Annotated in this window: 103 protein-coding genes and 3 tRNA genes (2 of these 106 cut by a window edge); 62 read left to right on the top strand and 44 right to left on the bottom strand. The window is 65.4% G+C overall.

Annotated features, from left to right (window positions below; all coding sequences use genetic code 11):
• Positions 1-2,873, top strand: the 3' portion of a protein-coding gene (gene mfd, locus P0086_RS16300; RefSeq protein ID WP_275787378.1) for a transcription-repair coupling factor. Its footprint begins 640 nt before the window's first position; the window shows 2,873 of its 3,513 coding nt (coding positions 641-3,513); its start codon lies beyond the left edge, outside the window; its stop codon occupies positions 2,871-2,873.
• Positions 2,874-2,903: 30 nt separating this feature from the next.
• On the opposite strand, the gene P0086_RS16295 is transcribed toward mfd, so the two are convergent.
• Together P0086_RS16295 and P0086_RS16290 are read right to left on the bottom strand one after the other, a co-directional pair.
• Entirely contained in the window at positions 2,904-3,596 is a 693-nt protein-coding gene (locus P0086_RS16295; RefSeq protein WP_112610949.1) for a DsbA family oxidoreductase, read from the bottom strand.
• Positions 3,597-3,694: 98 nt separating this feature from the next.
• Positions 3,695-5,512 (bottom strand): extracellular solute-binding protein, encoded by a 1,818-nt coding sequence (locus P0086_RS16290; RefSeq protein ID WP_275787376.1) that lies wholly within the window; start codon positions 5,510-5,512, stop codon positions 3,695-3,697.
• A gap of 263 nt (positions 5,513-5,775) precedes the next feature.
• Between P0086_RS16290 and P0086_RS16285 the strand changes: the two genes are divergently transcribed.
• Positions 5,776-6,399, top strand: coding sequence for an invasion associated locus B family protein (locus P0086_RS16285; protein ID WP_275787373.1), 624 nt, complete (start codon positions 5,776-5,778; stop codon positions 6,397-6,399).
• Positions 6,400-6,498: 99 nt separating this feature from the next.
• On the opposite strand, the gene hspQ is transcribed toward P0086_RS16285, so the two are convergent.
• From hspQ to P0086_RS16270, 3 genes are all read right to left on the bottom strand, one after another.
• Positions 6,499-6,834, bottom strand: coding sequence for a heat shock protein HspQ (gene hspQ, locus P0086_RS16280; protein ID WP_112598978.1), 336 nt, complete (start codon positions 6,832-6,834; stop codon positions 6,499-6,501).
• A 210-nt stretch (positions 6,835-7,044) separates the two neighbouring features.
• Positions 7,045-8,454 carry a type I glutamate--ammonia ligase gene (gene glnA / locus P0086_RS16275; RefSeq protein WP_112598976.1) on the bottom strand — a complete coding sequence of 470 codons (1,410 nt, stop codon included), beginning with the start codon at positions 8,452-8,454 and terminating at the stop codon, positions 7,045-7,047.
• 60 nt (positions 8,455-8,514) lie between these two features.
• Complete coding sequence (locus P0086_RS16270; RefSeq protein WP_038542987.1) at positions 8,515-8,853, bottom strand: P-II family nitrogen regulator; 339 nt, start codon at positions 8,851-8,853, stop codon at positions 8,515-8,517.
• 364 nt (positions 8,854-9,217) lie between these two features.
• Between P0086_RS16270 and P0086_RS16265 the strand changes: the two genes are divergently transcribed.
• The gene (locus tag P0086_RS16265; protein WP_275787369.1) at positions 9,218-10,699 is read left to right on the top strand and encodes an NAD(P)H-hydrate dehydratase; all 1,482 of its coding nucleotides are present in this window, start codon (positions 9,218-9,220) and stop codon (positions 10,697-10,699) included.
• Between the two features lie 64 nt (positions 10,700-10,763).
• Complete coding sequence (locus P0086_RS16260) at positions 10,764-11,657, top strand: EamA family transporter (RefSeq protein WP_112612624.1); 894 nt, start codon at positions 10,764-10,766, stop codon at positions 11,655-11,657.
• Between the two features lie 88 nt (positions 11,658-11,745).
• Here the strand turns inward: P0086_RS16260 and P0086_RS16255 are convergent, their stop codons facing one another.
• The 3 genes from P0086_RS16255 to uvrA are packed head-to-tail and all read right to left on the bottom strand — an operon-like array spanning position 11,746 to position 16,140.
• Positions 11,746-12,558, bottom strand: coding sequence for a DUF72 domain-containing protein (locus P0086_RS16255; RefSeq protein WP_275787365.1), 813 nt, complete (start codon positions 12,556-12,558; stop codon positions 11,746-11,748).
• 31 nt (positions 12,559-12,589) lie between these two features.
• Positions 12,590-13,216 carry a glutathione S-transferase family protein gene (locus P0086_RS16250; RefSeq protein ID WP_275787362.1) on the bottom strand — a complete coding sequence of 209 codons (627 nt, stop codon included), beginning with the start codon at positions 13,214-13,216 and terminating at the stop codon, positions 12,590-12,592.
• 5 nt (positions 13,217-13,221) lie between these two features.
• Positions 13,222-16,140: an excinuclease ABC subunit UvrA gene (gene uvrA, locus P0086_RS16245; protein WP_148178826.1), complete on the bottom strand. Its 2,919-nt coding sequence runs from the start codon at positions 16,138-16,140 to the stop codon at positions 13,222-13,224.
• A gap of 314 nt (positions 16,141-16,454) precedes the next feature.
• Between uvrA and P0086_RS16240 the strand changes: the two genes are divergently transcribed.
• Together P0086_RS16240 and P0086_RS16235 are read left to right on the top strand one after the other, a co-directional pair.
• Positions 16,455-16,979 (top strand): single-stranded DNA-binding protein, encoded by a 525-nt coding sequence (locus tag P0086_RS16240; protein WP_112612421.1) that lies wholly within the window; start codon positions 16,455-16,457, stop codon positions 16,977-16,979.
• 160 nt (positions 16,980-17,139) lie between these two features.
• Complete coding sequence (locus tag P0086_RS16235; RefSeq protein WP_275787357.1) at positions 17,140-17,286, top strand: hypothetical protein; 147 nt, start codon at positions 17,140-17,142, stop codon at positions 17,284-17,286.
• Between the two features lie 112 nt (positions 17,287-17,398).
• Here the strand turns inward: P0086_RS16235 and P0086_RS16230 are convergent, their stop codons facing one another.
• From P0086_RS16230 to P0086_RS16220, 3 genes are all read right to left on the bottom strand, one after another.
• Positions 17,399-18,466, bottom strand: a complete 1,068-nt coding sequence (locus tag P0086_RS16230; protein ID WP_275787355.1) for a CAP domain-containing protein — start codon at positions 18,464-18,466, stop codon at positions 17,399-17,401.
• 490 nt (positions 18,467-18,956) lie between these two features.
• Positions 18,957-19,033, bottom strand: a tRNA-Arg gene (locus P0086_RS16225).
• A 21-nt stretch (positions 19,034-19,054) separates the two neighbouring features.
• A complete protein-coding gene (locus P0086_RS16220) occupies positions 19,055-19,360 on the bottom strand; it encodes an ETC complex I subunit (RefSeq protein WP_112598966.1) in 306 nt (101 codons plus the stop codon).
• A gap of 402 nt (positions 19,361-19,762) precedes the next feature.
• On the opposite strand from P0086_RS16220, the gene P0086_RS16215 reads away from it, so the two are divergent.
• Both P0086_RS16215 and P0086_RS16210 read left to right on the top strand, forming a co-directional pair.
• Positions 19,763-20,059 (top strand): hypothetical protein, encoded by a 297-nt coding sequence (locus tag P0086_RS16215; RefSeq protein ID WP_345799315.1) that lies wholly within the window; start codon positions 19,763-19,765, stop codon positions 20,057-20,059.
• 119 nt (positions 20,060-20,178) lie between these two features.
• Positions 20,179-20,255 (top strand) — tRNA-Pro (locus tag P0086_RS16210).
• Between the two features lie 63 nt (positions 20,256-20,318).
• Here the strand turns inward: P0086_RS16210 and P0086_RS16205 are convergent.
• Positions 20,319-20,627 carry a ribbon-helix-helix domain-containing protein gene (locus P0086_RS16205; protein ID WP_112598963.1) on the bottom strand — a complete coding sequence of 103 codons (309 nt, stop codon included), beginning with the start codon at positions 20,625-20,627 and terminating at the stop codon, positions 20,319-20,321.
• A 218-nt stretch (positions 20,628-20,845) separates the two neighbouring features.
• On the opposite strand from P0086_RS16205, the gene P0086_RS16200 reads away from it, so the two are divergent.
• From P0086_RS16200 to P0086_RS16190, 3 genes are all read left to right on the top strand, one after another.
• On the top strand, positions 20,846-21,241 hold the full coding sequence (locus tag P0086_RS16200) for a VOC family protein (protein WP_148178829.1): 396 nt from the start codon (positions 20,846-20,848) through the stop codon (positions 21,239-21,241).
• 56 nt (positions 21,242-21,297) lie between these two features.
• Positions 21,298-21,840, top strand: a complete 543-nt coding sequence (locus tag P0086_RS16195; protein WP_275787349.1) for a twin-arginine translocation signal domain-containing protein — start codon at positions 21,298-21,300, stop codon at positions 21,838-21,840.
• Between the two features lie 81 nt (positions 21,841-21,921).
• On the top strand, positions 21,922-23,493 hold the full coding sequence (locus P0086_RS16190; protein ID WP_275787346.1) for a GMC family oxidoreductase: 1,572 nt from the start codon (positions 21,922-21,924) through the stop codon (positions 23,491-23,493).
• Positions 23,494-23,704: 211 nt separating this feature from the next.
• Here P0086_RS16190 and P0086_RS16185 read toward each other — a convergent pair whose 3' ends face one another.
• The 4 genes from P0086_RS16185 to P0086_RS16170 all read right to left on the bottom strand — a co-directional run bounded on the left by P0086_RS16185 (position 23,705) and on the right by P0086_RS16170 (position 27,986).
• Positions 23,705-24,475, bottom strand: coding sequence for an amino acid ABC transporter ATP-binding protein (locus P0086_RS16185; protein WP_112598955.1), 771 nt, complete (start codon positions 24,473-24,475; stop codon positions 23,705-23,707).
• Between the two features lie 20 nt (positions 24,476-24,495).
• The gene (locus P0086_RS16180; RefSeq protein WP_275787344.1) at positions 24,496-25,650 is read right to left on the bottom strand and encodes an amino acid ABC transporter permease; all 1,155 of its coding nucleotides are present in this window, start codon (positions 25,648-25,650) and stop codon (positions 24,496-24,498) included.
• A 1-nt stretch (position 25,651) separates the two neighbouring features.
• Positions 25,652-26,860: an amino acid ABC transporter permease gene (locus P0086_RS16175; RefSeq protein WP_275787342.1), complete on the bottom strand. Its 1,209-nt coding sequence runs from the start codon at positions 26,858-26,860 to the stop codon at positions 25,652-25,654.
• 97 nt (positions 26,861-26,957) lie between these two features.
• Positions 26,958-27,986 carry an amino acid ABC transporter substrate-binding protein gene (locus tag P0086_RS16170; protein WP_112598950.1) on the bottom strand — a complete coding sequence of 343 codons (1,029 nt, stop codon included), beginning with the start codon at positions 27,984-27,986 and terminating at the stop codon, positions 26,958-26,960.
• Between the two features lie 369 nt (positions 27,987-28,355).
• On the opposite strand from P0086_RS16170, the gene P0086_RS16165 reads away from it, so the two are divergent.
• Positions 28,356-29,546: a cystathionine beta-lyase gene (locus P0086_RS16165; RefSeq protein ID WP_275787337.1), complete on the top strand. Its 1,191-nt coding sequence runs from the start codon at positions 28,356-28,358 to the stop codon at positions 29,544-29,546.
• 93 nt (positions 29,547-29,639) lie between these two features.
• Here P0086_RS16165 and P0086_RS16160 read toward each other — a convergent pair whose 3' ends face one another.
• Positions 29,640-30,812 (bottom strand): FAD-dependent monooxygenase, encoded by a 1,173-nt coding sequence (locus tag P0086_RS16160; protein ID WP_275787334.1) that lies wholly within the window; start codon positions 30,810-30,812, stop codon positions 29,640-29,642.
• A gap of 26 nt (positions 30,813-30,838) precedes the next feature.
• Positions 30,839-31,084, bottom strand: coding sequence for a zinc-finger domain-containing protein (locus P0086_RS16155; RefSeq protein ID WP_097138376.1), 246 nt, complete (start codon positions 31,082-31,084; stop codon positions 30,839-30,841).
• A gap of 183 nt (positions 31,085-31,267) precedes the next feature.
• Between P0086_RS16155 and P0086_RS16150 the strand changes: the two genes are divergently transcribed.
• The 8 genes from P0086_RS16150 to P0086_RS16115 all read left to right on the top strand — a co-directional run bounded on the left by P0086_RS16150 (position 31,268) and on the right by P0086_RS16115 (position 38,059).
• On the top strand, positions 31,268-32,053 hold the full coding sequence (locus tag P0086_RS16150; protein ID WP_148178840.1) for an alpha/beta hydrolase: 786 nt from the start codon (positions 31,268-31,270) through the stop codon (positions 32,051-32,053).
• Positions 32,054-32,133: 80 nt separating this feature from the next.
• Complete coding sequence (gene cysE / locus P0086_RS16145; protein ID WP_112598937.1) at positions 32,134-32,967, top strand: serine O-acetyltransferase; 834 nt, start codon at positions 32,134-32,136, stop codon at positions 32,965-32,967.
• Positions 32,968-33,061: 94 nt separating this feature from the next.
• Entirely contained in the window at positions 33,062-33,265 is a 204-nt protein-coding gene (locus tag P0086_RS16140; RefSeq protein WP_097138383.1) for a DUF3126 family protein, read from the top strand.
• 191 nt (positions 33,266-33,456) lie between these two features.
• Complete coding sequence (locus P0086_RS16135) at positions 33,457-33,810, top strand: phasin family protein (protein WP_275787328.1); 354 nt, start codon at positions 33,457-33,459, stop codon at positions 33,808-33,810.
• Positions 33,811-34,054: 244 nt separating this feature from the next.
• Positions 34,055-34,405: an ATP-dependent Clp protease adapter ClpS gene (gene clpS, locus P0086_RS16130; protein WP_112598933.1), complete on the top strand. Its 351-nt coding sequence runs from the start codon at positions 34,055-34,057 to the stop codon at positions 34,403-34,405.
• 9 nt (positions 34,406-34,414) lie between these two features.
• On the top strand, positions 34,415-36,901 hold the full coding sequence (gene clpA / locus P0086_RS16125) for an ATP-dependent Clp protease ATP-binding subunit ClpA (RefSeq protein WP_275787522.1): 2,487 nt from the start codon (positions 34,415-34,417) through the stop codon (positions 36,899-36,901).
• A 73-nt stretch (positions 36,902-36,974) separates the two neighbouring features.
• Positions 36,975-37,718 carry an AzlC family ABC transporter permease gene (locus P0086_RS16120; RefSeq protein ID WP_275787325.1) on the top strand — a complete coding sequence of 248 codons (744 nt, stop codon included), beginning with the start codon at positions 36,975-36,977 and terminating at the stop codon, positions 37,716-37,718.
• Between the two features lie 2 nt (positions 37,719-37,720).
• Complete coding sequence (locus P0086_RS16115) at positions 37,721-38,059, top strand: AzlD domain-containing protein (RefSeq protein WP_148178924.1); 339 nt, start codon at positions 37,721-37,723, stop codon at positions 38,057-38,059.
• A gap of 36 nt (positions 38,060-38,095) precedes the next feature.
• Here the strand turns inward: P0086_RS16115 and P0086_RS16110 are convergent, their stop codons facing one another.
• The 4 genes from P0086_RS16110 to P0086_RS16095 form a co-directional block, all read right to left on the bottom strand.
• Positions 38,096-38,521 (bottom strand): HIT family protein, encoded by a 426-nt coding sequence (locus P0086_RS16110; protein ID WP_148178845.1) that lies wholly within the window; start codon positions 38,519-38,521, stop codon positions 38,096-38,098.
• Between the two features lie 68 nt (positions 38,522-38,589).
• Complete coding sequence (locus tag P0086_RS16105; protein WP_275787321.1) at positions 38,590-39,786, bottom strand: GNAT family N-acetyltransferase; 1,197 nt, start codon at positions 39,784-39,786, stop codon at positions 38,590-38,592.
• A 2-nt stretch (positions 39,787-39,788) separates the two neighbouring features.
• Positions 39,789-40,520 (bottom strand): glycerophosphodiester phosphodiesterase, encoded by a 732-nt coding sequence (locus tag P0086_RS16100; protein ID WP_275787319.1) that lies wholly within the window; start codon positions 40,518-40,520, stop codon positions 39,789-39,791.
• Positions 40,520-40,984 carry a RidA family protein gene (locus P0086_RS16095; RefSeq protein ID WP_275787317.1) on the bottom strand — a complete coding sequence of 155 codons (465 nt, stop codon included), beginning with the start codon at positions 40,982-40,984 and terminating at the stop codon, positions 40,520-40,522. Before P0086_RS16095 ends, P0086_RS16100 begins: the two co-directional genes overlap by 1 nt.
• Before the next feature lie 210 nt (positions 40,985-41,194).
• Between P0086_RS16095 and P0086_RS16090 the strand changes: the two genes are divergently transcribed.
• From P0086_RS16090 to lpxB, 14 genes are all read left to right on the top strand, one after another.
• Positions 41,195-42,013, top strand: coding sequence for a cell envelope integrity EipB family protein (locus P0086_RS16090; protein WP_112598920.1), 819 nt, complete (start codon positions 41,195-41,197; stop codon positions 42,011-42,013).
• A gap of 191 nt (positions 42,014-42,204) precedes the next feature.
• Entirely contained in the window at positions 42,205-42,969 is a 765-nt protein-coding gene (gene rpsB, locus P0086_RS16085) for a 30S ribosomal protein S2 (protein WP_112598918.1), read from the top strand.
• 309 nt (positions 42,970-43,278) lie between these two features.
• On the top strand, positions 43,279-44,202 hold the full coding sequence (gene tsf, locus P0086_RS16080) for a translation elongation factor Ts (protein ID WP_112598916.1): 924 nt from the start codon (positions 43,279-43,281) through the stop codon (positions 44,200-44,202).
• A 188-nt stretch (positions 44,203-44,390) separates the two neighbouring features.
• On the top strand, positions 44,391-45,113 hold the full coding sequence (pyrH, locus tag P0086_RS16075; protein ID WP_112610983.1) for a UMP kinase: 723 nt from the start codon (positions 44,391-44,393) through the stop codon (positions 45,111-45,113).
• 53 nt (positions 45,114-45,166) lie between these two features.
• Positions 45,167-45,727, top strand: coding sequence for a ribosome recycling factor (frr, locus tag P0086_RS16070; RefSeq protein WP_112598913.1), 561 nt, complete (start codon positions 45,167-45,169; stop codon positions 45,725-45,727).
• Between the two features lie 43 nt (positions 45,728-45,770).
• Positions 45,771-46,514, top strand: coding sequence for an isoprenyl transferase (locus P0086_RS16065; RefSeq protein WP_112598911.1), 744 nt, complete (start codon positions 45,771-45,773; stop codon positions 46,512-46,514).
• Positions 46,514-47,344 carry a phosphatidate cytidylyltransferase gene (locus P0086_RS16060; RefSeq protein ID WP_275787313.1) on the top strand — a complete coding sequence of 277 codons (831 nt, stop codon included), beginning with the start codon at positions 46,514-46,516 and terminating at the stop codon, positions 47,342-47,344. The genes P0086_RS16065 and P0086_RS16060 overlap by 1 nt, the downstream gene beginning before the upstream one ends.
• Positions 47,345-47,374: 30 nt before the next feature.
• A complete protein-coding gene (gene rseP, locus P0086_RS16055; RefSeq protein ID WP_275787312.1) occupies positions 47,375-48,508 on the top strand; it encodes an RIP metalloprotease RseP in 1,134 nt (377 codons plus the stop codon).
• 232 nt (positions 48,509-48,740) lie between these two features.
• A complete protein-coding gene (gene bamA, locus P0086_RS16050; protein ID WP_275787310.1) occupies positions 48,741-51,101 on the top strand; it encodes an outer membrane protein assembly factor BamA in 2,361 nt (786 codons plus the stop codon).
• Between the two features lie 50 nt (positions 51,102-51,151).
• Positions 51,152-52,213 carry a UDP-3-O-(3-hydroxymyristoyl)glucosamine N-acyltransferase gene (gene lpxD, locus P0086_RS16045; RefSeq protein WP_148152097.1) on the top strand — a complete coding sequence of 354 codons (1,062 nt, stop codon included), beginning with the start codon at positions 51,152-51,154 and terminating at the stop codon, positions 52,211-52,213.
• On the top strand, positions 52,210-52,677 hold the full coding sequence (gene fabZ / locus P0086_RS16040) for a 3-hydroxyacyl-ACP dehydratase FabZ (protein ID WP_112598905.1): 468 nt from the start codon (positions 52,210-52,212) through the stop codon (positions 52,675-52,677). Before lpxD ends, fabZ begins: the two co-directional genes overlap by 4 nt.
• Positions 52,674-53,489: an acyl-ACP--UDP-N-acetylglucosamine O-acyltransferase gene (lpxA, locus tag P0086_RS16035; RefSeq protein ID WP_162702422.1), complete on the top strand. Its 816-nt coding sequence runs from the start codon at positions 52,674-52,676 to the stop codon at positions 53,487-53,489. The genes fabZ and lpxA overlap by 4 nt, the downstream gene beginning before the upstream one ends.
• 5 nt (positions 53,490-53,494) lie before the next feature.
• Positions 53,495-54,373 (top strand): UDP-2,3-diacylglucosamine diphosphatase LpxI, encoded by an 879-nt coding sequence (lpxI, locus tag P0086_RS16030; protein ID WP_275787306.1) that lies wholly within the window; start codon positions 53,495-53,497, stop codon positions 54,371-54,373.
• Complete coding sequence (lpxB, locus tag P0086_RS16025; protein WP_275787305.1) at positions 54,370-55,554, top strand: lipid-A-disaccharide synthase; 1,185 nt, start codon at positions 54,370-54,372, stop codon at positions 55,552-55,554. Before lpxI ends, lpxB begins: the two co-directional genes overlap by 4 nt.
• Positions 55,555-55,584: 30 nt before the next feature.
• On the opposite strand, the gene gltA is transcribed toward lpxB, so the two are convergent.
• The gene (gene gltA / locus P0086_RS16020; RefSeq protein ID WP_112598897.1) at positions 55,585-56,874 is read right to left on the bottom strand and encodes a citrate synthase; all 1,290 of its coding nucleotides are present in this window, start codon (positions 56,872-56,874) and stop codon (positions 55,585-55,587) included.
• Positions 56,875-57,176: 302 nt separating this feature from the next.
• Here gltA and P0086_RS16015 point away from each other — a divergent pair, with 302 nt between their 5' ends.
• A complete protein-coding gene (locus tag P0086_RS16015) occupies positions 57,177-59,807 on the top strand; it encodes a ComEC/Rec2 family competence protein (protein ID WP_275787303.1) in 2,631 nt (876 codons plus the stop codon).
• Here the strand turns inward: P0086_RS16015 and lexA are convergent.
• A complete protein-coding gene (gene lexA / locus P0086_RS16010; RefSeq protein WP_112599731.1) occupies positions 59,788-60,498 on the bottom strand; it encodes a transcriptional repressor LexA in 711 nt (236 codons plus the stop codon). The genes P0086_RS16015 and lexA overlap by 20 nt on opposite strands.
• Before the next feature lie 802 nt (positions 60,499-61,300).
• Here lexA and P0086_RS16005 point away from each other — a divergent pair.
• The 3 genes from P0086_RS16005 (at position 61,301) to P0086_RS15995 (ending at position 63,495) form a co-directional block, all read left to right on the top strand.
• A complete protein-coding gene (locus tag P0086_RS16005; protein WP_275787301.1) occupies positions 61,301-62,572 on the top strand; it encodes a hypothetical protein in 1,272 nt (423 codons plus the stop codon).
• 425 nt (positions 62,573-62,997) lie between these two features.
• A tRNA-Ser gene (locus tag P0086_RS16000) sits at positions 62,998-63,087 on the top strand.
• Positions 63,088-63,282: 195 nt separating this feature from the next.
• Entirely contained in the window at positions 63,283-63,495 is a 213-nt protein-coding gene (locus tag P0086_RS15995; protein ID WP_112611063.1) for a hypothetical protein, read from the top strand.
• A gap of 450 nt (positions 63,496-63,945) precedes the next feature.
• Here the strand turns inward: P0086_RS15995 and P0086_RS15990 are convergent, their stop codons facing one another.
• The gene (locus P0086_RS15990) at positions 63,946-64,479 is read right to left on the bottom strand and encodes a DUF992 domain-containing protein (RefSeq protein ID WP_275787299.1); all 534 of its coding nucleotides are present in this window, start codon (positions 64,477-64,479) and stop codon (positions 63,946-63,948) included.
• A 515-nt stretch (positions 64,480-64,994) separates the two neighbouring features.
• Between P0086_RS15990 and P0086_RS15985 the strand changes: the two genes are divergently transcribed.
• The 4 genes from P0086_RS15985 to P0086_RS15970 all read left to right on the top strand — a co-directional run bounded on the left by P0086_RS15985 (position 64,995) and on the right by P0086_RS15970 (position 69,153).
• Positions 64,995-66,032: a septal ring lytic transglycosylase RlpA family protein gene (locus P0086_RS15985; RefSeq protein ID WP_275787297.1), complete on the top strand. Its 1,038-nt coding sequence runs from the start codon at positions 64,995-64,997 to the stop codon at positions 66,030-66,032.
• 67 nt (positions 66,033-66,099) lie between these two features.
• The gene (locus P0086_RS15980; RefSeq protein ID WP_275787294.1) at positions 66,100-67,254 is read left to right on the top strand and encodes a D-alanyl-D-alanine carboxypeptidase family protein; all 1,155 of its coding nucleotides are present in this window, start codon (positions 66,100-66,102) and stop codon (positions 67,252-67,254) included.
• Positions 67,255-67,429: 175 nt separating this feature from the next.
• Positions 67,430-68,119 carry a dTMP kinase gene (gene tmk / locus P0086_RS15975; RefSeq protein ID WP_275787292.1) on the top strand — a complete coding sequence of 230 codons (690 nt, stop codon included), beginning with the start codon at positions 67,430-67,432 and terminating at the stop codon, positions 68,117-68,119.
• Entirely contained in the window at positions 68,116-69,153 is a 1,038-nt protein-coding gene (locus P0086_RS15970) for a DNA polymerase III subunit delta' (RefSeq protein WP_275787290.1), read from the top strand. Before tmk ends, P0086_RS15970 begins: the two co-directional genes overlap by 4 nt.
• A gap of 36 nt (positions 69,154-69,189) precedes the next feature.
• Here the strand turns inward: P0086_RS15970 and P0086_RS15965 are convergent, their stop codons facing one another.
• Positions 69,190-69,990 (bottom strand): sulfite exporter TauE/SafE family protein, encoded by an 801-nt coding sequence (locus P0086_RS15965; RefSeq protein WP_275787288.1) that lies wholly within the window; start codon positions 69,988-69,990, stop codon positions 69,190-69,192.
• 225 nt (positions 69,991-70,215) lie between these two features.
• Here P0086_RS15965 and metG point away from each other — a divergent pair, with 225 nt between their 5' ends.
• Genes metG through P0086_RS15950 form a run of 3 tightly spaced genes read left to right on the top strand, consistent with a single transcriptional unit; the run spans position 70,216 to position 73,399 of the window.
• The gene (gene metG / locus P0086_RS15960) at positions 70,216-71,766 is read left to right on the top strand and encodes a methionine--tRNA ligase (RefSeq protein ID WP_275787285.1); all 1,551 of its coding nucleotides are present in this window, start codon (positions 70,216-70,218) and stop codon (positions 71,764-71,766) included.
• Positions 71,767-71,784: 18 nt separating this feature from the next.
• Entirely contained in the window at positions 71,785-72,564 is a 780-nt protein-coding gene (locus P0086_RS15955) for a TatD family hydrolase (protein WP_275787282.1), read from the top strand.
• Between the two features lies 1 nt (position 72,565).
• Positions 72,566-73,399, top strand: coding sequence for an MBL fold metallo-hydrolase (locus tag P0086_RS15950; protein ID WP_275787279.1), 834 nt, complete (start codon positions 72,566-72,568; stop codon positions 73,397-73,399).
• A 176-nt stretch (positions 73,400-73,575) separates the two neighbouring features.
• Here P0086_RS15950 and P0086_RS15945 read toward each other — a convergent pair whose 3' ends face one another.
• Positions 73,576-74,520: a phosphoribosylaminoimidazolesuccinocarboxamide synthase gene (locus P0086_RS15945; RefSeq protein WP_148192352.1), complete on the bottom strand. Its 945-nt coding sequence runs from the start codon at positions 74,518-74,520 to the stop codon at positions 73,576-73,578.
• Positions 74,521-74,833: 313 nt separating this feature from the next.
• Between P0086_RS15945 and P0086_RS15940 the strand changes: the two genes are divergently transcribed.
• The 3 genes from P0086_RS15940 (at position 74,834) to P0086_RS15930 (ending at position 78,799) form a co-directional block, all read left to right on the top strand.
• The gene (locus P0086_RS15940) at positions 74,834-76,018 is read left to right on the top strand and encodes a low temperature requirement protein A (protein WP_275787276.1); all 1,185 of its coding nucleotides are present in this window, start codon (positions 74,834-74,836) and stop codon (positions 76,016-76,018) included.
• 153 nt (positions 76,019-76,171) lie between these two features.
• Positions 76,172-78,124: an elongation factor G gene (locus P0086_RS15935; protein WP_148178925.1), complete on the top strand. Its 1,953-nt coding sequence runs from the start codon at positions 76,172-76,174 to the stop codon at positions 78,122-78,124.
• A gap of 249 nt (positions 78,125-78,373) precedes the next feature.
• Positions 78,374-78,799 carry a DUF4864 domain-containing protein gene (locus P0086_RS15930; RefSeq protein ID WP_275787274.1) on the top strand — a complete coding sequence of 142 codons (426 nt, stop codon included), beginning with the start codon at positions 78,374-78,376 and terminating at the stop codon, positions 78,797-78,799.
• Positions 78,800-78,880: 81 nt separating this feature from the next.
• Here the strand turns inward: P0086_RS15930 and tgt are convergent, their stop codons facing one another.
• From tgt to coaD, 5 genes are all read right to left on the bottom strand, one after another.
• Positions 78,881-80,020, bottom strand: a complete 1,140-nt coding sequence (gene tgt, locus P0086_RS15925) for a tRNA guanosine(34) transglycosylase Tgt (RefSeq protein WP_275787271.1) — start codon at positions 80,018-80,020, stop codon at positions 78,881-78,883.
• Positions 80,017-81,102 (bottom strand): tRNA preQ1(34) S-adenosylmethionine ribosyltransferase-isomerase QueA, encoded by a 1,086-nt coding sequence (queA, locus tag P0086_RS15920; protein ID WP_275787270.1) that lies wholly within the window; start codon positions 81,100-81,102, stop codon positions 80,017-80,019. The genes tgt and queA overlap by 4 nt, the downstream gene beginning before the upstream one ends.
• Positions 81,103-81,213: 111 nt before the next feature.
• Complete coding sequence (locus tag P0086_RS15915; protein WP_112599932.1) at positions 81,214-81,723, bottom strand: peptidylprolyl isomerase; 510 nt, start codon at positions 81,721-81,723, stop codon at positions 81,214-81,216.
• A 24-nt stretch (positions 81,724-81,747) separates the two neighbouring features.
• Positions 81,748-82,317: a peptidylprolyl isomerase gene (locus P0086_RS15910; protein WP_275787267.1), complete on the bottom strand. Its 570-nt coding sequence runs from the start codon at positions 82,315-82,317 to the stop codon at positions 81,748-81,750.
• A 24-nt stretch (positions 82,318-82,341) separates the two neighbouring features.
• Entirely contained in the window at positions 82,342-82,836 is a 495-nt protein-coding gene (gene coaD, locus P0086_RS15905) for a pantetheine-phosphate adenylyltransferase (RefSeq protein WP_112612392.1), read from the bottom strand.
• Positions 82,837-83,062: 226 nt separating this feature from the next.
• Between coaD and P0086_RS15900 the strand changes: the two genes are divergently transcribed.
• Both P0086_RS15900 and P0086_RS15895 read left to right on the top strand, forming a co-directional pair.
• On the top strand, positions 83,063-83,191 hold the full coding sequence (locus P0086_RS15900) for a hypothetical protein (RefSeq protein WP_275787265.1): 129 nt from the start codon (positions 83,063-83,065) through the stop codon (positions 83,189-83,191).
• A complete protein-coding gene (locus P0086_RS15895) occupies positions 83,191-83,331 on the top strand; it encodes a hypothetical protein (protein WP_275787264.1) in 141 nt (46 codons plus the stop codon). Before P0086_RS15900 ends, P0086_RS15895 begins: the two co-directional genes overlap by 1 nt.
• A 179-nt stretch (positions 83,332-83,510) precedes the next feature.
• Here the strand turns inward: P0086_RS15895 and gyrA are convergent, their stop codons facing one another.
• Positions 83,511-86,315 carry a DNA gyrase subunit A gene (gyrA, locus tag P0086_RS15890; RefSeq protein ID WP_275787262.1) on the bottom strand — a complete coding sequence of 935 codons (2,805 nt, stop codon included), beginning with the start codon at positions 86,313-86,315 and terminating at the stop codon, positions 83,511-83,513.
• Between the two features lie 239 nt (positions 86,316-86,554).
• On the opposite strand from gyrA, the gene P0086_RS15885 reads away from it, so the two are divergent.
• The gene (locus P0086_RS15885; RefSeq protein WP_112599936.1) at positions 86,555-87,184 is read left to right on the top strand and encodes a MarC family protein; all 630 of its coding nucleotides are present in this window, start codon (positions 86,555-86,557) and stop codon (positions 87,182-87,184) included.
• Positions 87,185-87,234: 50 nt separating this feature from the next.
• On the opposite strand, the gene glcF is transcribed toward P0086_RS15885, so the two are convergent.
• From glcF to P0086_RS15870, 3 genes are all read right to left on the bottom strand, one after another.
• Positions 87,235-88,533, bottom strand: a complete 1,299-nt coding sequence (gene glcF, locus P0086_RS15880; protein ID WP_275787260.1) for a glycolate oxidase subunit GlcF — start codon at positions 88,531-88,533, stop codon at positions 87,235-87,237.
• Between the two features lie 118 nt (positions 88,534-88,651).
• Positions 88,652-89,842 (bottom strand): FAD-binding protein, encoded by a 1,191-nt coding sequence (locus tag P0086_RS15875; RefSeq protein WP_275787258.1) that lies wholly within the window; start codon positions 89,840-89,842, stop codon positions 88,652-88,654.
• Positions 89,839-91,275 carry an FAD-linked oxidase C-terminal domain-containing protein gene (locus P0086_RS15870; protein WP_148652745.1) on the bottom strand — a complete coding sequence of 479 codons (1,437 nt, stop codon included), beginning with the start codon at positions 91,273-91,275 and terminating at the stop codon, positions 89,839-89,841. Before P0086_RS15870 ends, P0086_RS15875 begins: the two co-directional genes overlap by 4 nt.
• A gap of 106 nt (positions 91,276-91,381) precedes the next feature.
• Here P0086_RS15870 and P0086_RS15865 point away from each other — a divergent pair, with 106 nt between their 5' ends.
• Entirely contained in the window at positions 91,382-92,293 is a 912-nt protein-coding gene (locus tag P0086_RS15865; protein WP_275787253.1) for a LysR family transcriptional regulator, read from the top strand.
• Between the two features lie 21 nt (positions 92,294-92,314).
• On the opposite strand, the gene P0086_RS15860 is transcribed toward P0086_RS15865, so the two are convergent.
• The gene (locus P0086_RS15860) at positions 92,315-93,592 is read right to left on the bottom strand and encodes a DUF3422 family protein (protein ID WP_112598484.1); all 1,278 of its coding nucleotides are present in this window, start codon (positions 93,590-93,592) and stop codon (positions 92,315-92,317) included.
• A 146-nt stretch (positions 93,593-93,738) separates the two neighbouring features.
• On the opposite strand from P0086_RS15860, the gene P0086_RS15855 reads away from it, so the two are divergent.
• The 6 genes from P0086_RS15855 (at position 93,739) to P0086_RS15830 (ending at position 100,030) form a co-directional block, all read left to right on the top strand.
• Positions 93,739-94,548: an FCD domain-containing protein gene (locus P0086_RS15855; RefSeq protein ID WP_275787249.1), complete on the top strand. Its 810-nt coding sequence runs from the start codon at positions 93,739-93,741 to the stop codon at positions 94,546-94,548.
• A 143-nt stretch (positions 94,549-94,691) separates the two neighbouring features.
• Positions 94,692-95,201 (top strand): NUDIX hydrolase, encoded by a 510-nt coding sequence (locus P0086_RS15850; protein WP_275787516.1) that lies wholly within the window; start codon positions 94,692-94,694, stop codon positions 95,199-95,201.
• 64 nt (positions 95,202-95,265) lie between these two features.
• The gene (locus tag P0086_RS15845; protein ID WP_275787247.1) at positions 95,266-96,768 is read left to right on the top strand and encodes an inorganic phosphate transporter; all 1,503 of its coding nucleotides are present in this window, start codon (positions 95,266-95,268) and stop codon (positions 96,766-96,768) included.
• 11 nt (positions 96,769-96,779) lie between these two features.
• Positions 96,780-97,517: a 16S rRNA (uracil(1498)-N(3))-methyltransferase gene (locus P0086_RS15840; RefSeq protein WP_275787244.1), complete on the top strand. Its 738-nt coding sequence runs from the start codon at positions 96,780-96,782 to the stop codon at positions 97,515-97,517.
• Between the two features lie 171 nt (positions 97,518-97,688).
• Positions 97,689-99,062 carry a glutamate--cysteine ligase gene (locus P0086_RS15835; RefSeq protein WP_275787241.1) on the top strand — a complete coding sequence of 458 codons (1,374 nt, stop codon included), beginning with the start codon at positions 97,689-97,691 and terminating at the stop codon, positions 99,060-99,062.
• A 122-nt stretch (positions 99,063-99,184) separates the two neighbouring features.
• A complete protein-coding gene (locus P0086_RS15830; protein ID WP_275787238.1) occupies positions 99,185-100,030 on the top strand; it encodes a DUF937 domain-containing protein in 846 nt (281 codons plus the stop codon).
• A gap of 110 nt (positions 100,031-100,140) precedes the next feature.
• Here P0086_RS15830 and P0086_RS15825 read toward each other — a convergent pair whose 3' ends face one another.
• Entirely contained in the window at positions 100,141-100,437 is a 297-nt protein-coding gene (locus tag P0086_RS15825) for a DUF1127 domain-containing protein (RefSeq protein WP_148191534.1), read from the bottom strand.
• Positions 100,438-100,715: 278 nt separating this feature from the next.
• Here P0086_RS15825 and P0086_RS15820 point away from each other — a divergent pair, with 278 nt between their 5' ends.
• A complete protein-coding gene (locus P0086_RS15820) occupies positions 100,716-101,669 on the top strand; it encodes a LysR substrate-binding domain-containing protein (RefSeq protein WP_112600709.1) in 954 nt (317 codons plus the stop codon).
• A 123-nt stretch (positions 101,670-101,792) separates the two neighbouring features.
• On the opposite strand, the gene P0086_RS15815 is transcribed toward P0086_RS15820, so the two are convergent.
• On the bottom strand, positions 101,793-102,863 hold the full coding sequence (locus P0086_RS15815; protein ID WP_275787233.1) for a D-alanine--D-alanine ligase family protein: 1,071 nt from the start codon (positions 102,861-102,863) through the stop codon (positions 101,793-101,795).
• Between the two features lie 140 nt (positions 102,864-103,003).
• Between P0086_RS15815 and P0086_RS15810 the strand changes: the two genes are divergently transcribed.
• Positions 103,004-103,675, top strand: coding sequence for a GntR family transcriptional regulator (locus P0086_RS15810; protein ID WP_275787231.1), 672 nt, complete (start codon positions 103,004-103,006; stop codon positions 103,673-103,675).
• A gap of 152 nt (positions 103,676-103,827) precedes the next feature.
• On the opposite strand, the gene katA is transcribed toward P0086_RS15810, so the two are convergent.
• The gene (gene katA, locus P0086_RS15805) at positions 103,828-105,312 is read right to left on the bottom strand and encodes a catalase KatA (protein WP_275787228.1); all 1,485 of its coding nucleotides are present in this window, start codon (positions 105,310-105,312) and stop codon (positions 103,828-103,830) included.
• A gap of 188 nt (positions 105,313-105,500) precedes the next feature.
• Between katA and P0086_RS15800 the strand changes: the two genes are divergently transcribed.
• A complete protein-coding gene (locus P0086_RS15800) occupies positions 105,501-106,406 on the top strand; it encodes a hydrogen peroxide-inducible genes activator (protein WP_275787226.1) in 906 nt (301 codons plus the stop codon).
• 40 nt (positions 106,407-106,446) lie between these two features.
• Here the strand turns inward: P0086_RS15800 and P0086_RS15795 are convergent, their stop codons facing one another.
• The 4 genes from P0086_RS15795 to P0086_RS15780 form a co-directional block, all read right to left on the bottom strand.
• Positions 106,447-107,325 carry a dienelactone hydrolase family protein gene (locus P0086_RS15795; RefSeq protein WP_148191524.1) on the bottom strand — a complete coding sequence of 293 codons (879 nt, stop codon included), beginning with the start codon at positions 107,323-107,325 and terminating at the stop codon, positions 106,447-106,449.
• Between the two features lie 152 nt (positions 107,326-107,477).
• Complete coding sequence (adhP, locus tag P0086_RS15790) at positions 107,478-108,506, bottom strand: alcohol dehydrogenase AdhP (protein ID WP_275787222.1); 1,029 nt, start codon at positions 108,504-108,506, stop codon at positions 107,478-107,480.
• 247 nt (positions 108,507-108,753) lie between these two features.
• A complete protein-coding gene (guaB, locus tag P0086_RS15785; protein ID WP_112612376.1) occupies positions 108,754-110,253 on the bottom strand; it encodes an IMP dehydrogenase in 1,500 nt (499 codons plus the stop codon).
• 178 nt (positions 110,254-110,431) lie between these two features.
• Positions 110,432-111,418, bottom strand: a complete 987-nt coding sequence (locus tag P0086_RS15780; RefSeq protein ID WP_275787218.1) for an MBL fold metallo-hydrolase — start codon at positions 111,416-111,418, stop codon at positions 110,432-110,434.
• 80 nt (positions 111,419-111,498) lie between these two features.
• Here P0086_RS15780 and P0086_RS15775 point away from each other — a divergent pair, with 80 nt between their 5' ends.
• Positions 111,499-112,025: the start of a DHA2 family efflux MFS transporter permease subunit gene (locus tag P0086_RS15775; protein ID WP_275787215.1), read on the top strand. It continues 1,072 nt past the right edge of the window; 527 of the gene's 1,599 nt are visible here — the first part of the coding sequence; its start codon is at positions 111,499-111,501; its stop codon lies beyond the right edge, outside the window.

Genomic DNA, 112,025 nt, shown 5'->3' with positions numbered 1-112,025 from the left:
ACCTCAACCCGATGAGCGAGGTGACGCTGACGCCGGAGACGATCAGCCATTTCCGCAAGGAATATTTGTCGTTGTTCGGGGCTGCGACCCGTGACGATGCGCTCTACCAGGCGGTCTCGGAGGGGCGGCGCTATGCCGGCATGGAGCACTGGCTGCCGCTGTTCTACGACGAGCTGGAGACGGCGTTCGACTATCTGAAGGGCTTCCGCATCGTCACCGACCATGCCGCCCGCGAGGCGGCGGCCGAGCGCTCGAAGCTCGTGCGCGACTACTACGATGCGCGCCTGAATTCGGCATCCGCCAAGGGGCAGATGGCACAGGCGACCCCCTACAAGCCGGTGCCGCCCGGTCAGCTCTATCTCGACGACGACAGCTTCGCCCGGCTTCTGAACGAGCACGACGCGATCCGCATCTCGCCGTTCAACGAGCATGAGGGCGAGGCGCGGCGGGTGTTTCCGGTGGAGGCGCGTGCCGGGGCGCGCTGGGCGAAGGCGGTCAAGGACGGCGAGGGCGCCACCGAGCGCGTCAACGTCTTCGACCAGGTGGTGAAGTACATCGCCGACCTCAGGTCATCAGGCCGCAAGGTGCTGGTGACCGGCTGGAGCGAAGGCTCGCTCGACCGGCTGATGCAGGTGCTGGCCGAGCACGGGCTCGGCAACGTCGTGCCGGTGGCCGACGTGGCGGGCTTGCGGAAGCTGAAGCCGGGCGAGGCGGGGTCTGCCGTCCTCAGCCTCGAGAACGGCTTCGAGGCCGGCGATCTGGTCTTCATCGGCGAGCAGGACATTCTCGGCGACCGCATGGTCCGCCGCTCGCGGCGACGCAAGCGCGGCGCCGACTTCATCGCCGAGGTGGCGGGGCTGGACGAGGGTAGCATCGTCGTGCATGCCGAGCACGGCATCGGCCGCTTCGTCGGCCTGCAGACCATCGAGGCCGCCGGCGCACCGCATGCCTGTCTGGAACTGCGCTACGCCGACGACGCCAAGCTCTACCTGCCGGTGGAAAACATCGACCTCCTGTCGCGCTACGGCGGCGAGGGGACGGACGCGATCCTCGACAAGCTCGGCGGCGTCGCCTGGCAGGCGCGCAAGGCCAAGCTGAAGAAGCGGCTGCTCGACATGGCGAACGGGCTGATCCAGATCGCCGCCGCGCGCCTCGTGCGCCACGCGCCGGTCCTGTCCGCCCAGGACGGCGTCTACGACGAGTTCGCCGCCCGCTTCCCCTATGACGAGACCGACGACCAGGCGAACGCCATCGACGCGGTGCGCGAGGACCTCGGCGCCGGCCGGCCGATGGACCGCCTTGTCTGCGGCGACGTCGGCTTCGGCAAGACGGAAGTCGCGCTGCGCGCCGCCTTCATCGCGGCGATGAACGGCGTGCAGGTCGCGGTCGTGGTTCCGACGACATTGCTCGCCCGCCAGCACTTCAAGACCTTCACCGAGCGTTTCCGCGGCCTGCCGATCCGCCTGCAGCAGGCCTCGCGCCTGGTCGGTTCGAAGGAACTGGCGCTGACGAAGAAGGAAGTGGCGGAGGGCAAGACCGACATCGTCGTCGGCACGCACGCGCTGCTCGGAAGTTCGATCAAGTTCGCCAATCTCGGCCTTCTCATCATCGACGAGGAGCAGCACTTCGGCGTCAAGCACAAGGAGCGGCTGAAGGAGCTGAAGAGCGACGTGCACGTGCTGACGCTTTCGGCGACGCCGATCCCGCGCACGCTGCAGCTCGCCATGACCGGCGTGCGCGAGCTGTCGCTGATCACCACGCCGCCGGTCGACCGCATGGCGGTGCGCACCTTCATCTCGCCCTTCGATCCGCTGGTGATTCGCGAGACGCTGATGCGCGAGCATTATCGCGGCGGTCAGAGCTTCTACGTCTGCCCCAGGCTCAGCGACCTCGCCGAGATCCACGAGTTCCTCCAGCAGGACGTGCCGGAACTGAAGGTGGCGGTCGCCCACGGGCAGATGCCGGCCGGCGAGCTCGAGGACATCATGAACGCCTTCTACGACGGGCGCTACGACGTGCTGTTGTCGACCACGATCGTCGAATCGGGGCTCGACGTGCCGACCGCCAACACCCTCATCGTCCATCGCGCCGACATGTTCGGGCTCGCCCAGCTCTACCAGCTGCGCGGCCGTGTCGGACGCTCCAAGGTGCGTGCGTTCGCGCTGATGACGCTGCCGGTGAACAAGAAGCTGACGGCGACCGCCGAGCGGCGGCTGAAGGTGCTGCAGTCGCTGGATACGCTCGGCGCCGGCTTCCAGCTCGCCAGCCACGACCTCGACATCCGCGGCGCCGGCAACCTGCTCGGCGAGGAGCAGTCCGGCCACATCAAGGAAGTCGGCTTCGAGCTCTACCAGCAGATGCTCGAGGAGGCCGTCGCCGAGATCAAGGGCGACGAGGAGATCGTCGACACCGGCTGGTCGCCGCAGATCTCGGTCGGCACGCCGGTGATGATCCCCGACGACTACGTGCCCGACCTGCACCTGCGGCTCGGCCTCTACCGGCGGCTGGGCGAGATCACCGAGCTTTCCGACATCGATGCCTTCGGCGCCGAGCTGATCGACCGCTTCGGCCCCCTGCCGCTGGAGGTGCAGCACCTCCTGAAGATCGTCTACATCAAGTCGCTCTGCCGGACGGCCAATGTCGAGAAGCTGGATGCGGGGCCGAAGGGTGTCGTCGTGCAGTTCCGCCACAAGGAGTTCCCGAACCCGGCGGCGCTTGTCGGCTACATCGCCAGGCAGGGAACGCTGGCGAAGATCCGTCCCGACCAGAGCCTGTTCCTGGCGCGCGACCTGCCGACGCCGGAGAAGCGGCTCACCGGGGCGGCACAGCTGATGACGCAGTTGGCGGGACTGGCGAAGCAGGCAGCGGCCTGACCGTCCGCGGCCGGCGAGATACGCCGGCCGTTAGGCCTGGACCGCGACCTGGCAGGCGCCGGCTGCGCTTTCGGCGCGCTTCAGCGCCGCCACTTCGCGGAGCGCCTCGACCAGGACGTCGGCCGTCTGCGCGCCCATGACCGCATACTTGTTGTCGATGATGAAGCAGGGAACGCCGGTCACGCCCATCTGGCGCGCCAGGCCGATTTCCTCCTTGACCGAATCGACGTCGGCGCCGGCGGAATACAGGGCGGTGACGACGGCGCGGTCCATGCCGGCGCTCTCGGCGATGTCGAGCAGGACCTTCCGGTCACCGATATTGCGGCCGTCCTCGAAATAGGCCTTGAACAGGGCCAGCGAAACGCGGCTCTGGACATCCGGCCCTTCGATCGCCGCCCAGCGCAGCAGGCGGTGCGCGTCCAGCGTGTTGGGGCTCAGCGCGATCTGCTCGAAATGAAAATCGATGCCGGCTTCGTGGCCGAGGTCGGACAGCATGCCGTGCGCGCGGTCGACGGCATCCTTGCCGCCGAGCTTCTCGGCCAGATATTTCTTATGGTCCACGCCCTGCGGCGGCATCTCGGGATTGAGCTGGTAGGGACGGAAGGTCACGGATACGTTCAGTTCGTCCGCGACGGCCTCGATGGCCTGCTCCAACCGCTTCTTGCCGAGATAGCACCACGGACAGACAACGTCTGAAACGACATCGATCGTTACGTTTTCCATTCCCAATCAACCTCCTGCGGTCGCCACCTGCAGCGGAGATAGTCGCTGGACCCGTCCGGTTCAATGGGTTCCCTGCATGTAACCGGCCGGCGGAGCGTTCATTGCTGCGCGTTCGCGTCCCACCACACCGGAAACTGGTAGCCATAGAGCGGGACGATCGCAGGACGGGCGATATGGCGGTGGCGCGCCACCCATTGGCGGCCGAGATGGTAGAGCGGCAGCACATAGTGATTGGAGAGCAACATCCGGTCGTGCGCGCGGACGGCCGAGCGGAAGTCGTCGGCGCTGCGCGCAGCGAGGATCGCATCGACCATCCGGTCGACATCGGGATCGTTCGCGCCGGCGAAAGCCTCGCTGCCGTCGCGGTCGCGGAAATCGGAGCGCCAGCGCACAGCCTGCTCCAGCCCGGGCGACAGCGACGAGGCATAGGCACGGATGATCACGTCATAGTCGAAGGTCTGCGTGCGGGCCTGGTATTGCGAATCGTCGACGGTGCGCACTGCGGCGCGGATGCCGAGCGCATGGAGGAAGCGCTGGTAGGCCAGCGCCAGCTTCTCCTGGTCGGCATTCAGGGTCATGATCTCGAAGGCGAGCGGCCGGCCGGCCTCGTCGCTCATCACGCCGTCCTTGATGGTATAGCCGGCCTCCTTCATCAGCAGCACCGCCTGCTTCAGCACCGTGCGGTCGCGTCCCGAGGCGTCCGTCACCGGCCACCGGTAAGTGCCGTCGAGGATGGCAGGCTCGATACGGGCAAGGGCAGGGCCCAGCAACTGCCGCTCCCGCTCATCGGCGGCGACGCCGAGCGACGACAGGTCGGAATTCTGCCAGAAGCTCTCCGTCCTCCGGTAGGCGCCCTCGAACAGGTTCTTGTTGACCCATTCGAAGTCGAACACGAGCGAAAGCCCGTGGCGAAGCCTCGCATCGGCAAACATCGGGCGACGGGTGTTGAAGACGAAACCGAGCATGCCGGAGGGCACTTTCGGCGTGAACTCGTCCTTGACGATCTCGCCCGACTGCACGGCCGGGAAGTCGTAGCCGCGCGCCCATTTGGTCGGATTGCCTTCCTGGTAGACGTCGATCGCGCCCTTCTTGAACGCCTCGAACAGCGAATTCTCCTGCAGGAAGTATTCGACGCTGATGCGATCGTAGTTGTCGAAGCCGACCTTGGCCGGAATGTCCTTGCCCCAATAGTCCGGATTGCGCTCGTAGACGATCTTCTCGCCGGGCCGGACCTCGCTGACCCGATAGGGACCGGAACCGAGCGGGAACTGCAGCGACGTGCGGTCGAAACCCTCGGGATCGATCGCATGTTTCGGCAGGACCGGGGACAATGCCAGAAGCAGCGGCGATTCGCGGTCGGCCTTGTCGTTGAAGGTGAAGCGGACGCTATGCTCGCCGACCTTCTCCATCCGTTCGACGACGTCGAGCCTGCGGCTGAACGGGGAGCGCCCCTTGTCGCGCAGGAGCTCGAAGGAGAAGATCACGTCCTCCGGCGTGACCGGCCTGCCGTCGGCCCAGCGCGCCTTCGGATTGAGGTTGAACTGGATGAAGCTGCGGGCCTCGTCCCACTCGACCGTCTCGGCCAGCAGGCCGTACATCGAAAACGGCTCGTCGCGCGAGCGCTGCATGAGGGATTCGTAGACGAGATTGCCGAATTCGGGGTCCCACATGCCGCGTGCGGTCGTGCGCATGCTCTTCAAAATGAAGGGGTTGAGGTTGTCGAAGGTGCCGACGACGCCATAGGTGATCGCGCCACCCTTCTTCACGTCGGGATTGACGTAGGGGAAGTGCCGGTAGTCCGCCGGCAGCGCCGGTTGGCCATGCATGGCGATTCCGTGCAGGGGGGCGGCCTCCGCCATCTGCGCGGACGCAGCCGCCGCGGCTATCAACAATGCTGTCAGTAGAAGCCGCAACATGTTTCCTCATGGCAATGCGAGCACGATTCGTGGACAACTTACATAATCGTGCATCGGCCGAACAACCGTGAGCGGTCTTTTTCAGGAAGTCGGGGTAAAATTGCGACGAAAGACTGGATATCCGCCGGCGCCCATTGTAACAGGGTGCCTGAAAATCGGGTCATGCAAATGCCTCAATTCGCCGACAGAGAGCGCTGAGCTGACCGGAACACCTAAGGGGCGAAACAGCGCTCGGCATCGGATCTCAGGAGACGGAACTCGTTATGATCACCAAATCGATCTTCACCAAGCAGGCCGTACTTTCGGCGTTCGCAGCGTCGCTCGCCGCAGCCGCCCTGCCGTCCGCCGCCGCGGCCGAGCAGGCGCAGGCGCCGCAGGGTTGGTTCAAGGTCTGCACCAAGCAGGAAGACAACGACGTCTGCATCGTGCAGAACCTTCTGACCGCCGGTGGCGGCCAGCTCCTGACCGCCGTCGGCCTGATCACGGTCGAGGGCAAGGTCAATCGCAAGATCCTGCAGGTTTCGGTCCCGAGCGCCCGCCTGATCCCGCCGGGCATTGCCATGCAGATCGACGGCGGCAAGCCGCAGAAGCTCGACTATGCCATCTGCATGCCGGACAAGTGCGTCGCCGAGGCACCGCTTTCCGATCAGCTGCTGGCAAGCCTGAAGAAGGGCGGCGAGGTGGTCTTCACCTCCGTCAACTTCCAGCGCTCGCCGAACCCGATCAAGATGTCGCTCGGCGGCTTCACCGGCGCCTTCGACGGCGAGCCGATCGAACAGTCCAAGCTCGAAGAGCGCCAGCGCCTGCTGCAGGAAGAAATGCAGAAGAAGGCCGACGAGGCCCGCAAGAAGCTTGAAGACGCCCAGAAGGCCGCCAAGAGCCAGTAAGCGGCGATCTCAGGTTCCAATTGACGAGAAACCCGGCCAACGGCCGGGTTTTTTTACGTCCTGCAATGTGGCTGGCTGCCGGTTGGCGACCGTTGGTCCTCAGTGGACGATGCCGGCGTCGACCTTCCAGTGGTAGGTGCCGCCGTCGTCTTCGGCCATCAGCGCACGGACCTGCGGATGGCGGACCGGCATGCCGCTGTCGTCGGGCACGAGGTTCTGCTCGGAGACGTAGGCGACATATTCGGTTTCGGCGTTTTCCGCGAACAGATGGTAGAAGGGCTGGTCCTTCGAGGGGCGGATTTCCGCCGGAATGGCATTCCACCATTCGTCCGTGTTCGCAAATTCCGGATCAACGTCGAAGACCACGCCGCGGAACGGGTAGATCCGATGGCGGACCACGTCTCCGATACCGTATTTGGCTGTTCTGACTTTCATACCTGGCCTTCCTTTCAACTTATATTTGGGAAGGAGCGCCGAAAACTCAAGGGTTTGACACAACTGCGTCCAACGGACGCCGGAAGACCCTCTGGCTTTTGCATGCGCAAGGTACGGCGCGGGCGCATGGAGCCGGTTTGGCAAAAGCCCGGCTCCGGGCCGGGCTTCTCGGGTTGGGGCTCCCGCCTGAGGCGGCGGGAGCGAACGGCCTCAGGCCGAGTAGTACATGTCGAACTCGACCGGGTGCGGGGTCATTTCGAAGCGCATGACTTCCGCCATCTTCAGTTCGATATAGGCGTCGATCTGGTCGTCGTCGAAGACGCCGCCGGCGGTGAGGAACTTGCGGTCCTTGTCGAGGTTCTCGAGCGCTTCGCGCAGCGAGCCGCAGACGGTCGGGATCTTCTTCAGCTCCTTCGGCGGCAGGTCGTACAGGTCCTTGTCCATGGCCTTGCCCGGATGGATCTTGTTCTTGATGCCGTCGAGGCCGGCCATCAGCATGGCGGCGAAGCCGAGGTAGGGGTTTGCCAGCGGGTCGGGGAAGCGGACTTCGACGCGCTTGGACTTCGGACCGGTGCCGAACGGAATGCGGCACGAAGCCGAGCGGTTGCGGGCCGAGTAGGCGAGCAGGACCGGCGCTTCATAGCCCGGGACGAGACGCTTGTAGGAGTTCGTCGTCGGGTTGGTGAAGGCGTTGATGGCCTTGGCGTGCTTGATGATGCCGCCGATGTAGTAGAGGCAGGTCTCGGAGAGGCCGGCATACTCGTCGCCTGCGAAGGTCGGCTTGCCGTCCTTCCAGATCGACTGGTGCACGTGCATGCCCGAACCGTTGTCGCCGAAGATCGGCTTCGGCATGAAGGTTGCCGTCTTGCCGTAGGCGTTGGCGACCTGGTGGACGACGTACTTGTAGATCTGGATCTTGTCGGCGTTGCGCACCAGCGTGTCGAACTTGACGCCGAGCTCGTGCTGGGCGGCGGCCACTTCGTGGTGCTGCTTCTCGACGACGACGCCCATCTCGGCGAGCACCGTCAGCATCTCGGAGCGCATGTCCTGGCAGCTGTCGACCGGGGGAACCGGGAAGTAGCCGCCCTTGACGCGCGGACGGTGGCCGAGGTTGCCGGTGTCATAGTCGGTGTCGTCATTGGACGGCAGTTCCGACGAATCGAGCTTGAAGCCGGTGTTGTAGGGGTCGGCCTTGTACTTGACGTCGTCGAAGACGAAGAACTCCGGCTCCGGGCCGACGAAGACGGTGTCGCCCACGCCCGAGGACTTCAGGTAGGCTTCGGCCTTCTTGGCGGTGCCGCGCGGGTCGCGGTTGTAGGCTTCGCCGGAGATCGGATCGAGGATGTCGCAGAAGATGACCATCGTCGACTGGGCGAAGAAGGGATCCATGTGGACGGTTGCCGGATCCGGCATCAGCACCATGTCCGACTCGTTGATGGCCTTCCAGCCGGCGATCGAGGAACCGTCGAACATGACGCCGTCGGCGAACATGTCTTCGTCGACGCAGGAGATGTCCATCGTCACGTGCTGCAGCTTGCCCTTCGGGTCGGTGAAGCGCAGGTCCACGAACTTGACGTCGTTCTCCTTGATTTGCTTCAGAATATCTTTGGCAGTCGTCATGTTTTGAAAGTCCCTATGTAGTGGAGGGGTGGAAAGCCCGTGCCGGACGGCCAGGCGGGATTAGATTGCGTCGACGCCGGTCTCGCCGGTGCGGATGCGGATGACTTCTTCGATGTTGGAAACGAAGATCTTGCCGTCGCCGATGCGGCCGGTCTGGGCGGCGTTGCGGATCGCCTCGATGACGGCGTCCGCATTCTCGTCCGCGAGCACGACCTCGACCTTCACCTTCGGCAGGAAATCGACAACGTATTCGGCGCCGCGATACAGTTCCGTATGGCCCTTCTGGCGCCCGAAGCCCTTCGCTTCCGTGACAGTGATGCCCTGCAGACCGACTTCCTGAAGCGCTTCCTTCACTTCGTCGAGTTTGAACGGCTTTATGATCGCTTCGATCTTTTTCATGAGAAAATGTCTCTCCGCTTCTCCCAATTGCGCAGGAATTTGCTTCCCGCCGCCTTCATCAATGCATTTTGCGTGCCAACCTTTGCATTTCTCGTGCCAGTTTCGCCCGTTTTGGCTCATTTGCGTCCGGCTTTGGGGATGGGGCTCGCGAAAGCGTCGGCGCCCGCTCGGCGGCGCGATGGCGATCTGCCTAAAAAATACGTCGCAGCCGGTCATCGGGGCGGTGCTTTCGTGCCGATCGATCGCAGATTCCGGTATCCGCACTGAAAATGAGCATTAAAGGCATGCAAATGCACAAAACATGTGCAGCTACTGCGAAAATTTGCCGTTGGCAGGCTCGGGCGCAGGAGGCATTGTGGTCGCCATGCACATGGAACTTGAGACCAGCATCGTCACGCCGGAAGAAATGGCCGGCATCGATCGTGCTGCCATCGCCTCGGGCATCGACGGTTATCAGTTGATGGAGAGGGCGGGGCAGGCCGTGGCCGCCGCAGCGCTTCGGCTGTTTCCCGGTGGCCTTCGCTTCATCGTGCTCGCCGGCCCCGGCAACAACGGCGGCGACGGCTATGTCGCCGCGCGTGCGCTTGCCGAATCCGGCTGCGCGGTGGACGTCTACGCGCTGGGCGAACCGGCACCCGGCGGTGATGCGCATCGTGCCCGCCAGCTCTACACAGGCGCCGTGATGGCGCTCGGCGACTACGCGCCTGCCACCGGCGATGTCGTCATCGATGCGCTGTTCGGTGCCGGCCTGTCGCGCGATCTGGACGGCCCCGTTTCAGCCCTCGTCGATCGCGTCAATTGCCTCGCCCTTCCCGTCGTCGCCGTCGATCTGCCGAGCGGCATCGACGGCCGCACGGGGATGGTGCGCGGGGTAGCGTTCCGGGCACAGCACACGGTGACCTTCATGTGCCGCAAGCCCGGCCACCTGCTGATGCCGGGCCGGGCGCTCTGCGGAAACACCGAGATCTTCGATATCGGCATACCGGGACGGATGGTCTCGGCCGCCTCCCATCATCTGCGGGTGAACGAACCGGCGCTATGGCGCATGAGCCTGCCGGAGGCGGATCCGTCGGCGCACAAGTACGGCCATGGCCATCTGGCGGTGTTCTCCGGCGGGCCGCTGTCGACCGGCGCGGCCAGGCTCTCCGCGGCTGCGGGACTGGCCGCCGGGGCAGGGCTGGTCACGCTGTTGTCGCCGGGCGCCGCGACGGATGTGAATGCGGCGCAGCTGACGGCCGTGATGCTGCGCGCGGTCGACGACGTGGCCGGGCTGGAGGCGCTGCTTGCGGATCCGCGGCTTTCGGCCTTCGTGCTCGGGCCGGCCTTCGGCGATTTCGACAAGGCCCGCGCCTATGTGGCGGCACTCGGCGGCCGGCCGCTGGTGCTGGACGCCGACGGCATCACCGCATTCCGGGAAAATCCGGAGCCGCTTTTCGAGATCTATCGCGAAGCCGACCGGCGCCTGGTGCTGACGCCGCATGACGGGGAGTTCGCCAGGCTCTTTCCGGATCTGGCCGCCGATTCCGGCCTCTCCAAGGTCGACCGCGCCCGCAAGGCGGCGGCGCGCAGCCATGCCGCGGTCGTGCTGAAGGGCGCCGATACGGTCATCGCCGCCCCCGACGGGCGGGCGCTGATCAATGCGAACGCGCCGCCGTCGCTCGCCACCGCCGGGTCTGGCGACGTTCTGGCCGGCATCATCGGTGCGCATCTGGCGCAGGGCATGCCGGCCTTCGAGGCGGCGGCGGCAGGTGTCTGGCGCCACGGCGAGGCCGGCCGACGCGCCGGCTCCAGGGTCACCGCCGAGGATCTCATCAACGCCCTGAATGGCTTCGATCAAATCAAATGACTTTGGCCGCGCGCGACGAAACGCTAAAGCTCGGCGGATCGAAGCGTGAAGAGAAGACATGTCCATGGGCCTGATCGATATCGCCCTGCTGGTGCTGGTGGCGGCGCTCTGGGGGTTCAACTTCGTCGTCATCAAGATAGGCATCGCCAATTTTCCGCCGATCCTGTTTTCGGCGCTGCGCTTTCTGTTCGCAGCCCTGCCGCTCGTCTTCTTCCTGCCACGCCCGTCCGTGCCCTGGCGGCTGATCCTCGGCATCGGCCTGGTGCTGGGCGTGGTGAAGTTCAGCCTGCTCTTCATCGCCATGGATGTCGGCCTGTCGGCCGGGCTCGCCTCGCTGCTCCTGCAGGCGCAGGCCTTCTTCACCGTCATCCTGGCGGCGATCGTCTTCGGCGAGCGGCCGCGCCCGGTGCAGGTCGTCGGCATCCTCGTGGCGCTCGCCGGGATGACCATCATCGCTTCGACCGTCGACGGCGGCTTCACCTATGCGGGGCTGGCGCTGGCGCTCGGCGCCGCCCTGGCCTGGGCTGTGTCCAACATGCTGATGAAGAAGGTCGGGCAGGTCGACATGCTGGCGCTGATGGTGTGGGTCAGCCTCGTGCCGCCGATCCCGCTGGCGCTCATCTCGCTTGCGACCGAGGGGCTGGACCGCGACCTCGCCGCGCTCGCGGCGCTGTCGTGGCAGGGGCTCGGGGCGGTCGCCTATATCGCCTATGTCGCGACGGTCTTCGGCTTCGGCGTCTGGGGCTACATGATCCGCAAGCACGGGGTTTCCGCCGTGGCGCCGTTCTCGCTGCTGGTGCCGGTCTTCGGCATGAGCTCGTCCGCGCTGGTATTCGGGGAAAGCTTCGGCCCGACCCGGCTGGCGGCCGCTGCGCTCGTCGTCTGCGGCCTCGTGCTCACGGCACTCGGCCCGCGGCTGCTCGACCGGGTCCGCCGCCCGGCGACGGCTACATCGTAGCGTAGCGTCATCGCGGGGGCATCCGGCGTGGATGGCTGGACCTACCGCGTCACCTCTCGCAGCCGCCGCTTCGGCGGCCGTCCTCCCGTCAGCCGGCCGGCTGTGCGCGCTTCTGCAGTTCGCGCGCGCCGTTCGGCGCATTCACCTTGCCGGATGTGATGAAGAAGGCGAACACGTTGCGCGGCTCCGCTGCCGGCTTGTGGGCGGGATCGACGAGCGGCAGGTCCTCCGGTTGACCGCCGGCGGCCCAGGCCTTCAGCCGCCCCGCCCATTCGTCGAGCGCGGCTGCCGGGTAGCAGGTGGCAATGTCGTCCGAGCCCCGCTGCAGCCGGGCATAGACGAAATCCGCCGTCACGTCGGCGATCTCGGGATAGTCGTCATGATGGGCATAGACGATCGCAGCCTTGTGCTTGCGGGCCAGCGCCACGAATTCCGGCACCATGAAGGAGGCATTGCGGACCTCCAGCGCGTGTTGCAGCGATAGCCCGTCCTGCTTTTCCGGCAGGAGCTTCAGGAAAGCCTCGAAATCGTCCGGCTCGAACTTCTTCGTCGGCGCGAACTGCCACAGGATCGGCCCGAGATGCGGTCCGAGCTCGGTCAGCCCTTGCGTGAGGAAGCGCTCGATCGATTCGCCCGCCTCGGCGAGCACCTTGCGGTTCGTCGTGTAGCGGCTGGCCTTCAGCGAGAAGATGAAACCGTCCGGCACCTCGGACGCCCATTTGGCGAAGGTCTCCGGCTTCTGCGAGCTGTAGTAGGTGCCGTTGACCTCGATGGCGGTCAGTTCGCGGCTGGCGAATTCGAGCTGGCGCTTCTTCGACAGTTTCTCGGGATAGAACGTTCCTTCCCAGGGGTCGAAAGTCCAGCCGCCGATGCCGGTTCTGATGGTGCCGGATTTGGTCATGGGGTCACTCCCTGGGATGAAGGCCGGCCGCTCAGGCCGGCGCCGTGAAGGGCTGCGAGATTTCCTGGAAGACCGGCAGCGCCTCCAGCGTGCTGCAGTGCGCCGCGAGCGCCGGGCGCTGGCTCGGGCAGATCAGCCCGGGATGGGCCTCGCTCATGTGCCGGATCGCGCAGGCGACGGCGATGTCGGCGTGGCTGATGCGCGCGCCGAACCAGTAGGGACCGGTCGCACGCTTGCGGTCGGCCTCGAGCACGTCGAGCGTGGCGGCGATCTGCACCTTGCAGCGTTCCACCCAGAGGACCGAGGGCTCCTTGTGGATCCGCTCCTCGTAGAACAGGCTGACGCCCTTGTCGGCAAAGCCGGTCGCCAGCGCCATGACCTTCAGCCCGTGCCGGCGCTCCGCCCCCTCGACCGGCAGCAACCGCCGCTCCGGCGCCACGAGCCCGTCGATGTAGTCGATGATCGAGGGACTGTCGACGAGCACCTCGCCGTCGTCGAGCACCAGCGTCGGCACCCGCATCAGCGGATTGTAGGCGCGGATCTTGTCGCCGTCGCCGAAGACCGACCAGGGCTGGTGCTCGAACGGCAGGTCATAGAGCCGCAGCGCGATCGCCACCCGGCGGACGAAGGAGGAATCGTACTGCCCGATCAGGATCATCCGTCCTACTCCGCCGCCACCTTCTTCGCCGGCCGCCGCTCCAGGAGCTCCTTCAGGAACTGGCCGGTATAGGAGCGCTCGACCTTGACCACCTCCTCGGGCGTGCCCTTGGCGATCACCTCGCCGCCGCCGTCACCGCCCTCGGGGCCGAAGTCGATGATCCAGTCGGCGGTCTTGATCACTTCCAGATTGTGCTCGATCACCACCACGGAATTGCCCTGGTTGACCAGTTCGTGCAGCACTTCGAGCAACTTGGCGACGTCGTGGAAATGCAGGCCGGTGGTCGGTTCGTCGAGGATGTAGAGCGTGCGTCCCGTCGAGCGCTTGGAAAGTTCCTTGGCGAGCTTGACGCGCTGCGCCTCGCCGCCAGACAGCGTGTTCGCCTGCTGGCCGACCTTGATGTAGCCGAGGCCGACCTCGTTCAGCGTCTTCAGCTTGTCGCGCACGGCCGGGACGGCGGAGAAGAATTCCACGCCTTCCTCGACCGTCATGTCGAGCACGTCGGCGATCGACTTGCCCTTGAAGGTGACGTCGAGCGTCTCGCGGTTGTAGCGCTTGCCGTGGCAGACGTCGCAGGTGACGTAGACGTCCGGCAGGAAATGCATCTCGATCTTGATGACGCCGTCGCCCTGGCAGGCCTCGCAGCGCCCGCCCTTGACGTTGAAGGAGAAGCGGCCCGGCTGGTAGCCGCGCGCCTTCGCCTCCGGCAGTCCCGCGAACCAGTCGCGGATGGGCGTGAAGGCGCCGGTATAGGTCGCAGGATTCGAGCGCGGCGTGCGGCCGATCGGCGACTGGTCGATGTCGATCACCTTGTCGATGAACTCGAAGCCGTCGATGCGGTCGTGCTCGGCCGGGATCTCGCGCGCGCCCATGACGCGGCGGGCGGCGGACTTGTAGAGCGTTTCGATCAGGAAGGTCGACTTGCCGCCGCCGGAGACGCCGGTCACCGCGGTGAAGACGCCGAGCGGGATCGAGGCGGTGACGTTCTTCAGGTTGTTGGCGCGGGCACCGACGACGGTGATCTCTTTCTTCTTCTTCGGCTTGCGGCGCTCGGCGGGAACCGCGACGGCGAGCTCGCCGGAGAGGTATTTGCCCGTCAGCGACTTCGGATTGGCCATGATCTCGTCGGGCGAGCCCTGTGCGATCACCTCGCCGCCATGGATGCCGGCGGCCGGGCCGATGTCGACGACGTAGTCCGCCGTCAGGATCGCATCCTCGTCGTGCTCGACGACGATCACGGTGTTGCCGATGTCGCGCAGGTGGCGTAGCGTGTCGAGCAGGCGGGCATTGTCGCGCTGGTGCAGGCCGATCGACGGCTCGTCGAGGACGTAGAGCACGCCGGTCAGCCCCGAGCCGATCTGCGAGGCGAGCCGGATGCGCTGGCTCTCGCCGCCCGACAGCGTGCCGGAATTGCGCGACAGGCTGAGATATTCGAGACCGACGTCGTTCAGAAAGCGCAGCCGCTCGCGGATCTCCTTCAGGATGCGGACTGCGATCTCGTTCTGCTTGGCGTTCATGTGCTCCGGCAAGACGTCGAACCAGTCGCGCGCGACGCGGATCGACATGTCGGTGACTTCGCCGATATGCAGCCTGTTGATCTTCACCGCCAGCGCCTCCGGCTTCAGGCGGAAGCCGTTGCAGGCGGGGCAGGGGGCGGCCGACATGAAGCGCTCGATCTCCTCGCGCGCCCAGGCCGAATCCGTCTCCTTCCAGCGTCGCTCGAGGTTCGGCACGATGCCCTCGAAGGTCTTGGTCGTCTTGTAGGAGCGGGCGCCGTCCTGATAGTGGAACTCGATCTTCTCGTCGGTGCCGTAGAGGATGGCTTTCTGGCCCGCCTCGGGCAGGTCCGACCAGCGGTTGGAGAGCTTGAAGCCGTAGGCCGTGCCGAGCGCCTCCAGCGTCTGGTTGTAGTAGGGCGAGGACGACTTGGCCCAGGGCGCGATGGCGCCGTCGCGCAGCGTCCGCTGCGGTTCCGGCACGATCAGGTCCGGATCGATCTTCTGCTGGCTGCCGAGGCCGTCGCAGGTCGGGCAGGCGCCGAAGGGGTTGTTGAACGAGAACAGCCGTGGCTCGATCTCCGGAATGGTGAAGCCGGAGACGGGGCAGGCGAACTTCTCCGAGAACATGACCCGCTCGTGCGTCTCGTTCAGCGACTTGTTGGCAGAACCGCCCGCGGCCGTCTCCTCCGGCGGCAGCGGCTTGTCGGCGAACTCGGCGATCGCCAGCCCGTCGGCGAGTTTCAGGCAGGTCTCGAGACTGTCGGCGAGGCGGGCGGCCAGGTCGGGGCGGACGACGACGCGGTCGACGACGACGTCGATGTCGTGCTTGTATTTCTTGTCCAGCGCCGGAACGTCGGCGATCTCGTAGAACTGGCCGTCGACCTTGACGCGCTGGAAACCCTTCTTCATCAGCTCGGCGAGTTCCTTCTTGTACTCGCCCTTCCGGCCGCGCACGATCGGCGCCAGGATATAGAGGCGCGTGCCCTCGCCGAAATCGATCACGCGGTCGACCATCTGACTGACCGTCTGGCTCTCGATCGGCAGGCCCGTCGCCGGCGAATAGGGAACGCCGACGCGCGCGAACAGGAGGCGCATGTAGTCGTAGATCTCGGTGACCGTGCCGACCGTGGAGCGCGGGTTCTTCGAGGTCGTCTTCTGCTCGATCGAGATCGCCGGCGACAGCCCGTCGATCTGGTCGACGTCGGGCTTCTGCATCATCTCCAGGAACTGGCGCGCATAGGCCGAAAGGCTCTCGACATAGCGGCGCTGGCCCTCGGCATAGATGGTGTCGAAGGCAAGCGACGACTTGCCGGAGCCGGACAGGCCGGTCATGACGATCAGCTTGTTGCGCGGCAGGTCGAGGTCGATGCCCTTGAGGTTGTGCTCGCGCGCACCGCGGATGGAAATGGTCTTCAGTTCGCTCATGTGTCCAGCGCCAGTCGTCGGGTCTTAAAGTGAAAGTGGCTTTTGCGTCTGCGCACCCTATGTAGGGACTGGAGCAAAGCTGTCCATGCACGTTGCGACGAAACCCTGCCTCTTTCCGATTCGGTTGACAAGATGTTAGCGATTAACTAGAACAAAAAAAGAACGAAATAAATCGAATTCTGGTCGCGGCGATCTGAACTGTGGATTACCCGGGCGCCGGGGCGGCGCAGGGCGGCTTCGACGTCTAAGATGCGCGGATCGAAAATTCAGGCAGCCGGGCGCAGCGTCCGGCGCGGCAACAGGGACGAAAGCGGATGGCAGGCAGCGTCAACAAGGTAATCCTGATCGGGAACGTCGGCGCGGATCCGGAGATCCGGCGCACCCAGGACGGCCGTCCGATCGCAAACCTGCGGATCGCGACGTCGGAGAGCTGGCGCGACCGCAATTCCGGCGAGCGCCGCGAGAAGACCGAGTGGCACACGGTCGTCGTGTTCAACGAGGGCCTGTGCAAGGTCGTCGAGCAGTATGTGAAGAAGGGTGCCAAGCTCTACATCGAAGGCGCGCTGCAGACCCGCAAGTGGCAGGACCAGAACGGCAACGACCGCTACTCGACGGAAGTCGTGCTGCAGGGCTTCAACTCGACGTTGACGATGCTCGACGGGCGCGGCGAGGGCGGCGGCGACCGTCGCGGCGGCTCCGACTTCGGCGGCGCCGGCAACTTCGGCGGCGGCGGCGCCCCGAGCTACGACGACTACGGTTCGCAGCCGTCGTCCTCGTCCTCCGGCCGCGGCGGCGCGGGTTCGTTCTCGCGCGACATGGACGACGACATCCCGTTCTGAGAACGTCAGCGGGTCGCGGCCGGCGCCGGGACCGGACCATGGTCGCCCGGGCGCTTGCGGTCGGGCCTCTGTTGTCCTGCCTGCGCCTGGTCAAAGGTCGTCGCGCTGCGTAAGCCGGTGACGGGCGTTGGCGATGTCTTCAACGGGCGGAGGCGCCGGAATGGACAACGAGGACGATCGCGGTTCGCTCTATTACTGGATCGTGGGGCGCAACTCCAACACGAACGAAGGGCTGGGGCGATTGCTCGCGCTGGTCGCAGTCCTAATCGTCGGGCTCGGCACGTTGTTCTGGGCCTTGCTGCGCTGACGCCGCGCGCGGACAGATAGGCCGAACGGGCGATACGGCGACGCGGCTGCCAGTTCTTTTCGCGGATCCCCGCCGTGACGGGAATCCGCGATGTCTTCCTTGCGGACGAAGCTCAGAGAATGAGGTCCGCATTCACGTGGCCCTGACCCGTTGCCAGTTGGGCGAGGAGCTTCGCCAGCCCGTCATGCGCGGCATCGGCGACGTCCGTCGGCAGATGGAAGTCGGCCGAATGGTGCGTGAACCGGGAGGCGGCAGCATCCCGGTCTCCGAGGTTCGCAAACGCCCCCTCGAACACATGGGCGATTTCATCGGCGTTGCCGGCAGCCTCCGTCGAGGCGTGGAAATGCAGCTGGTCTTCGTCGAGCGCAAGCGCGCGATGATCGCCATTCTTTTCCGTCGGGGCCTTTGCCTCGTCGCCGGCGGGTGCCGAGGTGTCTGCTGCGGCATTGGCACTCAGGGGCGCCGCCTTCTGGGCCGGATCGACAAGGTCGACCTTCACGTTCTTCGTGACGATCGTCGCCTTCTTGGTCGACGTCGCAATGTCGGCGCCCGAAAAGGTGACGGTGTAGGTGCCGGGCTTCAGCACGAGGTCATAGCCGCCGGCGGCGGACGTCGTGGTCTTGAAGACCTGGCCGGCCGAATTCTTGGCCGTCACCGTGATGCTGCCGAGACCCTCGCCGACGTCGTAGAAGCGGTCGCCGTCACGATCGTCGAACGCCACGCCCGTCAGGAACAGGTCGGAACCGGACTTTGCGAAATCCTGGGTTACGAATGCGCTGCTGCGGCCCTTGTAGTCGCCGACCTCGACGCCGAGGCCGATCTCGCGGAAATTCGGGTTGAGAAGGTTGGCGCGATGGCCGGACGAGTTCATCAGGTTGGTTTGCAGAAGCTTGACTTCATCCTGATAGCCGGTCGGCGCCCGGGTCGTCGCCCAGGCGATATTCTCGCCCGTGGCCCAGGACCCCTGCAGGACATAGCCCGCCGCCTTCATGCGTTGCGTCGAACTGGATCCCCCGGAACCGGTATGCGAGAAAACGTCGGCAGCGAGCATCCACTTGCTGTGCCCCTCGGCGGCCTCGCTGAGATCATTGTCGAAGGCCAGTGGCTGCGCACCCGTCTTTGCCCTCTCCGCATTGATCAGTTCCAACAGATATTGCTCATTCGCGCTGTGCTTCGGCATTCAGTCTATCTCCTCGAAGGTCATTCTTCGTCACTTGAGTGCCCCGGCCCAATCGCTCCATAGGAACGAACTGTGTCCAAGGTGCGGAGCAAGATTGACCAACTTGGGAATTTGCACATGTATCTTCGCCGCCGTGATTTCCCGCGTCGCGTGTAGCAGGATCATCTGCTCGGTTACTGCGAAGTCATTGTCGGCGATCCCCGATGATCTTTCTGTAGAGGGGATCCTGTCCGGGCAGGGCGTGCCCGACGGCAGGTGCCCGAGGCGCAACCAGCTGGGCTGGCGCGGTCGCCGGGGCGCTGGTGCACAGCCTTTCCAAAGGCGGCGGCATCAACACGCCGGCTGGGCGGGGGCGCTGTGTTCCGTGTGGCAAAAGGAAGGGAACCGGTTTGCGCCGGGCGAGCAAGCTGGAACGTCGTCCGCCTTGTCGCCGGTCGGATCGATCGGGAAGAGCTGGGCGGAAGAATTTCCATAATGATTTCAATGGTTTTGGCGACCCCTGCAGGATTCGAACCTGCGACCTACTGCTTAGAAGGCAGTTGCTCTATCCAGCTGAGCTAAGGGGCCGTTTGGGACCGCAGGCTGGCGTCAGTGCGTCCAGGGCTGCATGCGGTTGAAACGGAAATTGTCCGGGTAGGCGACCTTCTTGCGGGTCGGGTCGTGCGGCTCGACGACACGGTACTCGATGCCGTTGCGCTCGGCATAGGCGACGGCGAGTTCGCGGGTCTCGAAGGTCAGCTTGACCTGCTGGCGCATGTCGCCGGAGCTGGTATAGCCCATGATCGGATCGATCGTGCGGGCGCGCTCCTGATCGAACTCCAGGATCCAACGATGCGTTTTCGCCTGGCCGGACTGCATGGCGGTCTTGGCGGGACGGTAGATCTTCGCGGACATGGGTCTCTCGGGCTCCGATGAATTCTCTGTGGTGCCGCGCCGGCACCCGCGCATCCTTAGCGCAGAATCGGTCAACGGCCAATGCACGCGCACGGATGCTCCCCGGCTGCGCGCCGCATCTGCCGGGCTGCATAGCATCCGGCAGCGGGCAATTCAACGGCCGCAGCGGGCGGCGAAAGGGCGCGGCGCGGGCGCCGCTGTTTTCAAGTCGCCGCCCTTGCCGCGAGCGGGAAATCCACCATCTCAAGAAGAAGGGGAAGGTTGCAGACAAGGAGGCCGGATTGCCGCCGTCGCGGCCGGCAGTTTCGGACCTGATGCGAGGGCGGAAGGCACCATGCGGGTGCGCGCTTGCGGCGCAGGCCGCGCGGCCGGTGGCGCGAAGGGCGCAAAGGAATGGACAGGATGCACAACAGGACCAAAAGGCTGGGCGGCGTTCCGCTCCTCATCTGCGCGGTTTCCTTCTGCGTCGAGGGCTGCACGTCCGCCACCGGCGGCAACTATCCCGAGCCCATTCCCGGCAGCATCACCTATGGCGGCCAGCCCCGGACGAAGCTGACCAAGTCCCCGATCGGCAGCTGGTTCCACCACCGCTTCACCGACCAGTACGGCCGGACGGTGGAGGAAACCTACTTCATCCAGCCGGACAGGTCGCTGCTGCTGACGAGCCGGATCGTCGTCGAGGACATCTTCGACGACTGAGAAACCCGGCCGGGACGCCGGGGCGGCATGCCCGATGTGGCGGGAAAGCGGTACCGGTATTGCCACTTTTGCAGTTGCGGCGGCAGCGGGATGCGTGTATCTCCGCGGCCACGGATCGGCGGAGTGTAGCGCAGCCTGGTAGCGCATCTGGTTTGGGACCAGAGGGTCGGGAGTTCGAATCTCTCCACTCCGACCAACGTATCTCCGCCATTGCCCCGTTGATCTGTGACGCTAGCCTTGGCGATCGGTCGGGCCGGCCCTACTCGGCGGCGACCATGCGGAAGGTGCGCTCGGCCGTGTCCTTGGTGCTTCCGGCCATCAGGTAGATCAGACAGCTCGTCCTCAGCAGCGAGGCGAAGTTCGAGACCGAGCCGTTGATCAGCAGCGCCTCGTCGTAGAGCGTCGACAGGAAGCGGGACGTCGACAGGCCCTGGCTTGCGGCGATCTCGTCGATGAGGTCCCAGAAGGCGGCCTCGATCTGAATGCTGGTGGAATGACCACCGATTCGGACCGAACGGTTGACGGGGCGGTAGCGCTGCGGGTCCTGGCCCGCAAAGACCTCACACATGATCTTTCCTCCAGTCTTGTTCTTATGGGCGCGATTATGCGTTGGGCGTCGGCTTCGGTCAAACTGTCCCTTGTTGCCGGCAGATCGCGCAAAATCCTTCGGTTTTCACTCCGGATCAGAGAAATTTTGCATGCGGTAACGGGCTGCTACCCGATCCCGCCGTTCCGGGCGCAATCTCGAAAGCATCAGTCGCATTCGCAAGAACCGGGAAGGGCAGCGTGGCCAAAACCATACATTCGATGATCAGGGTCCTGGACGAGACGCGTTCGGTGGCGTTCTACGGCAAGGCATTCGGGCTGACGGTGGCCGAGAGGCTGGATTTCGAGACCTTCACCCTCGTCTACATGAGCAATGGCGAAAGCCCGTTCGAGCTCGAACTGACGATCAACAAGGGGCGCGCCGAACCCTACCAGCTCGGCGACGGCTACGGTCATCTCGCCGTCTCCGTCGACGACCTCGACGGCGAGCATGCGCGGATGGGCGCGCTCGGGCTCGAGCCCGGCAGGATCGTCGAATTCAACCGCGAGGGCAGCCTGCTCGCCCGCTTCTTCTTCATCACCGACCCCGACGGCTACAAGATCGAGGTACTGCAGCGGCACGGCCGCTTCAAGTGAACAGGCTGGCGGCCGGAGGAGGGCCGCCGGCCAAGGATGCAATGGGAGGAACGAACATGACCACGATCTACGAGCGCGGCGCGGGTCCGCAATCCGGCCTGTCGCGGCGCGAGCTTCTCAAGCGCGGCACGATCGGGGCCGCGCTGATCGTCACCGGCAATGCGGTGATCAGCCCCGATCGCGCCTGGGGCCTCGAGACGACGGCGCTGAAGCCGGACACCATGGCGACGCTGATCAAGCTCGCCCGCGACATCTACCCGCACGACCAGATCCCCGACCGCTTCTACGCCATCGCCGTGAAGGGGCAGGACGTGAAGGCGGGCAAGGACCCGGCGCACCGGGAACTGATCGAGGTGGGCATTGCCGAGCTCGACAGGCGGGTCGGCGCTGGCGGCTACCGCGGGCTCGGCTGGGAGGACGACCGCGTCGCGATCCTGCGCGAGATCGAGACGACGCCCTTCTTCCAGGCGGTGCGCGGCGACCTCGTCGTCTCCTTGTACAACCAGAAGGAACTCTGGCCACACTTCGGCTACGAGGGCGAATCCTATTCGAAGGGCGGCTACATCAGCCGCGGTTTCGACGACATCGAGTGGCTGTAGGGCCGGGCGAGGGCCGGCGCCGGAGGAGGGCGCCCGCCGGGCACGGACGTGCCGATCGCAGAGACAGACCGGGAGGAAAGCATGGCAGCTCCATACAGACTGGACGATGACAGCGTCGTCGTCATCATCGGCTCGGGTGCCGGCGGCGGCACGCTGGGCAATGAACTGGCGCAGAAGGGGATCGACGTCGTCATCCTCGAGGCGGGTGCGCGCATCGAATACGAAGACTTCATCAACGACGAGTGGGACAGCTTCGCCCAGCTCGCCTGGCTCGATCACCGCACGACCGGCGGCGGCTGGCGCGTCTCGAAGGATTTTCCCAACCTTCCGGCCTGGATCGTCAAGGCCGTGGGCGGGACGACGACGCACTGGGCCGGCGCCTCGCTGCGCTTCCAGGAGCATGAATTCAAGGCGCTTTCCACCTACGGCAAGGTCGAGGGCGCCAATCTCCTGGACTGGCCGATCACGCTCGCCGAACTCGAGCCCTACTATTCCAAGGCCGAGGACAAGATGGGCGTGACCCGCACCCACGGGATCGAGGGGCTGCCCGGCAACAACAACTTCAAGGTCTTCAAGGCCGGGGCCGACAAGCTCGGCTACGAGAAGTGTCACACCGGCCGGATGGCCATCAACTCCGCCGAGCGCGACGACCGGATGAGCTGTCAGCAGACGGGCTTCTGCTTCCAGGGCTGCAAATGGGGCGCGAAGTGGTCGACGCTCTATACGGAAATCCCGAAGGGCGAGGCGACCGGCAGGCTCGAGGTGCGGCCGAAGTCGCATGTGGTGCGGATCGAGCACGGCGACGACGGCAAGGTGACCAACGTCGTCTATGCCGACAAGGACGGCAAGCTGCAGAGCCAGAAGGCGCGGATCGTCTGTGTCGCCGGCAATTCGATCGAGAGCCCGCGGCTGCTTTTGAACTCGGCCTCGGCAAAGTTCCCGGACGGGCTTGCCAATTCCTCCGGCCAGGTCGGCAAGAACTACATGCGGCATACGACCGGTTCGGTCTATGCCGTGTTCGAGAAACCGGTGCACTTCTATCGCGGCACGACCATGGCCGGCATCATCCAGGACGAGGCGCATCACGATCCCAAGCGCGGCTTCGTCGGCGGCTACGAGATGGAGACGCTGGCGCTCGGCGTGCCCTTCATGGCCGCGTTCCTCGACCCGGGCGGCTGGGGCCGGTCCTTCGCTTCCGCGATGGACGGCTATGCGAACACCGCCGGGCTCTGGATCGTCGGCGAGGACATGCCGCAGGAGCAGAACGCGGTGAAACTGCATGCGACGCTCAAGGACCAGTACGGCATGCCGATCCCCGACGTCTGGTTCACCGACCACGCCAACGACGTCGCCATGCGCAACCATGCCTACAAGCAGGGCCAGGCGCTCTACGAGGCGGTCGGCGCGATCCGCACCTTCCCGACGCCGCCCTATCCCTCGACCCACAACCTCGGCACCAACCGGATGAGCGAGAAGGCCGAAGACGGCGTCGTCAACAAGTGGGGACAGACCCACGACATCAAGAACCTGTTCGTCTCCGACGGCAGCCAGTTCACCACCGGGGCGGCGGAGAACCCGACGCTGACCATCGTGACGCTGGCGATCCGCCAGGCCGACTACATTGCCGAGCAGATGACCGCTGGCACCATCTGACGGCCACGCCAACCTCCCCCGGCCATCTGCGGCGGGTGGCCGGTGATCGCGCGCGGAGCATGCCGCGCCAACTCTGGTCGGCCCCCCGGCCATTTTTTTTGAGAGCAGGGGGGGGGCGGGGCGCCGTCGACCGCGATGCCCGAAACGACCGCGGGCGGACCTTGCGGCCCGCCCGTTGTCGTTTTCCTTGCCTGATGGCGTCGCGCCGGCCTCAGTGCAGGATCTGGCTGAGGAACAGCTTGGTGCGCTCGTGCTGCGGATTGTCGAAGAAGTTGTGCGGGTCGTTCTGCTCGACGATCTGGCCCTGGTCCATGAAGATCACCCGGTTGGCGACCTGGCGGGCGAAGCCCATCTCGTGGGTGACGCAGAGCATGGTCATGCCTTCCTCGGCGAGCGAGACCATGGTGTCCAGCACCTCCTTGACCATTTCCGGGTCGAGGGCGGAGGTCGGTTCGTCGAACAGCATGATCTTCGGCTTCATGCAGAGCGAGCGGGCGATCGCCACGCGCTGCTGCTGACCACCGGAGAGCTGGCCCGGATACTTGTGCGCCTGCTCGGGGATCTTGACCCGCTCCAGGTAGTGCATCGCCACCTGCTCGGCGTCCTTCTTCGGCATCTTGCGCACCCAGATCGGCGCCAGCGTGCAGTTCTCCAGGATCGTCAGGTGCGGGAAGAGATTGAAGTGCTGGAACACCATGCCGACCTCGCGGCGCACCTCGTCGATCTTCTTCAGGTCGTTCGTCAGCTCGATGCCGTCGACGATGATCTGGCCCTTCTGGTGCTCTTCCAGCCGGTTGATGCAGCGGATCATGGTGGACTTGCCGGAGCCCGACGGTCCGGCGATGACGATGCGCTCGCCGCGCATCACCTTCAGATTGATGTCGCGCAGCACGTGGAAATCGCCGTACCACTTGTTCATGTTGACGATGTCCACGGCCACGTCTGTCGCGGAGACCGCCATCTTCTTGGGTTGAGTTGCCATCGATGTTGTTTCCCCTGAGGTTATCTCTTGTGGCTCTTGTCGAGCCGGCGCTCCACGAAGGCCGAATAACGCGACATTCCGAAGCAGAAAATCCAGAACGTGAACCCGGCGAAGATCAGGCCCGTCAGCGGGGTGACGGGTGTGATCCAGCCGCTGTCGCCGAAGCTCGCCTTGACGATGCCGAGCAGGTCATACATCGAGATGATGGTCACGAGCGAGGTGTCCTTGAACATTCCGATGAAGGTGTTGACGATGCCCGGGATGACCAGCTTGATCGCCTGCGGCAGGACGACGAAGGTCATCTTGTGGAAATAGTTCAGGCCGAGCGCATCGGCGGCCTCGTACTGGCCCTTCGGGATCGCCTGCAGGCCGCCGCGGATGACCTCGGCCATATAGGCCGAGGCGAAGACCGATACGCCGATCAGCGCCCGCAGGAACTTGTCGATGTTGTTGCCGGGCTCCAGGAAGAGCGGCAGCAACACGCTCGCCATGAACAGCACCGTGATCAGCGGCACGCCCCGGATCAGTTCGATGAAGCTGATGCACGCGGTCCGGACGATCGGCATCTGCGAGCGGCGGCCGAGCGCCAGGAGAATGCCGGCCGGCAGCGATATGACGATGCCGACGAAGGAGAGGATCAGCGTCACCATCAGCCCGCCCCAGAGCGTCGTCTCGACGTGCGAGAGGCCGAAGTGGCCGCCGAGCAGAAGCACATAGGCGAGGATCGGCAGCGCGACGAGCAGCAGGATGGCGTTCAATCCCTTGCGCGGTGCCTTCGGCATCAGAAGCGGGACGAGCAGGGCGACGAACAGGCCGCCGATGAGCAGGGGCCGCCAGAGCTGGTCGCGGGGGTAGGAGCCGAACATGAACTGGACGAAGCGGTCGCCGACATAGGCCCAGCAGGCGCCACTCCATCCGCTCGGCAGTGCGCCGCCCTGGTCGACGGTCAGGCAGGCGGTTCGGTTTTCGCCCGTCCACACGGCGGAGAGGAACAGCCAGTCGATCGCACCCGGCAGAAAGTACAGGAGCGCCACCAGTGCGGCGATCGTCATGGCGCTGTCCGTCCAGGTGGCGAACAGGTTCTTGCGCATCCAGCCGACGATCGTGGAATCGGAAACCGGCGGCTGCGCGGCGGGAATGAATTGGTCGCGGACGTAAGTGATGTTCTCGGCCATCTCAGCGCTCCACCAGTGCCATCTTGGCGTTGAACCAGTTCATGAACAGCGACGTGAGGAGGCTGATCGACAGGTAGATCGCCATCCAGATCGCGATGATCTCGATCGAGTGGCCCGACTGGTTGAGGATCGTGCCGCCGACCGCGACGAGGTCGGCGTAACCGACTGCGACGGCGAGCGACGAGTTCTTGATGATGTTGAGATACTGCGACGTCAGCGGCGGGATGATGATCCTCAGGGCCTGGGGCAGTATGACGAGCCGTGTCGTCGGCCCCGGCCTCAGCCCCAACGCATAGGATGCTTCCGTCTGCCCGCCCGGGACGCCCCGGATGCCGGCGCGCACGATCTCCGCGATGAAGGAGGCGGAGTACAGCGACAGCGCCAGGTAGAGCGCCAGGAACTCGGGCCCGATGACCATGCCGCCCTTCATGTTGAACGAGCCGGGAACCGGGTAGTCGAACGACAGCGGCATCCCCATCAGAAGGAAGACCGCGAAAGGCAGCAAGAGGATCAGGGCGAGGTTGACCATCAGGACCGGCGGGCGGTTGCCGGTCGCCCGCTGGCGGGCATTGGCCCAAACGGTAAAGGCGATCGCGGCGAGGACGCCGGCGACGAAGGCGGCGACGACGAGGCCGAATCCGTCGCCGAAGATGGGCGCCGGCATATAGATGCCCCGGTTCGATATGAAGAAGATCGCACCCGGATTGTCCTTCACATGCTGGAAGATGGTGCGGATGGTCGGCAGCAGCGCCAGGACGCCCAGGTACCAGAAGAAGATGACGAGCAGCGGCGGGATATTGCGGAAGATCTCGACATAGACCGTGCACAGCCGCGCGACGAGCCAGTTGTGCGAAAGGCGGCCGATGCCGACCAGCAGGCCCACGATCGTCGCCGTGACGATACTGCAGGCCGCGACGACCAGCGTGTTCAGGAGGCCGACCTGCAAGGCCCTGAAATAGGTCGAATCGCTGGTATAGGCGATCAGGCTCTGGGCGATATCGAAGCCGGCGCGGCTGTTGAGGAAGCCAAAGCCGCTCGTCATGTTGGCGCGGGCGAGGTTTTGGGTCGCGTTGTGCCAGGCGTACCAGACGACCCAGACGATCAGGACGAGTGTCAGTATCTGGTAGACATAGCTTCGTAGGGCGGGATTGTAGAGGAGCGACACCTTCGGAGGTTCGCCGTCCCCGGTGCGGGCTTGCGCAATAGCCATTCAGTACCCCTTCTTTCCGTTCGCCCTTTTTGCCGGGCGTTACTTTTAACGGGAGGGCGGAATTTCCGCCCTCCCGGCAGTTCGGCTCAGCTGCCGATCAACGGATCGGCGGAGCGTATTGCAGGCCGCCCTTGTTCCACAGCGCGTTCAGGCCGCGGTCGATCTTGAGCGGCGAGGCCTGGCCGACGTTGCGTTCGAACGATTCGCCGTAGTTGCCGACGGCCTTGATGATCTGCACGGCCCAGTCCTTCGGAAGGCCGAGGTCCGCGCCGAGGGTCGAATCGGCTTCTTCGCCGAGGAAGCGCTTGATGTCGGGGTTGGCCGACTTCTTCATCTCCTCGACATTAGCCTGGGTGATGCCGAATTCCTCGGCGGCGACCAGCGCGTAGTGCGACCAGCTGACGACATCCAGCCACTTGGAGTCGTTCTGGCGGACTGCCGCGCCGAGCGGTTCCTTGGAGATGATCTCCGGCAGGACCATGTGGTCGTCCGGGTTGGCCATCTTCAGGCGGATCGAATAGAGGCCGGAGGCGTCGGTCGTATAGGCGTCGCAACGGCCGGCATTGTAGGCGGCGTCGGCTTCGTCCTGGGACTCGAACACGACGGGCTTGAAGTCCATGTTGTTGGAGCGGAAGTAGTCGGCGAGGTTCAGTTCGGTCGTGGTGCCGGACTGTACGCAGACCGAGGCGCCGCTCAGTTCGAGCGCCGACTTCACGCCGAGCTCCTTCTTCACCATGAAGCCCTGGCCGTCATAATAGGTGACGGCGCGGAAGTCGAAGCCGAGCTGCGAATCGCGGCTGGTGCTCCAGGTGGTGTTGCGGGCGAGCATGTCGATTTCGCCCGACTGCAGGGCGGGGAAGCGATCCTTGGCGGAAAGGGGCGTGTACTTCACCTTGGTGGCGTCACCAAAGATGGCAGCGGCCACGGCCTTGCAGAGATCCACATCAAGGCCCGACCAGTTGCCGGCCGAATCCTGCGCGCCGAAGCCTGCGAGGTTCGAGCCGTTGACACCGCACTGTACGAAACCCTTTGCCTTCACGTCGGAAAGCGTGTCCGCCTGGGCAGCCTGGGCGCCCATCCCCAATACGGCAGCGCCAACGAGTGCCGTCACGATCTTCTTTGCCATGTCCAAATACCCTTGTTCTATTTGTCTTTCTTTGTCCGCCCGGCGCTGCCAAGGTGCGGGAGCGCTGGCGGCACTCGTCACCCTCCCGGCGCGAGTTGACCTATCTCATGCTCAAAATGACGCAGGGTCAAGAGTGGCCGCCCGATTTCCAAGCAAGCTGGTGAATCTCACTGCCATTGACAAAAAAATATGCAAAATCAGCTGGAAAAGTGCATCATAAGCTCAAAATAACCGCTGCTGCGGAGGCCCTTGCGCGACCGAACCGTCACATCCGCGTGATGGGTCCTTCAGCAAAATTGGCTTGACCGCGCAAATCACCCTCTGGAAAGTGCAAAGTCTCCCATCAAGCAACCCTGCGGATCCCGTTTCATGAATGACAAGAAAGACGTGCTGGCCGCCGCCGGCCCGAATACCCGGCTGACCCATGTCGGCAACGATCCCGCCGAATTCCACGGCTTCGTCAATCCGCCGGTCGTCCATGCCTCCACCGTGCTCTTCCCGAATGCGGCGACGATGGAGAAGCGGGCGCAGAAATACACCTACGGCACGCGCGGCACGCCGACCACGGACGCGCTCTGTGCGGCGATCGACGAGCTCGAGGGCTCTGCCGGCACGATTCTCGTGCCCTCCGGACTCGCTGCCGTCACCGTGCCGTTCCTCGCGTTCCTGTCGGCGGGCGACCACGCGCTCATCGTCGATTCGGTCTACAGCCCGACGCGGTATTTCTGCGACACGATGCTGACCCGCCTCGGCGTCACCGTCGAATACTACGACCCCGCCGTCGGTGCGGGGATCGCCGCGCTGATGAAGCCGAATACGAAGCTCGTGCATCTCGAGGCGCCGGGCTCGAACACCTTCGAGATGCAGGACGTGCGTGCCATTGCGGATGCCGCGCACAAGGGCGGCGCCGTCGTCACCATGGACAACACCTGGGCGACGCCGCTCTACTTCCGTCCGCTCGACCACGGCGTCGACATTTCGATCCATGCGGCGACGAAGTATCCCTCCGGCCATTCCGACATCCTGATGGGGACGGTCTCGGCCAATGCGGCCCACTGGAACAGGCTCTGGGAGGGGAATTTCGCGCTCGGCATCTGCGGCTGCCCGGATGATGCCTACCAGATCCTGCGCGGCCTGAGGACGATGGGCGTCAGGCTGGAGCGGCATCAGGACAGTGCCCTGAGGCTTGCCGAGTGGCTGGAGGGCAGGGACGACGTCGCCGCCGTGCTTCACCCGGGCCTGCCGAGCTTTCCGGGGCATGCGCTGTGGAAGCGCGATTTCAAGGGTGCCAGCGGCATCTTCTCGGTCGTGCTCGACGGCGGCAGCCCGGAACGCTTCAAGGCCAAGGCGCATGCCTTCCTCGATGCGCTGCGCATCTTCGGTCTCGGCTATTCCTGGGGCGGCTTCGAGAGCCTTGCCGTCCACGTCAACCTGAACGACCGGACGATCTGCAAGGGGCCGACGGCGGGACCGCTGGTGCGGCTGCAGATCGGCCTGGAGGACATCGCCGATCTGCGCGCCGACATCGAGCGCGGCTTGGCGGCTGCCCGGGCCGTCTAGAATCGGCCGGCGCTACCCTGCCGCCTCTGGCGAACGCTTTCCGGTGCTCGCTCCCTCGGGCGCGGTCACGGTGCGGCCAGCCGGCAAGGGCGCTCAGATGTCCGGCCGGTAGCCGTAGAGCCAGTCGAGATCGGCCGCCAGGCTCTCGGCGCTCCGCAGGCCCAGCACGATATCGCGCACAAGGGCCACAGGCCCGCGCGCGTGGTAGGCGAAGCGGTTGAAATCGGCCCGTGCGCGAACGCGGCCGATGCGCTGCCGGCGCTGCTCTTCGAAGCCGGCAAGGGCGGTCCTGGCGTCCGCTCCGCCGGCGAGTGCCTGCGCCAGTTCGGCCGCGTCCTCGATCGCCATGGCCGCACCCTGCGCGGCAAAGGGCGTCGTCGCATGCGCGGCGTCGCCGATCAGAAGAAGATCCTTGCCGTCGAACCAGCGCCCGTCGCCGCATTCGTAGAGCGGCCAGGCGAGGGGCTTCTCGGCGAGGGCCAGGAGGGCGGCGATGTCCTTGTTCCAGCCGGAGAAGGCGTCGAGCCCGAAGGCGCTGCCGGCCTCACCGGCGTGCACGTCCCAGCTGTGACTGATGAATGCCGGTCCCTTGTGGATCGCGACGATGTTGAAGGCGTCCGCCTCGGTGAGCGGATAGGCGACAAGATGCGCCGAAGGCCCGACGAAGGCGGTGACCGCGCGCGGATCGAGAAAACGCGGCGCCGTTGCGAAGGGGATCGTGAAGCGCCAGGCGATGTTGCCGCTGAAGCGGGCGTTGGCCGCACCCGGGACGCCCGCCCGCATGGTCGACCAGACGCCGTCGGCGGCGATCGTCAGGTCCGGACGGACGCCGATCAGGTCGGCGATCTCGGCGGCGCGGTCGTAGCCTTCCATCCGCACGCCGAGCGTCATGCCGATGAGCGGGTTCCCGCTTGCCGCCTCGAACAGCACCTGCTGCAGCGTGGCGCGATGAAGGACACCGTAGGGGGCGTGCCAGCGACGGCGGGCGTCGGCACCGACCGGAACATGGGCGAGCGGCTTCAGGCTGCGACCGGAGGCGATCACGATCCGCTCCGGCTCGGTCCAGCGTTTTTCCAGGGCAGGGAGGAGACCAAGCGTGGCAAGGACGCGCGACGCGTTCGGCGAGATCTGCAGGCCGGCGCCGACCTCCTCGAGCCGCTCGGCCTGTTCGATCAGGTGGCTGGCGATGCCCTTTCGGGCAAGGCAGAGTGCCGCGGTCAGCCCGGCCATGCCGGCGCCGACGATCGCGACCGTTCGCACGGTCATCCGCGCGACTCCTCAGATGACATCGATCAGGCGGCCTGGTTTGCGAAGGTGCAACCGACGGGGTTGGTCTGCGTCGCCTTGAGCGAGGGGTTGTAACGATAGAGCGTGGAGCAGTAGCCGCAGACCTTCTCGTTGTCGTCGCCCATGTCGATGAAGATATGGGGATGATCGAAGGGGACCGAGGCGCCGACGCACATGAATTCCTTGACGCCGATCTCGATCACCGCGTGTCCGCCGTCGTTCTGGAAATGGGGAATGCTGTGGCCAGCCATGGGATGCTCCGGGTGGTATGTCGAAATTTCGGCGGACCATATAGCCGTTGCACGCAAATGTGTAGCGGCAAACGTCAAGTCGCGGCGGAGAAAAAACAGGGTGAAGCGTTCCATCCTGCGGCAAAGCGTCCTAAGAGCGGAGCGACCGCGGACACGACTTGCGCACACCCAGAGGCAATGGACATGAATCTCGATCCCCCGACCTTTTCCCGTTTCCACCACGACGGGCTCGAGCTGGCGTTTTTCGACGAGGGCGACCCGTCCGGTGCGCCGGTGCTGCTGATCCACGGCTTCGCCTCGAGCGCCAGCGTCAACTGGGTCTATCCCGGCTGGATGAAGACGCTCGGCGACGCCGGCTACCGGGTGATCGGCATCGACAATCGCGGCCACGGCAGGAGCGACAAGCCGCACGATCCGGCCCTCTACCATCCCCCCGCCATGGCCGGCGACGCGGCCGCATTGCTCGATCATCTCGGCATCCCCGAGGCCCATGTCATGGGCTATTCGATGGGCGCGCGCATCACCGCCTTCATGGCGATCGGCCATCCGCACCGCGTCCGTTCCGTCGTCTTCGGCGGTCTCGGCATCGGCATGGTCGACGGGGTGGGCGACTGGGATCCGATCGCCGACGCGCTGCTGGCGCCGTCTCTGGAGGACGTCAGCCACGAGCGCGGGCGGATGTTCCGCGCCTTTGCCGAACAGACGAAATCGGACCGCAAGGCGCTGGCGGCCTGCATCGCCACCTCGCGCGACCTGTTGACGCCCGCCGACATGGCGCGGATCGACGTGCCCGCGCTCGTCGCGGTCGGCACGAAGGACGACATCGCCGGTTCCCCCGAAGCGCTGGCCAGGCTGATGCCGGACGGGCGCGCCGTCGACATCCCCGGCCGCGACCACATGCTGGCGGTGGGCGATCGCGTGTTCAAGAAGGCGGTCCTGGCCTTCTATGCGGAAATCGACGGTCGATAGCGCCTCCGTGACCGCCGGGGCATTCCGCCCCGCGGCCGTTTGCTCTATATATTGAGCCAGACGCAAGAAGGAGTACGGCGATGGTCGCCAGCAATGAGAAGCGCGCCGACGACAAGCTGAAGGTGATGGACCCGATCTGGGACAGCCTGCAGCAGGAGGCGCGTGTCGCGGCACAGGAGGACCCGCTGCTGGCGGCGTTTCTCTACTCGACGGTGATCAACCAGGCCTCGCTGGAGGCGAGCGTGATCCACCGCGTCTGCGAGCGGCTCGACCATCCCGACCTGCAGGCGAACCTTCTGCGCCAGACCTTCGAGGAGATGCAGGCGGCCTGGCCGGAATGGGGCGCGATCCTCAGGGTCGACATCCAGGCGGTCTATGACCGCGACCCGGCCTGCACGCGGTTCATCGAGCCGGTGCTCTATTTCAAGGGATTCCACGCGATCCAGACGCATCGGCTGGCCCACTGGCTGCACCTGAACGGGCGGCGCGATTTCGCCCTCTACCTGCAGAGCCGCTCCTCCAGCGTGTTCCAGACGGACATCAACCCGGCGGCCCGGATCGGCAAGGGCATCTTCCTCGATCACGCCACCGGCCTCGTCGTCGGCGAGACGGCGGTGATCGGCGACAACGTCTCGATCCTGCACAACGTCACGCTCGGCGGCACCGGCAAGGAGGGCGGCGACCGCCATCCGAAGATCGACAACGGCGTGCTCATCGGCGCCGGCGCCAAGATCCTCGGCAACATCCACATCGGCCACTGCTCGCGGATCGCCGCGGGTTCGGTCGTGCTGAAGGACATGCCGCCGAAGTCGACCGTCGCAGGCGTCCCGGCCAAGGTCGTGGGGGAGGCGGGCTGTTCGGAACCGTCGCGCGCCATGGACCAGATCCTGCACGGCGCAGGCTTCGACATCTGAACGCAAAACGCTGGAGACTGGCCTCTTTCAGGGTTTACAGCGTCCGGCGCAGGTGCGAGAAGCGGCGCGAACGAACCGATACGGAGACGCAATCGTGAAGCCCGAAGAGATCAGGAAGCTTGAGGCCTACTTCAAGCGGAACTTCAACAAGGACATGGTCATCAAGGCACGCCCGAAGAAGGACGAGTCGGCGGAAGTCTATCTGGCCGACGAGTTTCTGGGCGTCGTTTTCCGGGACGAGGAGGACGGCGAGCTGTCCTACAACTTCTCGATGGCGATCCTCGACATCGATCTCTGATCCCGCCGCCCGACGGCGATCCGATCAAGCCCGGCGCCAAGAGGCGGCCGGGCTTTTTTGTGTCCTGTCAGGTTCCGCCGACCAAGCATTTGCAATTGCTGACTAATATTGCAGTGCGGCAAACAAATTGACTTTATTGTGCATTGCATATAGTTTTGGCCTGTCCGGGTGGGACAAATAGGAGGAAATACATGTTCAATTTCGATGAGGCCAACAAGACGGGCAAGGAAACGATGGACACGATCCTGAAGAGCTACTCGTCGGTGGCCAAGGGCATGCAGGCCATCGCGACCGAAGCTGCCGACTACTCCAAGAAGTCGTTCGAGGAGGGCGTTGCGCATTTCGAGAAGCTGTCGACCGTGAAGAGCTTTGAAGCCGCCTTCGAACTGCAGACCTCCTTCCTGAAGAAGTCCTACGAGTCCTACATCGCCGAGGCGACGAAGATCGGGGAAATGTATTCCGACCTCGCCAAGACCGCCTACAAGCCCTACGAGGCGCCGGTGGCCAAGGCGACCGCAGCGGCCAAGGCGGCCGTCGCGGCCTGATCACCGCAAGCGATTGTTTCGGAAGGCCGGCGGCGCGGAAGTGTCGCCGGCCTTTGCCGTTTTGGCGCACGCCGCTAAAATTCAGGCTTTCAATCCCGCACCGCTGGATTATCCTTGCAGGACGAAGCAGGGGCCTTAAAATCCCGAAAGGAACCACTAGATTACGTAGGCATGATGACGGCAACCGTCGGCCGCCGCGGCTTTCCCTTCATGCGAGAGCCGCACTCACGAGGAATGAACTGGAATGAATGCGATACCGGGCCGGTTGCAGGGCAATGAAGGAAGCGGCGACACTCCCGGTCGCAGCACTTCCGTCATTACCCGCACGAAGCCGAAGACCAAGAAGCCGAGCCTCTACCGGGTGCTGCTTCTCAATGACGATTACACGCCAATGGAATTCGTGATCCATATCCTCGAGCGGTTCTTCCAGAAGGACCGCGAGGCTGCAACCCGGATCATGCTGCATGTGCATAATCACGGCGTGGGTGAGTGTGGCGTTTTTACCTACGAGGTTGCCGAAACCAAAGTGACACAGGTGATGGATTTCTCCCGCCAGCACCAGCATCCGCTCCAGTGTGTCATGGAAAAGAAATGAGGAATGAACGTGCCAACTTTTTCGACCAGTCTTGAGAAAGCGCTTCACCAGGCACTGACCTACGCCAATGAGCGCCACCATGAATATGCCACGCTGGAGCACCTGCTTCTGGCGCTGATCGACGACGCCGACGCGGCGGCGGTGATGGGCGCCTGCAACGTCAATCTCGAAACCCTGCGCAAGACGGTCTCCGACTACGTCGACAACGACCTTGCCAACCTGGTCACGGGGTACGAGGAGGATTCCAAGCCGACCTCCGGCTTCCAGCGCGTCATCCAGCGCGCCGTCATCCACGTCCAGTCTTCCGGCCGGGAAGAGGTGACCGGGGCAAACGTCCTCGTCGCGATCTTCGCCGAACGGGAAAGCCATGCCGCCTACTTCCTGCAGGAACAGGAGATGACGCGCTACGACGCCGTCAACTTCATCTCGCACGGGATCGGCAAGCGGCCGGGATCGTCCGAGGCCCGGACCGTGCGCGGGTCCGAGGAGACCGAGAACGAACAGAAGCAGACCCGCTCCCAGGGCGAGCAGGAGGACGCCGGCAAGAAGCAGGACGCACTCACCGCCTACTGCGTCAACCTCAACGAAAAGGCCAAGGTCGGCAAGATCGACCCGCTGATCGGCCGCCACGCCGAGGTCAACCGGACGATCCAGGTGCTGTGCCGCCGCTCCAAGAACAATCCGCTCTATGTCGGTGATCCGGGCGTCGGCAAGACGGCGATCGCCGAGGGGCTGGCCAAGCGCATCGTCGAGAAGAAGGTGCCCGAGGCGCTGCAGGATGCCACGATCTTCTCGCTCGACATGGGCACGCTGCTCGCCGGCACCCGCTATCGCGGCGACTTCGAGGAACGCCTGAAGCAGGTCGTCAAGGAGCTCGAGGAGTATCCGGGCGCGGTGCTCTTCATCGACGAGATCCATACCGTGATCGGCGCCGGCGCCACCTCCGGCGGCGCGATGGATGCCTCGAACCTTCTCAAGCCGGCGCTGTCGTCGGGGGCGATCCGCTGCATCGGTTCGACCACCTACAAGGAATACCGCCAGTTCTTCGAGAAGGACCGGGCGCTGGTCCGCCGCTTCCAGAAGATCGACGTCAACGAGCCGACCATCGACGACACGATCGAGATCATGAAGGGGCTGAAGCCCTATTTCGAGGACTACCACAAGCTGAAGTACTCGAACGAGGCGATCAAGTCGGCGGTCGAGCTTTCGGCCCGCTACATCTCCGACCGCAAGCTGCCCGACAAGGCGATCGACGTGATCGACGAGACGGGGGCCGCACAGATGCTGCTGCCGGCCGGCAAGCGGCGCAAGCTGATCACCGAGAAGGAGATCGAGGCGACGATCGCGACGATGGCCCGCATTCCGCCGAAGACCGTCTCCAAGGACGACGAGACCGTTCTCGCCAACCTCGAGAAGGAGCTTCGTTCGGTCGTCTACGGCCAGGACCTGGCAATCGAGGCGCTGGCGTCGGCGATCAAGCTGGCCCGGGCCGGCCTGCGCGAGCCGAACAAGCCGATCGGCTGCTACCTGTTCTCCGGCCCGACCGGCGTCGGCAAGACCGAGGTGGCCAAGCAGCTGGCGTCGTCGCTGGGCGTCGAACTCCTGCGCTTCGACATGTCGGAATACATGGAGCGGCACACGGTCTCGCGCCTGCTCGGTGCCCCTCCCGGCTATGTCGGCTTCGACCAGGGCGGCCTCCTGACCGACGGCGTCGACCAGCATCCGCATTGCGTGCTGCTGCTCGACGAGATCGAGAAGGCACATCCGGACCTCTACAACATCCTGTTGCAGGTCATGGACCACGGTTCGCTGACCGACCACAACGGCAAGAAGATCGACTTCCGCAACGTCATCCTGATCATGACGACGAATGCGGGCGCCTCCGACATGGCGCGGGCCGCGATCGGCTTCGGCTCGTCCAAGCGCGAAGGCGAGGACATGGAGGCGATCAACCGCCTGTTCACGCCGGAGTTCCGCAACCGTCTGGATGCCATCATCCCGTTCGGCTCGCTGCCGACGCCGGTGATCCACCAGGTCGTGCAGAAGTTCGTCATGCAGCTGGAAACCCAGCTGTCGGAGCGCAACGTCACCTTCGAACTGCAGCCAGAGGCGATCGCCTGGCTGGCCGAGAAGGGCTACGACGAGAAGATGGGCGCCCGCCCGCTGGCGCGCGTCATCCAGGAGAACATCAAGAAGAAGCTCGCCGACGAGATCCTGTTCGGCAAGCTGAAGAAGGGCGGCGTCGTCCGCGTCTCGGTCGGCACCAAGGAGGACGGCACCAAGGGCATCGTGCTCGATGCCGTGCCGGAGACCGCGCCGATCAAGCCGAAGGCGGAGATCGCCACCCCCGCCCGCAAGGCCGCGAAGCCGCGGAAGGCCAAGGAGACCGTCGCCGCCAGTGCGTCGAAGTCCAGGGCCGCCAAGGCAGAGGCCGACAAGGCGACCGCACCGGCCCGCAAGGGCAGCGGCGTGCCGAAGGTCCCGCGCAAGAAATAAGGCCTGCGGCAGCAGGTTCCGTGCCGGGCAGGCGACTGCCCGGCATTTTCATGTGGCATGCCGGGAATGACGTATGGACGCCGAGGCGATATCCGAAGGGCAGACGAAGCGGCACTGGTTCGTTCAGGGCATGCGCGGGATCTGGAGCATTCCGGCGATCATGCTGATGCTGTCGTTCGTCGGCTTTGCCGCGTTCACGGCCGAGGGCGGCATTCCGGTGGAGCAGGTGATGTTCATGACCGGCATGGTCTGGGCGCTTCCAGCCAAGGTGATCCTCGTCGGCAGCATGCTGTCGGGCGCCAACATCGTCACCGCCTTCATCGCCGTCACGCTGTCGTCCGTCCGCATGATGCCGATGGTGGCCGCGCTCGTGCCGGAAATCCGCAACCGGAGGACCCCGACCTGGCTGATGCTCGTCCTGTCGCATTTCGTCGCGATCACCGCCTGGGTCTTCGCGATGGAGCGGGCGCACAAGATCCCGCGCGACGGGCGGGTCGCCTATTTCGCCGGCTTCAGCATCACGCTGACTTCGGCCAACATCATCCTCGTCGGCGTCGCCTATTTCCTGGTGACGCAGTTTCCGCCGCTGATCGGCGCGTGCCTGTTCTTCCTGACGCCGGTCTACTTCCTGACCTCGATCTGGGTGTCCGCACGCCACCGGGTGATCTACTGGGCGCTGGGGATCGGCCTGGTCCTCGGCGTCGTCTTCCATGAAGTCGCACCCGATTTCGACATCCTGCTTGCGGGCCTGGTCGGCGGCACGCTCGCCTGGTTCGGCGAGCGGCGCCTGCGGCTGCGGCAGAAGGGCGGGGTGTGACGATGGCCGACGCGCTCTGGCCCTATGTCTTCATCGTCGTCGCCGGCTGGCTTGCGACCGACATCTGGCGCTGGCTCGGCGTTGTCGCCGGCAACCGGATCGACGAGAATTCGGAGACAATGAACTGGGTGAGGGCGGTTGCCACCGCGCTCGTGGCGGCGGTCATCGCCAAGCTGATCGTCTATCCGACCGGCGAGCTGGAAGGTTCGCCGATCTGGCTGCGGGTCGGCGCGGTCGCGGCGGGGGCTGCCGCTTTCTTCGGTTTCAGGCGCCACCAGCTGCTCGGCATCGTCGTGGCGATCGGCACGCTTGCTGCGGGGCTCTATGTCCTCGGCACCTGAGGGGCCGGCGAACCGGCCCCGCCGACGGCCTTGGCCTTAACCGGCCAGGGCCTCACGCATCTTCTGCGCGTTCGCGGCAAGAACGCCCTGGTCCTCCATCGTGCCCGAATGCGGCTTGAGCGGCACGCCGTCGAAGCGCGGAATGATGTGGAAGTGCAGGTGGTAGATCGTCTGGCCGGAGGCCGGTTCGTTGAACTGGATGACGGTGACGCCGTCGGCGGCGAAGGCCTCCTTCGCGGCGATCGCGACCTTCTGGACGACGGGCATCACCCGCGACAGCGTTTGCGGGTCGGCATCGAGGATGTTGCGCGAGGGCGCCTTCGGAATGACGAGCGTATGGCCCGGTCCCTGCGGCATCACGTCCATGAAGGCCAGCGTGTCCTCGTCCTCGTAGATCTTGTGGGAGGGGATCTCTCCCCGGAGGATCTTGGCGAAGATGTTGCCCGGATCATAGGCGCTCATGATGGTCTCCTTCAAAGGTGCGGCCCGTCGGGCCGGAATCGATTGCAGCGGCACGGCGGCCGCGTCAGTCAGTCCTCGTCCGGCGGGCGCTCGCCGCCCTTGCGGAAGGGGCCGTGTTCGGCGAGCCATTCGCCCGTCTCGGCGACGTCCCGCCGTTCCCGCTCCAGATAGTCGGCCACGGCGCGGCGCAGGCCGGCATGGCTGATGTAGTGCGCCGAATGGGTCGTCACCGGCATGTAGCCGCGCGCCAGCTTGTGTTCTCCCTGCGCGCCGGCCTCGACGCGGGCGAGACCGCGCGCAATCGCGAAATCGATCGCCTGATGATAGCAGACCTCGAAATGCAGGTAGGGGTGATCCTCGATGCAGCCCCAGTGGCGGCCGAACAGGGCGTCGCCGCCGATGAAGTTGATGGCGCCGGCGACGTAGCGGCCGCCGCGCCGCGCCATGACGAGCAGCACGTCGTCCGCCATCCGCTCGCCGATCAGCGAATAGAACCTGCGCGTCAGGTAGGGACGTCCCCATTTGCGCCCGCCGGTGTCCATGTAGAAGGCGAAGAACTGGTCCCAGATGTCCTCGGTCAGGTCCTTGCCGGTCAGCCAGTCGATCTCGATGCCGTTCTCCAGGGCGGAGCGGCGTTCCTTCTTCAGTGCCTTGCGCTTGCGCGACGCCAGCGTCTGCAGGAAGTCGTCGTGCGAGCCGTAGCCGCAGTTCTGGAAGTGGAACTGCTGGTCGGTCCGGTGCAGGAAGCCGACGTCCTCGAGCGTCGGTATCTCGTCGACGGGGACGAAGGTGACGTGCGCCGAGGAGATGCCGTGCCGGCGCGTCAGTTCCTTCAACCCCGCGGCAAGCGCCTGGCGGATGGGCGCGGGATCGAGGTCGGCGCGGTGGAGCAGGCGCGGCCCGGTAGCCGGCGTAAACGGCACCGAGGCCTGGAGCTTCGGATAATAGTGTCCGCCGGCCCGCTCGAAGGCGTCGGCCCAGCCGTGGTCGAAGACGTATTCGCCCTGGCTGTGGTTCTTCAGGTAGGCGGGCAGCGCGCCGAGCAGCGTGCCGTCCTCCTGCTCGAGGAGGAGGTGCTGGCCGAGCCAGCCGGTGTCAGCCGTGGCCGATCCGGACTCCTCCAGCGCCGACAGATACGCATGGCTGACGAAGGGGTTGTAGGCAGCGCCCGCAAGCCCGCGCGCCGCGCCGGAAAGCTGCGCCCAACGCTCGGCCGGAATATCGGCGAAACTCTGGGCGATGCGGATCCGGTAGGTGTCGGCCATCGTCAGGCGACCAGCGTCTCGCGCGGATCGAACCCCTCGAAGGTCATCTGGTCGGCCTCCGCGAAGGTCTTCTCGACGGCCTGACGATCGCGCACCGTCCAGGTGATGATCGGGATCCCGGCCTTGCGCTCCTTGGTGATGAACGGGTTGGGCAGGTCGCCGTAGAAATAGGAGATGAAGTCGAGCCCGAGCTGCATCGCCTCCTCGTGCACGAAGAAGGTCTCAGGCTCGATGCCGCCGGCCGTCAGCCCGACCGGACGCGGGGCGCCGAGCTCCTTCAGTTCCTTCAGCAGCCAGTGGTCGAAGCTCATCAGGGCGATCGGTCCGTCGTAGTCCTCGATGATCTCCAGGACGCTCGCGACGAAACCCTCGTCGTCGTCCTTGCGGCCCTTCAATTCGATGACGAGCGGGACGCGGCCGGAGACGAGCTTCAGGAGCTGCGCAAGCGTGGGCACCTTGTCCTTCGTGCCGCCGATCGACAGCATGCCGAGCTCCACCGACGTCTTTGCGCGGACGTCGCCGGGAATGGCGCAGAGCCTGTCGAGCTTGTCGTCATGGAAGACGACCGGCACGCCGTCGGCGGCATATTGCAGGTCGCACTCTATGGCAAAGCCCGCCTCGACGGCGCGGGAGAACGCCGAAAGCGTGTTCTCCCAGACGGTGCGGTTCATGTCGTGATAGCCGCGATGGGCGATCGGCTGCGCGGTCAGCCAGGAAAGCTCTGCAGACGGCATCAGGCGATTTCCACGATCGCGTCGATCTCGACGGCGGCGTTCATCGGCAGCGCGGCCATGCCGACGGCGGCACGCGCATGCTTGCCGGCCTCGCCAAGCGCTGCGACCAGGAGGTTCGAGGCGCCGTTGATGACGAGGTGCTGCTCGACGAAGTCGGGTGCGGAGGCGACGAAGCCGTTGATCTTGATGATCCGCTTGATTCGCGAGAGGTCGCCGAGCGCGGCCTTGGCCTGGGCCAGGATGTTGACGGCGCAGAGCTCCGCCGCCTTCTGGCCGGTCTGGACGTCGACGTTCTTGCCGAGATGGCCGGTGACGGCGATCTTGCCGTCGGCCATCGGCAGCTGGCCGGAAATGTGCAGGACCTGACCGCTGATCACATAGGGAACGTAGTTTGCGGCCGGTGCGGCGGCCGTCGGGATGACGTAGCCCAGTTCCTTGACCCTGTTTTCGATTTCGGCGGACATGCTGTTCTCCATCCTGCGATCGCGCGACGGCGCCGCAACCCGCGGCCCGTCGCATGTAGCTGTGTCTCTTCGGCCGGCCCGTGCGAACTGTGCGCAGGCGTGCCGCCAAGATTGCGTTTTCTGTTACAATGCGGCATGCAATGCCTTGCGCCCCGCTCTTGCCGAATGTGTACTTATAACATCGCGGCCGAGTTCAACAGGAGGAAACGGATGTTTCGCTCAACCTTTGTCCCGGCATTCTGTACGGCGGCGTTCCTTGCAGCCATGCCGGCTGCTTCCGTCTCGGCAGCAGGACTGGCGCCGCACCGCGCCGTCTACGACCTGCAGCTCAAGGATGCGTCCGAGCGCTCCGGGATCGCCGGCATGTACGGCCGCATGGTCTATGAGTTCAACGGCAACGCCTGCGACGGCTACACCGTCAGCTTCCGCTTCGTCACCCAGATCAACACGGGTGAGGAGACGCGGCTGACCGACCAGCAGACGACCACCTACGAAGACCTGAAGAACCGGAGCTTCCGCTTCCTCACCCGCTCGTTCACCGACGAGAAGCTGGACAAGGAAGTGCGGGGCAACGCCAAGGACGAAAAGGACGGGGTCAACGTCGAACTGACGTCGCCGGACACGCGCGCGGTGGAACTGGCCGACAGCATCTTTCCGACCGAGCACATGCTGGAACTGATCGACCGGGCGAAGAAGGGCGAGCGCTTCTTCGAGGCGCGCATCTTCGACGGCTCGGATTCCGGCGACAAGACGCTGATGACCACCACGGTCCTCGGCAAGGAGGAAATGCCGGCCGGCGACGATCCCGACGCCGCGAAGGCGGGCTCCTTCGCCAAGCAGTCGTTCTGGCCCGTGACGATCGCCTACTACAACGACGACGCGACCGGCGACGCCCTGCCGATCTACAGGATGTCGTTCAAGCTCTACGAGAACGGCATCACCCGGGACCTGACCATGGACTACGGCGACTTCGTCCTCTCCGGCAAACTCGCCAACCTGGAGCTCTTCCAGCCGGGCGAATGCAAGTAGCATTCCGGGCTGCGCCCGCGTTTTTCGCGGCTTCGGGGTTGATTTCGAAGCCGACTGCGGTTAAGGGCAGCGCATTCCACACGTGAGGCATGGGGCTTTCCGGGAGAAATCCGGACGGTTCCGCCGGTGGCAGGGCCAACGGGTCCTGCTGTTCGCCTTGCGGAGGTTCAACCGGAAAAGGAGAAAAAGGCATGGCATTGCCTGATTTCAGCATGCGCCAGCTTCTGGAAGCTGGTGTTCACTTCGGCCACCAGACCCATCGCTGGAACCCGAAGATGAAGCCGTATATCTTCGGCGATCGTAGCAACGTCCACATCATCGACCTCGCGCAGACCGTGCCGCTGCTGCACCGCGCGCTGCAGGTCGTCAGCGACACCGTCGCCGGCGGTGGCCGCGTTCTCTTCGTCGGCACCAAGCGCCAGGCTTCGGAAATCATCGCCGACGCCGCCAAGCGTTCGGCCCAGTACTACGTCAACGCCCGCTGGCTCGGCGGCATGCTGACGAACTGGAAGACGATCTCCAACTCGATCCAGCGCCTGCGCAAGCTCGACGAGATCCTGGCCTCCGAAGCCTCCGGCTTCACCAAGAAGGAGCGCCTGAACCTCGAGCGCGAACGCGAGAAGCTCGACAAGGCACTCGGCGGCATCAAGGACATGGGCGGCACGCCGGACCTGATGTTCATCATCGACACCAACAAGGAGTCGATCGCCATCCAGGAAGCCAAGCGTCTCGGCATCCCGGTCGTCGCCATCATCGATTCGAACTGCGATCCGGATCCGATCGACTTCCCGATCCCGGGCAACGACGACGCTTCGCGCGCGATCGCGCTGTACTGCGACCTGGTGGCACGCGCCGCCATCGACGGCATCGCCCGCCAGCAGAGCTCTTCCGGTCGTGACCTCGGCGCAGCCGTGGAAGCTCCGGCCGAGCCGACCCTGGACGACGCCCAGGCCTGATAAGGCAGGGCGCGGCTCGTATGGACCGCGCCCGTTGAAGGATCTGGACAAGGCCGTTTGCCTCCAAGGGGGACCGAGCGGCCTTGTCAGTTTTGCCACAGATCAGCGCGCAATGCGCGCGATCATGAGGCGCGAGGGTCTTGATCCGTCATCACCCTGTCATGCGCACGGTGGATTGGCTGCCGCACGCGCTGCGCGTCCTAAGGGCGCCGCGAGAGTGCTGCCGAACTAATGAAATCGCGCAACAGCCGTGCGGAAGCCCTCCGGTTTCCGCCAGGCGAGGCGCAGAACCCGCAAAGAGGCGAGACGATGGAAATCACTGCAGCAATGGTGAAGGAACTGCGCGAAAAGTCCGGCGCAGGCATGATGGATTGCAAGAAGGCTCTCAACGAGACCAATGGCGACATGGAGGCCGCGATCGACTGGCTGCGCGCCAAGGGCATCGCCAAGGCCGACAAGAAGTCCGGCCGCACCGCAGCTGAAGGCCTGATCGGCATCGTCAGCGGCGGCGTCAAGGCCGTTGCCGTCGAGATCAACTCCGAAACCGACTTCGTCGCCCGCAACGAAGCCTTCCAGGAACTCGTCCGCGGCGTTGCCAACGTCGCGCTGACCACCGACGGCAGCGTCGAGGCGATCTCCAAGGCGACCTACCCGGCGACCGGCAAGAGCGTCGAAGATTCGATCAAGGACGCGATCGCGACGATCGGCGAGAACATGACGCTGCGTCGCTCCGCTCTGCTGAAGGTCGAGGACGGCGTCGTCGCCACCTACATCCACAACGCGGCCGGCGACGGCATCGGCAAGCTCGGCGTTCTCGTCGCGCTGAAGTCGATCGGCGACAAGGAAGTGCTCTATTCGGTCGGCCGCCAGGTCGCCATGCACATCGCTGCCACCAACCCGCTCGCCATTCGCGCCGAGGAAGTCGATCCGGCGGTCGCCGAGCGCGAACGCAACGTCTTCATCGAGCAGTCGCGCGCTTCCGGCAAGCCGGACAACATCATCGAGAAGATGGTCGAAGGCCGCATGCGCAAGTTCTTCGAGGAAGTCGCCCTGCTGTCGCAGGCCTTCGTCATGAACCCGGAGATCACGGTCGGCCAGGCGATCAAGGACGCCGAGAAGCTCGCCGGCGCCCCGATCGAAGTCACCGGCATGGCCCGCCTCCTGCTCGGCGAAGGCGTCGAGAAGGAAGAGAGCGATTTTGCAGCCGAAGTGGCTGCCGTCGCCAAGGGCTGATTTTCTTTACCCGATTTGGGAAAAGACCACGGACTTTGGAAAAGAAACAGGGCATCGCGTGACAACGCGGTGCCCTTCGTGTATCGGGCTCACGGCGAGGCCCAAGCTGTCTCGCGCGCTGCCGCGCGAGCGCCGGTAATGCCGCATTCGTCTCGCCGCGACGTCCAGTCCAACCACCAGGAGCGCCAATGTCCGCCAATCCGATCTACAAACGCGTTCTGCTGAAGGCCTCGGGCGAGGCATTGATGGGGTCGCAGGGCTTCGGCATCGACGTTGCCGTCGCCGACCGCATCGCCTCGGATATCGCCGAGGCGCGGTCGCTGGGGGTCGAGGTGGGTGTCGTCGTCGGCGGCGGCAACATCTTCCGCGGCGTCGCCGTCGCCTCCAAGGGCGGTGATCGCGTCACCGGCGACCACATGGGCATGCTGGCGACCGTCATCAACGCGCTGGCGCTCGCGACCTCGCTGCGCAAGCTCGACATCGACACCGTCGTCCTCTCCGCCATCGCCATGCCGGAAATCTGCGAGAGCTTCTCGCAGCGCGCCACGCTCGCCCACCTCGCGGCCGGCCGCGTGGTGATCTTCGCCGGCGGCACCGGCAATCCGTTCTTCACCACCGATTCCGCCGCAGCCCTCCGGGCTGCCGAGATCGGCGCCGAGGCGATCTTCAAGGGCACGCAGGTCGACGGCATCTATTCGGCGGACCCGAAGAAGTTCCCCGATGCGACCCGCTTCGACCGCCTGACGCACAAGGAAGTGCTGGAGCGGGGGCTGGCCGTGATGGACATCGCCGCCGTGGCGCTCGCCCGCGAGAACGCGATTCCGATCGTCGTCTTCTCCATTCACGAGAAGGGCGGTTTTGCACAAATATTGACCGGCGGCGGCCGCGGGACCATCGTATCCGACAATTGATTCCGAAGCGGCGCACAAGACGCGCCGTTTTCCTATAACGGGAGTTCCAAGCTATGAGTGAAGGTGTTGATCTGAAGGAACTGAAGCGCCGCATGGATGGTGCCGTTTCCGCGTTCAAGCACGATATCGCTTCGCTGCGCACCGGCCGCGCCTCGGCCAACGTCCTCGACCCGGTGACGGTGGAGGCCTATGGATCGCGGATGCCGCTGAACCAGGTTGCCAACATCACCGTGCCCGAGCCGCGCATGCTGGCTGTCTCGGTCTGGGACAAGCAGATGGTCGGCGCGGTCGATCGCGCGATCCGCGAGTCCAATCTCGGGTTGAACCCCATCGTCGATGGCCAGAACCTGCGCATTCCTCTGCCGGAACTGAACGAGGAGCGCCGCCGTTCGCTCGTCAAGATCGCCCACGACTATGCCGAGAAGGGCAAGGTGGCGATCCGGCACGTGCGCCGCGACGGCATGGACGACCTGAAAAAAGCCGAGAAGGATGGCGATATCGGCCAGGACATCAGCCGCAGCCAGTCCGAAAAAGTTCAAAAGATGACGGACGACATGATTTCCGAAGTCGATCGCTTGCTTGCCGAGAAGGAAAAGGAAATCATGCAGGTCTGAGCGCAGCCCTGTCCGATTTCCCGTCCTCTTACACGGATCGTCGATGACCCATCACGCTTTGAAGAACATTCCCCACCACGTTGCCATCATCATGGACGGCAACGGGCGCTGGGCCAATGTTCGCGGCCTGCCACGCAGCATGGGACATCGCAAGGGGGTGGAGGCCGTCCGCGAGGCGGTCCGCACCGCCGCCGATGCGGGTGTGGCCTACCTCACGCTCTTTGCCTTTTCGTCCGAGAACTGGAGCCGGCCGGAGAGCGAGGTCTCCGACCTCATGGGGCTCCTGAAGACCTTCATCCGTCGCGACCTTGCGACGCTGCACAAGGAAAACGTGCGGATCCGGGTCATCGGCGACCGCTCCAACCTGCGCGACGACATCCTGCCGCTGTTGCTGGAGGCGGAGGAGAAGACGCGGGACAATACGGCGATCACGCTGGTGATCGCCTTCAACTACGGCGCCCGCGACGAGATCGCCCGTGCGATGCGCTCGATTGCGGCTGACGTCTCGATCGGACTTGTCCACCCCGGGCAGGTCACGCCGGAGATGATCAGTGCGCGGCTCGACACCGCCGGCATTCCCGATCCGGACCTGATCATCCGCACCAGCGGGGAGGAGCGCCTGTCGAACTTCCTGCTCTGGCAGGCGGCTTATGCCGAGCTCATGTTCGTGCCCGAGTTCTGGCCGGACTTTTCGCGGGCGACATTCCTGCAGGCGCTAGCGAACTATGCCGGTCGTGAGCGTCGCTTCGGCGGCGTGCCGGCGCCGACACTGGCAGTGGGCTCGTGATGAGCACCGAGCTGCGGCTTCGCATCGTCTCAGGCCTGGTCCTCGCTGCCGTCGTTCTCGCCGCCACCTGGGCCGGCGGCCTGCCGTTCCGGCTGTTGGCGGCCCTGATCGCCCTCCTGGTCTATTATGAGTGGTCGACGATCACCCGCCTCGGCGAGGTCGACGTGCGGGGTAACGCGTTCGGCTGGGCCGCAACGGTGGCGGTCGCCGCCATGGTGGTGTTCGTCGAGGAGGAGCTGGCGCTCGTGACCCTTGCCGGCGCGGTGGTGCTGTCGGCGATCCATGCAATGGCGTTCAAGCGGAGCTTCTGGCTTGCGGGCGGCATCGCCTATGCGGGGCTGACCGCCCTTTCGCTCGCCGCCATCCGCGCCGACGACGCGACCGGCCTGATCGCGATGCTGTTCGTCTTTGCAGTCGTCTGGGCGACCGACATCCTGGCCTATTTCGTCGGCCGGGCGATCGGCGGCCCCAAGCTCGCCCCGCCGATCTCGCCGGGCAAGACCTGGTCCGGCGCGATCGGAGGCACCATTTCGGCCGTCATCGCGGGCAGCGTGCTGTATCTCTGCTTCTTCCCGAAGGTCGGGGTGTGGATCCCGCTGATCGCCTTCATCCTGTCGGTCTTCAGCCAGGTGGGGGACCTGTTCGAATCCTTCATCAAGCGCCGCTTCGGCGTCAAGGATTCCAGCCACCTGATCCCCGGTCACGGTGGTGTCATGGATCGGGTCGACGGTCTTGTTTTCGCCTGTTTCACGGCGTTTCTGCTGAGTCTGGCGGCAATGTTGTTGGGGCAGCAGTCCGCATCGACGGGCGCGTTTCTTCTTGGCCTTTGACGCCAGCCTTCCAGGGAGTCCATCGCAGATATGGAACTGTTGCAGCAAGTGTTCGGCCTCGTCACCGGGACGATCATTCCCTTCCTGGTCGTCCTGACCCTGATCGTCTTCATCCACGAAATGGGCCACTATCTCGCCGGGCGCTGGTGCGGCATCGGCATCACCGCCTTCTCCGTCGGATTCGGGCCCGAGATCGCCGGCTTCAACGACCGTCACGGGACGCGCTGGAAACTCTGCGCGATTCCGCTCGGCGGCTACGTCAAGTTCCACGGCGACGAGGATGCCGCCTCCACGCCGGACTACGGCAAGCTGGGGAACCTGAGCGAGGAGGAGCGCTCGCGGACGTTCCTGGGGGCTGCGCTGTGGAAGCGTGCGGTCACGGTTGCCGCCGGACCGATCGCCAACTTCGTGCTGGCGATTGCGATCTTCAGCGTGACGTTTGCGATCTATGGCCGGCAGGTGGCCGATCCGGTGGTCGCCGAGGTTCGCGAATCGAGCGCGGCTGCGGCCGCCGGAATTATGCCCGGAGACCTGCTCGTCTCCATCGACGGGACTGCGGTGCGTACCTTCGACGACGTCCGCCGCTATGTGAGCGTACGCCCGGAGGTGCCGATCGTCGTCACGATCCGGCGCAACGGCGAGGAGCGCGACCTGCGCATGGTGCCGCAGCGGACGGAACTGTCCGACCAGTTCGGCAACAAGATGGAGGTCGGCGTCATCGGTATCGTGACGACCGAGGCGATCGGCAATTTCCGCGTGGTGGAATACAGCCCGCTGCAGGCGATCGGGCAGGGCGCGCTGCAGAGCTGGTACATCGTCACCGGCACGTTCGACTATCTGGCGAACGTAGTCACCGGCCGCATGAAGGCCGATCAGATCGGCGGACCGATCCGGGTGGCGCAGGCCTCGGGGCAGATGGCGACCCTCGGTGTTGCCGCACTGCTGCAACTTGCAGCCGTTCTGTCTGTTTCCATTGGACTTTTGAACCTAATGCCCGTTCCGGTACTTGATGGGGGGCACTTGATGTTCTATGCGGTTGAAGCCCTTCGCGGACGGCCCGTCGGCCCGAGGACGCAGGAGATCGCCTTTCGTATCGGAATGGCGCTGATCCTGATGCTGACGGTGTTTGCAACCTGGAATGACACTTTCGGTAGGCTCGGGTAAGCCTGCGGGGGTATTGCAGGTGCCGGAAGCAGGGGCGGGGCAGGGGCGCCGCTAAGGTCCTGTTTACTGTATTTGAAGGCTTTAGTGACCTTAGGGCCACGGTTCGAATCGAAGTAAACAGAAATTAACGGGCGTGCTTGCTTGTATGGCAAAAGCGGTTAAAACGGCATCGTGACCGGAGTCGGGTTTTCGAGTTCGCCGCGGGACATTGAAACAAAGGTAAGTTGTGAAAATGAAAGCTGGTTCAAGATTTTTGAACGCGGTGTCTGCCGTTGCCCTTTCCACGAGCATGGTGGTGGCTGGTGGAGCAGCCGTCTCGCTCGTTGCCGTAAGTGCCGCAGAAGCCGCTGTCATCCAGCGTATCGATGTTCGTGGTGCCGATCGTGTGAGCGCTGAGACCGTTCGCTCCAATATCACGATCCAGCCGGGCAAGACCTTCAGCAATTCCGATATCGACGCTTCCGTGCGCCGGCTCTTTGCGACCGGCTATTTCTCCGATGTCCGCATCAGCGTTTCCGGCAGCACGCTCGTCGTCGTCGTCGACGAGAACCGCCTGATCAACCAGGTCGTCTTCAACGGTAACCGCAAGATCAAGGACGAGAAGCTTGCGGGCGTCGTCCGCTCGCAGTCGCTCGGCCCGTTCAGCGAGACGACCGTCGAAAGCGACATTCAGGCCATCAAGGATGCCTATGCCGCGATCGGCCGCAGCGATGCGACCGTGACGACGCAGACCTACGACGTCGGCAATGGCCGCGTGAACCTCGCCTTCGTCATCAACGAAGGCGATCGCACCAAGATCTCCGCGATCAACTTCGTCGGCAACAATGCCTACAGTGACGGTCGCCTGCGCTCGGTCGTCAATACCAAGAAGTCCGGCCCGCTGTCGTTCCTGTCGCGCAAGGACGTCTATGACGAGATGAAGCTGCGCGCCGACGAAGAGGCGCTGCGCCAGTTCTACTTCAACCACGGTTATGCCGACTTCCAGATCGTCTCCTCGGAAGCCGTTCTCGACGAGAGCACGAACGAGTACACGATCACCTTCACGATCGAGGAAGGCGAGCGCTACAAGTTCGGCGACGTCACGGTCGAATCGACCGTCGAAGGCGTCGATGCCGAGCAGCTGAAGGGTCTCGTCGAATCGCGCGCCGGCGACGTCTATCGCGCCAACGACGTTCAGGACTCGATGTCGCAGATCTCGCGTGTCGTGGCAGCGCGCGGCTATCCCTTTGCCCGCGTCACTCCGCGCGGCAACCGCGACTTCGCAAACCACACGATCGCGGTCGACTACCTCGTCGACCAGGGCGAGCGCGCCTATGTCGAGCGCATCGAGATCCGCGGCAACACCCGTACGCGTGACTTCGTCATCCGCCGCGAGTTCGACATCAGCGAAGGCGACGCCTTCAACCAGGAAGTCATCAACAGCGCCAAGCGGCGGCTGGACGCTCTCGGCTTCTTCTCGTCCGTCAACATCACGACCGCTCCGGGCAGCGCGCCCGACCGCGTCGTGCTCGTCGTGGATGTGCAGGACCAGTCGACGGGTACCTTCGGCGTCGGCGCCGGCTACACGACCGGCAGCGACGGCGGCTTCAAGCTCGAGGCATCGATCGAGGAAAAGAACTTCCTCGGGCGCGGCCAGTACATCCGCATCGCCGCCGGCGGCGGTTCGGATTCGCGAAACTACAGCCTCAACTTCACCGAGCCGTATTTCCTCGGCTACCGTCTGGCTGCGGGCTTCGACATCTTCAGCAACCAGGATGATTCCGAAGACTTCTACGATGTCGACAACAAGGGCTTCACGCTGCGCGTAACCGCGCCGATCACCGAGGATCTTTCGACGACGCTGCGCTACAACTACACCAAGTTGGACTACAGCACCGGCGTTGACGAGGAAGAAGACCTGGCGCGTGATCCGGAAGACCGCAAGCTGTCGCGTCCCTACTGGGATGCGGTCGACGGCAGCCCCTGGGTACGTTCGTCGATCTCGCATTCGATGACCTACGATACGCTGGATGACCGCAAGCTGCCGCGTGAAGGCATCTACGCGACCTTCACCCAGGAATTTGCAGGGATCGGCGGCGACTCCGATTTCTACAAGATCTACGGCAAGGCACGCTATTTCCAGACGCTGCTCGAAGATGCGGACGTGATCGGGTCGCTGTCGGCAGGTGCCGGCTACATGACCCCGACCAGCGGCGACCTGAACGTTTTCGACCAGTTCCAGCTCAACGCGAACGACCTTCGCGGCTTCGAGAGCGGCGGTATCGGTCCGCGCATGGCGAACGGCGACGAAATCGGCGGTACGACCTATTTCACGGTTTCGGCGGAAACGAGCTTCCCGCTTCCCTTCGTCGCGCGTGACGCCGGCTTCCGCGGCGCCTTCTTCGCCGACGCCGGCACGCTCTATGGCAACGACGTCGACATCGGCGACGACGAGGTCGAGGGCACGAGCATGTCCTGGCGTGCATCGGTCGGCGCCAGCCTGATCTGGTCTTCGCCGTTCGGTCCGCTGCGTGTCGACTACGCGATCCCGGTCGTGAAGGAAGACTTCGACGAAACGCAACGGTTCAAGTTCGGCATCTCGTCGACCTTCTGATCCACGCAGTCCAGAACTGCTGACAACGGACTGTTCTGGAGTCTATGCTGATGGAACACAACTGGTTCTTTCCGCCTCACGAGGGCGTTCGCCTGGATGACCTGGCGAATCGCCTTGGGGCGGAACTTCTCGATCCGGCGGCAGGGTCGCGGCTGGTGCGCAATGTATCGCCCGTCTACCGGGCGAAGGAGGGTGACCTGTGCTACCTCCTGTCGCGCAAGACGAAGGCCGAGCTAGAGACCTGCCAGGCCAGCGCCATTCTTTGCGATCCCTCGCTCGTTTCGCTCGTTCCGGCACATGTCACCGTCCTGCAGACGAAGCGGGCACACATGGCCTTCGCGCTCGCGGGCGAAATCCTGCAGCCGGGCGCGATGCGCCCCGCCCTGACCACGTCCGAGCCTGCCGGGATCTCGCCGCTCGCCTATGTCGATCCGACCGCGCGCCTGGAGGCCGGCGTCGTAGTCGAGCCGATGACGGTGATCGGCGCGAATGTCGAAATCGGCGAGGGTACGCGGATCGGCCCGGGCGTCACGATCGCCGCAGGGGTGCAGATCGGACGTGACTGTACGATTTCGGCCGGCGCCAGGATCCAGTGCGCGCTGATCGGCAACCGTGTCATCCTTCATCCGGGCGCCTGCATCGGGCAGGACGGCTTCGGCTATGGCCCGGGGCCGAAGGGCGGCATGATCAAGATCGTGCAGATCGGGCGCGTCATCATCCAGGACGACGTCGAGATCGGCGCCAATACCACAATCGACCGGGGCACGATGGACGACACCGTGATCGGCGAGGGGACCAAGATCGACAACCAGGTGCAGGTCGGGCACAACGTCCGGATCGGCCGCCATTGCGGCATCGTCAGCAAGGTCGGCATCGCCGGCAGCACGACGATCGGCGACGGTGTGATGATCGGCGGCGCCACCGGCGTGAACGGCCATATCACCATCGGCGACGGCGTCCAGATCGCCGCCATGAGCGGCGTGGTCGCCGACATCCCCCCCGGCCAGCGCTATGGCGGGATACCGGCGCGGCCGATGCGCGACTTCCTGCGCGACGTGGCCGAAATGACGATGCGGATAAACAATCGAAAGAAGACGGGTGACAAGGAATGAGCGAGGAAAAGAGGGAGGCCCTGGGCATCGCCGAGCTGAAGGAGATCCTGACGCTCCTGCCGCACCGCTATCCGTTCTTGCTGGTGGACAAGATCATCGAGATCGACGGCGATAATTCGGCGATCGGCATCAAGAACGTGACGGTCAACGAGCCGCAGTTCACCGGGCATTTTCCGGAACAGCCGATCATGCCGGGCGTGCTCCTGATCGAGGGCATGGCCCAGACCGCGGGCGCGATCTGCGCGCGCAAGACCGGCTCCGGTTCCAACCTCGTCTATTTCATGACGATCGACAACGCCCGTTTCCGCAAGCCGGTCATCCCCGGCGACCGGGTCGAGTACCATGTCGTCAAGCAAAAGCAGCGCGGGAATATCTGGAAGTTTCACTGCGACGCAAAAGTTGATGGGCAACTTGTCGCCGAAGCTGATATCGGCGCGATGATCGTCAACAAGGAAGACGCCTGAACATGATTGCAGCCAGTGCCAGGATCCATCCGCTGTCCGTCGTCGAAGACGGGGCGGTGATCGGGGAGAACGTCGTTGTCGGCCCCTTCTGTCATGTGGGGCCGCATGTCGTTCTCGGCGACGACGTCGAGCTCCTGACCCATGTCGTGGTCACCGGGCGCACGACCATCGGCCGCGGCACGCGCATCTTCCCGTCGGCCGTCATCGGCGGTGACCCGCAGAGTATCCATCACGGTGGCGAAGACACCACGCTGACGGTGGGCGAACGCAATACGATCCGCGAAGGCGTGACGATGAACACCGGCACCGCCGGCGGCGGCGGCAAGACCGTCGTCGGCGACGGCAACCTGTTCCTCGCCTATTCGCACATCGCCCACGACTGCATCCTCGGCAACAACATCATCCTGTCCAACAACGTCATGCTGGCCGGTCACGTGACGGTCGAGGACCGCGCCATCCTGGGCGGCGGCTCTGCGGTGCACCAGTTTGCGCGCGTCGGGCGACATGCCTTCGTCGGCGGCCTCTCGGCCGTGGCCTACGACGTCATCCCCTACGGCATGCTCAACGGCAATCCCGGCATCCTCGGCGGCATCAATGTCGTCGGCATGTCGCGGTCGGGGATGGACAAGGCGACGATCCATCGCGTCCGCCGCGCCTTCAAGGCGATCTTCGAGGGCGAGGGATCGATCCGCAACAACGCTGCGGCCATCCGCGAGGAGTATGCGGACTGCGTTCCGGTCATGCACATCCTCGACTTCATCGGCGCGGACAGCGATCGCGCGCTTTCCTCGCCGAACCGCGGCAAGGCCTGAACGGCATGGCGGAGCGCCGCCCCGAAGGCGCAGGGCGGCTGGCCATCATCGCCGGCGGCGGACTGCTGCCGGTGCATGTCGCCCGCGCCGCCAGGGTGCATGGCGAAGATCCCTTCATTCTCGCGCTTTCCAACGAGGCCGAGCAGGACTGGTCGGAGTTCGACCATGCCGGCGTCGGCGTCGGCGATTATGCCGGCATCAGCCGCATCTTTGCCAGCGAAGGCATCGATCGGGCCGTGCTGTCCGGTTCGGTCCGGCGACGGCCGGAGTGGCGTGACATCCGCCCCACCGTCAGGACCTTGATGCAGGTGCCGGGCATCGTGCGGACGCTGTTGACCGGCGGCGATGATACCGTGCTTAAGATGGTGATCCGGCTGATCGAGGCGAACGGCGTGCGCGTTGTCGGCGCCGACGAGATCGCACCCGAGCTTCTGGCTGCGGAAGGCCCGGTCGGCGCGGTCAGGCCGGACGAGGAGGCACAGCGCGACATCGCAGCGGCTTCTGCCGCAGCGCTGGCCCTCGGCTCGCTCGACGTCGGACAGGGTGCGGTTGCTGTGGGGGGCAGGGTGGTCGCGCTCGAGGGCGCGGAGGGCACCGATCTGATGCTGGAGCGGGTAGCAAGCCTCCGGCGCGACGGCCGCATCTCGCGCCGCCGCAAGGGCGTGCTGGTCAAGCTGTGCAAGCCCGACCAGGACCGCCGGGCCGATCTGCCGTCGATCGGACTCGGCACCGTGCGGCGGGCGGCCGAGGCCGGGCTTGCGGGCATCGCCTGCGAGGCGGGTCGCTCGCTGGTGCTCGACCGGGCGGCGCTCGTCGAAGAGGCCGACCGTGCCGGCCTCTTCGTGACAGGCATCCTGCCGCGCGCCGCAGGAGGGCACCGATGAGCCGACCGCTGAAACTGGCCGTCATCGCCGGCGAGGTTTCCGGCGATCTTCTGGGCGGCGATCTGGTCGCAGCGCTCCGCCGGCAATGGCCGGGCGAAATCGCGCTCTGCGGCGTCGGCGGCGAGGCGCTGCAGGCAGAGGGCCTGAAGTCCCTGTTCGACTATTCCGAACTCTCGATCATGGGGTTCTCGCAGGTCCTGGCGAAACTGCCGAAGCTGATCCGGCGGATCCGGGAGACCGCGTCTGCGATCGTTGCCGAAAGGCCGGATATGCTGGTCATCATCGACAGCCCGGATTTCACCCACCGCGTTGCCCGCAAGGTCCGCAGGCAGCTGCCGGATCTTCCGGTGGTCAACTATGTCTGCCCCAGCGTCTGGGCGTGGAAGGAGGAGCGCGCGCCGCGCATGCGAGCCTATGTCGACCACGTGCTCGCGGTGCTGCCGTTCGAGCCGGCGGTGATGGCGCGTCTGGGCGGGCCGCCGACCACCTATGTCGGGCACAGGCTGGCCGGTGATCCGGACGTGCAGGCGGTGCGGGCGAAGCAGTTGCAAAAGACCGCGCCGGCGCTCGACAGCGGCGAACAGCGCACCTGCCTGCTTCTGCCGGGCTCGCGTTCCGGCGAGATAACCCGGCTGTTGCCGGTCTTCAAGGACATGGTGGCCGAGCTTTCCGCCGGACCTGTGCCGTTCGCGTTCCGCCTGCCGACCGTTCCCCGACAGGCGGACCTGGTTCGCAGCCTGGTGGCCGATTGGCAGGTGAAGCCGGCCGTGACGGTCTCCAGTGCCGAGAAATGGCAGGCCTTTGGCGATGCCGACGTGGCGATCGCCGCCTCCGGTACGGTCCTGCTCGAACTGGCGCTGGCTCGGGTGCCGGTCGTGTCCTGCTACAAGGTCGACTGGATCGCCAAGCTGATGGCGAGCAAGATCAAGACCTGGACGGGGGCACTGCCCAATCTGATCGCCGACTATGCCGTGATCCCGGAATACCTGAACGAGATGGCCCGCCCCGGCAGCCTTGCCCGCTGGGCGGTCCGGCTCTCGCATGCGACGCTGCAGCGCCAGTCGATGCTGGAGGGGTTCGATCTCGTCCATGACCGCATGCAGGACGCGCGCGCGCCTGGCGACAAGGCGGCAGACGTGATCGTCACCCTGCTGAAAGAAAAAAAGCCCGGTCTGTTCTGACCGGGCTTTTTCTGATTTGTCGACCTCGTCTCAGCGCTTGGAGACCGGCACGTAGTCCCGCTTCGGTTCGCCGACATAGAGCTGGCGCGGGCGGCCGATGCGCTGTTCCGGATCCTCGATCATTTCGTTCCACTGCGCGATCCAGCCGACGGTACGCGCCAGCGCGAACAGCACGGTGAACATGGTGGTGGGGAAGCCGAGCGCCTTCAGCGTAATGCCCGAGTAGAAGTCGATGTTCGGATAGAGCTTCTTCTCGATGAAGTATTCATCGGTGAGCGCGATGCGCTCCAGCTCGATGGCGACCTCGAGCATCGGATCGTCCTTGATGCCGAGTTCGCCCAGGACCTCGTGCGTGGTCTTCTGCATGATGCGCGCACGCGGGTCGTAGTTCTTGTAGACGCGGTGACCGAAGCCCATGAGGCGGAACGGATCGTTCTTGTCCTTGGCGCGGGCGACGTATTCCGGGATCCGGTCGACGGTGCCGATCTCGGCCAGCATGTTGAGCGCAGCCTCGTTGGCGCCGCCGTGGGCCGGGCCCCAGAGGCAGGCGATGCCGGCGGCGATGCAGGCGAACGGATTGGCGCCGGAGGAGCCGGCCAGGCGCACCGTCGAGGTCGAGGCGTTCTGCTCGTGATCGGCGTGCAGGATGAAGATGCGGTCCATGGCGCGCGCCAGCACCGGATTGACCACATATTCCTCGCAAGGCACCGCGAAGCACATGCGCAGGAAGTTCGAGGCGTAGTCGAGATCGTTCTTCGGATAAACGAACGGCTGGCCGATGTGGTACTTGTAGGCCATCGCGGCGATCGTCGGCATCTTGGCGATCATCCGCAGCGAGGCGACCATGCGCTGGTGCGGATCGGTGATGTCGGTGGAGTCGTGGTAGAACGCCGACAGCGCGCCGACGCAGCCGCACATCACGGCCATGGGATGCGCGTCGCGGCGGAAGCCGGTGAAGAACCGCGACATCTGCTCGTGCACCATCGTGTGATGAGTGACGCGATAGTCGAAGTCGTCCTTCTGCGCCTTCGTCGGCAGTTCGCCGTACAGAAGCAGATAGCAGACTTCCAGGAAATCGCCGTGCTCGGCCAGTTGTTCGATCGGGTAGCCGCGGTGCAGCAGCACGCCTTCGTCACCGTCGATGTAGGTGATCTTGGATTCGCAGGAGGCCGTGGACGTGAAGCCGGGATCGTAGGTGAACGCGCCGGTCTGCTTGTAGAGCGTGCCGATATCCATGACCGAGGGCCCGATACTCCCGGTTCGCAGTGGCAACTCCACCGTCTTGTCACCGATTGTGACGTCCGCGCTCTTTCCCGTCATGAGGACCTCCATTGAATTAAGAGGGCACGGAGCGTGCCCGAACTTGGCGGTGCCGCTTTGCTAACCCATTTGCGACGCCCTGCCAAGCAGGACGAAAGGCATAGTTGTGCGATGCAAAATCGGACATTCCGGATGGCAATATCTACTCTTCCGCGCCAGTTGCAAGCAACTTGTGGGCGAGGCCGTGAAATTAGGGAGGGGGCATTCTTTCGCGGAATGCCGGCCAATCGGCCGCAAAATCGGGATTGCCTGACAAAATCTGAAGTTGCATTATCCGATGGTCTGACGCCGGGATCTTCGGGATGGGGGAGCGGACTGCCAGCGAGGTCGCACAACGGGCCGCAGCGCCGGAGGCTGCTTCGGCGACGACGCCGGCCGGGACCCTCGTCGCCCGGCCGTTTCCGGGCCTTTCCCGGCCGGCTTCCGGGCGGGCGATGGTGCTCCGGCTGGCCCCGGTGGCCGCCCGCGCACGATCGTCCTTCGCCGCGGCCTGGCAGCGGGAATGCGACTACGGCACGCCTTTCCTGTTCGTGCCCGTCGCGCTCGGGGCAGGGGGCTGGACATGGTACGCACTTCCCCGTGACCTCCCGCCGCTGCTGCTCGCAGCCATGCTGGTGGGAACCGTCATCCTGGCTGCCCGCTGGTGGCATCGTGGCGGCGTCCATTCCGTTGCGGCGCGCACCGGCTTTCTGTTCGTTGCCGGGCTGACGCTCGCGGCCATCGAGACGGCGCGGCTTTCGACCGTGCTGCTCGATCAGCCGGTGACGACCACACTTGCCGGACGCGTGCTGGCCGGCGAGGCGGACGACCGCGGGCGGATGCGCTATCGCATTTCTGTGCTCTCCACCGAGAAGCCGACGTTGCGCCGGCCGCCGGCCATCGTCAATCTCGTGGCGCGCAGCCGGCACGCGCCGATCTCGGTCGGGGAGGGCATCTCGGGGCGCGCGCGCCTCGGCCCGCCGTCGGGCGCAGCCTTGCCGGGATTGAACGACTTCGCCTTCGATGCATACTTCGCCGGTACCGGCGCGATCGGCTACTTCTATGGGAAGCCTGCAGCGACATCCTTGGCCGATGAGGACCGGGGGCGTTCCTGGCTTGCCGGCGCGCAGGAGACGATGGCAAGCTGGCGCGGGGCGCTGACGACGCGGATCCGCGACCGGATCGGCGGCGACGCAGGCGCCATCGCCGCCGCTCTCGTCACCGCCGAGCAGCGGGGGATCAGCCCGGCGACGGTCGAGGCGCTGCGCCAGGCGGGCCTTGCACATGTGCTGGCGATCTCCGGGTTGAACATGGTGCTGGCGGCCGGCACGTTCCTGGTCGGGGCGCGCCTGGCGCTGGTTCTTCTGCCCGGCGCGGCCGAGCGGTACCCGATCAAGAAGGTCGCCGCGGCAGGCGGTCTCGTCACCGTCACCCTCTACATCCTGATCTCCGGGGGCGCCGTCTCGGCCGTCCGTTCCTGGCTGATGATCGTCATCATGCTGCTCGCCGTCCTCGTCGATCGCTCCGCCATCAGCCTGAGAAACATCGCCCTGTCGGCGATCGTCATCCTGTCGGTCACGCCCTCGGCCGTCACCGGTCCCGGCTTCCAGATGTCCTATGCCGCGACCCTCGGGCTCGTGGCCGGCTATGCCGCCTGGCGGGACCGGGGTGCCACCGGCGACCGACCGGCCGCACGCGGTCGGCGGCTGACGCGGCACGCGAGCGGATTCGTCGCCGGCCTGCTGCTCACTTCCGTGATCGGCGGCCTTGCCACGCTCGCCTATTCCGTCGGTCACTTCCATCGGATTCCCGCCTACGGGCTTGCCGGCAATCTGCTCGCCATGCCGATCATCTCCCTCGTGGTGATGCCGATGGGGGTCGTCGCCATGCTGCTGATGCCGTTCGGCCTCGAAGGCATTCCCCTCGAGGTGATGGGAATGGGCATCGAAGCCATCATCGCCCTGGCGCATCTCGTGTCCGGTTGGGGCGGCGAGATCGTCACCGGACGCCTGCCGCCGCTTTCCTTCGCCCTCCTGGCCGCGGGTGGGGCGATCGCCTGCCTGTTCCGGACACAGATCGCAGCACTCGCCCTCCTGCCGCTCGTCGCAGGCGCCGGTCTGGCTTTCTTCCCGCCCGCACAGCCGGCGCCGCAAGTGCTGGTGTCCGAGGACGGAACGCTGGTGGCGCTCGTCCACGACCGTGAGGCTGCGACCAATCGCCGGCAGCCCCCGGGCTTCATCTACGATCAATGGCGGTATGCGCTTCGGCTTAAGGAACACCGGGCGCCTGCGACACTCGAAAGCGGGGAACGCGAGCGTGGGGGTATTGCAAGCTCAACAGCGGGCGGCCGAGCCACGGGGCCAACCGGTCGACAGGGCGACGGGCGATCGGTCGGTGGGCAATCGCCTGACAGGCAATCGGGTAACGGTAGATTGCGTGACGGGCAACTAGGCGAGGACAACTCCATATCGCCGCCCGAGGCTGCGGCATCCGGCCCCGGGGTCTCCGGGCGGTCTCCGGCCGGGGCCGGCACGATGGGCGGGGCGTTCGACGCGGCCTTCTCCCTGGCGGCCGCGCAGAAGCGCTTCGTCTGCCGCCGGCAGGCGTGGTGTGCCGGCGTCGCTGCCGCCGGCTGGCGGGTGATCTGGCTGGAGGATCCGATCCACCTGGCCGCGGCATGCGACAGCGCCGATATCGTGATTGCCCCGCGCCATCGCGGCGGACGCGCCTGCAGCAACGGAACCCCGTTGATCGGCCGGCAAAACCTGCGCCTGACCGGCGCCCTGGAGATCGCATCGACGGGCCCTGGTGGCGGGGCAGGGCGCGACATGTCCATCACGCCGGCCGTCGTCCAGATCCACCGCCCCTGGAACCGCCATCGCCTCTACGACTGGCGCTCCGACAGCTTCTGGGATCCGGACCGAACCCGCGGCGTCAATGATAGCGACGAATGAGACCGACCAGCTTGCCCTGGATCTTGACGCGATCGGGGCCGAAAATCCGCGTCTCGTAGGCCGGGTTGGCAGCCTCCAGCGCGATCGAGGCGCCCTTGCGGCGAAAGCGCTTGAGGGTCGCCTCCTCGTCGTCGACGAGCGCCACCACGATATCGCCGGGGTTGGCCGTTCCGGCATTGCGGATGATCACCGTATCGCCGTCGAGGATGCCCGCCTCGATCATCGAGTCACCCCGAACCTCCAGCGCGTAGTGCTCGCCGCCGCCCAGCATTTCCGCCGGCACGGAGATATCGTGGGTGTTGTTCTGGATGGCGGAGATCGGCACGCCGGCGGCGATCCGGCCCATCACCGGCACGGCAACGGAGCTCTCCGATGCCGGAGCCTGCGGCCGTTCCGGCGCCGGCTTTTCCTTGCCGAGGCTGCCTTCGATGACGGAGGGCGAGAAGCCGCGCCGCGCCTTCAGGCTAGGCGAATAGGCCTCCGGCAGCTTGATGACCTCCAGCGCGCGGGCGCGATTGGGCAACCTGCGGATGAAGCCGCGCTCCTCGAGTGCGGTGATGAGCCGATGGATGCCGGACTTCGACGCCAGGTCGAGCGCATCCTTCATCTCGTCGAACGACGGCGGAATTCCCGTCTCCTTCATCCGCTCGTGGATGAAGAGAAGCAGTTCCTGTTGCTTGCGGGTCAGCATGGCTCGTCACCCAGAATCGTGAAACAAATACGGAACAAACACTATCTGTTCCATTTGTGTTCCGCAAGTGGCTAAAATTCAGTGAATTCGACGCTCCGGACAGGCCATGTGGTGGGACGTTGACGGCCGCTGGCGAACGGCTATAAAGTCGCTGTGCGCCGCTCTGGGGTGTACAAGGCACCCGATGCCGACACAACTTGTCGCGCCGGGCCAATGGAAGAGTGTCCGAGTGGTTTAGGGAACCGGTCTTGAAATTCTATTTCGCCGGTCACTACTCATCCCAATTGATCCCAAAAACTCCCGTTTTTTCAGTGCATTGACGCCTATCTCGTATCGGCCCATACGGAATGATACGTGAACGTGCTACGGAGTTGAGTTGCAAAGATCGTAGCGGTGTGTTCTCTTTTCGTTCTTCAGCTGGCTACCAAGGTAACTCGACCGGAAGGAGACCGTTATAGGTGCGGCCAACTATGTCAGAGAAATGGAAATGGAGCAGTCCGCCGGCTCCGGCGGATCGCGCACCTCGAATCCGCCGGCCGGCGTGGACTGGTTAGTTCCACCACGCATAAACGGCACCGCGATGAATTCGTCGCTACTGAATGGCGAGCTGCCTGCGAAGTGTTGCGACAGGTATGCAGAGAAGCGGTGCTGGCAACCTTCCAAAGGATCCCCGATTAATAGATGTGACGCGCTCTTTCAAATTATCATGCTTGCCACAGAATACATCCAATGCTTGAAGAGCAAGTTGTTAAAGAATTGATTTTGTGCCATGATATAAAGTTGAAAGAAAATGGAGGGGGCAATGTGGAGAACTCGCATAGGTCCAATCAGTGGCGTTATTGCCTTGCTCCTGGTATTTTGGTTGGTTCCTGAAGTCGAATCGTATTTTGACGAACCTGCCGATGCGTCGCAGAACGATTGTGGCAAGAGGGGGCAGGCCGAAGACCCAATTTATAAGCCGCGGCCCTACTACGAGGGCAAGGTTCTCAATATTCGACTCACGGACGAGGGTAGCTTTGTCGACCGGTGTGAACTCACCAATGTTCTATTTGAGTTAAACTGGGATAGACCGAGACGGGCAGATAACGAGCCTCGTCCTATTGAGAGTTCCCACGCCACATCGTTGCCAAAGCTCGTCATTCTATACATTCATGGTTGGAAGCACGATGTCTCTGCGAGCGACTCCGACTATATTAATTTCCAAAATCTGATCACAAAACTCTCAGCCTCCAATCTCGGCGGAAAGCAGGTCCTTGGCATTTACGTTGGATGGAACGCTAAATCGAAGATTCCTCCTTTTGATCGTTTCCCGCTAGACAACATTACATTCTGGTCAAAGCAAACCATTGCTGACAGAATCGCTCAATCCGGGTCCGTATCCAAAATTGTCGGAGCAATTAGTTCGGTGCTGTCCGACAAATATTCCTCTGAAAATCAATTCATCGCGATCGGTCACAGTTTTGGATCAAGAATACTATTCTCCGCCACCAGTCAATCTTTTATATATAACGTCGCCAAGGCCCATCCTGGCTATCAGGGTGGTAGGTATGAATTGATCTCTGGCATCGCAAACGCCGTTATACTCCTAAATCCGGCCTTTGAGGCTTCTCGCTACGTTGCATTGGATGCAACTACTCGGTCCAAAGAGCGATTTTCGGATGCTCAGCAGCCTCTATTACTATCCGTTTCATCCGATGGAGATTGGGCGACGAGGTTTGCATTTCCAGCGGGACAGTGGCTCGCCCTTTACCGGGCAGAGACCCAGCGGACCACAATAGGTAATTTTCCAGATTTTAAAACACACACACTGGAACTGGCCGGCACTGGTATTTGTGAGCGCGCGGAAACTGATGGACTGTCTGAGCATTTCATCGCCGGGGGGCTATGCCTTTCTCGCGATAGTGTACCAAACAATCAGGACCAAGTAATTCAGGAGAGAAATCCTTTCCTAATTGCTCGCACTACGTCGGAGATCATCCAAAATCATAATGACGTCTGGAATGAGAGATTCTCCATGTGGCTCTTTGCATACATAAAAGAACTTGGGGATCAACAACGCCCGCGCCGGATGTGAACCGGAGCTTGCCATGAGGGGCGGCGCCTAGCTCTTGAATTTTCGGTCCCATTTTTCCGCAAGCTGCTCGGTCAGGGTCCAGATGTGATCCATACCCCAGCTCTGCTCATTGCCGGCATTCTGCTGGCGATGATGAGCGCGGTCGGGTGAACCGCACAGGGTTTGCCGGAGGCTCCAACTTCTGAGACAGTGGAGCCGATATGAGAAAGACAACGAACAAATTCTCACTGGAAGTCCGCGCCCGAGCAGTGCGGATGGTTTTGGATCACCAAGGCGAAAATTCCTCGCGATGGGCAGCGGAGTTGACGCAGCGTTGCAAGCGGCTATAAGCGCAACTCGGAAAACGAAATAGTTGCAAAGTGCGTAGCAACTGGCTTTTTCCGCACTGGATATCATGGGTGAAGCCGCTTTGATATAAATTAGATGGAAGAGTGTCCGAGTGGTTTAAGGAACCGGTCTTGAAAACCGGCGTGCGGGAAACCGTACCGTGGGTTCGAATCCCACCTCTTCCGCCAATGCCTTTGATTTTATTTGATATTTCCTGACAGTCATCGACCTGCGCCCTGAACCGCGCGCGGATGGAGGGGTGGACCTCGCCATCTGCCTTGGCTTGGCATCCTCCCGGCGATCGTCTTGCCATTTGCCGTTAGTGGCACTCGTCCCGATAGAATGCGATGCTGCTGATCTTTCCGATCGGAGGGATGGCGGTCATGGAACAGACGCATGCGGCCGAACTGGCGAAAGAGTATCTCCGCCTCGGTGGACGACGGCTCTCGAAGGTGGATGACAATCATGTCACCACCCGCATCTGGGAGCGCGAGACGCCCGAAGCAGAGGCCTTCTGGGCGAAGAACATCGAACCACTGGACGAACGTCATCAGCGGGAAGTGATCACGCTGTTGCCTTCCATCAGCGAAGTCTAGGGCAGGGGTGTTGTCTCACCCATTTGGGTTAGAGCTTTCGCTGCAGTTTCAGAGTGGTTCCTCAAACGGTCGCAGATGTTCGCGAGCCGTTCGAAATGCTTTAGCTGTTTATAAGGAACAAAAATGTTCCCGTCGCCTCGCAGGTTCGCCGGCGAGGGCGCGGCGAATGCCGGGCGCCGCCGGGTGCAGCGTCGCCAAATTCGTCCGGGATGACGAAGGGGTCGGAGCACGCGCGATAAAGAGAACCGGCTCTGCGATGCAGTGTTCGTCCTGACCGCCCGACAGCATGGCTGCCGTGACTTTCACGGAAGAGCGAGGAAGGCTGTCTGGCTCGGCCAGCGGTTGCCGGAAGGGGGAACCAGGTGAGCGCGGCGTTCTGCCGACCCGGCGGGATGTCGGACAGTTCGGGGAAACCCCTGCCTGGAGGGCAGGGGTCTTGCGATGTTCTCGTCAGTTGACCGAGGTCAGCGTCATCGAGGTGCCGGTGGCGGCGATGTTGAGGCCGATCTGACCGGTCAGGCTGACGGTCTGCAGGTGGATGGAGCCGGACGTGCCGCCGACGAGAATGTTGGCGCCGACGCCGGCGCCCACCGTCGCCTCGGCCGTGGCGCCCTGGTAGATGCCGCCGAGCGAGCCTTCGTGATAGCCCGCGGTGGGGGCCAGCACCGCCCAGACGAGGCGGCCCTGCGTGGTGAAGCCCAGGTCGACGCCGAGTTTGCGGATCTCGCCCTGGTAGTGGTCGACCGGCTCGATCCCCATCGTCGTGACGAAGGCGCAGTCGACTTCCTTGGCCGAGCCCAGCACGTAGCCGGCGCCGCCGCCGATCCTGCAATCCAGGTAGCCGATGCGCACGCCGTCGCGCGCGTCCGATCGGGGGGCGACCGGCGCCGCCGGTACGACCACCGTGTCGGCGGCGCGGACGGCCGTCAGGCCGGATGCGGCAAGCGAAGCGGTCATCACTGCGATGGCAAAAGCCTTTTTCATAAATTTTCTCCTGTTTCGGCCGCGCCCTGCGGCGCGCCTTGCTTATCGAGGTCACTCAATCGGCGATCAGGAACGCCTGGCCGCGATCGAGGTTCCACAACGGCGAATCCGTCGTCCGCTGGCGTCGGCCTTCATTGAGGCAATTCAACGGCATAGGCAGCCAGCGCGGCCGCGATCAACAATCCTTGATCCGCCCCGAGCGGACAGACAACGGCATGTAGCGGATCGCCGGTCAGACCGTTTCGCAAGTGCATCGGGTGGTCATGGACGGCTCAGGCAATTGTGCGGGAAGTAGAGGCAGTCCACCGCGCGCAATGCGTGCAGAATTATACATTCATTAACCATGCGGAAATTTAGTTCTTCTGTGGCGCCGTTTCAGCGCCGGCGGAAACGTAATTTCGCCATTTTGACGTCATGATTAATATATTGTTTTGAGCAGGGCGCTATCGAGGGGGCGATCGCAGGACAGGCGATCGCAAGCGGATAGCCTCCGAAACAGATGCGGCGTGGGACACATGAATTTCGGTAACTTCTCGGCGGGAGCGCGCACCTATTTCCGTCTCGTCGCCATTCCGGTGGTGTGCGCCGGCCTGGCGGCCTGCAACACCACGGGCGAGACGGCGAGAAAGGCGGGACGGAGCAAGGAGTATTTTGCCGAGTCCGAATACGGCGTGAAGGCGAGCCCGCGGGTCGTCCGCGAAGGGCAGGCGGTGCCCAAGGGTGGCGGACGCTACCAGGTCGGCCAGCCCTACCAGGTCCGCGGCAAGTGGTACAAGCCGAAGGAAGACCCCGGCTACGACAAGGTCGGTCTCGCCTCATGGTACGGCTCCGCCTTCCATGGCCGCTATACGGCCAATGGCGAGGTCTACGACAAGTACCATCTCTCCGCCGCCCATCCGACCTTCCCGCTGCCGAGCTATGCCCGCGTCACCAACCTGGAGAACGGCACCTCGGTCATCGTGCGGGTGAACGATCGCGGCCCCTATTCGGAGGGCCGGATCATCGACCTGTCCTCCAAGACCGCCGAAATGCTCGACGTGAAGGGCAAGGGAACGGCCAAGGTCCGCGTCCAGTATGTCGGCAAGGCGCCGCTCGACGGCCACGACATGCCCTACCTGATGGCGTCCTACGTGCCGAAGGGCTCGCGCGTGCCCGCCGCCGATCCGGGCGGCCAGATCGCAACCGGCGTGATGGTCGCCTCGGCCGCGCCGATGGCCGAGAGCCTGCCGGCGGCGATCCCGACCTTCGCCGAACGGGAGAGCGACGTCGGCTCCGGGGCCGGCTCGGCGATGACGGCGCTCGCGGCGCCGGCGCCGGAAAGCCCTGCGCTGACGGCCATCGGCGCGTTCGCACTGTTGCCCGAAATCGGGCCGATCCCGCGCGAACGGCCGGATTTCGTACCGGTGCCGGGTGACGGTGCCAGCTACGCCGCGGCCTACGCGGAGCCTGGGGCGGACATCGGTTCGATCGAAGCGTTCGATGCGGTGCTGCGGCAGGACGGCTCGCTGCTGGTGCTCTCCGGCGCGACCGACACCCCGGAAGACAACGGGTAAAACGCTTCGCGAGCGCCTTGCCGAACGCATGGATGTGTAGGACTTTAGGACAATTGCCGGAGTCCCCATGTCCTTCCGATCGCTCGCCATTCTCCTCCTCTCGCTGGTCCTGGGTTCGCCCGCCGGCGCCCAGACGCCCGATGCCTTCGACAGCAAGGCCAAGCAGGTCTACCTGGTCGATTCCGGCACGGGGACGGTGCTGTTTGCCCGCAAGGAAACCGAGCCGGTCACCGCGGCGTCGCTCGCCAAGGCGATGACCCTTGCCGTGGCGTTCAAGGCGCTGAAGGCGGGGGAGGTGAGCCTGCAGACGAGCTATCCCGTTTCGGAACATGCCTGGCGGACCGGCGGGGCGCCGTCGCGCACGGCGACGATGTTTGCCGCGCTGAAGTCTGAGGTTCCGGTCGAGAGCCTGATCCGGGGTGTCGCGGTCCAGGCCGCCAACGATGCCTGCATCATTCTCGCCGAAGGCATGGCCGGATCGGAGGCCGCCTTCGCCGCACGGATGAACGCGGAGGCCCAGGCGCTCGGACTTTCACAGTCGCGTTTCGCCAATGCCACCGGCCTGCCGGACCCCGGCAACAAGACCAGCATGCGCGATCTCGTCGGGCTGGCGCGCCACCTGCGGGAGACGTACCCGGAGTATTACCGGTACTATGCCGAGCCGGAATTCGAGTGGAACAGGATCAAGCAGCGAAACCGCAACCCGCTGGTCGGAATGAACATCGGCGTCGACGGGCTGATGTTCGGCTTTGCGGAGGACAGCGGCTACGGCCTGCTCGCGTCCGTCGAGCGCGAGGGGCGGCGGCTCTATCTCGCGATGAGCGGGCTTGCGAACGAGAAGGAACGGATCGACGAAGCACGGCGGATGATCGACTGGGGCATGACCGCCTTCGGCTCGAAGAGGCTCTTCAAGGCCGGCGACACGATCGCGGAAGCGAGCGTCTACGGCGGCAGCGTCCACAAGGTCGCGCTGGTGACGCCCGCCGATGTCGAGGTGCTGCTGCCGGTCGACAACAAGGAGCGGCTGTCGGCGCGCGTCGTCTATGGCTGGCCGCTGCAGGCGCCGATCGTGCCGGGCCAGCAGGTCGGCGTGTTGCGGATCTGGAACGGCGATCAGTTCCTCCGCGAAGTGCCGCTCCAGACGGCCGGAGCGGTCGAGGTCGGCACGCTTTCCAGCCGCGCGCTCGACGCGCTCCAGGAACTGCTGTTCTTCTGGCTCTGATGCCGCCGGCCGCCGCCTTTCAGAGGATCGCGCGACGACGGGGTGCGAAGTCGGCCCAGGCCCCGTATTGGTGCGCAAATGAATTTTCGGTTTTCACCGATATGCGCTAGTACTGAGCCGAATCGGCCCGAAAGGGCAGGGCAAACGCCGGTACGCCGGATTGGAAAAGGTCGGGTTGGTCGGGTTGGCCGGATTGTTCATCACGTTCGAGGGCGGCGAAGGGGCCGGGAAGTCGACCCAGATCCGGCTGCTGGCGCAGGCGCTGCAGGAACGCGGGCAGGACGTGCTGATGACGCGCGAGCCGGGCGGTTCGGCCGGCGCGGAGGCCGTGCGCCACGTCATCCTGTCCGGGGCGGCGGAGCATTTCGGCACGCGGATGGAGGCGCTTCTCTTCGCCGCCGCCCGCAGTGATCACGTCGAGGAACTGATCCGCCCGGCGCTCGCCGCGGGCAGGGTCGTGCTGTGCGACCGATTCGTCGATTCGTCCCGCGTCTACCAGGGGATCACCGGCAATCTCGAGCCGGATTTCATCGAGCGACTGCAGCAGGTTGCCGTCAACGGCGTCATGCCGGATTGCACGCTGATCCTCGATCTGCCGGCCTCAGTCGGCCTCGAGCGGGCGCGCCAGCGACAGGGCAGCACCTCGGAGGGCGAGCCGGACCGGTTCGAGAAGGAGGAACTGCAGACGCACGAGAAGCGGCGCGAGGCCTTTCTGGACCTCGCCGAGCGCGAGCCGCTGCGCTGCCGCGTCATCGATGCCACGCAGCCCAGGGACGCGATCGCCCGCCAGATCCTCTCCATCGTCGAACCGCTGCTGCCGATCGCGCGGCGCAGCCGCCTGGCCCATCCGGAGGATGCGACGTGAGCACCGAGCAGCCCGGCCTGCTCGACGGCGCGGTCGCCCCGTCGGAGCAGACGCGCCTCTTCGGCCATGCGGCGGCGGAGGCTTTCCTTGCGCAGTCCTACCGGTCGGGCAAGGGCCACCATGCCATCCTGATCGAGGGACCCGAAGGCATCGGCAAGGCGACGCTCGCCTTCCGCTTCGCCCATCACATCCTGTCGCATCCCGATCCGCAGACCGCACCGGAGACGATGGCCGATCCCGACCCGGCCTCGCCGCTCGGGCGCCAGATCGCGTCCGGCGCCTCCCACAATCTCCTGCATCTCAGCCGGCCCGTCGACGAGAAGACGGGCAAGATGCGCCAGGCGATCACGATCGACGAGGTACGCCGCGCCGGCAAGTTCTTCGCCCAGACCTCGGGCACGGGCAACTGGCGCATCGTCATCGTCGACCCGGCGGACGACCTGAACCGGAATGCGGCCAATGCGATCCTCAAGATCCTCGAGGAGCCGCCCAGGAACGCGATGTTCCTGGTGCTGACCCACGCGCCGGGCAAGCTCCTGCCGACGATCCGCTCGCGATGCCTGCCGCTGAGCCTCGCCCCGCTTTCCGAGCCGGATCTTTCGAAGGCGCTCGGCAGCCTCGGCGTTTCCCTGCCGGCGGCGCAGGCGGAGCGGCTGCTGCAGGCGGCGGGCGGGAGCGTGGCCACGGCGCTGAAGCTGATCAACTACGGCGGCTTCGACATCCTGGAGGCCTTCCACGCCATCGTCGCGCAGGCCGGCGAGGCGCCGCGCAAGGATGTGCACAAGCTCGCCGACGTCCTGGCGGCCAAGGACAGCGACACGCTCTACGACTTCTTCTGCGGGCAGGTGAGCGATCACGTCGTGGCGTCCGCCCGGGCGGCGGCGCTGGTCGGCGACATCGCGGCCGCCGAACGCCTGGCGCGGCTTTCGTCCGCGCTTGCGGAAAAGATCGGCATTGCCGCCGGCTACAACCTCGACCGCAAGCAGACCGTCATCGAGATCCTCGACGCCGTGGCGACGCAGGGCGGCCGCTGAAGCTGAGGGTCCGTCGCCGGTCTCCCGGCGGCCCCCTCAGGCGAAGACGAGCTTGGTGCCGACCAGGGCGAGGGTGATGGCCAGCATCGCGCTGACGAGCCGGTCGGGCATGCGCGGCGAAAGATGGCTTCCGATCACGATCCCGGGGATCGAGCCGACCAGCAGCGTCACGAGCATGCTCCAGTCGACCTCGCCGATGACCCAGTAGCCCATGCCGGCGGCGAGGGTGAGGGGGACCGCATGCACGATATCGGAGCCGACGATCTCGCGGACGTGCAGGCTCGGGTAGAGCGCCAGCAGCACGGTGACGCCGAGGGCGCCGGCGCCGACCGACGTCAGCGTCACGAGGACGCCAAGGGTCAGGCCCAGGACGATCGTCATGGTCGCGACGGTCGAGGGCTGCACGGGCCGGCGGTCGCGCATCAGATGGCGGATCTTCTCGATGATGCGGCGGCGGAAGATCAGCAGCACCGCCGTCAGGATCAGCATGTAGCCGAGCGCGATGGTGATCGTCGCGACCGCGGTGATGTCGTGGCGGTCGATGCCGGAGACGAACCACAGCGTGACCGCTGCGGCCGGCAGGCTGCCGGCGGCAAGCCGCGCCACGACCTTCCAGTCGATCGTCTTGTTGCGGCCGTGGACCAGCGTGCCGGCGCTCTTGGTGACCGCGGCGTAGAGAAGGTCGGTTCCGACCGCGGTGACCGGATGGACGCCGAAGAGAAGGACGAGAAGGGGCGTCATCAGCGATCCGCCGCCGACCCCGGTTACGCCGACGAGCATGCCGACGAAAAAGCCCGAGACGGAGTACAGGGGATTGAACGTGCTGAAGAAGTCCAAACAGCGTTTCCTTCGGTTTTCGTACCGAACACCTTGATCGTCGGTATCGAAACCTTACGAAACGGGTCAGTTGGGCGGCATGGTTACTGGCGGGTCGAAAAGCTGTCAAGCAAGGACGGGCCTGCGATCGCGGCAGGGCTGACGCGCAAACTTGCTGTTTCCCTTCAAGGACGCATGCGCTAATAGCTGCCACGATCACAGGAATAGACAGGCCAGGCCTCGCCCATGACAGACACGTCGCCCTTCTACATCACCACGGCAATCTCCTATCCGAACGGCAAGCCGCATATCGGCCATGCCTACGAGCTGATCGCGACCGATGCCGTGGCCCGCTACCAGAGGCTGGACGGACGCGACGTGTTCTTCCTGACCGGCACCGACGAGCACGGCCAGAAGATGCAGCAGACGGCGCGCAGGGAAGGCATCACCGCCCAAGAGCTCGCCGACCGCAACACGGCGGAATTCCAGAAGATGGCCGTGCTGTTGAACGCCTCCAACGACGATTTCATCCGCACCACCGAAGAGCGGCACCACGAGGCCAGCCGGGTGATCTGGAACCGCATGGCTGATGCGGGCGACATCTACAAGGACAGCTATTCCGGCTGGTACTCTGTGCGCGACGAGGCCTACTACCAGGAGAACGAGACGGAGCTGCGCGACGACGGCGTGCGCTACGGGCCGCAGGGCACGCCGGTCGAGTGGGTGGAGGAGGAGAGCTACTTCTTCCGCCTGTCCAACTACCAGGACAAGCTGCTGGCGCTCTACGAGGCGCAGCCCGACTTCGTCGGCCCCTCGGAGCGTCGCAACGAGGTCGTCTCCTTCGTCAAGTCCGGGCTGAAGGACCTGTCGGTCTCGCGCACCACGTTCGACTGGGGCATCAAGGTGCCGAACGATCCGGCGCACGTCATGTATGTCTGGGTCGATGCGCTGACCAACTACATCACTGCGACCGGCTACCTGACGGACCCTGAGGGGCCGCGCGCGAAGTACTGGCCTGCCGACATCCACATGATCGGCAAGGACATCATCCGCTTTCACGCCGTCTACTGGCCGGCCTTCCTGATGTCGGCCGGGCTGCCGCTGCCCAGGCGCGTCTTCGCGCACGGCTTCCTGCTCAACAAGGGCGAGAAGATGTCGAAGTCGCTTGGCAACGTCGTCGACCCGACCAATCTCGTCGAGCATTTCGGCCTCGACCAGATCCGCTACTTCCTGCTGCGCGAGGTCTCCTTCGGCCAGGACGGCAGCTACAGCGAGGAGGGGATCGCCACCCGCATCAATTCCGACCTCGCCAACGGCATCGGCAACCTCGCCAGCCGCTCGCTGTCGATGATCGTCAAGAACTGCGACGGCAAGATCCCCGCCTGCGGGCCCCTGACGGAGGCTGACCGGACGATGCTCGCCTCCGCAGACGCGCTGCACGCGATCACCCGCGAGGAGATGGGCAAGCTGATGATCCACCGGGCGCTGTCGGCGATCATCGCCGTCGTCTCGGAGGCCGATCGCTATTTCGCTGGCGAGGCGCCCTGGGCGCTGAAGAAGACCGATCCGGAACGGATGGGGACCGTGCTCTACGTCACCGCCGAGGTGGTCCGCCAGATCGCGATCCTGCTGCAGCCGTTCATGCCGGCGTCCGCCGCCAAGCTGCTCGATCTCGTCGCCGCACCGCAGGACGGGCGCAATTTCGCAGCCCTCGGCGAGGCCGGCCGGCTCAAAAGCGGCACCCCGCTCGAGCCGCCGACACCGGTGTTCCCGCGCTACGTCGCGCCGGAAGCCTGACAGAAACTGGATGCCGACATGCTGATCGATACGCATTGCCATCTGGATTTCCCCGATTTCGAGGCGGAGCGCGATGCGATCGTGGCGCGTGCGCATGCGGCTGGCGTCGCCCAGATGGTGACGATCTCGACACGGGTGAAGAAATTTCCGCAAATCCTTGCGATTGCGGAGAAATACCCGAGCGTGTTCTGCTCGGTCGGCACCCATCCGCACAATGCCGACGAGGAACTCGACGTCACGGTCGACGACCTGGTTCGCCTGTCCGGGCATCCGCGGGTGGTCGCGATCGGCGAGGCGGGGCTCGACTATTTCTACGACAACGCCCCGCACGAGGCGCAGGCACAGGGCCTGCGCAACCACATCGCCGCAGCCCGCATCACCGGCCTGCCGCTCGTCATCCACAGCCGCTCGGCCGACGAGGACATGGCGGCGATCCTGTCCGAGGAGACGGGGAAGGGGGCCTTCCCCTTCCTGCTCCACTGCTTTTCCTCAGGCGCCGAACTTGCCCGCATCGGCGTGGAGCTCGGCGGCTACGTGTCGTTCTCGGGCATCCTGACCTTCCCGAAGTCGGAGGACCTGCGCCAGATCGCAAGGACGGTGCCGACCGAGCGCATGCTGGTCGAAACCGACGCACCGTATCTCGCGCCGAAGCCGTTCCGGGGAAAGCGCAACGAGCCGGCCTATGTCGCCCACACGGCCGCGGTGCTGGCCGAGACGCTGGGAATGAGCGAGGCCGAGATCGCCGCCATCACCACCCAGAATGCATTGCGCATCTTCTCCAAGATGCCGAGGCTCTGAAATGGCGAGCTTCCGGCGGCGCTTCACCATCCTCGGCTGCGGTTCCTCGCCGGGAACGCCGCGGATCACCGGGGACTGGGGTGCATGCGACCCGGAAAACCCGAAGAACCGACGCACGCGTGCCGCCCTTCTCGTCGAGCAGATCGGGCCCGAGGGGACGACGACCGTCGTCGTCGACACCGGCCCGGATTTCCGTGAGCAGATGATCGCGGCGAAGGTCTCCCATATCGATGCGGTGCTCTACACCCATCCCCATGCCGACCACATCCACGGCATCGACGACATCCGCGGCTTCGTCATCCGTGGCGGACAGGTGCCGATCTGGGCGGACCCGCCGACGATGGCGCGCATCCGCGAGGGCTTTTCCTATTGCCTCGAGACGCCGGAGGGCGGCTTCTATCCGCCGATCGTCCGCGCCAACCTGATCGAGCCGGCCGACCGGCCGGTGGTGATCGGCGGAGCAGGGGGCGACATCAGCTTCCAGCCGCTGATGCAGGTGCACGGAGCGATCCATTCGCTCGGTTTCAGGATCGGCGGCTTCGCCTATTGCACCGACGTCAGCGATTTTCCCGAAGAGACCGTGGCCCGCCTTGCGGGGCTCGATTTCCTGGTGATCGACGCGCTGCAGTATCGCCCGCATGTCAGCCACCTGTCGCTCGGCCAAGCGCTCGACTGGATCGAGCGGCTGAAGCCGCAGCGCGCCGCGCTGACACACATGCACGTGCCGCTCGACTACGCGGTGGTGATGCGGGAGACGCCGGAAAATGTGGAGCCGGCTTATGACCAGATGGTGATCGAACTCGACGTCACCGGCGAGGTGAGGGCGCCGGCTTAGGCCACCCCGAATGGGCGGCCGCCGGTTGCTTGCGCCGGCTGCCTGCGCGGGCCCAAAGTCGGCGGCTGGTCATTCAATATTATGCATATCAAATATTGCATATAACGATCCGTGGCCATGGTCGCCGTTCAGGCGCGACTTCCACAGAGTTGCGCATATCATTGATATGCAATAGGTTATTCGAAGTACGGCGTGAGGTTCTTGCGGATCCGCTCCAGCACCGTAGTGCCCGAGAGGTCCGGCACGAAGGTCTGGCCGGTGATCGTCTCGTAGGCCTGGATATAGACCCTGGAGGTCTGCTCGATGAGCTCGGCCGGGATCGCTGGGATCGGATCCTTGTAGGGATCGCAGCGCTCGGTGACCCAGGCGCGGACGAAATCCTTGTCGAAGCTCTGCGGCCGCGTGCCGGCGGCAAACGCCGCCTCATAGCTGTCGGCGATCCAGTAGCGGCTGCTGTCCGGCGTGTGGATCTCGTCGGCAAGCACGATCCTGCCGTCCTTGTCGGTGCCGAACTCGTACTTGGTGTCGACGAGGATCAGGCCGCGCTCGGCGGCGCGCGCCTGGCCGCGGGCGAAGAGCGACAGCGCATAGGCCGAGACCGTCTCCCATTGCTCGGCCGAAAGCAGTCCCTTGGCCAGGATCTCGTCGCCGGAGAGCGGCTCGTCATGGCCGCCGTCGAAGGCCTTGCTGGTCGGCGTGATGATCGGCTGCGGCAGCTTCTCGTTGTCGCGCAGGCCGTCCGGCAGGCGGATGCCGTACATCTCGCGTTCGCCGTTTCTGTACTTGGTCAGGACCGAGGTGCTGGTGGTGCCGGCCAGATAGCCGCGGACGACGACCTCGACCGGCAGGATGTCGAGCCGCGTGCCGACGACGACGTTCGGATCCGGATAGGCCAGCACATGGTTCGGGCAGATGTCGGCGGTTTCCTCGAACCAGTAGCGCGCCGTCTGCGTCAGGACCTGGCCCTTGAACGGGATCGACGTCAGGATGATGTCGAAGGCGCTGAGGCGATCGGTGGCGATGATGATGCGGCTGCCGTCGGCAAGATCGTAGTTCTCGCGAACCTTGCCCTTGTAGCGGCCCGGCAGTTCGGGAATGAAGGCATCTGAAAGTACGCGCAGTTCGCTCATCGGCCGGGCCTCGCATGCAGGAGTGATGACAGGGCTAAAGCAGGCGCGGACCGGAAGGTCAAGGCAAAGGGGGCGCGCCGGCCGCCGATAGCGAAAATCCACATCCAATAGTTCCATAATCTATCTTATGCGATGTTTAGGTGTAGCCGCAAAGTTGGAATGTCCTGATCGTGCAAAGTTGGAATGTCACTCTCCCCGGGTTTGCTCCCTGCCTTGCCTCGCTGATGCGTCGGCCCTGGACATCGCTCGGCCTTCCGTTCCGGGCACTCGACAGGATAGCATGTCGCAGCGAGCGGGAGGCATCATGGCGGGCGACGGGCGGTATTGGCTGCGGAAGGACGATTCGGAGGCTTCCCGAGCGAGCTTTCCCGAACTCTTTTTCGATCTCGTCTTCGTCTTCGCGCTGATCCAGCTGTCGGAGACGCTTGCGAAGGACTTCACCTTCGGCATCGCGAGCGAGACCCTCCTTTTCATCTTCGCGCTCTGGTGGGTGTGGATCCATACGACGTGGGTCACCAACCTGCTCGATTCCGAGATCGTGCCGGTCCGGCTGTTCCTGTTCGCGCTGATGTTCCTCGGGATCATCCTTGCGATCGCGCTGCCTAAGGCGTTTTCGGACATGGGGCTCGTCTTCGCGCTCGCCTATTGCGCGATGCAGCTCTCCCGGTCGCTCTTTGCGCTCTACGCGTTCCGCAGCGGCGATCGCGCGGCGTTCATGACGTTCCTGCGGATCACGGGCTGGCTGGTGGTCTCCGGTTCGCTGTGGATTGCAGGCGGCCAGTCGGAGCCGCATCTGCGCATCCTCTTCTGGGTGGCCGCGCTCGCGGTCGAGTATACCGGTCCCGTCCTGCGCTACTGGCTGCCGTCGATCGGCGCTTCACCGCCCGAGACCCTCGATGTCGATGGCGAACACCTGGCCGAACGATGCGCGCTGTTCGTCATCATCGCGCTCGGCGAGACCATCCTGACGACGGGAAAGAACGCCTCGTCGCATCTCGAGAATGCCGCGACGATGCCGGTTCTCGTCCTCGCCTTCGTCACCACCGTCCTGATGTGGTGGCTTTATTTCCATCACGGGCAGGAGAAGGCGGCGGAGAAGGCCGAACGGACGAGCAGGCCTCAGGAGACCGCCCAGCATCTCTTCACCTACTGCCATCTGCCGATCATTGCCGGCATCATCCTGACCGCCGTCGGCGAGGATTTCAGCCTCTCCCACCCGTACGAGAGCGGGGCCGGCAGCAGTGCCGTGGCGCTGCTCGGCGGCCCTGCCCTCTATCTCGCCGGCCTCGGCTGGATGCGGGCCGCCTCGTCGCGCATCGTCCCCTACGCGCATGTCGCCGGCATCGCCCTGCTCTGCGCTGCCTACCTGTTCGTCTCGAACACCACCAATTTTCTCATCCAGCTGACCGCGGCGGCCATTCTCCTCGGCGTCGCCATCGGCGAGGCCGCGGCGGTGAAATGGCACGGTCCCCGCCGCTCCCGATCCTGACGCCGGCCGCCGATCGCCTTGATCGGAAGGCGTGGCGCGCAGCCCGGTTGGCTCCTTGAAAGAAAATGCGATTTCCTCTCTGGCGCTTCCGCCCGCTTCGCGTCATCCTGCTCGACGGAGAGAGTTGCGATGCTGGCAGAGGGAGGAATGCCGATGCGCTGCTTTGCCGTGGTCGGCCCGTCGCAGACGGGCAAATCGACGCTTGTGGAGAAACTGGGCGCGCTCGCGGGCGGCGCGAAGAAGAGCGCCTCGCCATCCGGACTGAACCTCTGCACCTTCGACTACGGCGGCGAATCCTGGTGCGCGCTCGACACGCCCGGCTCGGTCGAGGCCATCGCCCATGCGCAGAACGCGCTTCTGACCAGCGACGCCTGCATCCTGTGCGTTTCGCCGGCGCCGGAAGAAGCGGTGCTGGCTGCCCCCTACCTGCGTGTGATCGAGGCGTCGGGGACCCCCTGCATCATCTTCGTCAACCGGATCGACGAACCGCGCGGGCGCATCCGCGACGTGATCGCAGCACTCCAGGACTATGCCCGCCACACGCTCGTGCTGCGGCAGGTCCCCATCCGCGAGGGCGAAGCGATCGTCGGCAGCGTCGACCTGATCTCCGAACGCGCCTGGCGCTACCGCGAGGGCCAGCCCTCCAATCTCGTCGCCCTGCCTCAGGACGTCGCCGAGCGCGAACAGGAGGCGCGCACCGAGCTGCTCGAGCATCTTTCGGAGTTCGACGACTGGCTGCTGGAGGAACTGATAGAGGATCGCGAGCCGGACGGCGCTGCTCTCTATTCCATCGCCACGCGGATCCTGAAGGAAAACCGCATCACCCCCGTCTTCATCGGCTCGGCCGGTCACGGCAACGGCATGCAGCGGCTGATGAAGGCGCTCCGCCACGAGGCGCCGCCGGTCGATGCCCTGCGCGACCGGCTGGCAGCAGCAGCCGGAGCCGACATTGCCGCCGTGAGCTTCCACGCCTTCCACCGCGCGAATATCGGCAAGACGGTGCTGGGGCGCGCGCTCGGTGAGATCAAGCAGGCCGCGGCCCTCGGCGAAGGCGGGCTCGGCACGCTGCAGGATCCGATTTCGTCCCGCCCGATCGCCAACGGCCCGCTCGCGTCGGGCGAGGTCTTTGCCTCGGTCAAGTCGGACCGCCTGCCGGTCCCTGCCCTGCTTGCGGTCGGCACGGCCTTCCCGCCACCGGACTGGACGGCACCGCCTTCGCCCATGCTCGAGCGGATCCTCATCCCAAGCAACGAGCGCGACGAGACCAAGCTCTCTTCGGCGCTGGCCAAGATCGCCGAGACCGACCGCGGGCTGCGCCTGTCGCAGGAGGAAGGCACCGGCGCCTACCTCATCAGCATCCAGGGCCCGCTGCACCTGCGCGAGGTGACAAGGACGCTCGCCGACGTCTTCCATATCGTTGTGGAGGACCAGCCGCCGAGCCCGGTCTATAGGGAGACCGTGTCGCGGCCCTCCGAGGTCCACTATCGCCACCGCAAGCAGACGGGCGGCGCCGGCCAGTTCGCCGACGTCAAGCTCAGCGTCCATCCGAACGGCCGCGGCGACGGCTTCTCCTTTGCCGAGGTCGTCAAGGGCGGCGCGGTGCCGCGGAACTTCATCCCGGCGGTCGAGGCCGGCGCCCGCGAGGCGATGGACAAGGGCCCGCTCGGCTTCGGCGTCATCGACGTCGGCGTGACGCTCACGGATGGCCAGCACCATACCGTCGACAGCTCGGAGTACGCCTTCCGGACCGCCGCCAAGATGGGGGCGAGGCAGGCCATGGCGCAGGCGGCACCGGTCCTGATGCAGCCGATCGCCCGCGTCGAGATCCACATTCCCTCCGTCTATACCGGCGGGCTGGTCCAGATCGTCTCGGCGCTGAAGGGCCAGGTGCTGGGGTTCGATCGCGACGAGGCCGCCAAGGGCTGGGACACCTTCCGCGCCCTCGTTCCGGCCAGCATGCTGGAGGACCTCGCCCGCTCGCTGCGCTCGGCCACGCAGGGCATCGGCTACTTCTCGAAGGCCTTCGATCATTTCGAGGAAGTCTACGGCAAGGAGGCGGATGCGATTGTCACGGCGCACGGACAGCAGGCGGCGCACGGGCAATGATCCGGCGCGGCCGATGCCGGCAGGCTTGCGGTGCGTCCCGATGCCGGAGCGGATCGCAATGGGCCGTTCCCCCCGGACCGGCCGATTGCTCACCTTTCACATCGAATTTCCGTCACATAGCGTTGAATACTTTCGGCTAAGGGTCGTTGCCCCCTTGCCTCTCCTCAAATCGTTCCGCTGCCCGGATGACCGCCTCTTTCCAATCCCGGCATCTGCGCTAACATGATCCGGTCGACGGGATCGCGCGCCATGAGGATCGTCACAGCAGCCGTCTTTCTCTGCATGCTTCTCTTGCCGCCACTGGCCCGGCCGGCGATGGCAGAGGATGCCGTCCAGACCGCTCAGGCCGTGATCACGGCGCAGATCGAAGCCTTCCTGGCCGATGACGCCGCGGCTGCCTATGCCTTCGCCTCGCCGACGATCCGGCAGAAGTTTCCGGACGAGACGTCCTTCTTCGAGATGGTCAAGCGCGGTTATGCGCCGGTCTATCGCCCCGGCAATTTCGGCTTCGGCCGCGCCAGGGTCTCGGGCGATACCGTCCTGCAGGAGGTGCTGGTCAGGGGGACCGACGGCAAGGACTGGACCGCCGTCTACCAGGTCGTCCGGCAGCCCGACGGCAGCTACAAGATCAACGGCGTCCACATGATGCGCTCCGCTGCCGGATCGGACATCTGAACCGGCCTTGGTGCTTCATGTTTCACTTTATCAGAATGTGATAACGTTCAGAAAAGGCCGGACCTTCCGCAATGCCTGGCACTAGGCGCCCTTCTTCGCTTCCGCCTCGCCGCGGGCCCAGCCTTCCTGCGTTTCGGCCATGAACTCGGCATAGCGGCCCTGCTCGATGGCCGCGCGAATGCCCGCCATCAGGTCCTGGTAGTAGGCCAGGTTGCCCCAGGTCAGGAGCATGCCGCCGAGCGATTCGTTGGACCGCACGAGGTGATGCAGGTAGGCGCGCGAGTAGTCGCGCGATGCCGGGCAGGACGATTGTTCGTCCAGCGGCCGCATGTCTTCGGCGTGGCGGGCGTTGCGGATGTTGATGCGGCCGTTCCGGGTGAAGGCCAGCCCGTGGCGGCCGGAGCGGGTCGGCATGACGCAGTCGAACATGTCGATGCCGTGCGCCACCGATTTCAGGATATCGTCCGGCGTGCCGACGCCCATCAGGTAGCGCGGCTTCTCGAACGGCAGATGCGGGCATGTCGTGTCGATCATGTCGAGCATGACGGCCTGCGGCTCGCCGACGGCCAGTCCGCCGATCGCATAGCCCTTCAGGTCGAGGCCGGACAGCGCCTGCGCCGAGCGCTCGCGCAGGCTGGCGATATCGCCGCCCTGGACGATGCCGAACATGGCCTTGCCCGGCTGGTCGCCGAAGGCCGCCTTGCAGCGCTCGGCCCAGCGATAGGACATCTCCATCGCCCGCTCGATCTCCTTCGGCTCGGCTGGCAGCCGCACGCATTCGTCGAGCTGCATCTGGATGTCGCTGTCGAGCAGGCCCTGGATCTCGATCGAGCGTTCCGGCGACATGTGGTGCAGGGAACCGTCGACATGGCTCTTGAAGGTGACGCCCTGCTCGTCGAGCTTGCGCAGGCCGGAGAGCGACATCACCTGGAAACCGCCGGAATCGGTCAGGATCGGATGGGGCCAGCGGATCAGGCCGTGCAATCCGCCGAGACGGGAGACCCGCTCGGCGCCGGGGCGCAGCATCAGGTGATAGGTATTGCCGAGAATGATGTCGGCGCCGAGGTCGCGCACCTGGTCGAGATACATCGCCTTGACCGTGCCCACCGTGCCGACCGGCATGAAGGCGGGCGTGCGGATCGTGCCGCGCGGCATCGACACCTCGCCGCGCCGGGCCTTGCCGTCGGTCGCAAGCAGCTTGAATTCGAAGCGTTCGGTCATGGTCTCTTCCGGAAAAGCAGGCTGGCGTCGCCATAGGAATAGAAGCGGTAGCCGGTCTCGATCGCGTGCGCATAGGCTGCCCGCATCGTCTTCAGACCGGCGAAGGCCGAAACGAGCATGAACAGCGTCGACTTCGGCAGGTGGAAATTGGTCATCAGCACGTCGGCGGTGCGGAAGCGATAGCCGGGCGTGATGAAGATGCCGGTGGCGCCCGACCACGGCGCGATCGTGCCGTCGTCCTGCGCCGCACTCTCCAGCAGCCGCAGCGACGTCGTGCCGACGCAGATGATCCGGCCGCCCCTTGCCCGCACTGCGTTCAGCGCATCGGCCGTCTGCTTCGAGACGTAGCCGATCTCCTGATGCATGACGTGGTCGTCGGTATCGTCCGCCTTGACCGGCAGGAAGGTCCCCGCCCCCACATGCAGGGTGACGAAGTGGCGCTCGATGCCGTCCGCGTCGATCTTCTCAAAGAGGTCGGGCGTGAAATGCAGTCCGGCCGTCGGTGCCGCGACCGCCCCCTCCTCGCGGGCATAGATCGTCTGGTAGTCGCGGCGGTCGGCCTCGTCGTCGTCCCGCTTGGAGGCGATATAGGGCGGCAGCGGAATGTGGCCGACGCCGGCGATCGCCTCGTCGAGGGAGGGGCCGGACAGGTCGAAGCGCAGCGTCACCTCGCCACCCTCGCCCTTCTCCTCGACCGTCGCGTCGAGCGAGCCGAGCAGGCAGACGTTGCCGCCGTGGCCGAAGGCGATGCGGTCGCCGACCTTGATGCGCTTGCCGGGCCTGGCGAAGGCTTTCCAGCGGTCGCCGGCGATGCGCATGTGCAGCGTCGCCGAAACCTGCTGGCCGCCCGCCCCTTCGCGGTGGCGGATGCCTTCGAGCTGCGCCGGGATCACGCGGGTGTCGTTGAACACCAGCGCGTCGCCGGGCCGCAGGAACGCCGGCAGGTCGCCCACATGGCGGTCCTCGAAGGGGTTGTCCTCGTCCGGGCGGACGACGAGCAGCCTCGCCGCCTCGCGCGGGGTCACCGGGCGTAGGGCGATCCGCTCCTCGGGGAGCTCGAAATCGAACAGGTCAATGCGCATCGGACTGGACGGTCTTGGGGTTCGGACGTGCCGATAAACCATTTCGGCAGAAAAGGGAAACCTGCCCCGGCGCCTGGACGCAACGGAGCGGGTTTCCGGAGACGGGATCGATCAGGCGTCGGCTGCGACCTTCATCGAGACGATCGTGTCGGGGTCCTTCACGGGCTCGCCGCGCTTGATCTTGTCGATGTTGTCCATGCCCTCGATGACCTGGCCCCAGACCGAATACTGCTTGTTCAGCCAGGGGGCATCGGTGAAGCAGATGAAGAACTGCGAGTTGGCCGAGTTCGGCATCTGGCTGCGGGCCATCGAGCAGGTGCCGCGGACATGGCTAACGTTGGAGAATTCGGCCTTCAGGTCCGGCTTCTCGGAACCGCCCATGCCGGCGCGGCCGGGATTGAAGTCCTTGCCGCCGGTCTTGCCGTACTGGACGTCGCCGGTCTGGGCCATGAAGTCCTCGATGACGCGGTGGAAGACGACGCCGTCATAGGCGCCCTCGCGCGTCAGTTCCTTGATGCGGGCGACGTGGCCGGGGGCTACGTCGGGCATGAGCTGGATGACGACCTTGCCCTTCGAGGTCTCCATGATGATGGTGTTTTCCGGATCCTTGATCTCGGCCATGGTCTTTCTCCTTGTTTCTCAGGCTTATTTTCCGACGGTGACCTTGATCATCCGGTCGGGGTCGGTGACGGAACCGTTGTTGGCCTCGTCGCCGCGCTTGATCTTGTCGACGTTCTCCATGCCCTCGACCACCTGGCCGACGACCGTGTACTGGCCGTTCAGGAAGTCGCCCGGCCCAAACATGATGAAGAACTGCGAATTGGCGGAATCGGGATTCTGCGCCCTGGCCATGCCGACCGTGCCGCGCTGGAACGGCACGTCGGAGAACTCCGCCGGCAGATCCGGCTCGGAGGAGCCGCCGGTGCCGGCGGCACTCGGGTTGAAGCCGTTTTCCATGTCGCCGTACTGGACGTCGCCGGTCTGGGCCATGAAACCATTGATGACGCGGTGGAAGGCGACGTTGTCGTATTCGCCCTTCTCGGCCAGCGCCTTGATCCGCTCGACGTGCTTCGGCGCGACATCCGGGCGCAACTCGATGACGACCGGACCATCCTTGAGCTGGATCGTCAGATATTCCTTCGCCTGGGCCCCGGCGCTGCTGCTGGCGCCGGCAAGAAGGAGAGCGCCGGCAAGGGCGTACTTGAAGAGTTTCATGGTCACTCCGTTTTGTTGAAGGGATCAGGCGCGTCTGCGGGCCTTCAACGCCGCATCGACGGCCCTGGGGACGAAGGCGCTGACGTCACCGCCCATCCCCGCGATCTGACGGACCAATGTGGCGGTTATGGGTCGCGATGCAACCCCCGCAGGCAGGAAAACCGTCTGGACGTCGGGCGCCATCTGCTGGTTCATGCCCGCCATCTGCATCTCGTAGTCAAGGTCGGTGCCGTCGCGCAGTCCGCGGATCAGAAGGCGCGCCCCATGCGTGCGGGCCGCGTCGACCACCAGCCGGTCGAACGAGACGACGGTGACGTCGCCGGCGCGCGAAGGCATCGCCTCGCCGACCGACTGCCGGATCAGCTCGGCGCGCTCGTCGAAGGAAAACAGCGGGGTCTTGCCGGGGTGGATGCCGATCGCGACGATGACCTTCGGCGCGATGTTCAGCGCCTGGACCAGCACGTCGAGGTGCCCGTTGGTGATCGGGTCGAAGGACCCCGGATAGAAGGCGACGGCCATGGCGTTTTCCCGTTTGCCGCGTTGTGTCACGGGGCCGCGCATTAGGCAAGCCGGAAGCAGGGATGAGACCGACGTCACCGCGGCATGTCCCCGGCAAATCTGTGGTCCCCTCGACACCAACCCCGGTTACGCGCCGTTGTCGGCGGGAACAAATCTCGAAGCCGTCGCGTTTTGCCGGCAAGTTGAACACGGGAAAGCATTTCCGACCCGGAGAAGGAAAAGCACCATGGCACTCGCAGTCCTCTGCATGACGATGTTCGTCATTCTGACCACCGCCAGCATGCGCGCCACGCGCCGCGAGGCGCGCGACGGCGCCATGCCGGACAGCCCGCGCGCCCGGCAGGAGGCCTGGTGATGACGGCCCTGATGATGTTCTTCGCCATCCTGATCAGCTCGATCTTCACCATCGACTTCTCGCGGACCATCCAGGCGCTGCGCCAGGAACGGATCGCGATCAAGGCGATGCGACGGAAAGCAGGCGGCTTCGACGTGTAACGCGCAGGGCCGGACCGGACCGAAGGCAACACCGGAATCCGTCCCTGCGGCACATCCCCTTGCCGCCGTCCTCGCAGGCGCTCCTTCCCCTCGAGCGACCTGCATGAAGAAGGGCCGACGCTGATGCGTCGGCCCTTCTCTGTTGTTCGCAGACTTTTCAAGGCAGGCGGTGACCGATCCTATTCGGTCGCCTCGCCCTCTGCCGGCGGGGCGGTCCCCTCACTGGGTTCTGCCCCCTCGTCGCCATTGCCCTCGCCGTTGCCGTCGATCTCGTCTTCGCCGTCCGGCTCGCTGATGCGCTCGACGGAGACGACCTTCTCGTCCTTGGCGGTCGAGAAGATGGTGACGCCCTTCGTCGCGCGGCTGGCGATGCGGATGCCGTTGACCGGCACGCGGATCAGCTGCCCGCCGTCCGAAACCAGCATCAGCTGGTCGCCGTCGTCGACGGGGAAGGCTGCGACGAGCTCGCCGATCTCGGCGGTCTTGGCCGTGTCGGTGGCACGGATACCCTTGCCGCCGCGGCCGGAGGTGCGGAAGTCGTAGGAGGAGGACCGCTTGCCGAAGCCCTTCTCCGAGACCGTCAGCACGAACTGTTCGCGTGCCTTCAGTTCCTCGTAGCGCTCGTCGGAAAGCTGCCCCTCCTCGGTGACCTCCTCGCCCACCAGCGCGATCTCCTCGACCTCGCCGCCGGCGGCGCGGCGCTCGGCTGCGGACCGTTTCAGGTAGGCCGCGCGTTCCCAGGGCTCCGCGTCCACGTGGCTGACGATCGTCATCGAGATGATGCGGTCGCCCTGCCCCATCGAGATGCCGCGCACGCCGACCGAGTTGCGGCCGGCAAAGACGCGGACGTCGTCGACCGGGAAGCGGATGCACTGGCCCAGCGCCGTCGTCAGGAGCACGTCGTCCTGGTCGGTGCAGGTCTCCACCGAGAGGATCTCGTCGCCCTCGTCCTCGAGCTTCATCGCGATCTTGCCGTTGCGGTTGACCTGGACGAAGTCCGAAAGCTTGTTGCGCCGGACCGTGCCGCGCGTGGTGGAGAACATCACGTCGAGGTTCTCCCAGGTGCTCTCGTCCTCGGGCAGCGGCATGATCGTGGTGATCCGCTCGCCGGGCTCGATCGGCAGCATGTTGATCAGCGCCTTGCCCTTCGACTGCGGCGTGCCGATCGGCAGGCGCCAGACCTTCTCCTTGTAGACGATGCCGCGCGAGGAGAAGAACAGCACCGGCGTGTGCGTGTTGGCCACGAACAGGCGCGTGACGAAATCCTCGTCGCGCGTCGCCATGCCCGAGCGGCCCTTGCCGCCGCGGCGCTGGGCACGGTAGGTCGCAAGCGGCACTCGCTTGACGTAGCCGGCATGCGAGACGGTGACGACCATGTCCTCGCGGGCGATCAGGTCCTCGTCGTCCATGTCCGGGCCGAAGTCGGCGATCTCGGTGCGGCGCGGCGTGCCGAACTCGTCGCGGATCGCGATCATCTCGTCCTTGACGATCGCCTGGATGCGCAGGCGCGAGCCGAGGATGTCGAGATAGTCGCGGATCTCCTCGCCGATCTTGTTCAGTTCCTCGTCGATCTCGTCGCGGCCGAGCGCGGTGAGGCGGGCCAGACGCAGTTCGAGGATGGCGCGCGCCTGCTCTTCGGAGAGGTTGTAGGTCCCGTCTTCGTTGATGCGGTGGCGCGGGTCGTCGATCAGGCGGATCAGCGCGTCGACGTCCTTGGCCGGCCAGCGGCGCTCCATCAGCTGCTCGCGCGCGGTCTGCGGGTCGGGCGCGCGGCGGATGAGGCCGATCACCTCGTCGATGTTGGCAACCGCGATGGCAAGACCCACCAGCACATGCGCCCGCTCGCGCGCCTTGCGCAGCAGGTACTTGGTGCGGCGGGAGACGACCTCCTCGCGGAAGGCGACGAAGGCGCGCAGCATGTCGAGCAGCGACAGCTGTTCCGGCTTGCCGCCGTTCAGCGCCACCATGTTGCAGCCGAAGGAGGTCTGCAGCGGCGTGTAGCGATAGAGCTGGTTCAGGATCACGTCGGCATTGGCGTCGCGCTTCAGCTCGATCACGACGCGGTAGCCCTCGCGGTCGGATTCGTCGCGCAGGTCGGAGATGCCCTCGATGCGCTTCTCGCGCACCAGCTCGGCCATCTTCTCGATCATCGTCGCCTTGTTCACCTGGTAGGGGATCTCGGTGATGATGATCTGCTCGCGGTCGCCGCGCATCGGTTCGACGCGGGCGACGCCGCGCATGATGACCGAGCCGCGGCCGGTCTCATAGGCCTGGCGGATGCCGGCGCGACCGAGGATCATGGCGCCGGTCGGGAAATCCGGACCCGGGATGATCTGCATCAGCTCCGGCAGCTCGATCGCCGGATTGTCGATCAGCGCGACACAGCCGTTGATCACTTCGGACAGATTGTGCGGCGGGATGTTCGTCGCCATGCCGACGGCGATGCCGCCCGCACCGTTGACGAGCAGGTTCGGGAACTTCGCCGGCAGCACCGTCGGCTCCTGCAGGGTGCCGTCGTAGTTGTCGCGGAAGTTGACCGTTTCCTTGTCGAGGTCGTCCAGCAGCGAATGCGCGGCCTTCTGCAGGCGGCACTCGGTGTAGCGCTGGGCGGCCGGCGGGTCGCCGTCGATGGAGCCGAAATTGCCCTGGCCGTCGATCAGCGGCAGCCGCAGCGACCAGTCCTGCGCCAGGCGCGCCAGCGCGTCATAGATCGCGGCATCGCCGTGCGGGTGATACTTACCCATCACGTCGCCGGTCACGCGCGCGCACTTGACGTACTTCTTGTTCCAGTCGATCCCCATCTCGCCCATGCTGAAGAGGATGCGCCGGTGGACCGGCTTCATGCCGTCGCGCACATCGGGCAGCGCGCGGCTCACGATCACGCTCATCGCGTAGTCGAGATAGGACCGCTGCATTTCCTCGATGATGGAGATCGGCTCAATGCCGGGAGGGTTCTTGCCGCCGGGAGTGGTTTGCTCTGTCAATGTCTGTCACGATCTTTGTTCGGAATCAGTCGCGGAATTTATAGCCTAACGGCTTGAACTGCGCCAATTTTGCGGGAGGTTTTGAACAGCCTTTTGCCAGAAATCCGCCAATTGCCGCAATTTGATGGCGCCTGTGGACTGCGTCTGCCACCCGCCCTTCCCTTCCCCACGGCAATCCCCTAACAATGGCGCGAAAACGCGTCGCAAGAACGCAGTCAAACGGCACGGGGGATGGCCGGATGTACGATTGGAATCTGGTCGTCCACGCGGTGGCGACGCTGCTGGTGACGCTCGATCCGCCGGGACTCGCGCCGATCTTTCTCGGCCTGACGGTCGGCATGAACCGCTCCGAGCGGACGCAGGTCGCCCTGCGCGGCTCCATCATCGCCTTCGCCATCCTTGCGACCTTCGCGCTGTTCGGCGCCGGCGTGCTCGGCCTGCTCGGGATTTCGATCGCCGCCTTCCGCATCGCCGGCGGCCTGCTCCTGTTCTTCATCGCCTTCGAAATGGTGTTCGAGCGTCGGCAGGAGCGCAAGGAGAAGACCTCGGAGGTGGCGATCACCAAGGATCACATCCGCAACATCGCCGTCTTCCCGCTGGCGCTGCCGCTGATCGCCGGTCCCGGCGCGATCTCCGCGACGATCCTTCTCGCCGGATCGATGTCGTCGCCGATCGGGCGGACGGCGCTGATCGCCGTGATCGCGCTCTCGGTCGCCGCCGTCTTCGTGACCCTCTACATCGCCGAGCGGATCGACCGCTATCTCGGCGTCACCGGACGGGCGATCCTGACCCGGCTGCTGGGCGTCATCCTTGCAGCCCTTGCCGTGCAGTTCGTCGTCGACGGCACCCGCGCGGCCTTCGTCATCTGACAGGTGCCCCTTCCAGGGGAGCCTGCGACCGCCGTAGCGTCTCGCAGCCGTTACCCGAGCAGCGCCGGCTTGTCCCCGCCATAGGCCCAGTCGAGAAGCTCGATCGTGTGCAGGATGGGCACGTCCGTTCCCGTCGCGATCTGGGTGATGCAGCCGATGTTGCCGGTGGCGATAACGTCGGGCTTCGTGGCCTCGAGGTTCTTCACCTTGCGCGCCTTCAGCTTCGCGGAAATCTCCGGCTGCAGGATGTTGTAGGTGCCGGCGGAGCCGCAGCAGAGATGACCCTCGGCGGGGTCGCGGACGGTGAAGCCGGCGGTCTTCAGGAGCGTCTTCGGCAGCATGGTGATCTTCTGGCCGTGCTGCATCGAACAGGCGGAATGATAAGTGACGGTGACCCGCTTCATCTCCTGCTGCGGCAGGTCGAGGGTCGCGAGATATTCCGTGACATCCTTGGCCAGCGCCGAAACCCTTGCCGCCTTGTCCGCATAGGCCGGATCGAGGCGCAGCATGAAGCCGTAGTCCTTGATGGTCGTGCCGCAGCCGGAGGCGGTGATGATGACGGCGTCGAGCCCGCCGTTCTCGATCTCGCGCAGCCAGACGTCGACGTTGCGGCGGGCGGCCTCCAGCGCCTGCTCCTCGCGACCCATGTGATGGACCAGCGAGCCGCAGCAGACCTCGCCGGCCGGCGCCACCACCTCGACGCCGAGGCGGGTCAGGAGCCTGATCGTCGCCTCGTTGATCTCCGGCTTCAGCACCGGCTGGGCGCAGCCGGTCAGGATCGCGACGCGCCCCCGCCTTGTGCCGGCCGCCGGATGCGTGGCCGGGCGGGCGGCCGCTGACGGTTTCGGCACGCGGCGCGGCGCGAGGTCCAGCATGGCGCCCAGGGGCTCGAGCCCCCTCATCCGCCTCAGGAGGCCCGAAAACGGCCGGCCGAGGGCGGCCGCGTGCAGCGCCAGCCGGAAACGGCCGGGATGGGGCAGGACGGCGGCGAGCAGGTTGCGGAACAGCCGCTCGCGGAACGGCCGGCGGTAGGTGTTCTCGATGTGCATGCGCGCATGGTCGACGAGGTGCATGTAGTCGACGCCGGACGGACAGGTGGTGGTGCAGGCGAGGCATGAGAGGCAGCGGTCGATGTGAGTGACCACCTGCTCGTCGGCCGGGCGGCCGTTCTCCAGCATGTCCTTGATCAGGTAGATCCGCCCGCGCGGGCTGTCGAGCTCGTTGCCGAGGGTGACATAGGTCGGACAGGTGGCCGTGCAGAAACCGCAGTGGACGCATTTGCGCAGGATCTTCTCCGACGTCGCCACATGCGGATCGGAGAGCTGTTCGGCGGTGAAATTGGTCTGCATCAGGCCGAACCCTCTGTCTGTGTCATGCTGCGGCAACGGGTCGGGCACGGCCTGGCGCCTGGCGAGAGGTCATGGCTCACGACCGAAGAAGAAAACGAACGGACCATCGTCATCGCCCTCACCATCCTGCCGGGAATAGCCCGGCCGGATCGAACTTCTCCTTGATCCGCAGGCTCAGCGCCTCGATCGCCTCGGCCTGCGGCTGCAGGATCGGCGTGGAAGCCAGGGCCGCTGCCGAGGCGCGCATCAGCGTCGCGTGCCCTCCCCCCAGCGCCTTGATGTAGCGCCGGACGAGCTCGGCCTCGGGATCGGCCTCCATCCGCAGCCAGACGAGGCCGCCCTGCCAGTCGTAATAGGCATCGACGCCCGTCTCCAGACGCAGGCCGGCGACGAGCTGGTGGCCGACGGTCGGGGCGACGGAGACCCGCCAGAGCGGGCGGGCGGTGCCGTCGGCGAAAGGATGGACGTCGCGGATCTCGCGCCAAATCTGCTGGGTCGCCCCGGCATCGAGCACGGACACCGCGCCGAAGGGCGCCATCGCCGACCCCAGCTTTTCCGCGCGGACGGCGACCGAGGCCGCAAGCCCCTCGAGGCGCAGCACGGTCGCCGATCCGTCCGGCAGGCGTCCGCCGAGGAAACGGCCGCGCACGCTTTCCGGCAGGTGGGCGGCCCCCGAGACTTCCACCGTCATCGACATCGCCGTCGCCATGGCGGCCACGGCCTCGGCGTCATTGAGACCGGAAACGACGATCGTGACCGCATCCTCCGGGACCGGCAGCAGCCGGAAGGTCACCTCGGTCAGGAAGGCGAGCGTGCCGCGCGATCCGGCGAGGAGCTTGGTCAGGTCGAGGCCGGTGACGTTCTTCATCACCCGCCCGCCGGCCTTGACGATCTCGCCCGCGCCGTTGACGAAACGCACGCCGAGCAGGCTGTCGCGGGCGGCACCCGCGACGAAGCGGCGCGGACCGGAGGCATTGGTGGCAAAGACGCCGCCGATCGTCGGGATGCCGCCGGTGCCGAGCACGGCCCGCAGGTCCGGCGGTTCGAAGGACAGCATCTGCCGATGTCTCGCAAGGATCGCCGCGATCTCCTCAAGCGGCGTGCCGGAGCGGGCGGTCATCGTCATCTCGGCCGGGTTGTAGGCCACGATTCCAGAGAGGTTCGCCGAGGACAGGTAGTCGCGGCCGCCGGCGGGCACGAGCGTGCGGGTGCCGCCGCCGCGGATCTGCAGCGGGCTTCCGGCTACTGCGGCGGCAAGGATGATCCGTGCGGCCGCCTCTTCGGAGAGGGGATCATGGATGACGCTCATGCGGCCGGTCGCCCTTCCAGCGGGAACACCTTGGACGGGTTGAGGATCCACTGCGGATCGAAGGCGGCGCGCACGGCCATCTGCTGGGCGAGGTCGGCCTCGGCATACTGGTGGCGCATCAGGTCGCGCTTCTCGATGCCGACGCCATGTTCGCCGGTGAGGCAACCGCCGGCGTCGACGCAGAGCTTGAGGATCTCGTTGCCCGCCTCTTCGGCGCGCGCGGCATCGTCCGGATCGTTGGCGTTGAAGAGGATCAGCGGATGCATGTTGCCGTCGCCGGCATGGAAGACGTTGGCGACGCGCAGGCCGTGGCGCGCGATGATCTCGGCGGTGCCGCGAAGCACATGCGGCAGCTGGCTCAGGGGCACGGTGCCGTCCATGCAGATATAGTCGGCGATCCGGCCGGTGGCGCCGAAGGCGGACTTGCGGCCCTTCCAGATCAGCGCCGCCTGGGTGGCCGACTGGCTCTCCTTGACCACCTTGACGCCGTGGCGCCTGGCGATCTCGATGATCGCGCGCAGCATGTCGTCCATCTCGGCCTCGGAACCCTCGACCTCGACGATCAGGAGCGCCTCGACGTCGCTCGGGTAGCCCGCACCCGCGAACGCCTCGCAGATGGTGATCGCCGGCTTGTCCATGAACTCGATCGCGACAGGGATGATGCCGGCTGCGATGATGTCGGCGACGCAGGCGCCGGCCTCCTCGGAGCTGTCGAAGCCGAACAGCACCGGCCGTGCGCCCTCAGGCTTGGCGATCAGGCGCACCGTCGCCTCGGTGACGATGCCGAGCTGGCCTTCCGAGCCGCAGACGAGGCCGAGCAGGTCGAGCCCCGGCGCATCCAGCGCCTTGCCGCCGAGCTCGATCACCGTGCCGTCGACCAGCACGAGCTTCACGCCCAGGAGGTTGTTGGTCGTGACACCGTATTTCAGACAGTGGGCGCCGCCCGAGTTCATGCCGATGTTGCCGCCAATGGTGCAGGCGAGCTGGGAACTGGGGTCGGGGGCGTAGAAATAGCCGTCGGCGGAGACGGCATCGGAGATCGCCAGATTGGTGACCCCGGCCTGCACCGTGGCGGTGCGGTTGGCGTAGTCGACCTCGAGGATGCGCGACATCTTGGAGAGGCCGAGAACGACGGCGTCCTCCTGCGGGATGGCGCCGCCGGAGAGCGAGGTGCCGGCGCCGCGCGGCACGACCGGGATGCCGTAGCGGTGGCAGTATTTCATCACGGCCGCCACCTGGGCCGTCGTCTCCGGCAGGGCGACGGCGAGCGGCACGCGGCGATAGGAGACGAAGGCGTCGGTCTCGAAGGGGACGAGCTCGCGCGGTTCGTGAACCAGGCAGCCCTCGGGAAGAAGATCCATCAGGTCGGCGACGATCTCGCGCCGCCGCGACAGAACCGCGGCCCGCGGCGGCAGAAAGCCGATCTGCTCCATCCCGAATTCTCCCCTTTCATGAAATGGTCTTTTTTGTTTACCACTTTGCACATGCCCAGGCAAATGCTAAGGACTTTTTCCACTAGGGCGAAAATGGACCGCATTTGTGACGGACCTGGGCGATCTCGACATATTCTCGCGCGTCGTCACCACCGGCAGCATGTCGGCGGCGGGCCGGGCGCTGGGCCTGTCGCCGGCCGTCGTCTCCAAGCGAATCAAGCGGCTGGAGGAACGGCTCGGAACCAGGCTGCTGCAGCGCACGACCCGACAGGTCTCGCTGACCGAGGCCGGGCAAGGCTTTCACGAGCGCATCCTCGGCATTCTCGCCGGCATCGAGGAGGCGGAGGCTTTCGTCGCCGGGCGGGCCGGAGCGATACGGGGGACGCTGCGGATCTCCGCGCCCACCTCCTTCGGCCGCATGCACATCGCCCCGCATCTGAAGGGCTTCATGGAGGCCAATCCGGAGCTGGTGGTCAATCTGGTGCTGACCGACGACTTCTCCGACATCGTCGGCGAAGGGTTCGATCTGGCGATCCGGATCGGCGAACTGCAGGACTCCTCGCTGGTCGCCCGCAGGCTGGCGCCGGTGCGGCGGGTGCTGGCGGCCGCGCCGTCCTATCTCGAGCGCCACGGATTTCCGCGCACAATCGGCGACCTTGCCGGCCATGTCTGCATCCCTCCGCACAGCCAGGATGCCTGGCGGCTGGAGGGGCCGGAGGGCGCCGTCGTCTTTCGGCCGCAGGGAACCCTCGTCACCAATTCCAGCGAGGTCGTCCGCGAGGCGGTGATCGCCGGCATGGGGATCGCGCTGCGCTCGACCTGGGACATCGGCACCGAGCTCCGCGACGGCCGGCTCGTGCAGGTGTTGCCGCAATACGAGAGTTCGCGCAACGTCGTGCTGTCGGCGATCTACGCCAGCCGCCAGTTCCTGCCGGCCAAGGTGCGCCTGTTCATCGACTATCTCGCCGATCTCTACGGCCCGACGCCCTACTGGGAGCACGCCGGCGGACCGGACTGAGCGCGGTCACCTCGCCTCAGCTCAGTGCGCGTCCTCCTCGGCGTGCCTGCGGCGGATGGCGCGGACGAGCAGCCACATGCCGAAGACGACGACGGGGACGGAGAGGCCGGTGAGCGTCTCCGGCTTGGCCGGCAGGCCGATGTCGTGCAGGGCCTTGGCCACGTAGCCGAACAGGCCGACGACGTAGTAGGAGATCGCCGCGACCGACAGGCCCTCCACCGTCTGCTGCAGGCGCAACTGAAGTTTCGCACGTCGATCCATCGAATTCAGCAGGGTGGCGTTCAACTGTTCCAGCTCGACATCGATCCAGCTGCGCAGGAGTGCCGTGGCGCGGGCGAGCTTGCGCGACAGGTTCGCCTGCCGCTCTTCCACCGACTGGCAGGTGCGCATGGCCGGTGCGAGACGGCGCTCGAGGAAGAAGCCGAGCGTCTCGTAGCCCGGGATCGCCACCTCCGCCAGCGTGCGGATGCGTTCCTGCACGATGCCGTAGTAGGCGCGGCTGGCGCCGAAGCGATAGAGGCTGAGCGCCGCATTGGCCTCGAGTTCGGCGGCAAGGCGGGTGATCTCGGAGAGCATCGCGTCCGCCTCGTCGCGCGCATGCTGCTTCATGCGCTGGGTGATGGCCGTCAGCCCGTCCTCGATGCGGCGGATCTCCGGCGACAGCGACTGGGCGAGCGGCAGGCCCATCATCGCGAGCGTGCGATAGGTCTCGATGTCGAGCAGGCGCTGCACCAGCGCGCCGCGCCCGGCCGGGGTCATGCCGCGGTCGATGACGAGGATCTGTGTCAGGCCGTCGCCGTTCTGCCGGAAGTCGGTGACGATCACCGCCTGCCCGTCCTTGACGTCGCTGTAGCAGAGGCTGGTGGGATCGAAGACGCCGATCGCCTCGCGCGTCTGCGGGGTGTCGGGGCGGATTTCCAGGCGGATGCCGGAAATCAGCGTGCCGGGCGGCGAAAAGCTGTCGCCGAAGGGATGGACGGGCACGACGTCGCCGAACTTCTCCGGCACCGGACAGTCCCAGAAATAGGTGGAGAACTCGGTGTGACGCTCCCAGCGCAGGGTCCCCTGCCCCCAGCCCATCGCGTGATGGTTGGCGTCGCGCGCCGGCGGAGAAACCCCGCGCGAGCGCGACAGCTCCGACAAAACGGCGTGGTCGACGCTCGTGCCGCCCTCGGTCAAAAAGGCCAGCTGGAAGATCACGCGTGGCGACGGCACCAGCGTGTATGGCCGCGAATGTATTTCGCCGAGCGCCTGGGCGCGCTGCGCCGCCGGCGGAAACGCGAAGCTGCCGTTCTTCATATCCGCATCGTCCCCTCTTGATGCATCTACGTTCCCTTGTTTAGCAAACGACAATTCCATTGGACAAACGGCGCATTGACGCATCCCCGATTTTTGCGGCTGGACAAGTTTATTGACCAGTTCGGCGCGGCTGCTATCCTTGCGGCATGGAAAGCGTTTCCGCCCGTCCCGGTTTCGATCTGTTCACGCGCGTCAGCCACGGCCGCACGGCCGACGAGGTCGTGCGGCAGATCGAACTCTTGCTGCTCGAGGGCATCCTGCGCGACGGCGACCGCCTGCCGGGCGAACGGGAGCTGTCGCAGCGCTTCGACGTTTCCCGGCCGATCCTGCGCGCCGCCCTGAAGGAGCTCGAATCGCGCGGCCTCCTCGTCAGCCATCACGGCGGCGGCACCTATGTCGCCGACGTCATCGGCCAGGTCTTTTCCCGGCCGGTGGTCGAGCTCATCGCCCGCCACCAGCGCGCGACCTTCGACTATCTGGAGTATCGCCGGGCACTCGAGGGGATCACGGCGGAGCTTGCGGCGCAGCGGGCGACCGATCTCGACCGGAGCATGCTGAACGCGATCCTGGAGGACATGCGCCGAGCCCATGCGAGCGGGCGGTTCGAAGACGAGCTTGCCGCCGACGTCGACCTGCACAATGCGATCGGCGAGGCGGCGCACAACATCATCCTGCTGCACACGCTCCGCTCCTGCTACCGGCTGCTGGAACAGGGGATCTTCTTCCACCGGCACCTCGTCTTCGCCTCCGAGCAGGCGCGGCTGCAACTCCTGTCGCAGCACGAGGCGATCTGCGCGGCCATCGTCGATGGCGACCCGGTCGCGGCGAAGGCCGCCGCGCACGCCCATATCGACCATATCGCCGCGGCGATCCGGGAGGCGGAGCGGACGGGCGAATGGCAGCGCATATCGCAGCTTCGGATGCAGCAGCGCAACGCTTCGGCAAAAAGCGAATAGCGCCCCGCCATTTGGCCCACTTTTCGGTCTATCACGGTGGATGCGCGCGGCCGGGCCCGTTTACACGCCCGCGAAAGCTCCCATATTTGATCGAAGGCAACCCGAATCAGCCCGCGCCGAGGCTGGAAGGAATGACGACGAAATTGAACCTTGTGCACCGCATCGCCAGTGACGTGCGACTGATGTTCCGGCGCCCTGCCCGGTTGCAATACGCCGCGCTCTGCTATCGGTACAGGAAGAAGCAGAACCATCTGGAGCTCCTGTTGATAACCAGCCGGGACACCGGGCGGTGGGTCATTCCGAAGGGCTGGCCGATGAAGGGCCGCGCATCGCATGCCGTCGCCGAGCGCGAGGCCTACGAGGAGGCGGGCGTCAAGGGCAAGGTGCACAAGCAGGCGATCGGATACTACATGTACCAGAAGGGGCTGGCGCAGGGCATGAAGCTGCCGTGCAAGGTGCATGTCTATGCCCTGGAAGTCGACGACCTGTGCAAGAGCTTTCCGGAAAAAGGCGAACGGCGCCTGGAATGGGTGGGGTGCGCCGAAGCGGCCGCGCGCGTCGCCGAACCCGGACTGAAGAAGCTGATCCTCGACTTCGAACGTGACTGGCAGAGCCAGCACAACGCAGCGCCCGCGAAAAATGCGCAGGCGTAATCCCTCCCTCTTATTGCTCTCGCGATCCTGAGGCTTTAGTGCCACCGTGACGCTGGAGCACCCGATGGACAATACCCCCAAGCGGCTGGGCAAGCCGACCCTCGACAAGGATCTCGACAAGCTGACGCGGGTCGAAGCAGCCACGCATTTCGTGTCTAGGGGACTGATCGCACCGGGGCTCGGCTTCATCTTCCTGGCGCTCGCCATGATCGTCGCGGGCGCCTCCGTGATCGACCAGCCCGGCGCTGCCATCGTCATCGCCGGTTCGGCGCTCGCCGCCTACATGGCCATGAACATCGGCGCCAACGACGTCGCCAACAATGTCAGCCCCGCCGTCGGTTCGGGCGCGCTGACCATGGCGGTCGCGCTGATCATCGCCGCGATCTTCGAGACGCTGGGGGCGATGCTCGCCGGCGGCGACGTGGTCTCCACCATTTCCGAGGGGATCGTCGCCCCGTCGTCCATGCCCGCCGAGACGCTGATCTGGGCGATGCTCGCGGCGCTTCTCTCCGCCGCCGTCTGGATCAATGTGGCGACCTGGCTCGGCGCGCCGGTGTCCACCACCCACGCCATCGTCGGCGCGGTGATGGGGGCTGGCATTGTCGGGGCCGGACCCGCGGCGGTCGACTGGCGGCTGATGTCGGGAATCGCGACGAGCTGGGTCGTCTCGCCGCTGCTCGGCGGGACCATCGCCGCCGCCGTCCTGCTCTTCATCAAGGAAACGATCATCTACCGCGACGACAAGATCGAAGCGGCGCGACGATGGGTGCCGGTGCTGATCGCCGCCATGAGCGGCAGCTTTGCCGCCTATCTCGCGATCAGCCCGCTCGCCCATCTCCTCAAGCTCGGGATCGGCGCCTGCCTGCTGATCGGGGCCGGCGTCGGCGGGGCGACCTACGCCGTCTGCGTCCCGGTGATCGCCCGTCAGTCGGTCGGGCTGGAGAACCGCAACCAGTCGCTGCGCAAGCTGTTCCGGGTGCCGCTGATCTTCTCCGCCGCGCTGCTGTCGTTCGCCCATGGCGCCAACGACGTGGCGAACGCCGTCGGCCCGCTGGCGGCGATCGTCCACGCCGCGCGCACCATGCAGACGGGCTTCGACAGCACGGTGCCGCAATGGGTGATGCTGATCGGCGCGCTCGGCATTTCCCTCGGCCTGCTGCTGTTCGGGCCCAAGCTGATCGACCTCGTCGGCAAGGAGATCACCAAGCTCAACCCGATGCGGGCCTATTGCGTGGCGCTTTCGGCCGCAGTGACCGTGCTTGTGGCCTCGGCGCTCGGATTGCCGGTCAGCTCGACACATATCGCCGTTGGCTCCGTCTTCGGCGTCGGCTTCCTGCGCGAATGGTACACGCTCAACTCCCAGCGCCGGCTCGACTATATCCGCCGTCGCGGCGGCGTCATCGATGCGGACGAGTTCGAGGAGCGCAATCCCGACGAGATCAGCCGCCGCCGGCTGGTCCGCCGCTCGCATTTCATGACGATCGTCGCGGCCTGGATCATCACCGTGCCGGTCACGGCGATGGCAGCCGCCATCCTGTTTTCCATCCTCAACGCGCTGTTCGGCTGACGGGAGAGACCATGCGCGCCAACTATCGCATGCAGCGCCTGTTCGTTGCCGCCGACCTTGCCGCGGGGAGCGCGTTCGAGGCATCGAAGGAGCAGTTCCACTACCTCGCCAACGTGCTGCGGACGGAGGAAGGCGCTCGGCTGCTCGTCTTCAACGGCCGCGACGGCGAGTGGGTGGCCGAGGTCTCGTTCCCGACGCGCAAGCGCCTGCTTCTGACCGCCATCGAGCAGACCCGGCCGCAGCCGGAGCCGAGCGACCTGCACTATCTCTTCGCCCCGCTGAAGGTCGGCCGTCTCGACTACCTGGTGCAGAAGGCCGTCGAGATGGGCGCCGGCCTCCTGCAGCCGGTCATGACCCAGCATGTCCAGGGCAGGATCGGCAGCCTCGAGCGGCTGGAAGCCAACGTGATCGAGGCGGCCGAGCAATGCGGTATCCTCGGCATTCCGAAGGTCGCCCCTCCCCTGAAGCTGGAGGAACTGCTGCAGGACTGGCCGCAGGAGCGCCGCATCGTCTTCTGCGACGAGGGGCACGGCAGCCAGAACCCGCTGCCGGTGCTGCAGGAGATCAGGGAGCGGAAGCTCGCGCTGCTCGTCGGCCCCGAGGGCGGCTTCTCCGATGCCGAACGTCAACTCCTGCGCGGCCTGCCCTTCGTCACGCCGATCCCGCTCGGCCCGCGGATCCTCAGAGCCGACACCGCGGCCGTCGCGGCGATGGCGGTGATCCAGGCGACCATCGGCGACTGGCATTGACCGCCGGCCCGCCGGTGGAGCGCGTTTCCAGGAAAACGAGGCCAGACAGCATTCTGTTTTTTTGAAGGCATCTTGAAAGAAATTTGCTTGCACCGCACATAATTACGGCCCAAACACCTTCACCCTGCCTGGCCTCTTGCGGCCGGGTCCCACCTGCACAAGAAGACGCCCATGGCCCGTGATACCACCGACCAGACGCCGGTTCGCTCGACAGCGGAAATGGCCGAGTACCTCGCTTCCGGCTGCAAGCCGAAGGAGGAGTTCCGGATCGGGACGGAGCATGAGAAGTTCGTCTTCTTCACCGCCGACAACAGCCCCGTGCCCTATTGCGGCGAGCGGAGCATTTCGGCGCTGCTTGCGGGGATGCAGCAGAAGAGCGGCTGGGCGCCGATCATGGACGGCGAGAACATCATCGGGCTTGCCGGGCCGTCCGGCGCCGGCGCGATCTCGCTGGAGCCCGGCGGCCAGTTCGAGCTGTCCGGCGCGCCGCTGGAAAACATCCACGAGACCTGCAAGGAATCGAACCAGCACCTGGCGACGCTGCGCGACGTGGCCGAGCCGCTCGGAATCCGCTTCCTCGGCATGGGCGGCAGCCCGAAATGGACGCTCGCCGAAACCCCGCGCATGCCGAAGTCGCGCTACGAGATCATGACCCGCTACATGCCCAAGGTCGGCACCAAGGGCCTGGACATGATGTATCGCACCTGCACGATCCAGGTGAACCTCGACTTCTCCTCGGAAGAGGACATGCGGCGCAAGATGCAGGTGTCGCTGAAGCTGCAGTCGCTCGCCACCGCACTGTTTTCCTCCTCGCCCTTTACCGATGGCCGGCCGAACGGCCTGCTCTCCTGGCGCGGCGACATCTGGCGCGACACCGACAACAACCGCGCCGGCCTCATTCCCTTTGCCTTTGCGCCCGACTTCGGCTTCGAGCGCTATGTCGAATGGGCGCTCGACGTGCCGATGTATTTCGTCGTCCGCGACGGCAAATACCACGACTGTACCCACATCACCTTCCGCCAGTTCATGGCCGGCGCCCTGAAGGGCGAGATCGCCGACTGGCAGCCGAACATGGGGGACTGGACCAACCATCTCTCCACGCTCTTCCCCGACGTCCGCCTCAAGCGCTTCCTGGAGATGCGCGGCGCCGACGGCGGCCCGTGGCGGCGGATCTGTGCGCTGCCGGCCTTCTGGGTCGGACTTCTCTACGACGACGCGGCACTCGCGGCCGCCGAGGAGCTGACGCGCGACTGGACGGTGGAGGAGGTCACGGCGCTCCGCGACGCGGTGCCCGCGCAGGGCCTGAACGCCAGCCACCGCGGCGTCGATCTCTGGACGCTGGCGCGCGAGGTGGTCGCGATCTCACGCTCCGGCCTTGCCGCCCGCAACCGCCTCAACGGCGACGGCGTCGACGAGACCGTCTTCCTGTCGCCGCTGGAGGAGGTGCTCGCCAAGCGCTCCACCCTCGCCGAGGACATGCTCGCGCTCTACAATGGCCGCTGGCAGCAGTCCGTCGAGCCGGTCTTTGCCGACTACCAATATTGAACCGTCAGTCCCGGGCCACCAAAGAAACCGGTTTCCGCCGCCGCCATTGCCGTTATAGTGCAAGGACATGCTTCGACATGGCCGGGGCGCGCGAACGCCCCTAGAGAACAAGGGGAGCGGCGATGATTGCACTGTACGACTTGATGCTGAAGGCCCAGGACGGCAGTGCCCTGGATGTGATGGCCAAGCAGTTCGGCCTCGCCCAGAGGCAGGCGAACGAGGCCGTGTCGGCGCTGATGCCGGCGTTTTCGGAGGGCATGAAGCGGGCCGCCGCCAACCCTTACGATTTCACGAGCTTCCTGAAGGCCCTCTATTCGGGCGACCACGCCAAATATTTCGAGGACATGACCAAGGCGTTCACGCCCACGGGCATCGCCGAGGGCAACGACCTCTTGTCGCAGTTCTTCGGCTCCAAGGAGGTGTCGCGGGCGATCGCGGCCCAGGCGGCGCAGATGACCGGGATCGGCCAGGAGATCTACAAGCAGATGCTGCCGGTGGTGGCCAACACCCTGATGGGCGGCCTGTTCAAGCAGTCGGCCTCGCCGTTCTTCCCCGGCATGCAGCAGGACAAGGACAACCCCTTCCTTGCCGCCATGCAGCAGTGGATGGAGGCCACCGGCATGGCCAAGAAGCCGGAGCCGCAGACGAACCCCTTCAACAATCCCTTCACCCAGGCGTTTTTCGGCACGACCCCGAAGAAGGAGACGCAGGATCTCTTTGCCGACAATCCCTTCGCCAAGGCGTTTTCCGACATGATGTCGGTGATGTCGGGCAAGAAGCCCGAGGAAGAGGCCGCGCCCGAAAAGGCCGAGACGCCGGCCGATTCCTGGTCGAAGTTCGTCAATACCCTGTTCGACACCGGGCTCGAGATGCAGAAGGACTACCAGAAGAACATCGAGGAGATCTTCGACACGATGAGCCGGTCGGCCGCGGCACCGCCGCCGAAGGATCCGAAGGATGCCAAGTAGGTCGAAAAAGCCCTGCGGGCACAAAAAGGCCCGGCGGAACCATTCAAGGTCGCGCCGGGCAAGCGGCAGGGTTATTGGCTCTCACCCTGCGGGGAAGCTGGGAGGCGCCCTCAGTCGGGGCGACCGCTCCGGATATGTCTGCGCGACCGTTCGCGCGCCGTGACCGTCAGGTGCAATCCCGGATCGGCGAAGAACGTCGAGGTCATCGCGTCGCTGATGTCCTCGCGCCGCAGCCCGATGTCGAGCAACTGGTGGTCGTCGAGGTCATGCAGGTGATTGATCGCCGCCCGGTTGCGCCATGTGCGCACCATCCTGACCGCAGAGAGGCGAAGGCGGGCGAAAAGGCTCGGGACGGGCGGCCGCGCAGCGGCGAGGTCGAGGTCGATATGGTGGTCGTAGGTGCGCATGGCATTTCTCCTTTCCGGTGCAGCGCGCCGCTACGGCAAAAATGCGCGCACCTGTGATCGTTTCGCCAGCCAGGATCGGCAGGCGGTTAAAGTCTTCTGTCTTGCAAAATAAGGTCCATCCCGGCTGGAAGTCGTCCCGGGATGGATATGTACTCCCCTAAGGCGAGAGGCCGTCTGACCGGCCAATCACCTTGCATGCCCTTTTTCGCAAAATGACATTGATCAGTCCAACGAATGTTTCTAATAGTATTTATCAAACCCTCTGATGGAACATCGCCATGTCCGCTCCGCTCGATATCGATCAGCTGCAGACCTTCGTCGCGATCGCCGATACCGGCTCCTTCACCAAAGCCGCCGATCGCGTGTTCAAGACCCAGTCCGCCGTCTCCATGCAGATGCGCCGGTTGGAAGAGCGGATCGGCAAGCAGCTTTTCATGAAGGACGGCCGCGGCAACCGGCTGACGGCGGAGGGCGACCGGCTGCTGAATTTCGCCAGGCGGATGATCCGGCTGAACAACGAGGCGATCGCGGCCTTCGACGACAACCGACTCGAAGGCTCGCTGCGCATCGGCACGCCGGACGACTATGCCGACCGCTACATGCCCGAGATCATCATGCGGTTCGCCAAGACGCATCCGAATGTCGAGCTCTACATCGTCTGCGAGCCGTCGGTGGACCTGGCCGAGAAGATGGGCAAGGGCGAGCTCGACATCGCGCTCGTCACCCATAACCCGCGCGAGCGCCAGTCCGACGTGGTCCGCACCGAGCCGCTCTGCTGGGTGATGTCGGCCAACCATCCCCTGCCCGAGAACGCGCCGGTGCCGCTGGCCGTCGGCCGGCGCGACTGTCAGTGGCGGCAGGTCGCCTGCGCGGCGCTCGATTCGGTCGGCCGCGACTACCAGGTGCTGTTCACCAGCTGGTCCTCCACCGTCGTCGCCGCCGCCGTCATGGCCGGCATGGCCGTCTCGGTGCTGCCCGAATCGGCGCTGAGGCCGGGCATGCGGGTGCTGACGCAGGCCGACGGCTTTCCGCCGCTCGCCCCCGTCCAGATCGGCATCATGAAGCGGCCGGGGCTGTCTCCCTCGCTGATGAACGCCATCACCAGCCACATCACGGCCTGTCTCGACAACATCTCGCCGCTCGCCGTCAACGACGACCTGCCGGAGGCCGAGGTCAAGGCCTTCCCACGCCTGCCGCGCCTGCGGCCGGGACATGTGCTGCCGGGCTGGTGATGATCCTGCGGGTTTCGGCCTGATTCGGCAGCGATCGTCCTTTCGATTCGCATCTGCCCGCGGCGTCGCGGCGGGCCGGCTTTCCGTCGCGCCGGCGGGCATGTCGCTGCGCGGTGCCGGGCGCTATCGCCCGGCGCGGGCCAGGCCGTGCGCCACCAGCCGGTCGAGCAGTTCCGCATAGGCGACACCGCTCGCCGCCATCGCCTTCGGATACATGCTGATGTCGGTGAAGCCCGGAATGGTGTTGACCTCGTTGACGAGGAAATCCATGTCCGGCGTCACGAAGAAATCGACGCGCGCCATGCCGTCGCCGCCGAGCGCGCGGAAAGCGACGGCCGCCGTCCGGCGGACCCGCTCCTCGACCTCGGCCGGCAGGTCGGCCGGAACCTTGACGACGGCGCCGTCGGCATCGACGTACTTGGCGTCATAGCTGTAGAAGCCGTGGCTCTCCGCCGGGGCGATCTCGCCCGGGCGGGAGACGAACAACTCGCCGGTCGGGTGTTCGAGCACGCTGCACTCGACCTCGCGGCCGCGGATGAACTCTTCCGCCAGAAGCTTGCGGTCGTGCCGGAAGCCCTCCGCAAGTGCCGCTTGATACTGCGCCGCGTCCGCCACTTTGCTGACGCCGACGGACGAGCCCTGGCGGGCCGGCTTGACGAATACCGGCACCCCGAGCGCTTCTTGAAGTTCGGCAAAGGACGGAGCCTGGCCCACGTGAATGGTGAGCGCGCGCGCCACGGGCACGCCCCCGGCGATCAGGAGCCGCTTGGCGATGTCCTTGTCCAGCGCGACCGCCGAGCCGAGAATGCCGCAGCCGACGAGCGGCACCCGCGCCACTTCCGCCAGCCCCTGGACCGAGCCGTCCTCGCCGTAGAGCCCGTGCAACACCGGAAACAACGCATCGATCCGCGGCAGTTCCTGCGGCGCGCCGTCCGCCGGTAACGCCAGCAGGCGCCCTTCGCCGCCCGGCAGGAGCGTCAGTTCCGTCCCTCCCTCCGGCTTGTCCAGCATGCCACCGTCGAAACTGCTCAAGAGCCACCGGCCCGCGCGGGTGACGAAGACGGGGATGGCGTCGTACTTGGCCGGATCCAGCGCCCGCATGACGTTGGTCGCCGACATCACCGAGACGTCATGCTCGCTCGAGCGTCCGCCGAAGAGGATGGCGATGCGCAGCCGGTCCCGGTTCTGTTCCATGCGTTTCTCCTGTGGCGGTTCCGGACACAGCGGATGCGCCGGCAATTTCAATTCGGATCAGTTTCCGTATACTCGTATACGAGAGTCGCATAAGTGCTTCAATCCATGCGCAAGCGCGTAGCGGCAAAAGGAGACCGCAAATGGACCGAATGGCGGCATTGCCGGGGATGAATGCGAAGCCGGTGACGATCGCCGACCGGATCGGCGAGACGTTGCGGGAGGCGATCGTCGAAGGGGCCCTGCCGAGCGGCGCAGCACTCCGCCAGGACGAGCTCGCCGCCCGGTTCGGCTTCAGCCGCATGCCGATCCGCGATGCGCTGCGGCAACTGGAGACGGAAGGGCTGGTGACGATCCATCCGACGAAGGGCGCCTTCGTGGCGCCGATGGATGCCGCCGAGATCCGGGAGATCTACGCCATCCGGGAGGTGCTCGAGATCGAGGCGCTCAGGCTCTCCTGTCCCTGGCTGACGGGCGAGACGCTGCAGGAGGCCGCGCGGTTGCTCGACCGGATCGACGCCGAGCCCAACGCCGCGCGCTGGGGCGCCCTCAACGCCGCCTTTCATTCGCTGCTCTACAGCCAGTGCGGCAATCGCCGGCTGCTCCATCTCATCGATGCACACCATGCGGCTGCAGACCGCTACGTGCGGGCGCTGCTGTCGGACCCCGACTATCACGGCCGCTCGCAATCGGAACACCGGGCGATGCTTTCGGCCTGCGAGCACGGCGACGCGGACGGGGCGGTCACAGTGCTGCGCGCCCACCTGCGCGAGGGCAGCCAGACGCTGGCCGCCGCCGTGCAGGGCCTGATTTGACGCGAGCGCCGCCGTCAGGCTCGACCGCCCTGCCCTCGTCGGTTCTCGAAACCCAACATCCGCAACGAAAAGCCCGCCCCGCGCAACTGCGGGACGGGCCTGTCACTGTCGGAGTGGGCGGGCAGGACCTGCGCCCTGCCCCTCGCCCGCCCTTACTCTGCGGCGGTGCTGATGGTGTCCGCCTCGTAGCCATGCGCGGACTTCAGCGCTGCGCGGACGCCGGCCTCGTAGTCGGGGTGAACCTGCCGGTAGTGGGCAAGCTGGCGCTCGATGATTGCGCCCGGCACCCCGCCCATCGCTGCGGCGATGTTCGAGAACAGGCGGGCCTTCTGCCCGTCGTCGAACAGGTTGAAGAGCGCGCGCGGCTGCACATAGTCGTCGTTGCCGATGCGGTGGTTGTAGCGGTCCATGTCGCCGGAGATCTTCAGCGGCGGCTCCTTGGCGGCCGGCTGCTCGGCGGCCGATCCCGAGACCGTGTTCGGCTCGTAGTAGGCGTCGACAGCGCCGGTCTTCTGGCCGAAGAAGTTCATCTGGCCGTCCTTGTGGTAGTGATGGACGGGACAGCGCGGAGCGTTGACCGGCAGCGCCTCGTAATGCGTACCGAGGCGATAGCGATGGGCGTCGGCATAGGAGAAGACGCGCGCCTGCAGCATCTTGTCCGGCGAGTGGCTGATGCCCGGGACGATGTTCGACGGCGAGAACGCGACCTGCTCGATCTCGGCGAAGTAGTTCTCCGGGTTGCGGTTCAGTTCCATCACGCCGATGTCGATCGGCGGATAGTCGCCGTGCGGCCAGACCTTGGTCAGGTCGAAGGGGTTGTAGGAGGTCTTGTCCGCGTCGGCTTCCGGCATGATCTGCACCTGCACGGTCCAGCGCGGGAACCTGCCCTCCTCGATCGCGCCGAACAGCGCTTCCTGATAGCCCTCGCGCGTCTTGCCGATGATGCCCTCGGCCACCTCGTTGGTGTAGTGCTCATGACCCTGCTGGGTCTTGAAGTGGAACTTCACCCAGAACCGCTCGCCCGCGTCGTTCCAGAGCGAATAAGTGTGCGAGCCGTAGCCGTTCATGTGCATCGGGGTGATCGGCAGGCCGCGGTCGGAGAACAGGATCGTCGTCTGGTGCAGGCTTTCCGGCGACAGCGACCAGAAGTCCCACATCGCCGTCGGCGAGCGCAGGTTGGTCTTCGGGTGGCGCTTCTGCGTGTGGATGAAGTCCGGGAACTTGTAGGGGTCGCGGACGAAGAAGACCGGCGTGTTGTTGCCGACCAGGTCCCAGTTGCCCTCCTCGGTGTAGAATTTCAGCGCGAAACCGCGCACGTCCCGCTCGTGGTCCGCCGCTCCCAGTTCGCCGGCGACGGTGGAGAAGCGGGCGATCATCGGCGTCTCGGTGCCCGGCTGCAGCGCCTTGGCGCGGGTATATTTCGAAATGTCGCCGGTGATCTTCAGCGTGCCGTAGGCACCCCAGCCCTTGGCGTGCACCACCCGCTCGGGGATGCGCTCGCGGTTCTGGTGGGCAAGTTTTTCGAGAAGCTGGTAGTCCTGGATCATCACGCCGCCGCGCGGGCCGGCCGTCAGCGAATTCTGGTTGTCACTTATCGGCGCGCCGGCCGTCGTCGTCATCGTCGGGCGATCAGACATGGAATCCTCCTGTTGGCAGATGGCATTTTCCGGAAGGCGACCGAAGCCGCCTGCCAAACTAGGGCAGGCTTGCGGCAGTGCCGTGAACGCCGGCCCTTCCTTGGAAATTTTCTAACGACCGTTTGTCCCATCCCAGGATGATAATTTCCAATTGTATTTCCCGTCGTTTTCGATAGGAATTTCTTATCATGATCACCGTTCGTCAAATGCGCTACTTCGATGCGCTCGCCACCACGCTGCACTTCGGCAGGGCGGCCGAGCTCGCCCATGTCAGCCAGCCGGCATTGTCGGCGCAGATCATCGAGATGGAGGACAATCTCGGGATGAAGCTCGTCGAGCGCAGCCGCGGCAACACGCTTCTGACCCGCAAGGGCGAAGCGGTGCTGAAGCACGTGCGCATCGTTCTCGCGGAGCTCGACCGGCTGGAACAGACGGTCCGGCGCAGCGACGGGCTGCTGGGCGGCCTGCTGCGTCTCGGCATCATCCCGACGGTGGCGCCCTATCTCGTGCCGCGGCTCGTGCCGCACCTGCGCCAGGCGCATCCGGGCATCGAGATCGAGCTGAAGGAGGCCGTCACCGACCGGCTCGTGGCCGAGTTGACCGAGGCCCGGCTCGACCTTGTCATCGCAGCCCTTCCGATCGACAACGAGGCGATTGCGACACGCCCGCTGTTCCGCGACCGCTTCTTCATGGCGATGGCGGACAACGACAGTGCGGTTCTGGTGTCGCCGCTGGCCGAATCCGACGTCGACGCCGACCGGCTGCTGCTCCTGGAGGAAGGCCACTGCCTGCGCGACCAGGCGCTCGCCGTCTGCGGTGCGGCGGGCAAGCGCAGCCTCGTCAATTTCGGCGCCACCTCGATGGCGACGCTGCTGCAGATGGTGTCGCACGACATGGGCATGACGCTGATCCCGGAGATCGCGGTCGCCACAGAGACGCAGCGCAACGCCATCCGCATCGTCCCCTTCGCCGAGCCGCAGCCCGCCCGCGAGATCGGGCTGGCCTGGCGGCGGGGAATCATCGAGGCGGCAGAGACGGACGCGATCGCAGACGCGGTCGTCTCCTGCGTGGACGCGCACGGGCTGGAGCCCTGAGTGCGTCTCACTCAGGCGCAGTCCCTACCCCGGTCGCCTGCTAGCCCAGGTTCTTCTTCAGGAACGCCACCGTGCGCTGCCAGGCGAGCTCGGCTGCGGCCTTGTCGTAGCGGGCGGCCGAGGTGTCGTTGTTGAAGGCATGGTTCACGCCCTCGTAGACGAACAGCTCGTAGGTCTTGCCGCCGTCCTCCAGCGCCTTCTTGTAGGCCTCGATGCCGGCATTGATGCGCTCGTCGAGGCCGGCATAGTGCAGCATCAGCGCCGCCTTGATGTTGGCCACCGATTCCGCCGGCGGCTGGGCGCCGTAGTAGGCGACCGCCGCCTTGAGGTTGGGATCGGCGACCGCCAGCTGATTGACCAGCCCGCCGCCCCAGCAGAAGCCGATCGCGCCGACCTTGCCGTTTACCCAGTCGAGCTCGGACAGATAGGCGACGGTCGCGACCGCGTTCTCGACGGTCACGGCCCGGTCGAGCTTGCCGAACATCTCGCGGGCCTTGTCCTCGTCGGACGGCGTGCCGCCTTCCAGCGACAGGAAATCGGGGGCGAGCGCCACGAAGCCTTCGAGCGCCATGCGCCGCGCCACGTCGCGGATATGGGCGTTGAGGCCGCGGTTCTCGTGGATGACGATGACGCCGCCGAGCTGGCCCGTCGCGTCCTTCGGGCGGGCGATGTAGCCGCGCATCTGCCCCTTCGGGGCAGCCCAGGTGACCTCCTCGGCAATCAGCCGGCTGTCGCCTTCGGCGACGATCTGGGCGCTGGCGCTGTTGGCGGCCAGAAGCGGTGCGATCGCGGCCGCACCGGCCGCCGACCCTGCCAGCGCCGTCAGCCGCTCCATGAAGCGGCGGCGGTCGAGCGTCAGGTGGGTGTATTCGTCATAGGCGTCGATCATCGCCTGCGTGATCTTCGGCATGCGTTCCATGAGCCTATCCTCCCATTCGTTTGACGCCTGCAAGGTGCAGGTTCCGGGCGTGGAGCATAAGACAAGGTGCGGGATGAATCGAACGCAACCATTTCACGAACGCGTGATCGCAGCAGCGCCGTCCACCGCCTGGCCGGCGCTGCGGCCTGCCGTCAGGAACCTAGCCCGAGGACGATGCGTCCGTCGATCTTGCCCTGCTCCATGCGCTCGAAGATGGCGTTGATGTTGTCGAGCTTGTCCCAGGAGAAATGGGCCGCGACCTTGCCGTCGCCGGCAAACTGCAGCGCCTCGTCCAGATCCTGACGGGTGCCGACGATCGAGCCGCGCACGGTGATGCGCTTGAGTACGGTATCGAACACCGGCAGCGAGATGAAGCCGGGCGGCAGGCCGACGAGCGCCATCGTGCCCTTCGAACGCAGGAAGCCATAGGCCTGCTCCATCGCCTTTGGCGAGACCGCCGTGACCAGCACACCATGGGCGCCGCCCGTTTCCTTGTGCACCGCCTCGACGGCGTCCGGCCTTCGCGCATCGACGACCAGGTCGGCGCCGAGCTTGGTGGCGAGCGCCAGCTTGTCCTCGAAAATGTCGGCGGCGACGACGTTCATGCCCATCGCCTTGGCATATTGCACGGCCATGTGTCCAAGGCCGCCGATGCCGGAGATCACCACCCATTCACCGGGCCTCGCCTCGGTCTCCTTCAGCCCCTTGTAGACCGTGACGCCGGCGCAGAGCACGGGCGCCGCGGGACCGAATTCGAGACTGTCCGGCAGTTGACCGACGAAGGCCGGGTCGGCGAGGCCGTATTCGGCAAACGTGCCGTTGACGGAATAGCCGGTGTTCTGCTGCCCGGCACAGAGCGTTTCCCAACCGGTGTTGCAGTAGCTGCAGCAGCGGCAGGCCGTGTGGAGCCATGGCACGCCGACCCGGTCACCTTCCTTGACGCGGCGGACCTTGGCGCCGACCTTGGCGACATAGCCGACGCCCTCGTGCCCGGGGATGAAAGGCGGGTTCGGCTTGACCGGCCAGTCGCCGTTCGCCGCGTGCAGGTCCGTATGGCAGACACCGGTGGCTTCGTATTTCACGAGGATCTGGTCCGGGGCGGGCTCTGGAACGTCGACCTCCTCGATCGTCAGGGGCTTGCCGAATGCACGTACGACCGCTGCCTTCATCCTGCTTGTCATGGCCATTCTCCCTTCACTTCCGTGCTGGCAGGAATGCCGTGCCGACACGGGCGTTTCCGTTGTTTCGGCGGATCGCGCGGGGCGGCGTCCGCCTGTCGCTGGCATCGCCGGCAGACATGCCGGCGGGCACGGAAACACTATGGGCAGCACACGACGGGGGGAAGTTGACCGAGGTCAAGGCCCCGGCGCGCCTGTCGCAGAAATGCGACGGCGAATGGAGGCTCTAGCGGGAGATCCGGTCGACCGATCAGCCCGTGGCGCCCGGATAGTTGGGGCTCTCGCGGGTGATGGTGACGTCGTGCGCGTGGCTTTCGCGCAGGCCGGCGCCGGAGATGCGCACGAAGGTGGCGCGGTTCTGGAACTCCTTGATGTCGCGGCCGCCGACATAGCCCATCGAGGCCTTCAGGCCGCCGGCGAGCTGGTGCAGGACGCCCGAGACCGGCCCCTTGTAGGGCACCTGGCCCTCGATCCCCTCGGGAACGAGCTTCAGCGTGTCGCGCACTTCCGCCTGGAAGTAGCGGTCGGCCGAGCCGCGCGCCATCGCGCCGACCGATCCCATGCCGCGATAGGCCTTGAAGGAGCGGCCCTGGTAGAGGAAGACCTCGCCCGGGCTTTCGTCGGTGCCGGCCAGCAGCGAGCCGACCATGACGGCCGAGGCGCCGGCGGCAATCGCCTTGGCGAGGTCGCCGGAGAACTTGATGCCGCCATCGGCGATGACCGGCACGTCCTGATCCTGGGCGGCCTCCACCGACGCCATGATGGCCGCGAGCTGCGGCACGCCGACGCCGGCGACGATGCGGGTGGTGCAGATCGAGCCCGGTCCGATCCCGACCTTGACCGCATCCGCGCCCGCGTCGATCAGCGCGCGGGTGCCCTCGGCGGTGGCGACGTTGCCGGCCATGATGCGCACGGAGTTGGAGAGCTTCTTCACGCGGCTGACGGCGTCGAGGACGCGCTGCGAATGGCCGTGCGCGGTGTCGACCACGATCAGGTCGACGCCGGCGTCGATCAGGCGCTCGGCGCGCTCGAAGCCGTCGTCCCCGACGGAGATCGCCGCGGCGGCGCGCAGGCGGCCCTGCGCATCCTTGGAGGCGTTCGGGTTGAGCTGCGACTTCTCGATGTCCTTGACGGTGATGAGGCCGACGCAGCGGCCGTCGGTGTCGACCACCAGCAGCTTCTCGATCCGGTGCTTGTGCAGGAGCCGCTTGGCTTCCTGCTGGTCGACGCTCTCCTTCACCGTGATCAGGTTTTCCCGCGTCATCAGCTCGTAGATCTTCTGCTTGGGATCGGAGGCGAAGCGCACGTCGCGGTTGGTGAGGATGCCGACGAGGCGGCCGGCGACGCCGGCCTTGGCGTTCTCGACGACCGGGATGCCGGAGATGCCGTGCGCCTTCATCAGCGCCAGGGCATCGGCCAGCGTCGCGTCGGGGCCGATCGTCACCGGGTTGACGACCATGCCGCTCTCGAACTTCTTGACCTGGCGGACCTCCTCGGCCTGTTCGGCCGGCGTCAGGTTGCGGTGGATGACGCCGAGGCCGCCGGCCTGCGCCATCGCGATCGCCAGCCTTGCCTCGGTGACGGTGTCCATCGCCGACGACAGGATCGGAAGATTGAGCTCGAAATCCCTGGCGATGCGGGTGGCGATGTTGGTCTGCCCCGGCATGACCTCGGAATGGCCGGGCTGCAGCAGGACGTCGTCGAACGTCAGTGCTTCCAGTCCGGTTGCGGTTTCAATGATGCGCGCCATGGCCAAATCCCTTCGGTATACAAGCTACGGTCCAGGGGACCCTTGGGAATGGTCCGCCCGGTGGCTTGCAAGATAAGTCTTGGAAGTTGGCGAGGGCTGGTAACACGTTCATGACGAATTGGGAATAGCAAAAAGCCCGGGATCGATCCCGGGCCATGCCACCTGCCGCCAGAACGCCTCAGAGATCGAACTGATAACTGAGCGGAACGAAGCGATATCCCTCGGCCGCCTTCTCGGCAAAGCCGACGGCGGGGAACGGCATGTGGTAGCCGACGAAGGCGATCCGGTCGGTCGCCACCATGTCGAAGACCTTTTTGCGGGTCGCGGCCGCGGCGGCCTTGTCCATGTCGAAGCGCACCTCCCAGTCCGGCCGCTGCAGCGACAGGACGTAGTGATTGGCGGTGTCGGCGGTGAGGATCAGCGGCTTGCCGTCCGATTCGATCCGGAAGATCATGTGGCCGGGCGAATGGCCGAAGGCATTGATGCCGGTCACGCCCGGCACGACCTCGCCGCCGTCCTCGATGAAGGTGATCTTTTCGGCGAGCGGCTTGACCTTTGCCAGCACGCCCTTGTGCCCCTGCTCGGCGCCGGTGCCGACCCGGTCGGGGCTCACCCAGAAATCATATTCCGTGCGGCCGGTGACGTAGCGGGCGTTCGGGAAGGCGGGCGCGCCTGCTTCCGTCAGGCCGCCGATGTGGTCGCCGTGCATGTGCGTGAGAACGACGACCGATATCTGTTCCGGCCCATAACCGAGCGCCTTCAATCCTTCGGCAAGCCGGCCCATGCCGGCTTCACGCCCGCCCTCGCCAAGGCCGGTGTCGAACAGGACGACGTCGGAACCGGTGTCGACCAGCGTCGGGGAGAAGCTGTTGACGAAGTTGTCCGCCGGCAGGAAGTTCGCGGCCAGCAGCGCCCCGACGGTCTCGGCCGGCTGGTTGGTGCCGAAGGTCTCGTTCGGGGCGCCGGAGGCGCGCATGCCGTCGCGGATGACGGCGATTCGGAATGCGCCGAGCTTGAAGCTGCGGGTCTCGACCGGCGACAGTGTCATGGTTGCTTCCGTTTGCGAGGCCGCAAGGGCCGGCGTGCCGTTCAGGATGAAGGGCGCTGCCAGCGTGCCGGCTCCGGCTGCCTGTATCAGCGACCTGCGTGTGATGTCCGTTGCCATTGCAGTCCTCCCCGCCGGCCTGGCGCCATCCAGTGTGTTGCGCGTGCCTGTTGCGCAGCCCCGCGCGACGGCGCCGGATCATGGCACGAAAAGACGACCGTTTTCCTCACGAATGGCGGCGCTACAATCACGGGTTTGTGAAATCGCCATCCGGCCATGCGTTTGACAGCGCGGCAAAGCGGGCGCACAAGCGAGCCGGTCGCAGGCGCGCCCGTCCAAGCCATACCCGGCGCAATCGGCCGGGGCTCTTCCGTTCCAGCACACACGTCGTCATGAGCCGAATCGTTCCCCTCATCCTTGCCGTCGCGCTCTTCATGGAGCAGATGGATTCGACCGTCATCGCGACGTCACTCCCCGCCATCGCACATGACCTCGGCGTCGGCCCGATCACGCTCAAGCTGGCGCTGACGACCTACATGGTCGGGCTTGCGATCTTCATTCCGCTCAGCGGCTGGATGGCCGACCGCTTCGGCGCCAAGCGCATCTTCCGCCTGGCGATGGTGGTGTTCATCGTCGGCTCCATCCTCTGCGCCGTCTCCGGCAGCCTGATCGCCTTCGTCGTCTCGCGCTTCATCCAGGGCATGGGCGGGGCGATGATGACGCCGGT

Source organism: Mycoplana sp. MJR14, from assembly GCF_029210525.1.
Lineage (GTDB): Bacteria > Pseudomonadota > Alphaproteobacteria > Rhizobiales > Rhizobiaceae > Mycoplana.
The sequence above is the reverse complement of the archived record's forward strand: the minus strand, read 5'-3'. Positions and strand labels throughout refer to the sequence as shown.

Excerpts from the sequence above, each read along its gene's own strand:
- P0086_RS16295 (WP_112610949.1), bottom strand. The coding sequence starts at position 3,596 with ATGGAAAACGTAACGATCGATGTCGTTTCAGACGTTGTCTGTCCGTGG.
- P0086_RS16290 (WP_275787376.1), bottom strand. The coding sequence starts at position 5,512 with ATGTTGCGGCTTCTACTGACAGCATTGTTGATAGCCGCGGCGGCTGCG.
- P0086_RS16285 (WP_275787373.1), top strand. The coding sequence starts at position 5,776 with ATGATCACCAAATCGATCTTCACCAAGCAGGCCGTACTTTCGGCGTTC.
- hspQ (WP_112598978.1), bottom strand. The coding sequence starts at position 6,834 with ATGAAAGTCAGAACAGCCAAATACGGTATCGGAGACGTGGTCCGCCAT.
- glnA (WP_112598976.1), bottom strand. The coding sequence starts at position 8,454 with ATGACGACTGCCAAAGATATTCTGAAGCAAATCAAGGAGAACGACGTC.
- P0086_RS16270 (WP_038542987.1), bottom strand. The coding sequence starts at position 8,853 with ATGAAAAAGATCGAAGCGATCATAAAGCCGTTCAAACTCGACGAAGTG.
- P0086_RS16265 (WP_275787369.1), top strand. The coding sequence starts at position 9,218 with ATGCACATGGAACTTGAGACCAGCATCGTCACGCCGGAAGAAATGGCC.
- P0086_RS16260 (WP_112612624.1), top strand. The coding sequence starts at position 10,764 with ATGGGCCTGATCGATATCGCCCTGCTGGTGCTGGTGGCGGCGCTCTGG.
- P0086_RS16255 (WP_275787365.1), bottom strand. The coding sequence starts at position 12,558 with ATGACCAAATCCGGCACCATCAGAACCGGCATCGGCGGCTGGACTTTC.
- P0086_RS16250 (WP_275787362.1), bottom strand. The coding sequence starts at position 13,216 with ATGATCCTGATCGGGCAGTACGATTCCTCCTTCGTCCGCCGGGTGGCG.
- uvrA (WP_148178826.1), bottom strand. The coding sequence starts at position 16,140 with ATGAGCGAACTGAAGACCATTTCCATCCGCGGTGCGCGCGAGCACAAC.
- P0086_RS16240 (WP_112612421.1), top strand. The coding sequence starts at position 16,455 with ATGGCAGGCAGCGTCAACAAGGTAATCCTGATCGGGAACGTCGGCGCG.
- P0086_RS16235 (WP_275787357.1), top strand. The coding sequence starts at position 17,140 with ATGGACAACGAGGACGATCGCGGTTCGCTCTATTACTGGATCGTGGGG.
- P0086_RS16230 (WP_275787355.1), bottom strand. The coding sequence starts at position 18,466 with ATGCCGAAGCACAGCGCGAATGAGCAATATCTGTTGGAACTGATCAAT.
- P0086_RS16220 (WP_112598966.1), bottom strand. The coding sequence starts at position 19,360 with ATGTCCGCGAAGATCTACCGTCCCGCCAAGACCGCCATGCAGTCCGGC.
- P0086_RS16215 (WP_345799315.1), top strand. The coding sequence starts at position 19,763 with ATGCACAACAGGACCAAAAGGCTGGGCGGCGTTCCGCTCCTCATCTGC.
- P0086_RS16205 (WP_112598963.1), bottom strand. The coding sequence starts at position 20,627 with ATGTGTGAGGTCTTTGCGGGCCAGGACCCGCAGCGCTACCGCCCCGTC.
- P0086_RS16195 (WP_275787349.1), top strand. The coding sequence starts at position 21,298 with ATGACCACGATCTACGAGCGCGGCGCGGGTCCGCAATCCGGCCTGTCG.
- P0086_RS16190 (WP_275787346.1), top strand. The coding sequence starts at position 21,922 with ATGGCAGCTCCATACAGACTGGACGATGACAGCGTCGTCGTCATCATC.
- P0086_RS16185 (WP_112598955.1), bottom strand. The coding sequence starts at position 24,475 with ATGGCAACTCAACCCAAGAAGATGGCGGTCTCCGCGACAGACGTGGCC.
- P0086_RS16180 (WP_275787344.1), bottom strand. The coding sequence starts at position 25,650 with ATGGCCGAGAACATCACTTACGTCCGCGACCAATTCATTCCCGCCGCG.
- P0086_RS16175 (WP_275787342.1), bottom strand. The coding sequence starts at position 26,860 with ATGGCTATTGCGCAAGCCCGCACCGGGGACGGCGAACCTCCGAAGGTG.
- P0086_RS16170 (WP_112598950.1), bottom strand. The coding sequence starts at position 27,986 with ATGGCAAAGAAGATCGTGACGGCACTCGTTGGCGCTGCCGTATTGGGG.
- P0086_RS16165 (WP_275787337.1), top strand. The coding sequence starts at position 28,356 with ATGAATGACAAGAAAGACGTGCTGGCCGCCGCCGGCCCGAATACCCGG.
- P0086_RS16160 (WP_275787334.1), bottom strand. The coding sequence starts at position 30,812 with ATGACCGTGCGAACGGTCGCGATCGTCGGCGCCGGCATGGCCGGGCTG.
- P0086_RS16155 (WP_097138376.1), bottom strand. The coding sequence starts at position 31,084 with ATGGCTGGCCACAGCATTCCCCATTTCCAGAACGACGGCGGACACGCG.
- P0086_RS16150 (WP_148178840.1), top strand. The coding sequence starts at position 31,268 with ATGAATCTCGATCCCCCGACCTTTTCCCGTTTCCACCACGACGGGCTC.
- cysE (WP_112598937.1), top strand. The coding sequence starts at position 32,134 with ATGGTCGCCAGCAATGAGAAGCGCGCCGACGACAAGCTGAAGGTGATG.
- P0086_RS16135 (WP_275787328.1), top strand. The coding sequence starts at position 33,457 with ATGTTCAATTTCGATGAGGCCAACAAGACGGGCAAGGAAACGATGGAC.
- clpS (WP_112598933.1), top strand. The coding sequence starts at position 34,055 with ATGAATGCGATACCGGGCCGGTTGCAGGGCAATGAAGGAAGCGGCGAC.
- P0086_RS16120 (WP_275787325.1), top strand. The coding sequence starts at position 36,975 with ATGGACGCCGAGGCGATATCCGAAGGGCAGACGAAGCGGCACTGGTTC.
- P0086_RS16115 (WP_148178924.1), top strand. The coding sequence starts at position 37,721 with ATGGCCGACGCGCTCTGGCCCTATGTCTTCATCGTCGTCGCCGGCTGG.
- P0086_RS16110 (WP_148178845.1), bottom strand. The coding sequence starts at position 38,521 with ATGAGCGCCTATGATCCGGGCAACATCTTCGCCAAGATCCTCCGGGGA.
- P0086_RS16105 (WP_275787321.1), bottom strand. The coding sequence starts at position 39,786 with ATGGCCGACACCTACCGGATCCGCATCGCCCAGAGTTTCGCCGATATT.
- P0086_RS16100 (WP_275787319.1), bottom strand. The coding sequence starts at position 40,520 with ATGCCGTCTGCAGAGCTTTCCTGGCTGACCGCGCAGCCGATCGCCCAT.
- P0086_RS16095 (WP_275787317.1), bottom strand. The coding sequence starts at position 40,984 with ATGTCCGCCGAAATCGAAAACAGGGTCAAGGAACTGGGCTACGTCATC.
- P0086_RS16090 (WP_112598920.1), top strand. The coding sequence starts at position 41,195 with ATGTTTCGCTCAACCTTTGTCCCGGCATTCTGTACGGCGGCGTTCCTT.
- rpsB (WP_112598918.1), top strand. The coding sequence starts at position 42,205 with ATGGCATTGCCTGATTTCAGCATGCGCCAGCTTCTGGAAGCTGGTGTT.
- tsf (WP_112598916.1), top strand. The coding sequence starts at position 43,279 with ATGGAAATCACTGCAGCAATGGTGAAGGAACTGCGCGAAAAGTCCGGC.
- pyrH (WP_112610983.1), top strand. The coding sequence starts at position 44,391 with ATGTCCGCCAATCCGATCTACAAACGCGTTCTGCTGAAGGCCTCGGGC.
- frr (WP_112598913.1), top strand. The coding sequence starts at position 45,167 with ATGAGTGAAGGTGTTGATCTGAAGGAACTGAAGCGCCGCATGGATGGT.
- P0086_RS16065 (WP_112598911.1), top strand. The coding sequence starts at position 45,771 with ATGACCCATCACGCTTTGAAGAACATTCCCCACCACGTTGCCATCATC.
- P0086_RS16060 (WP_275787313.1), top strand. The coding sequence starts at position 46,514 with ATGAGCACCGAGCTGCGGCTTCGCATCGTCTCAGGCCTGGTCCTCGCT.
- rseP (WP_275787312.1), top strand. The coding sequence starts at position 47,375 with ATGGAACTGTTGCAGCAAGTGTTCGGCCTCGTCACCGGGACGATCATT.
- bamA (WP_275787310.1), top strand. The coding sequence starts at position 48,741 with ATGAAAGCTGGTTCAAGATTTTTGAACGCGGTGTCTGCCGTTGCCCTT.
- lpxD (WP_148152097.1), top strand. The coding sequence starts at position 51,152 with ATGGAACACAACTGGTTCTTTCCGCCTCACGAGGGCGTTCGCCTGGAT.
- fabZ (WP_112598905.1), top strand. The coding sequence starts at position 52,210 with ATGAGCGAGGAAAAGAGGGAGGCCCTGGGCATCGCCGAGCTGAAGGAG.
- lpxI (WP_275787306.1), top strand. The coding sequence starts at position 53,495 with ATGGCGGAGCGCCGCCCCGAAGGCGCAGGGCGGCTGGCCATCATCGCC.
- lpxB (WP_275787305.1), top strand. The coding sequence starts at position 54,370 with ATGAGCCGACCGCTGAAACTGGCCGTCATCGCCGGCGAGGTTTCCGGC.
- gltA (WP_112598897.1), bottom strand. The coding sequence starts at position 56,874 with ATGACGGGAAAGAGCGCGGACGTCACAATCGGTGACAAGACGGTGGAG.
- P0086_RS16015 (WP_275787303.1), top strand. The coding sequence starts at position 57,177 with ATGGGGGAGCGGACTGCCAGCGAGGTCGCACAACGGGCCGCAGCGCCG.
- lexA (WP_112599731.1), bottom strand. The coding sequence starts at position 60,498 with ATGCTGACCCGCAAGCAACAGGAACTGCTTCTCTTCATCCACGAGCGG.
- P0086_RS16005 (WP_275787301.1), top strand. The coding sequence starts at position 61,301 with ATGTGGAGAACTCGCATAGGTCCAATCAGTGGCGTTATTGCCTTGCTC.
- P0086_RS15995 (WP_112611063.1), top strand. The coding sequence starts at position 63,283 with ATGGAACAGACGCATGCGGCCGAACTGGCGAAAGAGTATCTCCGCCTC.
- P0086_RS15990 (WP_275787299.1), bottom strand. The coding sequence starts at position 64,479 with ATGAAAAAGGCTTTTGCCATCGCAGTGATGACCGCTTCGCTTGCCGCA.
- P0086_RS15985 (WP_275787297.1), top strand. The coding sequence starts at position 64,995 with ATGAATTTCGGTAACTTCTCGGCGGGAGCGCGCACCTATTTCCGTCTC.
- P0086_RS15980 (WP_275787294.1), top strand. The coding sequence starts at position 66,100 with ATGTCCTTCCGATCGCTCGCCATTCTCCTCCTCTCGCTGGTCCTGGGT.
- metG (WP_275787285.1), top strand. The coding sequence starts at position 70,216 with ATGACAGACACGTCGCCCTTCTACATCACCACGGCAATCTCCTATCCG.
- P0086_RS15955 (WP_275787282.1), top strand. The coding sequence starts at position 71,785 with ATGCTGATCGATACGCATTGCCATCTGGATTTCCCCGATTTCGAGGCG.
- P0086_RS15950 (WP_275787279.1), top strand. The coding sequence starts at position 72,566 with ATGGCGAGCTTCCGGCGGCGCTTCACCATCCTCGGCTGCGGTTCCTCG.
- P0086_RS15940 (WP_275787276.1), top strand. The coding sequence starts at position 74,834 with ATGGCGGGCGACGGGCGGTATTGGCTGCGGAAGGACGATTCGGAGGCT.
- P0086_RS15935 (WP_148178925.1), top strand. The coding sequence starts at position 76,172 with ATGCGCTGCTTTGCCGTGGTCGGCCCGTCGCAGACGGGCAAATCGACG.
- P0086_RS15930 (WP_275787274.1), top strand. The coding sequence starts at position 78,374 with ATGAGGATCGTCACAGCAGCCGTCTTTCTCTGCATGCTTCTCTTGCCG.
- tgt (WP_275787271.1), bottom strand. The coding sequence starts at position 80,020 with ATGACCGAACGCTTCGAATTCAAGCTGCTTGCGACCGACGGCAAGGCC.
- queA (WP_275787270.1), bottom strand. The coding sequence starts at position 81,102 with ATGCGCATTGACCTGTTCGATTTCGAGCTCCCCGAGGAGCGGATCGCC.
- P0086_RS15915 (WP_112599932.1), bottom strand. The coding sequence starts at position 81,723 with ATGGCCGAGATCAAGGATCCGGAAAACACCATCATCATGGAGACCTCG.
- P0086_RS15910 (WP_275787267.1), bottom strand. The coding sequence starts at position 82,317 with ATGAAACTCTTCAAGTACGCCCTTGCCGGCGCTCTCCTTCTTGCCGGC.
- coaD (WP_112612392.1), bottom strand. The coding sequence starts at position 82,836 with ATGGCCGTCGCCTTCTATCCGGGGTCCTTCGACCCGATCACCAACGGG.
- P0086_RS15900 (WP_275787265.1), top strand. The coding sequence starts at position 83,063 with ATGGCACTCGCAGTCCTCTGCATGACGATGTTCGTCATTCTGACCACC.
- P0086_RS15895 (WP_275787264.1), top strand. The coding sequence starts at position 83,191 with ATGACGGCCCTGATGATGTTCTTCGCCATCCTGATCAGCTCGATCTTC.
- P0086_RS15885 (WP_112599936.1), top strand. The coding sequence starts at position 86,555 with ATGTACGATTGGAATCTGGTCGTCCACGCGGTGGCGACGCTGCTGGTG.
- glcF (WP_275787260.1), bottom strand. The coding sequence starts at position 88,533 with ATGCAGACCAATTTCACCGCCGAACAGCTCTCCGATCCGCATGTGGCG.
- P0086_RS15875 (WP_275787258.1), bottom strand. The coding sequence starts at position 89,842 with ATGAGCGTCATCCATGATCCCCTCTCCGAAGAGGCGGCCGCACGGATC.
- P0086_RS15870 (WP_148652745.1), bottom strand. The coding sequence starts at position 91,275 with ATGGAGCAGATCGGCTTTCTGCCGCCGCGGGCCGCGGTTCTGTCGCGG.
- P0086_RS15860 (WP_112598484.1), bottom strand. The coding sequence starts at position 93,592 with ATGAAGAACGGCAGCTTCGCGTTTCCGCCGGCGGCGCAGCGCGCCCAG.
- P0086_RS15855 (WP_275787249.1), top strand. The coding sequence starts at position 93,739 with ATGGAAAGCGTTTCCGCCCGTCCCGGTTTCGATCTGTTCACGCGCGTC.
- P0086_RS15845 (WP_275787247.1), top strand. The coding sequence starts at position 95,266 with ATGGACAATACCCCCAAGCGGCTGGGCAAGCCGACCCTCGACAAGGAT.
- P0086_RS15840 (WP_275787244.1), top strand. The coding sequence starts at position 96,780 with ATGCGCGCCAACTATCGCATGCAGCGCCTGTTCGTTGCCGCCGACCTT.
- P0086_RS15835 (WP_275787241.1), top strand. The coding sequence starts at position 97,689 with ATGGCCCGTGATACCACCGACCAGACGCCGGTTCGCTCGACAGCGGAA.
- P0086_RS15830 (WP_275787238.1), top strand. The coding sequence starts at position 99,185 with ATGATTGCACTGTACGACTTGATGCTGAAGGCCCAGGACGGCAGTGCC.
- P0086_RS15825 (WP_148191534.1), bottom strand. The coding sequence starts at position 100,437 with ATGCGCACCTACGACCACCATATCGACCTCGACCTCGCCGCTGCGCGG.
- P0086_RS15820 (WP_112600709.1), top strand. The coding sequence starts at position 100,716 with ATGTCCGCTCCGCTCGATATCGATCAGCTGCAGACCTTCGTCGCGATC.
- P0086_RS15815 (WP_275787233.1), bottom strand. The coding sequence starts at position 102,863 with ATGGAACAGAACCGGGACCGGCTGCGCATCGCCATCCTCTTCGGCGGA.
- P0086_RS15810 (WP_275787231.1), top strand. The coding sequence starts at position 103,004 with ATGGACCGAATGGCGGCATTGCCGGGGATGAATGCGAAGCCGGTGACG.
- katA (WP_275787228.1), bottom strand. The coding sequence starts at position 105,312 with ATGTCTGATCGCCCGACGATGACGACGACGGCCGGCGCGCCGATAAGT.
- P0086_RS15800 (WP_275787226.1), top strand. The coding sequence starts at position 105,501 with ATGATCACCGTTCGTCAAATGCGCTACTTCGATGCGCTCGCCACCACG.
- P0086_RS15795 (WP_148191524.1), bottom strand. The coding sequence starts at position 107,325 with ATGGAACGCATGCCGAAGATCACGCAGGCGATGATCGACGCCTATGAC.
- adhP (WP_275787222.1), bottom strand. The coding sequence starts at position 108,506 with ATGACAAGCAGGATGAAGGCAGCGGTCGTACGTGCATTCGGCAAGCCC.
- guaB (WP_112612376.1), bottom strand. The coding sequence starts at position 110,253 with ATGGCGCGCATCATTGAAACCGCAACCGGACTGGAAGCACTGACGTTC.
- P0086_RS15780 (WP_275787218.1), bottom strand. The coding sequence starts at position 111,418 with ATGGCAACGGACATCACACGCAGGTCGCTGATACAGGCAGCCGGAGCC.